The organism is Phocaeicola paurosaccharolyticus JCM 15092, assembly GCF_000613805.1.
Taxonomy (GTDB): Bacteria; Bacteroidota; Bacteroidia; order Bacteroidales; family Bacteroidaceae; genus Phocaeicola; species Phocaeicola paurosaccharolyticus.
Genome location: NZ_BAJR01000001.1, coordinates 57,672 through 173,014 on the forward strand (window position 1 = coordinate 57,672; position 115,343 = coordinate 173,014).

The following is a 115,343-nucleotide window of genomic DNA, read 5'->3' on the forward strand; positions in this document are numbered from 1 at the left end:
TGTATATCGTAATACCACTAACCCACTCGTTGCAACTGGTGATGGTATAGCAATGGTATACAGAGCAAAAGGCGTTGTGAAGGATATGGAGTTTATACAGTTCCACCCTACAGCACTGTTCCACCCAGGTGACAGACCAAGTTTCCTTATCACTGAAGCAATGCGAGGATATGGTGGAGTACTACGTAATCAGTCGGGTGATGAGTTCATGCAGAAATATGACCCAAGGCTCTCACTCGCTCCACGCGACATCGTAGCAAGAGCTATAGATAATGAGATGAAACAGAGAGGTGAAGACCATGTATTCCTTGATGTGACTCAGAAAAATGCTGAAGAGACAAAGAAACATTTCCCCAATATATACAAGAAGTGCCTTAGCATAGGTATAGATATTACTAAAGACTATATACCTGTAGCTCCTGCTGCTCACTATCTTTGTGGTGGTATAAAAGTAGATCTTGACGGACAATCAAGCATAAACAGACTATATGCTATCGGCGAATGCTCTTGTACAGGACTGCATGGCGGTAACCGTCTAGCTTCAAACTCCTTGATAGAGGCTGTGGTATATGCAGATTCAGCAGCAAAACATGCTCTTAGCGTTTTAGACAGATACGACTATAATGAAGATGTTCCTGAATGGGATGATGAAGGTACTATATCAAATGAAGAAAGAGTGCTTATAACTCAGAGCATGAAAGAGGTTAACCAAATCATGGAATCGTATGTGGGAATAGTAAGAAGCAACCTTCGACTTATCCGCGCCTGGAACAGATTGGACATCCTTTATGAAGAGACAGAACGTCTCTTTAAGCATTGCAAGGCATCAAGAGAACTTTGCGAACTTAGAAACATGATAAACATAGGATATCTTATTACTCGCCAGGCTATGGAGAGGAAAGAGAGTCGTGGATTGCATTACACCATTGACTATCCTCACGCTCAACAAGAAAAGAATAATTAAAATATAATAGGTCATCTCCAACTCAATATAGAGTTGAGATGACCTATTAAAATATCAATAAATAAGAGTAATAATGTACTCTTGCTCAAATAAGCGGTTAGTAGTTTGTTTTCATAACCTCAAAATGAGCTTTCGGATGTAGACATGCAGGACAAACTTCAGGAGCTTCCATACCTACATAAATATATCCACAGTTTCGGCATTGCCAAACAGTCTCCTCATCTCTCTTAAATACTCTACCTTTCTCAACATTCTCAAGAAGCTTAAGATATCTCTCTTCATGACCTTTCTCAGCCTCAGATATTCTACGATACATAGTTGCTATTGCAGGGAAACCTTCTTCCTCAGCAACATCTGCAAAATGAGGATAATCCTTAGTCCATTCTTCATTCTCACCGGCAGCAGCTGCTTTTAAGTTTTCTGCAGTAGTACCAATAATACCAGCAGGGAATGTTGCTGTAAATTCTACCATCCCACCTTCAAGCCATTTGAACATACGTTTTGCATGCTCTTTTTCTTGATTTGCTGTCTCCTCAAAAATAGCTGCAATCTGTTCGAAACCCTCTTTTTTTGCAGCACTAGCAAAATAAGTGTAACGATTTCTTGCTTGAGATTCACCAGCAAATGATGTCAAAAGATTTTTCTCTGTCTTTGTTCCTTTTACACTCTTACCCATAGTTTTTCGTTTTTTAGATATTAATATTTTATTTGGCTAATAACCAAAGATAATAAAAACTTTATTCAAGAAAATATTTTTTTATTATTTATACTTGTAATAACATTTTTAAATTATATAATAGATTAGTCACTATTATGTTTTTAAACATAAAAAAAGTCTTTAACTTTGCACCTTCTTAAAAAAATATAATTTTTCTCACCAAGAAAAACTCATATAAATGAAAGCATTTGATTTTAAGCCAAAACTTTTCACTTCATTAAAGAACTACAAAAAGCAAGATCTTTCTGCCGACATAATGGCGGGAATTATTGTAGGTATCGTTGCTCTTCCTTTGGCGATTGCATTCGGTATTGCATCAGGAGTATCGCCTGAAAAAGGTATTATCACAGCAATTGTTGCTGGTCTGATAATCTCTCTATTGGGAGGAAGTAAAGTACAGATAGGTGGTCCTACAGGAGCATTTATTGTAATTATCTATGAAATCATACAACAATATGGCATTGCAGGTCTTACTGTTGCAACAATTATTGCCGGAGTCCTTCTTATTCTTCTTGGAATATTTAAACTTGGAGCAGTAATCAAGTTCATACCATATCCTATCATTGTAGGTTTCACAAGTGGTATAGCACTTACTATCTTCACTACTCAAATAGCCGATGTGTTTGGTCTCACTTTTGGTGGAGAGAAGCTTCCTGGCGACTTCGTTGGCAAGTGGATTATGTACTTCCAACATTTTGACTCAATAAATTGGTGGAATACTTTAGTAAGTATTGTAAGTATAACCATAATAGCTATCACTCCACGCTTCTCGAAAAAAATACCTGGTTCACTTATTGCAATTATTGTTGTAACAATAGCTGTCTATTTTATGAAAGTATATGGAGGCATAGAATCTATAGATACCATTGGAGATAGATTTATTATTCAGTCAAAACTTCCTGCAGCAGTTATTCCTGAACTAAATTGGAATGCAATAAGAGAACTGTTCCCTGTAGCAATAACAATTGCTGTACTTGGAGCAATTGAATCTTTACTCTCTGCAACTGTTGCTGATGGTGTTATAAACGACCGTCACGATTCAAATACAGAGCTTATAGCTCAAGGTGTAGCAAATATAGCTTCTCCAATATTCGGAGGTATCCCTGCTACAGGTGCTATTGCGAGAACAATGACTAATATAAACAATGGCGGTAAAACTCCTGTTGCCGGTCTTATTCATGCTGTTGTGCTTCTACTCATTTTTCTGTTCTTTATGCCTCTTGCTCAATATATCCCTATGGCATGTCTTGCCGGCGTATTGGTAATTGTATCATATAACATGAGCGGATGGCGTACATTCAAGGCATTATTGAAGAATCCAAAATCGGATGTTACCGTACTATTTATAACATTCCTGCTTACAGTTATTTTCGACCTTACAGTGGCAATAGAGGTAGGACTTGTTATAGCATGTGTACTCTTTATGAGACGTGTTATGGAGACAACAGAGATATCTGTTATCAAAGATGAGATTGATCCAAACAATGATACTGATGCTACTTTAAATGAAGAGAGCCTTACAATACCTAAAGGTGTAGAGGTTTACGAAATCAACGGACCATACTTCTTCGGTATTGCAACCAGATTCGAAGAGACAATGGCTCAACTTGGCGATCGTCCGAAAGTACGTATCATTAGAATGCGCAAAGTTCCTTTCATAGATTCAACAGGTATTCATAACCTTACTAACTTATGTAGAATGTCTAAGAGAGAGAATATACATATCATTCTTTCCGGAGTAAATGAAAAGGTACATAATGTACTTGAGAAATCGGGATTCTACAATCTGCTTGGAGAGGATAATATATGCAAAAACATTAATGAAGCTCTTGAGAAAGCTGAAAAGATTGTTTCAAAGTAATTTAAATTACATACCATAATAAAAATGGATTGTTCGTGAAATATGAACAATCCATTTTTTATACCATTAAATATAATAATAAACATATTGTTGAAAACATTATAAACAGCGGTTTATCAAGATTCAATATATTATTTATTATATTTATATAACTATTATTCAAAAATTTAACAATACCATTATCACAATAAATCATTCATTAAATCTACAATCATCAACTCTTTATCAACAGCGTTATTAACATACTGTCAACAATTGATAAATACAGTGTGAAATATTGATAGCCAAACCAATACATTGTAAAATATAGGTTTATTATCTGATAATATTGTATTAGTTTATCTTTTTATTAAGAGATAATTTTGTGATATAACTTATATAAATCAAAATGCTAAAAAAAATATCATTTCTATTGTTTTGCTGCTTTTTGCATAATCAAGCTTTTTCACAAGTAATCTATATCAACGACAATGGTAAGGTTAAGACAGATAAAAGTGAGTTGTTCAAATCTATTAAAGAGCCGGATATCTCAATTAGCCCTTTACCACTGAAGAATGTAAAGTTACTTAACAGCCTATTTTATCAAAGATATGAGCTGAATAGAAAATATATGCTAAGCTTGGACAATAATAAGCTCTTACAGAACTTCTATTATGAAGCCGGTATATCAAAATCTGGTAATATTACTGTCAATAAAGATGGCAATTATCAAGATTTCTATTGGGGTTGGGAATCACCAAGTAATCAGTTGCGCGGCCATTTTCTTGGTCATTGGCTTTCGGCTGCTGCCTATATGTATGCTGAAACAGGCGATCCTGTAATTAAAAATAAAGCTGATCAGATTATTGATGAATTGGCTATTTGCCAGAAGAATAATGGAGGAGAGTGGGTTGGTTCAATTCCTGAGAAATACCTTTATCTCATGGCTAAAGGAGAACAGATATGGTCACCTCAATATACTCTTCATAAAACATTGATGGGACTTTACGATATGTATGCTAAAGCAGGGTCAAAAAAGGCTCTTGAAATAGCAGACAAATTTGCAGATTGGTTTCATAAATGGACAGGTGAAATGATAGCCCAAAATAACATTAGTGCGATATATGGTGGTGAAACAAGTGGTATGTTGGAAATATGGGCTGACCTATATGAGGCAACCCATAAACAGAAATATATCGATCTTATGGAGAGATATGGTAATCCACAACTGTTTCAATCACTGATGAACGGTGAAGATGCTTTGACATGTGAACATGCAAATGCAAGTATTCCTTGGTCTCATGGCGCTGCAAAGACATATGAAGTTACCGGTAATAGCTATTGGAAAGAGCTAACATTGGCTTTTTGGAAAAATGCCGTTACTGATAGAGGTTACTATTGCACAGGAGGACAAAATGCAGGAGAGTTTTGGATCCCAAAAAATAAGTTACCTCAGTTTATGGGAAAAAATAACCAGGAACATTGTACTGTATATAATATGATACGTACCGCAGATTACCTATACAGATGGACTGGAGATGTAAAGTATGCAGATTATATCGAAAGAAACATTTATAATGGCCTTTTAGCCCAACAACACCCTGCTACCGGAATGGTAGCATATTTCCTACCTATGGGTTCAGGATATCTAAAAGGAGGAGAAAAAGGATGGGGACATCCTACAATGGACTTTTATTGTTGCCATGGGTCATTGGTCCAGGCACAAACCCGTTATCTGGAGTATATATATTATCAATCTAATAATGGTATCATTATTAGTCAGTATATACCTTCTGAACTTCAATGGGAAAAAGATGGAACTAAAGTATCATTAAAACAAGATTTTGCTGCCCACAAATTCAGCAGAGATTATTCTGTCAACAGATGGAAAATGGATATTGAAGTAAACAGTGAAAAACCTGTTACTTTCGATCTCCAATTGCGCTTACCATGGTGGCTGAAAGAAAAAGCTATAATCTTTGTAAATGGCAAACAAGAAAATGTAAATACTATAAATGGCTATTTTACTATAAAACGTGAATGGAATAATGATAAAATATCTGTTGAATTCCCATCCGAAATATACGCTGAGCCACTACCTGATTCCAAAAATGTAGTTGCATATATGGAAGGCCCTGTTGTACTTGCCGGGTTATGCGATAATGAAGTAGAATTACAATGTAATCCGAAAAAACCTGAATTGGTTTTATCACGTGAGTATAACCAAGAGTATAAGGAAATACGTTGGACACAAAGCCATTATAAAACTACAGGACAAAAGAATAATATACGTTTTGTTCCATTATATGAAATAGGTGATGAACACTACAGCATATATTTCCCTCTGAAAAGTGAAAAGTGAAAAGTAATACCTAATACTATTTAGAAATATAATTCAATTTTATGCCGATTAGCCACTGTAGGCTAATCGGCATTTTCTATTCTAAATATTCTCGCTGTATTAATCAATAAGATATTGAACATTCAATTCCTGCAGCTTCAACTTTCTTACCTATTCTATCAAGCTCCTCTTTAGTGGCTTTAAGCAGATCCTTATTTGGAGTTTCCCTGTCAATGGTATATATCATAACTTGACTTGGAGAGATATATTTTACCTTTTCCAACCATTTGTCAACAAACTCATCACCTGTGTTATCAACACTCTTTCCATTAACTGTGCCCTTCATAAACATGGTCTGAATGATACACTTACCATTAAAGTCCTTCATCTTTTCAATGATCTTATCAACATCAAAATTACATGATGGACGGTCCACTTCATTGATATAGTCTTTGTCAACAGTATCTAACTTAAGTATATTGTTGTCAACTTTACAAAGCGCCTCAAATACCTTTTGCTTATCTATGAAGGTAGAGTTAGAAAGGACACTAACCTTCGCATCTGGAAAATATTTATTACGCAAATCAATGACATCGTCTATAATCTCCGGAAATGAAGGATGAGAAGTTGGCTCACCATTCCCAGCAAAAGTAAGTACATCAGGAGAAGGACCATTATTTTTCATATCAATGAGTCTCTTTTCAAGAGCTTCCCTTACCTCTTTACGAGAAGGCAATTTTTTCTTTGGACGATTATCGCATTATAGCCACATTCACAATAAACACAATCGAAAGTACAGAACTTTCCATCTTCGGGAAGCAGGTTAATTCCAAGCGATACACCAAGTCTTCGGCTGTGAATAGGACCGAAGATAGGAGAAGGATAAATTATTGTTGACATAAATACCTATTTATATAACTTATTCAAAGATATAACAATTATCTATTACTAATTATTGGCAAAATTAAAATTTATAACATAGCATAACATTTATATCACTCTTAACATTACCTTCAATCAAATCGTTTCCGCTTCCAATATCATCTCGGTTGTTGTAACAGGTTGTGGAAAACTTTCCATAAACAGTTATATTCTTGGTGGGTGAATATTTTAGATTGACCGCCCCTCTAAATCCTTTGTAGTAGAATGAAGGAATAGAAAAAGCATATTTCACACCTCTCTCATAAAGTGATATGCGTGATTCATAACTGTCGGTATTAAAGTATGCACAATGAAGGTACAACTCAATTGGTATTGTTGAAAACTTGAAATTGGCTGTTTGAGACAGCAAATATCCTTTAGAACTCGATTTACCTTTATAGTTCATCATTGATCCCTCTACAGTGGTTGTGGTAGTAATAACAGGGTTAATATCGTAGTTCATCTGCACTTTTGCCCTTCTCTGAGTATATGGCAACACTACCTTATCACCATTTTCTGACCAGTTCTTATCTTTTTCTTTCTGCCTGTATCTTATTAACAATTTCAGTTTATTTATCGGTGAATAAACTGTTTGCAAAGTAAAATCATATCCTTTTGTTCCATACTTCTCAACAAGATATCTTTTATTAGGAAAATAAAATAAATCACCATATCCACTGAATTGCAAATTATCTAATATACTGTATTCCATACCTATATAAACACCGCTTTCATTTTGTACTCTTCCACCCTCACTTACTGAATTAGCATAAATAGTCTGATATTTAGCATCATAAAATCTGTTCATAACTATGAATCTCTTTTTATGATCCGGTGAATAACTCAACATATTTATAGTAGCTATAGAGCCTTTGCCGTCAACTGCACACTCCCCTGAAAAAATAAACTTATTAATAAAAAACTTATAGTTTGCACCAACATTATAAAACTGCTTACCACGTGGATAAAATCTATTATAGTATTTCATCTCAGGATTTAACATCTTGTTGAAAACATTATAAACTGCAGTTAATCCAAGTTCAACATATTTACCATTATACGATAAGTTACTTCCTATCAAGCTATTAGTAAATTTATTTTTCTTCTTAAACTCGCTGTTTTGTCTATGATATCCATCCTTTTTCAACGATGTTATAAACAAGCTATCAACAGTTCCATCCATATTTCTATAAGATCCAAAGAGATCAATGTTAATCCTATCAGATAGTTTATAGCTCAATGCGGCACCTTGTAAATAGTTATATTCATCTGTTGAAGAGTGCTTCTTTATACCTCCCTTTCGTCTTTCAATAGTGTATAATGAAGAACTCTTTCCAAAAAACATATCCATGTTTATAACCATTCCATATCCGTAGTTAACCCTATAGTTACCAATAGCTAAGCTCTTTAATCTCTTAATATTTCTAAGCATTAGATATACAGAATAGTAATCATATCCTTTATTGTTTACATTAGAAAAGAACGGCTCTCCAAAATCTTTCTCTGCAGTAAATCCGAAATTGACTCTTTGCCCATACTTATATTGATATCTTATGTTATTATAATAATTACCCCCTTGGTATTTTCTGGTATCATCTTTTATATAATAACCTTTCCTTTTATATAGCGGAATATCAACCCTTGTTGATAATTCATTTTTTCCATACTTAATAAGATTCTTAACAGTTGGCATACCTCTCTCAGTTTCAACTCTTTGAACCTGTACATAAGGTAATAACATCTCTATTGTACGCCTGTCAATATCTTCAATGAGGAACAGTTCTTTAGTACTAAGCATCGGTCCATATCGATATATGTAATATAGAATGTTTTCAATAACCTTGTCAGTTAAAAAAGGAAACATCTCTAGCTCTTCCTTTGTGGTATTATTTAAATTGATAGGATTGTCCTTAAAATCTTCCAGCTCTTCGAATGTGTTTTGAAGATAATATAAATTATCCTCTTCATCATTTATCATCTGTTGTTGAACATCCTCATAACCACTTTGAGAAGCTACTTTATCAATAATCAAAAAATTTGATATCAAAATAATTAAAGTTGTTTTCAACAATCTGTTCATAGTTGTTTATAGTTGAATTCATTTTAACTTAATTAATAAAGTAAAAAGTATTATGAAACATTATTCTTACTATTTTTGCAGCGATATGAAAAGGAAAATAATAATATTGTTATTTATCTTGTTTGCTAATATCATACATGTTTATTCGCAACAAATAATTCCTGCTGAAAATGGCTTTCTAGTGACAGCAGAGGTAATTGACGGGGATACTGTTCCATCTATTACGCTGCCTAATATATATGTATTTAAACCACTTGTATTTAAGAATAACCGTGAGCGTAAAGCATACTATAAATTAGTAAGGGATGTAAAGAAAACACTTCCAATAGCAATGGAAGTTAACCGTGCAATAATAGAAACATATGAATATCTACAGACTATACCTGATAAGAAGGATAGAGATAAACATCTGAAAAGAGTAGAAAAAGGTCTAAAAGAGCAATATACTCCAAGAATGAAAAAAATGACTTTTGCTCAAGGCAAGTTGTTGATAAAACTGATAAACAGAGAAACTTCCTCATCATCTTATGAATTAGTAAAGGCATTTATCGGGCCATTTAAAGCTGGTTTATATCAGACATTTGCAGCTCTATTTGGTGCCAGTTTAAAAAAGGAATACCATCCTGAGGATGAAGATCAATTAACAGAAAGAGTGGTACTACTTGTTGAAAGTGGTCAATTATAAATATCAGACTCTGTTCTTCATCATCTTTGATGCCAATTCCCAAAGTATTATACCTGTTGTAACAGATACATTCAAAGAGTGTTTAGTTCCATATTGTGGAATTTCAATACATCCGTCGCAGATATTAACAACTTCTTGTTTAACACCTTTGACTTCATTACCCATAATTACAGCATATTTTTTATCTGAATCAAGTTTAACTTTATCAAGCATTGTACTACCCTCTACCTGTTCTATTGATATAACTGTAAATCCATCTTTATGTAACTCATTTACAGCATCAATAGTACTTTCAAAATATTTCCATTCGACAGTATCTTCAGCGCCTAAAGCAGTCTTATGAATTTCAGCATTAGGAGGAGTAGCAGTTATACCACATAGATATATCTTATCAACAAGAAATGCATCAGAAGTACGAAATACTGAACCTATGTTGTGCATACTTCGTATATCATCTAATACGACAATTAGAGGAAGTTTCTTAACTTTATGAAATTCTTCAACAGTAAGTCTATGTAAATCAGTAATCTTTCGTTTTCTCATTTTCTATGCAAAATCTTTATGCAAATATAATAAACTAATTCACATTAGCATGTTGATATGTGTTGAAAACCTGTAAAAAGGATGGGCATATATTTTAATAAGTATTCCTTGCTTTTATCATTATAATATATATGACAGGATATGAATAAACATTACAAATAAAATATGAAGTATTTAATAATGTTGTATGAACACTTTTTTATCAGCTTTTTTCTATCAAAAAGAAGTAAAGTTCTTAACTTTGTTTCGTATTAACAAGATGTTGATATAATATAGAATCATATATAAATCAGCAAGTAAACTTGTTAGTAATATATTAATAAATGAGATTGAAAAGATAATATCTTTAAAAGCAAGAAAAAGCTATTTTATTTAATAACACTATTAACAGGATATTATCATTAACATAAATATCTTCTATTTTAAAAGAATAAAATATATATATAATGAAAAAGGAAGAGTGGTTGATAAAGGGATATGTTACTGAATCCATTGACAAGTCGGTTGACCTTAAGACAGAGATACGTAAACTTTGTAAAGAGAAGAATGCAGTTATATTAGCTCACTACTACCAAAAAGGTGAGATACAAGATATAGCTGACTGTGTGGGTGATTCTTTAGCTCTTGCTCAATGGGCAGCAAAAACTCAAGCAGATATAATTGTTTTATGTGGTGTTCATTTCATGGGTGAAACAGCTAAGATACTCTCTCCTGATAAAAAGGTTATTGTTCCTGATCTCAATGCCGGATGTTCATTAGCTGACAGCTGTCCTGCAGATAAGTTTGCAGAATTTGTAAAGGAGCATCCTGATCATACTGTTATATCTTATGTAAATACTACAGCAGCAGTTAAAGCAGTAACTGATGTTGTAGTAACATCTACTAATGCTAAGCAGATAGTTGACAGTTTTCCAAAAGATGAGAAGATAATATTTGGGCCAGATAGAAACTTAGGAAACTATATAAATTCAATTACTAATAGAAATATGCTATTGTGGGATGGTGCTTGTCACGTTCATGAACAGTTCTCTGTTGAAAAGATTGTAGAGCTGAAGAAAGAATATCCTGATGCTGAGATTCTGGTACATCCGGAATGTAAAGGTGCAATAGTTAAGCTGGCAGATTTGGTAGGCTCCACAGCAGCCATTTTAAAGCATGCTGTTAAGAGCGAAAAGAAAAACTTTATAGTTGCTACTGAAAGCGGTATTCTTCACGAGATGCGCAAGCAATGCCCAAATAAGAACTTTATTCCTGCCCCTCCTGAAGATTCAACATGTGCATGCAATGAATGCAATTTTATGCGTCTTAATACAATGGAGAAACTATATAACTCATTGAAATATGAATGGCCGGTGATAGAAGTTGATGAAGCTATATCTAAAGAGGCAGTAAAACCTATTAAGAAGATGCTTGATATCTCTGCTAAACTTGGATTGTAATAATTATTAGTATTTATCTATAATTAATAATCCCACTTCATATATAAATTTTGAAGTGGAATTATTTTATTTATAGGGACTGTTTTTATTATTTATAAGTTTTAAGGAAGTGAATTAGTTTTTCAACAGCTTTTGCTCTGTGACTTATTTTGTTCTTAATATCTGTTCCAAGTTCAGCAAAACTCTTGTCATATCCTTCTGGGATAAATATAGGATCGTATCCGAATCCTCCTTCTCCTTTTTTCTCTTTACTTATAGAACCTTTCGCAATTCCCTCGAAGATATGTTCCTTTCCATTAATAATAAGACAAATTACTGTCCTGAATTGTGCTTTTCTATTCTCTTTTCCATAAAGGTTATGTAGAAGCTTCTGCATGTTTGCCAATGAATCATGTCCATCTCCACCGGCATAACGTGCTGAGTATACCCCAGGAGCTCCATTTAATGCTTCCACTTCAAGGCCTGTATCGTCAGCAAAACAATCTATCGAGTAATTCTCATTAATGTATTCAGCTTTAAGAATAGCATTACCTTCAAGAGTTTCGGCCGTCTCAGGAATATCAACATCACAGTTAATATCTTTCAAACTTAACAGTTCAATTTTATCTCCCAATATGGATGAGATTTCATTAAGTTTATGTGCATTGTTAGTCGCGAAAACAAGTCTCTTTATCATTTTATTTTAAGTTTATCAAATCCTTCACCATAGACTCCCACAACATTACTTTGTGATATGAAAGCATTCTGGTCTATATCTTTTACAACTCTGAATATATCGAGTGACTGGCTCTTCTTAGCAAGTATTACTACAACCTTAATATCTTGTTTGCTATACCATCCTTTTCCGTCTAAGAGCGTAACTCCTCTGTCAACCTTGTTAGATATTGCTTCGGCTATTTCTTCGTGTTTGCGGCTAAAAATAAGGAATTGAACAGACTGGCGTGTACTGTTGATAAGCCAGTCTATAATATAGCTCATTATAAAAAGTGTCACAAAGCCAAATACTACTCTTCTCCAATCATGGAAAATAAAATAGCATGATGAAATAATGATTATATCACAATACATAATCATTCTTCCAAGAGTAACATCCTTGTATTTATTAACAATAAGTGCAATTATATCAGTGCCTCCTGTACTTCCATTATTAGTAAATACTATGCCAACACCAAATCCCAAAAGGCTGGCTCCTATTACACAAGCCATAAAATCTTGTCCTACTCCCAAAAATTGAGGGAGTTTTCCACTATCATCTTTCAGAATATTTTGGAAAAACCATAGAAAGAATGTTAGAACCAATATCGCATAAATTGTTTTAATGCTGAATTTAGGACCTAATATTTTAAGCGCTACAGCTAGTAATATCGAATTTATGATAAGATAAGATATCTGTATCTCTATGCCTGTTGCATAATAGATTATAGCAGCAATACCAGTTACACCACCGGTGGTAACTTGATAAGGTAGCATAAAAGCAGCCCAACCAAATGCATAACATAATAGTCCGAATGTTATTGCAATATAGTCTCTCAGCTCACGATTTGATATAGCTAAATAAAATTTATTCATAATTTATTATTAATGAGTATAAATCAATTTATGCATATTGGGCGGAAACAATTAATCCATTATCATTAATAATGAAATAACAGTATCCGCCCATTTAGTTATATTTTATCCACTAATGGATATTACAGTACTATGTTTACAATCTTTTTAGGAACAATAATAACCTTTTTAGGAGTTTTTCCCTCTATCCATTTCTGTGCCTGTTCACAACTCATCACAGCTGCTTCAATAGTAGCATTGTCAGCATCTGACGGGAATGACATATTGAATCTTGCTTTTCCGTTGAATGAGATAGTATAGTTTACTGAATCTTCTTTCAGATAATCTTCATTATATGAAGGCCACTGTGCGTCACAGATTGATGTATTGTTTCCTAATGCTTCCCATAACTCTTCAGCAAGGTGAGGAGCAAAAGGAGTTATAAGAACAAGAAGATCGCTAAGAACTGACTTATTGTGGCATTTCAACTGAGTAAGTTCGTTTACACAAATCATAAATGCACTGATAGATGTATTGTATGAGAATAGTTCAATATCTGAACTGATCTTCTTAATAAGCTTGTGTATAGCTTTTAGTTCATCTTTTGTTGCCTCTTTATCTTCAATAAGGAAAGCACCATCTCTGTTATAGAATAGAGCCCATAGTTTCTTCAGGAAGCGGTGAACGCCGTCAATACCGTTAGTATCCCATGGCTTTGACTGTTCAACAGGACCAAGGAACATTTCGTACATACGAAGTGTGTCGGCACCATATCTCTCTACTATCATATCAGGATTTACAACATTGAACATAGACTTACTCATCTTTTCAACAGCCCATCCACAGATATATTTACCATCTTCAAGGATAAATTCAGCATCCTTATAGTCTGGACGCCAGTTACGGAATGCCTCAACATCAAGAATATCGTTTGATACAATGTTTACGTCAACATGAAGTGGAGTAACATCATACTGATCTTTCAGATTAAGAGAGACGAATGTATTTGTATCTTTAATACGGTATACAAAGTTACTTCTTCCCTGTATCATACCTTGGTTGACAAGTTTTTTAAATGGCTCTTCCTTGATGCTTACTTTCATATCATAAAGGAACTTATTCCAGAAACGAGAGTAGATAAGGTGACCTGTAGCATGTTCAGTTCCACCTACGTATAGGTCTACACTCTGCCAATATTTATCTGCCTTTTCAGAAACAAGAGACTTGTTATTATGTGGATCCATATATCTCAAGTAGTAAGCGCTTGAACCTGCAAATCCAGGCATGGTATTTAGTTCCAGTGGAAAAACAGTCTTATTGTCAATTAGTGAGTTTTCTACAACTTCACCTTTCTCAACATTCCAAGCCCATCTCTTTGCGTGTCCCAATGGAGGTTCGCCAGTCTCAGTAGGAAGGAATTTCTCAACATCAGGAAGTTGAAGAGGAAGCTTGCTCTCTTCGATCATATATGGCATTCCATCTTTGTAATAAACAGGGAATGGTTCACCCCAATATCTCTGACGGCTGAATATAGCATCACGAAGACGGAAGTTAACTTTTACACGTCCAAGATTATTAGATTTCACATACTCTTTTGTAGCAGCTATAGCCTCTTTGATTGTCTTACCATTAAGATTCAGATTGCAGTAAGGTTTAACACCCTCTTTTGGAGAGTTGCATACTATACCCTCTTTAGCATCGAAACTCTCTTCACTTACATCACAACCCTCTACGAGTGGTATGATAGGTAAGTTGAAATGTTTAGCAAAAGCATAGTCACGACTATCGTGAGCAGGAACAGCCATGATGGCTCCGGTACCATATCCTGCAAGTACATAGTCGCTGATCCATACAGGAACAGATTCTCCAGTGAATGGGTTGACAGCATATGAACCACTGAATACGCCTGTTACTTTTCTATCAGCTATACGCTCTCGCTCTGTACGTTTCTTTGTTCTGTCAAGATAAGCGTCAACTTCTGCCTTCTGTTCAGCAGTAGTAAGTTGTGCTACAAGTTCACTCTCAGGAGCAAGAACCATGAAGGTAACTCCGAACATAGTATCAGCACGAGTTGTGAATATTGTGAATTCAATATCACTATCTTTAACTTTGAACTGAACCTCTGTACCTTCAGAACGGCCAATCCAGTTACGTTGTGTCTCTTTTAATGATTCTGTCCAATCGATAGTATCTAACCCGTCTAGTAATCTCTGTGCATAGGCAGATACTCTTAAACACCATTGACGCATCTTCTTCTGAATAACAGGATATCCACCTCTTTCGGATACACCGTCAACGACCTCATCGTTGGCAAGTACAGTACCAAGTTCAGGACACCAGTTAACCATAGTCTCACCAAGGTAAGCTATACGGTAGTTCATAAGTGTTTCCTGCTGTTGGTTAACACTCATTGCATTCCACTCTTCAGCAGTGAATGAGAGTTCCTCGCTGCAAGCAACATTAAGATCTTTAGAATCCTGTTGGCTGAAAGCTTCAATAAGTTCACTTATAGGACGAGCCTCTTTCTCATCATTGCAGTAGTAACTATTGAACATCTTTTGGAATGCCCATTGAGTCCAGTGGTAATAATCAGGTTCGCATGTTCTGATTTCGCGGTCCCAGTCAAAGCAAAAACCAATCTTATCTAACTGTTCACGATATCTGTTTATATTGTTTACAGTAGTGATAGCAGGATGTTGTCCTGTCTGAATAGCATATTGTTCGGCAGGAAGACCATAAGCATCGTACCCCATAGGATTAAGAACATTGAATCCTTGTAGGCGTTTGTATCGTGCATATATATCACTTGCTATATATCCCAGGGGATGACCAACATGAAGTCCTGCTCCAGAAGGATAAGGGAACATGTTTAGTACATAAAATTTTTTCTTTGACTCATCTTCACTAACATGATAGGTCTTGTTATCGACCCATTTCTGTTGCCATTTCTTTTCAATTTCCCTGAAATTATATTCCATGATTATTATATCTTTTATTATTAAATACTTTATATGTAATGATTTGCAAAGATAGTGAAACTACCTCTTAATAGCCTTATATTGTTTGAAAAAATATCTTATTTAGGTTGTTTGCTGCTTAATATCATTCTTCGTTATTGTAACAACATCACTTGTTGACATTTTATTAATCAACAGATAATGGAACGTTAGTGCTATCTGCTCTATTTCATTTTCTTCCACTCGTCATTAATGAGAGAAAAAGAGTCTAAATCAAAAATTTTACCATCATATCTCATCTCAGCGCCGCGAATTATACCTTCGTATTTGAATACGCATTTTTCAATTACTCTTCTTGAACGTTTATTGAATGAGTAACAACAACAAGAAATGATGTCAAGACCTAATTCATTAAATCCATAATCTATTACAGTTTTAGACGCTTCACTCATTATTCCTTTTCCCCAGTATCTTTCGATAATGCATAGCCAAGCATGAGAGCTTTAGGGTTTTCTCTTTTTGGATCATTTATAAGTCCCACAGTACCTATGAGCTTATTATTATCCTTGAGTACAATACCGAAGACGCTATTCTGGCCCATGAATATTACTTTCATCAATTCTTTGCTCTCCTCTAAACTTTTATGAGGTTCCCATCCTGCATTTGGTCCTACATCAGGGTTTTTGGAGTATTCAAATATATCTTCAGCATCACTGCTTTTTATATGTCTTAATATCAATCTTTCAGTCTCTAAAGATTTCGGAACGATTTTTTTCTTCATGCAAATGGAATCTTTCATACATCTATACTCAGCATAATTTGGTATAACTTTGTATCCCATCTTTTTATACATGTTATGTGCTTCATAGAGTTTATCTCCTGTTTCAAGCAGAGTAAAATGATAGTTCTCACGTCTTGCTATTTTCTCCAAAATAGAGACAATAAGTTTGCCGTATCCTTTTTTTCGAAATTCACTTTTAACATAGACTCTCTTTATTTCTGCGCAGCGTTTGCTATATCTTCTTATAGCTCCGCACGCTATGGGCCTACCATCCTCAAGGAGTAAGGCAACGTTTGTTTTACCACAAATATTGTTTGAGCAGCCACATTTATTCTGCTTTTCCTCTCCCATCCTATCTTCTAATACTTGGTCAAGTTCCTTACAGAGATTATTAAATCTCTCGTCAGTTCCGTTAGTGTAGACAATTTCCATTTTTATAATAGTATTTTATCACTACAAAAATATGAAATTGTTATGGTTTATATATTATTTGTCACAATTAACTTATAATAAAGAGTTTAGTATTTATAAAAAACTGTCAAGTTTACTGTATATCTTTAAGTAACTATTTATCGCTTCATGCCAGTAATTTATAACTCTATTTTGTATATTATTAAGAGTACTTTCTTAGCTTTTTCACCATATATTATATTGATAATCAATAGCGTAATTGAAAGTTTTTTTGTATATTTAGTATGATATAGTACTCAATATATATAAAGTATCCGATTCACAGCTGTGAGTTATATAGACTTCACTGATGTCTATATAGACAACAGTTGTTGAGTTAGAAAGAGATGATAATTAACCTAATAACATATTATAATTATGGCAATAGAGTATGGATTCTGGCCACAACCTTCAGCATCTGTGAAGGATGGTGGAAAAAGACTTTTCCCCAGATTAATATCTAAGGGAACAGTTACAATTAATGATATTGTTGATGATATAGTAAGAGGCACCTCTTTCTCTCGTGCGGACATAGTAGGTGTCATTTCATCATTGGAAGAAAAGATGGCGCAATACATCTCTTATGGTTATCATTTTGAACTTGGCAATATAGGCTATTTCTCTGCCAAGCTATCTGCTGCTTCAGTAGAAGATGTTAAAGATATCCATTCACAGAGCATAGAGATTTCTAATGTTAACTTCCGTGCTACTGCATCATTCAAGAGAGCCTGCAAGGGAAAGATTGAGAGAGCCAAGGAGGGCTTCAGGAATAGTAGGGAGATATCTGTAGATGAGTGTAAAGATAAGGTGATGGAATATTTAAATAATAACATTTATCTTACCATACCCGACTTCTGCTCTATTACGGGATTATTACCTGGGAAAGGGAGAAGGATGATAAATTCTCTTGTTAATGAGGGATTCCTAACTTTCTCAGGAGTGTGCAACAGAAAGATATATCATTTCAAAAAATAATGATGAGGCTAATCCCAAAGGATTGACCTCATCACATATTGGACAACTGATTATATATCAAGAATTGTTTTTTCTGCTGCCCTATGATCCTATAATAAAGACTGCTTAGGTAATTAATTTTTAAATACTCAACTATTCATATTATTCTATAATTTCTTTGTTCAACCATAATATTTCATGTCTCTGCAAAACACGTTTGTAAGATAATATAATTGTCTATTTTATATCTTAATTTGTCTATTTTAGTTATCATTCATTTATGTTGCAAGGTTAATTTTGCAACTCAAATTCATGTTTAAATTTCGAATAAAATGATTAAAAGAGTTAGTGTATTATTACCATTTTTATTTTTCCTTATTTCAGTAGAGGGAAGCCAGAAAACAGAAGCTTTAAACAATAAATCTGAGTATGATAGCCAGAATAGTTCTTGTGAATTGATGATGAGATATAAGGAAGTTGGCTCAGTAGTAAAAGAGTTGACCATTAAAAATGGGAACCGGAATATTTATGGAGTGGTAAGTGAACCTATTCAAAAAGATAAAAAAAAAGTAGCTATAATAAGCCATGGGTTTAATGGGACTCATGATTTCGCAACTGATTATTATGAAATGCTTCATTCATTAGGATATATTGTTTATGGATTTGATTTCCCATGTGGTTCCATAAATAGTCGTAGTGATGCAAATACTATGAACATGTCTATTTTAGATGAAAAGAAAGATCTTGAGAGTATTGTAGAATATTTCGAGAAACGGTCTGATGTGGATACTAATAATATAATATTAATAGGTGAAAGCCAAGGTGGACTTGTTTCTGCATTGGCTGCAGCAGATTTGAAAGAACGTATTTCAAAATTAATTCTTATCTATCCGGCATTATGCATACCAGACAATTGGAACAAACGTTATCCACAAACAAATGATATACTCGACACCACATTTGTATGGAAAGTGCCTATAGGGAAAAGGTTTTTCATGGAACTTAGAGATATGAATGTATACGATATGATAACACGCTATAATGGACCCGTAAAAATCATTCATGGATCTAAGGATGTTGTAGTGCCACTAAGCTATTCTGAAAAAGTAACGAAGTTGTATGATAAAGCGCAACTAAATGTCATCACAGGAGCAGGGCATGGTTTTAAGCCTGATGAACGAATCATATCTAATAAATTCATATACGAGTTCTTAAAATAGACCACAAAAACGACATTTAGCCATTTTGTCAAATATGTGTCCGGCCTTTGGTAGATTTCTATTTACCTTAGTTTCAATGAAATATTTTTATTAATTAAAAAAGACAATGAAACAATTAATTCTACTTTTATCCATTATGTTGTCAGCCGGGTGCGTATGGGCGCAGGATACTCCAGAGTCGAGTGTCATTATCAATAGTACCACAAAGGCTTCAACTACACAAACAGAGTATGGTAAGGTATGTGGTTATATCTATAAAGGTATATATACATACAAAGGTATTCCTTATGCACAGGCAAAGCGTTTTGAAACGCCAAAGGCGCTAGAACCATGGTCTGGCATACGATCATGCAGGACATATGGGCCATCTGCACCACAACCTACTTCAAATCGTTGGAACAATGATGCCGGTGCATTTTTCTATTTATGGTATGAGGGCCGTCAGAGTGAAGATTGTCTTTGTCTAAATGTATGGACTAAAGGAATTAATGATGGTAAAAAACGTCCTGTATTAGTGTGGTTCCACGGAGGAGGCTTTGCTGAAGGCTGCGGGCAAGATCATCCAGGATATCATGGGCATAATCTTGCAGATAAGGGCGATGTGGTAGTAGTAACAGTAAACCACAGACTTAACACTTTAGGATACACAGACTTGTCGGAATATGGCGATAAGTACAAATATTCTGGGAATGTAGGTAATATAGATCTTGTAGAAGCACTAAAATGGGTACGTGATAATATTTCTAATTTTGGAGGCGATCCAAACTGCGTCACCATATTTGGTCAAAGTGGTGGAGGAGCTAAAGTATCAAGTATGCTCTGTATGCCTATGGCTAAGGATTATTCCATCGCGCAATGATTATGAGTGGATCTGGATTTATGTGTGGGCAGAATAAGGAAATAGCGCATAAGATAGGAAGACGTACAGTGGAGCTTCTTGGATTGAATAAAGATAATATTGATGATATACAAAAGGTAGATTATGAGAAACTATATGAGGCGAATACAAAAGCATGAGTGAAATGTCTCAGGAAATAAGACGTAGCCCATCAGGACGTTTTGTTTCATGGGAGCCTATTGTTGATGGAGATGCTTTACCGGATGCACTTTGGGAAAATGGGTCAGAGAAGATCAGCAGTAATGTTCCGCTCATCATAGGTTCTACATTGAATGAGTTTGTTGGTGGTAATAAACCTAAAGCAGGAATTAATACTTGGGATGATGTAAAGGCAGATTTAGGTAAGACTATGGGTAAAGATGCCGGAGAATTTGTTGATGCATTCCGCGAAGCATATCCTGCTGCCGGCATTGATGAAATTTATCGTCTTGATACAATGGTACGTCCTGCTGCTTTACAGCAATTGCACAAAAGAGTAGCCGATAATGGTGCACCTGTGTGGAATTATCTTTTCACATATCAGTTGAAAGGTGAGGATGGAAATTTCCATGCCGGACACAACGGAGATATTCCTTTCTATTTCAATAACGTTGTTAGAAGTGCTAATATGACAGGAGCAACTCCGGATGGAATTGCACTTGGCGATACAATGAGCAGTGTATTGATAAATTTTGCACGTACCGGTAGACCTTATGCACCAGGAATGCCGGAGTGGAAACCTTCAACAGCAAAGGAAGTGAACACAATGATATGGAATACCCCTAAAGTAATGCAGGTATCTAATCATGATAAGAGACTTGTTGAACATATGAAATAAATAGTATAGGTATGATTAAGATAAAAAATGTCTATTCCTAAATAAACATTACAAGTTTATTGGACAATAGTACAAACATTAACTTATCCCTGCAAGTCAGCTTGCAGGGATATTTTGTTTATGGTTATTGTTGAATGTTTTTGTTATTAGTAAGCATAAGCTATGCCTCTGTTAAAGGGCATACCAATCAGTTATCATTATTATTGTAATTTGAGCGGATATACTGTGTAGGTGTTACACCAAATGCATTTGTGAAACACTTTGAGAAATACCCGGTATTTGAAAAACCTACCATGTACATGACTTCCGAAACCGAGAACTGTCCGCCACGAAGTAGTATAGATGCTCGTTTCATTCTGATATCTCGAATATATTCAACAGGAGTGAGACCAGTCATATACTTAATCTTTCTATAAAGCATTTTATCACCTATACCCAAAGCCTGTTGTAACTTACTAACATTGAAATCGCTATCACTTATATGTTCTCCAATAATAGAAATGGCTTCAAGTAGTAAACGTTCGTCACTTTTACTATTTATCGTACTCTTTTCAGTGCTTGTATGTATTTCATTATCAGAATTTATATCGTCAACTTCTAATTTATTTGATTCCAGTATTTCTTCATTTATATCAATAGGAATTTGTATCACAAAAGCATCACCATCATTTGCCTGTACTACGCCGATACTTCCACTATATTTTTCCACATATTGGCTTATCATATAAAGCATAGGAGTATAATCATCTGGTGCGTCGGGCATCTGAAGAGCATAACGCTGGAACAGAAATGGGCATATTTCACTTGGAATATGCATAGTATTACTCTTGGCTGTTATTATCAGTTTTTTATTAGATGATAAATAATTTATAGATATATTCACAGATCCACCACTCTCTGAATGCTGTATTACATAGCCTAGCAGAATACAATATAAAGAGTTGACTTCAGTTATATCGGATTTTTCATAGAGATGAGGAGTAAAAGAAGAAAATGTGAGTTTTATATCTTTCTTAGCCCCTTCTGATTTCATCTCATCTACCATTTGATGAGATAATTCAACGATATCCAAAAGAGTATCATTCGAGGTAAATTTGTTGGAAGTACTGGCTTCAGAGGCTTCTCTAATGAGAGAGTTTAGTCGTGTCGACTCATGACGTATTTCCTCAAGATGATGCAACATCTCCTTTTTAGGATTAGAACCTAGCAACTGAATCATTGGGTTCATAATAGAGCCTAATGATACTCTTATCTCTGAATATATATACTGATAATAGCTAATACGACTCTGCGATTCTTGCATAATTTTTACCTTAGCTTCATGTTCTTGCCTAAGTCGTCTTCTTACCATATAATAATGTATCACTAAATATGCTAAACCTACAATAAGTATAAAATATAGCAGTTTCATCCACCACATTAGATACCATGGTGGAAATATGTCTATCTCTAAGCTATATACTTCATCTTTTATATTACCAAATCCATCTATAGTGAATACTTGCAATGTATAGTTACCATATGGTAGTCCGTTATAGCTAACTTGGTATGTTTCAGAATTCAACCGTTGCCAGCTATTATCAACTCCTTCCAATTTATACGCATATAGATGTTGTACCTTATTTAAATAGGGTAAATCAGAAAACATAAACACAAGATTATTTTCATCAAAAGATAGTTTAATGTTTTTATTAAGAGTTCTATTAGGTTGATCAGACAGTTGTTGTTCATTGACCAATATTTCAGACAATACTAGTTGAGCACTATCATGCCTCTTATCAATAGATGTAGGATCGAGAATCATCAGTCCGTCTATGCTCCCTATGTAGAATCGTTTGGTATTAGGTGAATATAATCCTGATGTTGCAGCGTAAAAAGGTATTTTATATAGTTCTATTTCTTTTGAATTCTTTATTATTCGATATTCATTTTGGCTGATAGCCCACAATTGATTACCCACACTGTTTATGGTAAGTATCTTCTCTTTTGAAGTACCATACCTCAATTCATCAATCTTTTTCCCATCAGTCGCGAAATGTAGAAAGCGTCCGGATGAAGCAACCCATATTTCATTTTGATTTACAATAGTCATAGCATCAATATTATCTTTCATTACATTATGCACTTTACAGTCTATTGTATTTATTCTCATCAGGCCTTGTGAGGAGGTTGCCCATATTTGTCCCTGTTTGTCGAGGGCTATATGACTAAAATGGGTTTCAGGCATAAGTACTATATCAGCTTCAATTTCTTTATCATTAGAACTAAGCAAACGTTTTTTTGAGATAATATATAGTCCATTATATGATGCTATCCACAAGCGCCCATGCTCATCTTCTGTCATACCGTAAGCCCATCTCGCTGTGTAATGATGATTACTGTCTGTTACAACTATGTTGCGTAGTTGCCTAGTAGAGGAAAGATAAAGATTGATTCCTAAATCAGTTGATATCCATATATTATGCTCTCTATCTTCGAAAAATGAACGTACTCTATTGTGAGTAATTGGATATTGAGGATTGCCATCACGATACCATGTCCAATTGCCGTCAATAGGGTAACGTATCAAACCGCTTGATCCTCCTATCCATAGTGTATGTTCGCTATCTTCGAAAACATTTTCAATATAATTGCCCGTAGTGTACCCGGTCATCTGAAAGATAGAATTATATTTAAAAAGGGGGTGATGTGCTGATGTTGAGAAACCATTATCAGTGCCCAACCATAAATTGTCGTTGCAATCTAGAAAAGTACGCCATATTATATTGTTGGGTATACTTCTTGAATCTTTAGAGTCATGGTATAGGTGTAAGATATCGGAGTCAGATTTTATATATAATCCATTGTCAGTTCCTATATATAAACGGCCTTTCTTATCTTGTGCTAATGTCTTAATAGATATATTACGCAATAGCAATTCTTCTGAGAACTCATTATTACTTGCATTATATGCAAAAAATCTTCCAAAAGCCCAAATCCAGTATTTATCTTTTACATTTCTGTCAGAGATTATGGCACTTATATACGATTTACGTTGACCGGCTACAGGTATTTCATGAAAAGATTTTCCATTAACGAAGTATAGGCCGTATAGTGTACCAACTAGAAGCCCTTTATGCGTAGACACTATAGAATATATGTCCGTTATTTTATTATTTATAATATCAACCTTACCGCTATTTGGCGTGTAGCAATAAAGTCCTTGGTCTGCCCCGAAATATAAACGATTATCATGTTTTACAATTGTACGGGCATTTGTTATATGTGGCTGAATCGGATAGTGATAGACAAGAGTTCGACGGTTGAATATGGCTATTCCTTTATCACATGCCATATAAATGGAATCACCAACGATTGATAGATCGAATACCGAATGTGGTGAAGAGCTGGACATATGGGCACGAGGGAAGCTATTATATCCATTATAACAATAAAGCCCATTATCGAGAGTGCCAATCCATATTAAGCCTTCATCATCTTGTGCAAAGCTAGATACTGTGTTGCAGCCAGGTATTTGATGATTCCTAAATGAAATCTCTTCAGCTGCTTTGGCATGTTGAATAGTATTATATAGTAATAGAATCAGAAAAAAAAGGGTTAACCTAAGTTTCATATCTTAAAGGAATTATGATTTGTATGACTACAAAGTTGATAAAATTAATAAATATCGGAAATTATAGATCGCGCTTTTTTCCCATTTGTCTTTTTTCTAACCCTATTTGTCTAAAATAAGCCCTACAGTAGATATTCTAATTGATACTATTGCAGAATAAAGTATCAGTTTATTGGTAAACTTTAATAATCTAATAAAAACTCAAATTAAAATTATGGAAAAGAGACTATTTTCTCTAGTACTTTGTTGCTTATGTTGGTCTATGACAATATGGGCTCAAAAACAAAATGTAAAGGGAACAATTTTTGACGGTCAAAAAGAACCGTTAATTGGAGTTTCCGTAAAAGTGCAAGGTACTACACTTGGCACATTATCGGATTTGGATGGCAATTATGCTATCAACGTAAACAAAGGTGATAAACTTGAATTCAGCTATATTGGGTTCAAGACTCAGGTTGTTGTTGTAAATAAGGATAAGATTGACATAATAATGCTTGAAGACGCAACCGTTCTTGATGAAGTTATAGTAACAGGATATGGCACAGTAAGTCGTAAAAACTTAACAACATCTATTGCAAAAGTCAAAGCCGATGAAGTTTCAAAAACTGGAACAACAAACATGGGACAGATGCTTATGGGACGTGCAGCAGGATTGCAGGCATCTCTATCAAGTTCTCAGCCTGGTGGTGGTGTAAATATGACCATTCGTGGTGGTGGACAGCCTCTTTATGTTGTAGATGGCATAGTAATGCCAACAAATGAGTTTATTGAATCGGCAGGTGGTACAACAACAGTAATGCCAAACAGTATAAATCGTTCAGGATTAGCAGGCATAAACCCTTCTGATATTGAATCAATAGAAGTCCTTAAAGATGCAAGTGCTGCTATATACGGTGTCAATGCCGCTAATGGCGTCATTCTTGTTACCACAAAACGTGGCAAACAAGGTAAGATGAAGATTAGCTATGAAGGATCTGTTGCTTCAGTAAAGAACTACAAATACATAGAGCAACTTAATGCTCAGGATTATATGACTTATGCAAACATCTTTAAAAAAGAACAATATCTGTACAATAATGGCATGGTTCCTTATGGAACAAAAGAATATGATAATGGTAATTCTGATGTATTTACCGCTGAGCAGATAGCTAATGCCGAGAACACAGATTGGGCAAGTTATATACTTAAAGATGGAAGCATTTCAAGCCATAACGTAACAATTCAGGGTGGCGCAGAACGAATAAATTACTATGTGTCTGGGAACTATTATAAGCAAAATGGTTCTGTTGCTAGTTCAAGTTACGAGCGTTTTGTACTTAGAGCCAATGTTGGGGCACAACTATTTAAATGGTTAAAACTTACAACTTCAATAAACTATAATAATAATAATAATAATAATGGTTCTGTAGGTGGTACTACAAGTGGAAGAGGTGCACAAGCGAGCGGTGCACTTACAGCAGCACTTTCATATCCATCAAATCTACCTGTTTTTGATGCTGATGGGAAATATACGTCTTATCTTACTATACCAAATTCAGTAGGTATGCTTGATATGACCAACAGATCTTATCTTTCTGGTTTCAATGCAAACTTTACTTTTGATTTTACCATTATCCCAGAGATGTTGACAGCAAAAGTACTATATGGTTACAATTCTGAAAATACAAAACGTAATGTATATATACCTAAAAATGTATATTTTGACCAGATGTACAAATCACGTGGTAGCTTAGCACGTGGTGACCGCGATAATAGTACAATGGAAGCTACATTCTCTTTTAACCATGACTTTTTCAATAAAGCACTATCTGTAAATGCAATGGTTGGTATGGGACGTTACTTTACTAATTCAAATGGCCTTGGTGTTTCATATAATGAAATAAACGATGTTATTGGGAATGATAATATTTCAGCTGCAACAGGCGATTTTAAACCAACATCATATCGAAGAGCTGATGAGAAACGTTCACAATTCGGAAGCTTGGCACTTGACATTCTTGATCGCTATGTAATAAATGCATCAGTACGTCGCGATGGTACTGACAAATTCTTCAAGAACAAAAAATATGCTTGGTTCCCTTCTGTATCAGTAGCATGGAAAATATTCAATGAGAACTTCATGGAAGATGTAGATTGGGTAAATCTGCTCAAATTACGTGCTTCATATGGTGAAACAGGTAATGATAATCTTGGCTCAAGTCTTTATGGTGCTTACGGAGCTTTTGGTAACAAAATCGGATTTGATAATAATGGAACTACATATGTACCATACTATCTTATTAGCCAGGATTATCCAAACGTTTCATGGGAAAAGACAATTATGAAGAATATTGGTCTTGATTTTTCTATATTTAAAGACCGTATCAGTGGTAGCTTTGACTATTTTGTGAATGATGTAACAGATATGCTTGGTTATGCCAATACAGCTGGTTTGTCTATGTTTGCTACATATCCTATTAATGGTGGACATATCCGCCGTTATGGTTGGGATGCAACTATCAATACAAATAATATTCAGACACCAGATTTCAAATGGAGTTCAGCAATAACACTTTCTCATTATAACTCTACATGGAAAGAACGTTTCCCAAATTATGATTATAACGAATATCAAATTCGTAAAGATGAACCTGTAAATGCTCTATATTTCTATCGTACTGAAGGCATAATAAATACTGAAAAGTCAAATTGCCCAACAACTCAACCGGAAAAATATAGTTATCCAGGATGTCCTATTTTAAAGGATCTTAATGGAGATGGTGAAATAACAACAGGTGATATAGATATGGTAAATGTTATTCCTGCACTATATTGGGGATTTGGAAATACATTTAACTACAAGAACTGGGATTTGGACATCTTTGTATATTCACAGTTAGGACTAAAGAAATATAACTACTCATACGATTGGAGTGACGGACGTGAACTTGCTAATCAAACTACTAATCAAAGTACAATAATAAACCAGGTATACAATTCGCAGACAAACCCTGATGGTAATCTTCCAGGTATAGCATCACGCTTGTCTAATGTATCGTTACCAGGTGGTTGTGGAACCGATGTATATTATCAGGATGCAAGTTTTCTTCGTGTTCGTAATATAACACTTGGATACACATTTAATGCAAAGAATCTTGGAGCTCTTCGTAACTACTTTACAAGCGTCCGTATTTATGCTGATGCATTGAATCCATTTACATTCACAAGCTTTGATAATTTCGACCCTGAGGTTACAACAGGTGGTTCGTATAAAGGTGGTAAAGCTGAATACCCAATGACACGTACCTTCTCTTTAGGAGTACAGGTAGAATTCTAACTATATCATGTCTAATAATAAAAAAAGAAAAAAATGAAACGCAATAATATTATTCACACAATGCTATACATCTTACTGATGGGCATTACGATTACAGGTTGTGAAAATGACTTTGATGCAAAAATATATGGACAGTTGTCTACAAATAACTTCCCGGCTACAGCAAGTGACTATGAAGATTATATGATGGAATGTTATGTGCCATTCTCGGTTAACTGGAGTTATGCATTATCTGCACAACAACATAATTTCTATGTATCCGAAGGAGGTTTACACCGCTGCTTTGATTCTACAACTGATGAAAGCTCGGCATGGGTAATAGGTTCATGGGGTTGGTTGTGGTCAACGATAGGTGCTGCTCAGTTTGATGACATGAAACTACTAGGACGTGCTTCAGTTGGTGCTCCAAGCCATTTTGAAAAAGTACGCGACATAAGCCGCTTTACAAAGATTATTGACCAATTGGAAAAAGCTGATTCAAAAATACTTTCTGAGGAAAAGAAGAATGAGTTTGTTGGTGAAGCCCGTCTTTGCCGCGGTATGATGATGTACTACCTTTTAAACATGTACGGACCGGTTCCTGTCATAGTCGATGCTAAGCTTCTAGGTGATACAATTAATGAATCACATCTTGTACGTCCGGAGTTGGATGTTATGACTCAATATATAACAGATGACTTAGAATATGCCAGTCAGCATGTAGCTGAAAAACAATCACAGAAAGGACGTTATACAGCCGATTATGCTCGTTTCTGCCTTATGCGTCACTATCTAAATGAAGGTTATCATATGTCAGGTTATTACCAGAAAGCTTATGACATATTTGGGCAGTTCAAAGGTAACTACGATCTATATAAAGGAGGTGAAAATCCATATGCAGATCAATTCAAGATTGGTCATGAATTTAATTGCGAGACAATTATGGCTGTAAGTTGTCATAGTAATGCTACAGGCGAGAGTAAAGAGGGTAACTTCAATCCTTTCTCTTGGTATTCATTGCCTTGGGATGTATCAAAAGTAGATGACAAGGGCAACCCTACACCTTTTGCAAATCAAGGTGGTGGATGGGGTATGGTATTCAATATCTCAAAACATTTTTATGACACATTTGAACCAGGTGATAAACGTGCTGAAACAATTATTACACAATACTATAGTTTTATGAATGGATGGGTTACAGAGAAGGAACTTGGCAATCGTTGGGATGGATTCATCATTAATAAATATCCTATCGAATCAGCTACTTCCTTCCAAGGTACAGATATTCCATTGGCACGTTGGGCAGATGCCTTAATGCTATATGCTGAAGCAGATGTAAGAGCTCATAATGCTGTCTCACAAAGTGCAATAGACTGTGTTAATAAAGTTCGTAACCGTGCCGGTTTACCTAATCTTTCTGCTGATAAGACTGCTACAGCCAATGACTTCCTTGATGCATTACTTACCGAACGTGGACATGAACTATATTATGAAGGATGCCGCAAGGTTGACCTTATCCGATTCAACAAGTATTATACTATAATGAATAAGATAGGACGCACACCATCTAGTCAGTATTTCCCATTGCCAAACTTTGCAGTAGAGCAAGCTGCTTCAAGCGGATATGAACTGACTCAATATTATACTCGTGAAAATTATGATGGACCAAAGAAATAATATAAAAGTGAATTTAAAAAAGTTATTATTAGGACCTCTCTGTCTCATGTTTGCACTGCAAACATGGGGCGGAGAGCCTTTTTGGCTCGGTGCCGATGTTGCAGGAGCCAACATGATGGAGAAAAGAGGAGGCTTTATTTTTAATAAGGCAGGTAATAAACAAGAGTTAGTTGCAATGATGCATGACATGGGTCTAAATGCTATAAGACTGCGTGTATGGGTTAATCCAAAAGGAGAATGGTGCAATATGGAAGACCAACTCGTTATAGCAAAACGTGCAGAAGCACTAGGTATGCCAGTTATGATAACCATACATTATAGTGATACATGGGCCGACCCCGGGCATCAGACAATCCCGGAGGCATGGAAAGAATATGACTACACAAAGATGAAAGAGGCTGTAGCCAACCATACTATTGAAATATTGAAGCTATTCAAGAAAAACAATATTGATGTAAAATGGGTACAGGTCGGTAATGAAACAACTCACGGTATGTTGTGGCCTATGGGTAAGGCAGAGGATAACATGGAGCAGTATGCAGGTCTTACGGAGGCAGGCTGTAGTGTTATAAAGGGTATTTATCCAGATGCTAAAATAGTTATTCATATTGACGGGGGCGTAGACCCTATTCGTTATAACAAGATATTCAATGCATTCGAGAAATATCATGTAAATTATGATATGATAGGGATGAGTTGTTATCCTTACTGGGATCAGGATCAAGGGCTTGAAGCAAAGGATGAGCATACTATTATTGATTGTATAAACAATATTAATGGTCTATACAAGAAGTTTGGTAAAGAGCTTATGATTGTCGAAACAGGATATGATGCTGACTATCCAGAGGCAGGTTATAAATTCATTACGGACCTTATTAAAGCAGCACGTACTCAAACAGGAGGGCACTGTCACGGAGTATTTTACTGGGCGCCGGAAATAGATGGTGGCTATAAACTTGGAGCTTTCAGAAATAAGCGCCCTACGAAAATTATGGATGCCTTTATTGAGGCTTCAAAAAAAATAGAGTAAAACTGAAGCAGGTTGGTATATGCAATATCGCGCCTTGAAGAGAGCACAATTATCATTACTGCTGCTTCAGTTTTTGCCAAATCTGTTTAGATAATAAATATCACATTAAAACGGACATATAGTCCACTATTACCGAAAAAAATAAAATATTATGAAGAGACCCGTAGCATTTTTCATCATTTTTGCATTGATTTGTTATTCTTCATATGCCCAAAACAGATGGAAAATTGATGTGACAAATGTAGACACTACTGTAGTCAGAGGGCATTTAAAACTTGGAGGAATAAACCCTGATGGAGATAAGATTGTAGTAAATAGTCACTATCTTGAGCGTAATGGAGAACCTATCATTCCGATTTTTGGTGAGTTCCACTTCAGCCGTTATCCTGCAGATCAATGGGATCAGGAAATCAAGAAAATGAAAGCTGGTGGCATCACTCTTATAGCTACATATGTTTTTTGGAGTCTTCACGAACCATCCGAAGGACACTTTTATTGGGATGGGGACCTCGACTTGAGACGATTTGTTGAGTTGTGCGGAAAGAATGATATGGATGTTATTGTGCGTGTTGGACCATTTGACCATGGTGAGTGGAGGAATGGCGGTATTCCAGACTGGCTATATGGCCGTCCTATTGAGATTCGCAGCAATGATCCAGAATACCTAAAATACGTAGAGAGATTATATGGACAGATAGGTCAGCAGCTTAAAGGCCAGTTTCATAAAGATGGAGGACCTATAATAGGTGTACAGATTGAAAATGAGTACCAGCACTCTGCAGCACCTTGGGGATTCACATATGACGGAGCTCCTAGAGAACTTACGGTTGCACGCAGGGACGTGGGAGTTACACAGATTCAGGTAGGTATCAACAAGAGTGGTAATGAGAATTCTGCTATAGGTGCAGTGCATATGAAGACACTTAAGAAGCTTGCAGTTGACGCAGGTCTAATTGCTCCACTATACACAGCTACCGGATGGGGATATGCCACAATCATTGAAAAAGAAAGTCTTCCTGTAATGTCAGCTTATGCTTATCCTTATTGGGTAGATGAGCCAACCCCTAGCCCATTCTATCTATATAAGGATATTCACGCTAAGCCTGATTATGAACCAGTAAGCTATAACCCTGCTCTATATCCATCATTAGGAGCTGAGCTAGGAACAGGAATGGCTGTAGTATACAAGAAGAGACCACGCGTTCCACAAGAGAGTCTTCTTCCTATGATGGTTCGAGAAATCGGTAGCGGTAGCAACGGACTAGGTTTCTATATGTACCATGGCGGTACTACCCCATCTATAGGTAATCATTTTTACACTGAGGCTTTCGGATTGAATCTCAAATCATATGATTACCAGTCACCACTTGGAGAGTTCGGATTCCCTGAAGGTAGTTTCTATTCTCTGAAGGTATTCAATTACTTCCTTAGAGACTTTGGAGCAACATTGGCCCCATGTATGACTATACTTCCAAAAACTAATCCGACTACCCCTGCAAATCTAAACACATTGAGATATGCTGTGAGGAGTAACGGAGAGAGCGGATATGTATTCATGCACAATTTCCAAGATCATCTTAAAACCAGTAATATAGCTGATAATAGGATTGAAGTAAAGGCTACTAAAGGAACATACTCTTTTCCTAATAGCGGGACATTCGATCTGAATGTAGGATCAGTTGCAGTGCTTCCTTTCAACATCGATTTCGGTGGTGTAAAATTCAAGACAGCAATGATTCAACCATTCTGTAAGGTAGGAAACGGATACGTTTTTGTTTCAATGAAAGGTTTGAAGCCGGAAATTGTTTTGGAAGGGCGCCATAAGGTCAAAGGAGCAAAAGCGACAGTGAAAGGCGGTGATACAGTTGTATCCCTACCATCTGGTAAAGCTGTAGAATTCAGTATCGATGGTGTTGAGTTCTTGTTAATCCCATTTGAAGATGCATTGAATGCGTACACAGTCAATAACAGGCTATTTATTTCTAATGGTATTGTATGTGGACATGACACGCATGAACTTATCACTACAAGCCCAGAGACCGAGATTACTGTATGGCCAGCTGCTAACATTTCTGTGAACAATGGTTCTATTACTAAAATTAGTTCTGCGTTCGGTTCAAAGTGGAAAGTCTTTCTCCAGGAAGTAAAACCTGCTCTTGAAATAAAGAAGACTGATGACAGACACATAGTTCTTGATGCATCTGGCATGAAATGGGACGGAGTGAATGAGGTATATCTAAGCTTTGATTATGTTGGAGACCGTGGTATATGTATGATGGACGGAGTGCTTCAGACAGATAACTTCTACACCAGCAGACCTTGGCTTATGGGCCTTAAAAAGTATACCGACACTTTGAAGGATAAAGAGATGTATTTCTATTTTGTTCCTATGCAGAAAGATGCACCATACTTAAGCTACCTTGATAGTATCCCGGATTTTGGTGGAAAGAAAGAGTATCTTAGCCTACCTATGCCAAAAGTCATAACAGAATACAAAGTGACTCTTGTAGTTAAATAATATTTGAACTAACAATAATTTAAGGTTCAATATTATCTAATAGTTGAAAAGAAGTGGATCAAACCCACTTCTTTTTAAGTATATAATATATTAATAAAAACACTAAAACTGATGAAAACCCAATTTACTATTTTATTCACACTTGCAATTCTTCTTGCTTCTTCATTATTTGCTCAGAAACCTCTTCCAGAAGGTACAGAGACTTCAGAAAATGCCTTATTCTTGAGAAAATGGCCAAGAGTTGATGACAAGCAACGAGCATGGTTCAGATTTCATGCACCAAATGCAGACAAAGTACAAATTGACTGCCGTGGTATATATCCAATGGAAAAGGATACTGACGGATGGTGGTATGGTAACACTGATTCTCTTGCATTAGGTTTACATTTCTACAATTTCATTGTAGATGGGGCAATTGTTACAGATCTCAATACATACACTTATGGAGGAAGTTACGGATATTCTTCTGCAATTGAAATTCCTGAAGGAGTGGAAGGAGATTACTATAGGCCTTCAGAAGTGGCACATGGACAGGTAAGGTCATTTGTATACTACTCAACATACGAGAAATCATACCGTAGAGCAAATGTTTATACTCCTGCTGAATATGAAACAAAGCCAAACAAACGTTATCCTGTACTCTATCTCCAGCATGGAATGTGTGAAGATGAGACTGGATGGCCAACTCAGGGAAAGGCAAATTTCATTCTTGACAATCTCATTGCTGCAGGTAAATGCAAGCCTATGATTGTGTGATGGATAAAGGAAACTGCAGTATCAACTTCATGACCCTCATCAAAGAGGACCCTACTGCAACAAGAGAGAATTTCGGAGCATCATTCACACCTATCTTTCTTCAGGATATAATACCATCAATTGATAAGGAGTTCAGAACCTTGACAGATAGAGATAATCGTGCAATGGCCGGTTTATCATGGGGAGGACACCAGACATTCGAGATTGCACTTAGAAATCTCGATAAGTTCTCTTACATCGGGTCATTCAGCGGGGCTTTGTTCCTAGGTGAAGACCAAATAGACAAAGCATACGACGGTGTATTCGCTGACAGCAAGGCTTTCAACAAAAGGGTACATACCCTATTCATCGGTATCGGAAGTGAGGAAGGAATGGGAGCAAAAGATTTGGGTAAAGCACTACAGAAAAGAGGTATCAACAATATATACTACGAATCTCCCGGCACTGCCCATGAATGGCTGACATGGAGACGCTGCCTTAAAGAGTTTCTGCCAAATCTGTTTAGATAATAAATATCATATTAATGATACCTCAATAAAAAAATAATATTATGAAAAGACTCATAGCATTTTTCATCATTCTTGCATTGGTTTGTTTCTCAGCTTCTGCCCAGAAGATATGGAAAACAGATGTGACAAATGTAGACACTACTGTAGTCAGAGGCCATCTGCAACTTGGAGGAGTAAGCCCTTCCGGGGGAACAATATCTGTGAACAGCAATTATATTGAGAGGAATGGGAAACCATATATCCCAGTAATGGGAGAGTTTCACTATAGTAGATGTGCAAAAGAGAATTGGGATAAGGAACTCAAGAAGATGAAAGCTGGTGGTATATCAGTGGTGGCCACCTATCTTTTTTGGAACTATCATGAGCCGGAAGAGGGTAAGTTTAGATGGGATGGTAATGCTGATTTAAGGGCTTTTGTGAAGCTATGTGATGAGAATAATCTTGATGTAATTGTACGCATAGGCCCCTATTCTCATGGTGAGTGGCGTAATGGAGGCCTTCCCGACTGGCTTTATGGTCGTCCTATAGAGGTAAGGAGCAATGATCCGGAGTATATGAGATATGTTGAACGCTATTTCAAACAGGTTGGTGAACAACTTACCGGTCTTATGTATAAGGATGGAGGACCTATCATTGGTGTCCAACTAGAGAATGAATATCAGCATGCAGCTTCCGGATGGGCTTTGGGATATGGCCGTTTCAGCGAACTTACAGCAGCAAGAATGGATGTAGGAATTACACAGGTTCAGGCGGGTATAAATAGTGAAGGTAATGCCAACTCAGCAATAGGAGCTTCTCATATGAAAGAACTTAAGCGTCTTGCTAAGGCTGCCGGTATTGATACTCCTCTATATACTGCAACAGGTTGGGGCTTTGCTACTATTGTGGAAGATGGCAGCATCCCTGTGATGGCAGGGTATGCATATGCTGCATGGACTCCTGGTAATGTAGCAAGTGATTTTTATCTTTTCAAAGATATACGCAAGCATCCTGATTATGCTCCGGTTAGCTTTGATACGTCTAAATATCCTGCAATGGCTGCAGAGATAGGAACAGGAATGATGACAAGTCATGAAAGAAGATCTATTGTTCCTCATGAAAGCTTTCTTCCATTTATGGTAAGAAATGTAGGAAGTGGAAATAACGGACTTGGGTACTACATGTATCATGGTGGTAACAATCCTTTGTTTGAGGGCAGCAACTTGTCTTATACGGATGGTTCAGTCAGTATGCGTTCCTATGATTATCAATCTCCTTTGGGAGAGGATGGTTATCCTCGATTAGGATATAAGTCACTAAAGTTGATAAATTATTTCTTGCAAGATTTTGGTGAGTCTCTGGCTCCTATGGTAACTGTTATCCCAGACTCAAATACATCAGATTCGAAAGATGTTACTACATTGAGATATGCAATTCGTAGTAATGGATATGGGGGATATGTATTCATGCATAACTTTCAGGATAGATGTCAGACTCAAAACCTGGGAAATAACAGGATTGAGGTTCAGACAAAGTCGGGAAAAGTATGTATCCCTGCCAATAATACGTTTACTTTGAAATCAAAGATGTCAGCAATTTTCCCATTTGGAGTTGAATTTGGAGGTATCCCTTTCAACTATGCAACTGTTCAGCCTTACTGCAAGGTGGGTAATGGTTTTGTATTTATTTCACTTGATGGAATTGCTCCTGAAATCGTACTTGATGGAAAGCACTTTGTTAAGGGAGTGAAATCATCTTTCTCTCAGGGACGTACCTACATAAAATTAGTTGCTGGACAAGCTTGTGATTTCAAAATTGATGGAGTAGATTTTCTTGTAGTACCATTTGATATGGCTCTTAATTCATACAAGTATGGCGATAGACTTCTATTTTCAGAAGGTATTGTAGTCGGATCTGAAAAAGCTGAGATTATCACAACATCATCATCAGTAAATATTGTAGTTTGGCCCGAGGCTAAACTCTCTTCAGAGAAGGGAACAATTACCAAGAGCAATTCATCTATCGGGTCATCGTGGACTCTTAACATGCCTGAGGTTAATCCTAACATCTCAGTTAAAAAGAGCGGCGACAGATACTTAATAGTAGATGCTTCGAATGTGAATTGGGATGAACTTAGTGAGTTATATATCAAATTCAATTATGTTGGTGACAGAGGTGTATGCCTTATGAATGGATATGTAAAGACAGATAATTTCTATGTTGATGCTCCATGGATAGTTGCTTTGAAGAAGCATAGTGAAGGGCTCCGTGAACATAATATGTATTTCTATTTCCTTCCTATGGACAAAAACGGACAATATCTAAAGGACCTTTCCAAACTGCCGGATTTTGGGAAATCCAAGGAATATCTTGATTTAGGTACTCCTGAAGTAATACCAGAATACAGAACAACATTATTTATAACTAAATAGAATGACCATTATGAAAAAGATAATTGAAACTTTATTGATAGCCTCTTTTACAGTATTATCAATATCTGATATCTCTGCAAAATCGGGCGAGTTGGTCTATCAGGATTCTAAAGGAATAATACGTTGGAAATCAGACAAAACACCTATGGGGATATTTGGTGCCAACTATTGTATTACTTCTTCTTGTGACTTCCGCTCTGTTGGTTATGTAGGCAGAGATTATAAGAGTATGATAGATGAGGACCTAATTCATTTCTCAAGGATGGGATGGCAGGCCCTCCGTCTCTGTCTATGGGGTGATTGGGAATGTTGCGACAAAAATGGCAATCTTATTGAAAACGAGCATCTAGATGCTTTGGACTATCTGATTGCAAAGTCTTCTGAGAGAGAAATAGCTATGCTTCTCAGCCCTATTGTGACTTATAGCGCCGGCTTTCATGAGGCATACGACATGAAGTTCCCTGGACTTTCAGCCCACTATACTAAGGAAGAACTGATTACGAATCCTAATGCTCTTGCAGCGCAGTGCAACTATATGACTCAACTTCTCAATCATGTTAATCCGTATACTGGCAGGCAGCTTAAGTATGAGCCCTGGATTACATTCATAGAGTTGATCAACGAACCTGCAATGCTAATTGACAAGCCGTCTGAAACAATTCATTACATCAATAAAATGGTTGATGCAATTCGTAAGACCGGATGTCAAAAGATTACTTATTACAATGTAAGTCAGGATTTTCGTGTTATTCCTATACTTAAACAGACTAAAATCCAGGGAGGATCATATGCATGGTATCCTACTGGTTTGAACCATGGTTATACATTAAAGGGTAATATACTTCCATTTGTAGCATCGTATCCACAGATTAAGGAGGATATAGGCAGGCGCTCAAGGTTGGTATACGAATTTGATACTCCAGACGTTACTGAAGGATATCTTTATCCTGCAATGGTAAGAGAGTATCGAGAGGGAGGAATCCAGTTTACAACAATGTTTACCTATGATTTCCTTGCTACAGGTAGAATGAATCTAAGTTGGCAGACACATCATCTCAACATGGTATATACTCCCGAAAAGGCTGTCAGCTCTATTATTTCTGCAGAGGCAATGAATAAACTTCCTATTGGAAAGGATTATGGTGAATATCCTGAAAATAGTCAATTTGATGATTTCCTTGTAGATTATGATAGGAGGTTGAGCCTATACAATACAGATAAAGCTTTGATGTATAGTGCAGATATACTGGATATATCACCAAAGAATCCTACTGCGTTAAAGAGAATTGTAGGTTCTGGAAGTTCAACATTAGTTAAGACTGTTGGTAATGGTATCTATTTCCTTGACAGAATAAGTAATGGCATGTGGAGAATGGAGGTTCATCCGAATATCTTTGAGGTCAGTGATCCTTATATGAATCCAAGTATTACACGCCCCTCTTATCTTGTAGATAATCAGCCTCGTCAGTTTAAATTATCACTTCCCGGTATCAATGGTAATACTGTAGTTAAGAGACTTGATGGAAAGGTGGTTGATTCTCGTGATAATAAAATTATTGTTTATCCTGGAGTATATATAGTATCCGATAAAGACTTCGCTATGGTTGATCTTCCTAAAAAAGTTGGTGGAATCAAAATGGATGAATTTGTTACAGCAAAGCCTTCAATGCCTGAGAAACCAGTTCTTATATTTAAACAACCTCAGGAATTTATAGCGGGCAAGCCATCCACTGTGACTTGTAAAATTTACTCTGCTGAGCAGCCTGAGTCTGTTACTATGTTTACAGGAGTAGGCCTTTGGGGAAGTAGACGTATTACAATGAAGCAGACAGGATATCATATGTATTCAGCAGAGTTTCCAGTGTCTGAGAATCCATCGGTTCAGGAATATCGTATCGGCATAACTGTTGCTGGAAAGAAGTACCTTTTCCCTGATGAAATTTCACTTTATCCTGATGATATAGGATTTGACTCAGCAACGTCAGGATATAAGGTGAAGATTGTTGATACTAAGTATAGTCCACTAAATGTATTTAGTGCTGAAAATGATAAGCAGCTTGATTTCTCAAGATATTATAACAGTGTGGTTTCAATAATGAATACTCCTAAGTTTGAAAGACATACTATTTACGATAGAAAAAGTGAGGCTGCTGTAGAGATAGCTTATGATTCTTTTGTTGGAAGTTTGTATCCCGGACCTGCTGATATATCATTCTCGAAATACATTGTATCTGAACTTAAAGCTAGAACAAATGCCAAGGTTCTTCCTATTGGTCTTAATATGGAAGCCTCAGGCAAATGTAAAGTGAAAGTGATATTTACACAATCAGACTGTAGATCATGGTCAGTAGAGGTTCCATTAACTGAGAAGATGGCTGAGCATAGCGTGTCTTTGGAAAGCCTTGTGCCGGATGACGCAGCAATGCTTCCTCGAGATTTCCCTGGAGTATCTTCTTATTTCTATCCAAGACTTAATAAGCTAGGTGAAACAATAGATTGGTCGAAGGTTGAGAAATGTACAGTTTCTCTTCGTACAGAAGGCCTTGACAATCCAAAGGAAAATGGCGTTTTGAGAGTAAAGAGTATTGAGCTGACTTATTAACTTTGTGTAAAATACAAAAGGAGGAATTTCCAACAGGAAATTCCTCCTTTATATTAAAGTAAGCCTTAAGCATAAATTATCTTAGGTGGTTTAGTTCACTTTATATTTACGCATTAAGTATATCATTTATTCTACTCCAAGATCCTTATATGTTCTTGGTGCCGGAACTCCAGGAAGAGGTTTTCTATCCTTCAACTCATCAAGTATTACCTCGATGGCTTTATTAAGTTGTTCATCCTCTCCCATCTCCTCTTTGATAGGGTTGTTATCAATTAATATGTCTGGGTCTACGCCGTGGTTCTCAACAATCCATTTCCCACTCTTGGCATCATAGTTTGTGAAGAAAGGAACGCGTATATCAGTGCCATCCATATATGGTAATGAGCCACTTATACCAACTATACCTCCCCAAGAACGGGTACCAATGACTTTGCCTATCTTTGTAGCCTTGAAACTCCATGGGAAGAGATCACCATCTGAGGCGGAATACTTGTTTATAAGTAGGACCTTTGGTCCATATAGTGTAGCATCAGGTATAGTTCCTGTTTTGGTCGTGGTACGGTACATAGTCATACGATACGGATCTCTGAGCAGTCTCTCAATAATCATTGGCGATACATTACCTCCTCCATTAGCGCGGTCATCTATTATAAGTGCCTCCTTATCAAGCTGTGGGTAGAAATACCTGGTAAACTCATTAAGTCCATCAGACCCCATATCAGGTATATAGACATATCCTACTCTTCCGTTTGTTGCTTTCTCTACCTTCTTAATATTATCCTGCACCCAATTATAGTGATAAAGAGGATATTCATTATTGATAGGCTTCACGACAACTTTTCTTGCTCCTGAGAGAGATGGCGTACTATTAACTGAAAGCTCTGTTAATACATCTGCTTTTCCTATAAGAAGTGAATAGATGTTTGACACACTGTTTGTTGGGACTCCATTAATTGCAACAATGTATTCTCCTTCCTTTATGTTCATTCCAGTTTCGGTGAGTGGCGAGCGTAGTGAGGTGCTGTATGGTGCTCCAGGGATTATCTTCTCTATTTTGAAGAAACCGCTATTATCTGCTTTAAGCTCGGCTCCAAGAAGTCCCATATCTATTTTATCAGGTTTGTTGTATTCACCCGGGCTAACATAAGCATGTCCACAGGCTAGCTCTCCTATTAGTTCTCCAATTAGGTAATTAAGGTCCAATCTGCATTTTACGTATGGAAGCATTACAGCATATTTATCTTTTAATGCTTTCCAATCGGCTCCATGCATATTTTCTAGGTAAAATCCATCTCTATAAGCTCTCCAAGCTTCGTTGAATATCTGCTCCCACTCTTTTTTGTAATTAATAGGTGCAACCAAGTCTTTTAGGTCTACTGCCTCATCCAAAGAAACTTTTCCATGAGGTGCGTTTAATACATAGATAGACCCTCTCTTGAACAGCATTATCTTCTTTCCATCAGGAGTGAATTTAAATGAGGTATTATCAGCGATGAATTCATCTTTGCCACTCTCGAAATAAAATACTTTTGTCTGTCCATCTACATTGTACCAAAGGTCTTTTCCATCGGAATATAGGTTATAGTAGTTTCCTGTAGGAAGAGGAAGCTTAACAATTCTTTGCAGCATATTTTCTGGATCAATCTGTGTAGTGACAGACTCCTTACTATCCTTTGATTTGCCCTTGCTATCTTTAGAAGCAATATTAACACTCTGTTGCACATCTCCATCTTTTGGAAGGAAAGGTGATGGAGTGGTTGATGCTAAAGGTACTAAGTAGAGGCCTTTCATTGTGGTATAAGCATGGTTCCATTCTGTACGGCTATATATTGGGCTCAGATCACGTTCGGAGCTGAATATTATATATTTGCCATCTGTACTGAAGGTCGCATTTCCGGAGTTGTACCACTTCTCTGTAACAGGAAATTCCTTGCCGCTCGTCAGATCTGTTACATAGACAATATCCATGTTGTTCTTGCCCGATTTGGTATATGTTATCCAACGGCTGTCAGGTGAAAAACTGAATTCATAAAACTCTCCTTCTGGATTTTCTATAATAGTCTTTTTGCTCTTTGAAGCTACGTCGACCATAAGTATACGGTTCTTCATGTCAGAATATGCAATGCTCTTGCTGTCAGGAGACCAAAGAATTTGACGTATATATGTATTGTTGTCTTTTGTGAGTTGTATAGCCTCCCCACCTTCGGCAGGCTGTATATATACCTCATTTTCCCCAGTAGCATCAGAGATATAAGCTATATACTTACCATCAGGCTCCATTCCGCTTCACGTTCATGAACACCGGTTGAACGGGTTAAATCTTTAGTGACACCTTTAGAAACAGGCACATTGAACACTTCGCCACGGGCAGTCACTGCAATTCTTTTGGCATCAGGAGAGATGCTTGCTTCTGTGATATTGTTCTTTACATTTTTCAGGATATCTCTGGCATCGTTTCCCTCAGCGTTAACTGTAATGCTGATCTTCTCAGCTTTTCTTGTTGTAGGATCGAATTTGTAGATATATCCTCCATTTTCGAAGACAATAATCTTTCCGTTACTACTTGGGAACTTTATATCATACTCCTTAAAGTCAGTAACCTTCTGTGTAGTCTTGCTTACTGTATTGTATGAGAAGAGGTTCATTGTCCTGTTGCGGTCGGAAATAAAAAATATCTCATCCCCTATCCACATTGGGATTATATCCTGAGCGATATTGTTTGTTACATTCTCAACACTCTTATTCTCAGGATTGTATACCCATATGTCATCGGCCATTCCTCCTTTATAGTATTTCCATGTACGGAACTCTCGGAATACGCGGTTGTATGCCAACTTCTTTCCATCTGGCGAGTAAGAGCAGAATCCTCCTTCCGGAAGTGGTAGCTTATCAGACATACCTCCTGAAGGTGATATACTCCATAACTTACCTGCGAATCCGTCACTTATTCTATTTCTGTAGAGAATTTTCTTTCCATCCGGCGACCATGTCATAACAACATTATTTGGTCCCATTCTGTCTCCTAAATCATCTCTGCTGTTTGTTGATGTGTATGTAAGACGTACAGGTTCTCCTCCTTTAGCAGGAATTATATATACCTCTCTATTACCATCATATTCACCTGTGAATGCGATAGACTTACCATCCGGCGAGAAACGTGCGAACATCTCGTATCCAGGATGAGATGTTATTCTTTGCGACTCACCTCCGTTAATAGAGACTTTATATAAGTCGCCAGCATAAGAAAAGACTACGTCCGAGCCATTTGTAGCGGGAAAACGTAAAAGTCTTCCTTCATCAGCAGCTTGAGCCAACGATGTGGTTCCAACCAATAAAAAAGATAAAAACAAGTTTCTTTTCATAAGAAGATTCTTTTTTGGTCAATTTATTTGATACAAATTTAAAAATAAATCCGAATGATTAACATTTAACTCATTTATTTAGAGATAAATGCTAATATCCGGATTTACGAATTATGTAATAAGAATTATTTTATTTCGACATTGATACTCTTCATGTTGGCATCATCCGAACTGTTCCCAATTAATATCTGGAAGTTACCCTCTCTTGTAGACATCACATTGTTCTTCTCATCCCACCATTCAAACTGCTTAGGAGCCAATGTAAGCTCAACCTCAGTAGTAGCTCCTGCAGGAATGTTTATTCTCTTGAATGCTCTAAGCTCTTTTATAGGTCCTTGAGCATCGTCTGTTCTCTTGAGATATAGTTGTACAACTTCATCTCCTGATAACTTACTGTTGTTTGTTACAGGTATAGTAACCTTAAGAGCCTCATTTCTGCTTATAGTGCCTGATGATAACTTAGGCTGACCATAAACGAATTCAGAATAGCTTAATCCATGGCCGAATGCAAATAGTGGTGAGCCTTTGAAGTATCGATAAGTACGGTTGTTCATGTTATAATCTTCAAAATCAGGTAGCTGCTGAGTATTTCTGTACATTGTTACAGGAAGGCGTCCTGCAGGATTGTAATCTCCGAAAAGAACCTCTGCCACAGCCTTGCCACCCTCTTGTCCAGGATACCATGCCTGAAGGATAGCCTGACAGTTTTCAGTCTCTTTCTCTATTGCTATAGGAGAGCCTGAGCAGCATACAAATATAACTTCTTTCCTGCATTTTGGAGGCTCTCAATCACTCTTCTTTGTATCATAGGAAGTTCTATATCAGTTCTGTCACCTCCACGGAATCCAGGAAGGTTAACGCCCATCTCCTCTCCTTCTAATGATGGAGAGATGCCTCCTACAAATATTACGGTATCAATGCCCTTTAGTCTTTCAATAGTCTGTGGAATATCAACTTCACGTTTGAAGCCAAGGTCGAAATCTAGCTGTGCATCGCCTGAACTATATTTGAAGTTTAGGACAATATTATATTTCTTGCCTTTTTCAACTGTAAGAACTTTAGAGAATTTTCTTCCTCCATGATCTTCTCTGTATTTACCAATAATTCTTCCATTTACCTCAATTTCAAGATTTCCGCGAAGATATGTCTCGAATACAATATCTCCATTACTATCTGCTGTATATTGAGATTTGTATCGTGCTGAGAAATCAGTCAGATTTACACCAGGAGCAAATACAGTTGCTCCGGAAGTACAGAAACGGAAAGGAATAACTACATGAGCAGCTACATCAGGTTTACCTGATTGTGTTGTGTTATTCCAATATTCAGCGCTGAATCCGGTCTTTCCGTTTGATGAGCACATGTTGAATACACTTTGTATAATTCTGTCCTCTACCCAGCTGCAAACTTGGTCGTATACAATCTTTCTGCTATTGCCGGCAATGCTCTTTATTCCATCTAATATGGTAACTGTTGACCTAGGAGTTCCGTTATAGTTTCCCCATTGCATAACCGAGTCGTTAGCATTTGGGCCAATGACAGCAATAGTTCCACCCTCTTTTGATAGAGGAAGAATGTTGTTTTTATTCATAAGAAGAGTCATAGACTCCCTGGCAGCTTTCAGTGCTATAGAGTCATGTTCAGCAGAACATACTACTGAATAAGGTATCTTAGTCCATGGAACAAGAGCAGGGTCATCCATCTCACCAAGTTCAAAGCGAGCTTCTAACAATCTCTTAACAGATCTGTCTATATCGCTCTCCTTAATCATTCCTTTTTTAACTCCTTCTGTAAGTGAAGCATAATTTGGTCCACATTCAAGGTCTGTTCCACTAAGCACAGCAGCAGAAGATGCTGATGGACGGTCTTTATGTGTTTCGTGAGCTCCTTTAGTGTAGAAATCGGATATAGCCCAACAGTCGGATACAATAATTCCTTTATATCCCCACTCCTCTCTAAGGATATTTGTAAGCAGTCTGTTATTGCCACAGCAAGGTTCTCCTTCGAAGCGGTTGTATGCACACATCACCTCTTTTACATTGGCCTCTTGTACAAGAGCCTTGAATGCAGGAAGATATGTCTCATAAAGATCTCTTGGAGATATATTTTCGGCATTGAATGAATGTCTATTCCATTCTGGGCCGGAATGAACAGCAAAGTGTTTAGCACAAGCATGCAATTTGTCATATTTGCTATTGCTTCCATTGCCTTGCAAAGCGTTTACAACATTTACGCCCATAACAGATGTAAGATATGGATCCTCTCCATAAGTCTCAATACCTCTACCCCATCTTGGGTCTCTGTATATGTTTACATTAGGAGTCCAGAAAGTTAGTCCTTGATATCTTTCGTACTCTCCTTTTGAAGCAAAATAGGTGTTCTTTGCTCTTGCTTCGTCAGATGCTGCAGTGAAAACATCGTATATAGATTTATCATCGAATGTTGCTGCTAGACCTATTGGCTGAGGAAATACTGTAGCGAAGCCACTTCTTGCAACTCCATGTAGAGCCTCGTTCCACCAGTTGTACTTCTTTATACCTAAATGTTCAATAGGCTTTGATGAATCCATCATCATTGACACTTTCTCTTCCAAAGTCATTCTCTTTAACAGGTCATCAGCTCTATCTGATGGAGAAAGGGTATTATCCTTGTACGATTGTGCAAAAATATTACTGGCCATAAAGAGGGCAAGTGATATTGATATTAGTCTGTTCTTCATAGAAATATAAATATGTTTTAATTACAAAAATATTAATGTAATTGTAGTAAAACAAAAAACGACACTATTTTAAAGATATTTAGTAAAGGGGTTCTTTACATAAGTTTTTCATTTTCACTCTTTTGATAGATGCATTATTACAATTGAGTAATATAAAAAATGAGTCCGGAATAAATCCGGACTCATGAAGTATGAAGATAATTGTTATACAACTTTTGAGTATAGCTCCATTAGAAGTTAAAAAATAGTTTGAGTTGGTATACTATTATTTATAATCTTCCCAATTTGTTAAGCGCATATCTCCTTTCTTAAGGAATGTGTCGTGCATTGCAAGAGAAGCCGACATAGTATGAGGAGTCTGTCCTTTTGATGCGAATTTAACATAATCCCAAAGAAGATTCTTGTAATCCGGGTGTGCACAGTTCTCTATAATTGCTCTTGATCTCTCAATAGGGCTCTTTCCACGTAAATCGGCAACACCCTGTTCGGTAATTACTATATTTACTGAGTGCTCGCTATGATCAAGGTGAGACACCATAGGTACTATAGAGCTTATCATACCATCTTTTGCAACTGATGGGCAAGTAAATATAGAGATATATGCATTTCTAGTAAAATCTCCTGAACCTCCAATTCCATTCATCATCTTTGAACCACAAATCTGAGTAGAGTTTATATTTCCATAGATATCTGCCTCTATAGCAGTATTTATAGATATGATACCAAGACGACGAATAATTTCAGGATTATTTGAGATTTCTGATTGACGAAGAACAAGTTTGTCATGGAAGAAGTCCATGTCATTGTATATTCCTTGTAGGCAATTATTTGTTACGGTAAGAGAACATGTACTTCCGAATTTAATTCTTCCCTGACGGATAAGGTCAATTACAGAATCCTGAATAACTTCAGTGTACATCTCAAATGCAGGAATAGTATGGTTACGTCCCAGTGCTCCAAGAACAGCATTTGCAATGTTCCCTACTCCACTCTGAAGAGGAAGGAATGTTGAAGGGATAATTCCTCTCTTCATGTCTGCAGCGAGGAAGTCGGCAACATTCTGACCGATCATATCAGTAATAGGATCCGGTTTTGTAAATGAACGTGCTTCATCAGGCTTATTTACCTCTACAACACCAATAATCTTCTTTGGATCTACCTGTACATAAGGTAATCCTATTCTATCACTTGGCTTATATATAGGAATCTCTCTTCTGTAAGGAGGATCTAAAGGCTCATAGACATCATGAAGCCCCATCATATTCTTGCTATGAGCTGAATTTAATTCAATGATTACCTTGTCGGCCAATTTTGCAATTGTTGGAGCAATACCTCCGGCTGCTGTAAGGTAAACTTTACCATCAGGCGTAATTTCGCATGCTTCAAGTATGGCAACGTCTACTTTACCCATGAAACCGTATCTTAGCTCTTGCGCCATTTGAGAGAGATGTATATCATTGTATGCAATCTCACCATTGTTAACTGCTTTTCGGAAATCGCTATTTGTAGTGTATGGAGCTCTGTATCTTATTGCTTTTGTTCTAGATAAGATACCATCGGTAGCATCACCAGTAGATGCACCTGTAAAAATTCCGACTTGAAAAGGATTACCTTTTGAATGTTCTTCTTCTGCAATCTTGGCTATCTCAGGAGTCACAGCTTTTGGTGTTCCAGCGGGAGTAAAGCCGCTAAGACCAATATTAAAGCCGTGTTTTACATAACTTGCAGCTTCTGCTGCACTAATAACTTTAAATACCATGATATTGATGCTGTTTTGAAATAGGGAATAACTTAATATTTGCGATTAAATATTTCAGAATAGATAAAAGCTCTTTTCGCTTCGCTTAGACTATTTAATGAAATAACTTTTTTTTGTCGTTGTTTTTTCACTCACTTTTGTATCTATCTTTGGAGTGGTAGTAGTAAAAGACTTTTCTTTTGCTTGATGGATATCAATATACGCTTTTTGATTTTTTAACGTAGTGTTTGTTGCAGTATCTTGTGTATCATAAGATATGACACTTCTATATTTCTTTTGTTCTGGTCTCTCAGCCTTCGTTGGAGATTTAAATGATTTATTTACATACTGGAGGATTATAAGAGTTACTATCCCTATAATAAATATAAGTTCCATATATATATTCTTAATTTTTTAAATTGATATCCAAAGATAGAGAATTATTATAAAAAAAGGTATGAGGTTGAAATTATTTTATTGATTTATAAATAATATTGTTTTAATTATCTTTTATTTTTAATAAATATATAATTTCTTGACAGGCTTTCTTTGATTACTACTGTCAGTAAAAAGAGATTATTTTTATCATTTTGATTGAGATTCAATCCAAAAAATAACAAAAGAAAAAGGAAGAGAACTTCACAGTTGTCTTCCTCTATTTTTTAACCTAAACCTTAACTATGAAAAAATCTAATGTTTTTCGGAGGCAAATATATGTTTTATAAATTATCAAAAGAAATCTCAATGACAATAATTACTGGTATTATGATATTTTAACACAAATACTCCTTTTTTTCTATTGAATATGTAAGAATATGTATAAAAATCAATGAATCTAATTAATAATATGATATTTATCACTTGAAATATTGGAACAAATTTTTTCATAAAATTGGAAAGCTGATGCAAAATAGAATTGCTTTACATTATCTTTGCACAAATTTTAATATTGATAAATATATGACAGGAGTAGACTTAAAATCTGCAACTGAACAAGAAAACAAAAAATTGTTCATTGAAACTTATGGATGCCAGATGAATGTGGCTGACAGTGAAGTAATTGCTTCAATTATGCAAATGGCAGGTTACACAATGTGTGATTCTATTGAAGATGCTGATGCTGTGTTTATGAATACTTGTTCTATACGCGACAATGCGGAGCAGAAGATTCTTAACAGACTTGAGTTCTTTTATTCACTTAAGAAGAATAAAAAGAGAGATCTTATAGTTGGTGTTCTCGGGTGTATGGCCGAGAGAGTGAAAGATGATCTTATTGAAAATCATCATGTGGACCTTGTTGTAGGTCCGGATGCATATCTTACTCTTCCTGAACTGGTAGCAGCTGTAGAGGCTGGTGAGAATGCTATCAATGTTGAGTTGTCAACAACAGAAACATACAAGGATGTTATACCATCAAGGATATGTGGAAACCATATATCAGGTTTTGTATCAATAATGAGAGGTTGTAATAACTTCTGTCATTATTGTATTGTGCCATATACTCGTGGCCGCGAAAGAAGCCGTGATGTGAGAAGTATTCTTGGAGAGGTTAGTGATTTAGTTGCTAAGGGATATAAGGAAATTACTCTACTTGGGCAGAATGTAAATTCATATCGTTTTGAAAATGAGGGTGAGGTTATTACTTTCCCGATGTTGCTTAAAATTGTTGCTCAGGCAGCTCCAAAGACAAGAATACGCTTTACAACTTCACATCCAAAGGATATGAGTGATGAAACTCTAAATGTGATTGCAGAGATGCCTAATGTATGTAAGCATATTCATCTTCCGGTTCAGAGCGGTAGTTCGAGAATTCTTAAGCTTATGAATAGAAAATATACACGCGAGTGGTATTTGGAGAGGGTAGAGGCTATTCGTAAAATAATTCCGGGTTGTGGTTTAAGTACAGATATCTTTTCCGGATATCATTCTGAAACAGAAGAAGATCATCAAGAGTCTCTATCACTTATGGAAATCTGTGGATACGATTCGGCTTTCATGTTTAAATACTCTGAACGTCCTGGTACTTATGCATCAAAGAATCTTCCTGATGATGTCCCTGAGGATATTAAAATAAGAAGACTAAATGAGATTATAGAGCTACAGAACAGACTCTCGGCTGAAAGTAATAAAAAAGATATCGGCAAGACTTTCGAAGTCTTGGTTGAAGGAGTATCTAAAAGATCAAAAGATCAGCTCTTTGGAAGGACTCAGCAGAATAAAGTAGTGGTATTCGATAGAGGAAATCACAGGATAGGTGATTTCGTAAATGTACGAGTCACAGAGTCAAGTTCTGCAACGCTAAAGGGAGAAGCTATTAATTAATTTAACAATCCTATTCGATAATAAATTTGAATAGGTTCAAATAATATAAGGTCATACCAATACTATTAAAAGTTAATTGGTATGATCTTTTTTATCTCTTATGTGGAATAACAGCCCAAAGAATAAGATAGATTATTACTCCTGAAAATATAGTGAATATAGTTAATAGTGCGTATATAACCCTTATAACAGTAGGATCGCAATTTAAATATTCAGCAATTCCGCCGCATACACCTGCAATTTTTTTTATCTTCTGAAAGATACAATTTTTTATTTTCCATAATTAAATTATATAATATTTACACAAATATATCGTTTTACAATAAAATGTTAATTCTTTTACTCTTAAAAGTACTTAAAAGAAGGCGGTTATAATTTAATTTATTTGTTAATTTGCAGGAAATTAGGGAAAATAGTGGATACTCTTAATATAAATATTTGTCCTATATGCGGCAATAACCATTTCTTACATGAATTAAATTGTGTAGATCATTATGCTACGGGCGAAAAGTTTGAGTTACTCAAATGTTCAGAATGTGGATTTGTCTTTACCCAGGATGCTCCTGATGAGAGTAAGATAGGTAGGTATTATGAAACTCCTGATTACATATCTCATAGTGACACTACTAAAGGATTGATGAACCGTGTATATCATTGGGTAAGAGAATATATGTTGCGTCGCAAATCCTCTCTTGTTGTAAATGAATCGAAGAAAGCCAATGGCTTGATTCTGGATATTGGTACCGGAACAGGTTATTTCAGTAACAAGATGAAGAGTATTGGATGGGATGTCAAAGCAATAGAGAAGAATCCTCAAGCCAGAGACTTTGCCAAACAGCATTTCAATTTGGATGTTGATGATGAGAACTCTTTGGGCTATTATGAGAGTGGGTCCTTTGATGTTATCACGCTTTGGCATGTAATGGAACACTTGCAAAACCTTAATGTGACATGGGAGACGTTGGGCAGGCTCTTGAAAGATGATGGAGTCTTGGTAGTTGCTGTCCCAAATCCAACTTCCTATGATGCCAACTATTATAAAGAGTGGTGGGCAGCATATGATGTACCACGTCATTTATGGCATTTCTCTCCTGATGTTATGAAAAAGTTGGGAGAGAAGCATGGTTTTACTCTTAAGAAGAGCTATTCTATGCCTTTTGATGCCTTTTATGTATCAATGTTGACAGAGAAATATAAGAAAAATCCACTCTCCTTTTTGAAAGGTCTTTGGGTTGGTTTTTGTGCGTTGATTTCAACATTTGGCTGCAAAGAGAAGAGCAGTTCAATGATTTATATATTTATAAAGAGTTAATTATGAAGCGGAAATCGGTTTCTTTTTTTGATATGCAATTTATTATATCAAGCATAAGTACAATGTTGGTACTTCTGTTGCTTGGAATTGTTCTCTTTTTTGTTTTATCAGCAAACTCATTGTCAACATATGTACGTGAAAATATAAGTTTCTCTGTGCTGCTGAGTGATGAAATGAGCAGATCGCAGGCATTAGATTTTCAAAAAGAGCTAAATAAAAACTCTTTTGTAAAAGAGACAAAATATATTTCAAAAGAAGATGCACTTAAAGAGCAGACAAAGGCGATGGGAACAGATCCTGCTGAGTTTCTGGGATACAACCCTTTTACCTCATCTATAGAGATTAACCTCAATGCAGATTATGCCAACTCCGATAGTTTGAAATGGATTGAAAAGTCAATCAAGATGAATAAGAAAGTTCTTGAGATAGATTATCCTGATGATCTTTTGGAACTCGTTAATGATAATATAAGGAAGATAAGCCTTGTGCTGCTTGGTTTGGCTGGATTACTTACATTAATATCTTTTGCTCTTATAAACAATACAATACGTCTGACTGTATATTCTAAAAGGTTTATAATTAATACAATGAAACTGGTGGGAGCGAAGTGGAGTTTCATTAGAAAGCCTATCTTATTAAAGCATGTATGGATTGGCATAACGGCAGCTATATTGGCTGATGCCATATTGTGCGGAATGGTATACTTCCTTATAGGATATGAGCCTGATATTGTTGAGATAATTACTACTCTGAACGTTGTCATTGTTATGGCATCTGTTTTTGTGTTCGGAGTACTTATAACTTCTGTATGTGCTTATTTCTCTATAAATAAGTATCTTAAGATGAGCGCAAACAACCTTTATTACATCTAAGCAAATAATTATTTAATAAATATGGATAGAAATAAATTGGCATTTGACAGAATAAATTATATTCTGATTGCTATAGGAATGGTTATCATAATAGTCGGCTTCTTTCTGATGTCCGGACCCTCTTCTACAGAGACACATTTTGAGCCTGATATATTCAGTGCCCGTCGTATAAAAGTAGCACCTGCTGTCTGCTTTTTCGGATTCATATTTATGATATATGGTATACTTCATAAAGCAAAGAAAAGACATGAAATAGAAGATAATCAGGATAAATAAGTAATATATGAATTGGTTTGAAGCTTTAATCCTTGGCTTGCTTCAGGGATTTACAGAATATTTACCGGTGAGTAGCAGTGGTCACCTTGCTATTGCATCGTCACTTTTTGGAGTTAACGCAGATGATAATCTCACCTTTACTATTGTTGTCCATGTGGCAACTGTTTTAAGTACTCTTGTTATTCTTTGGAAGGAGATAAATTGGATATTCAAGGGACTTTTTAAGTTTGAGATGAATGATGAGACAAAATATTTTATCAATATAGTAATCTCTATGATTCCAATAGGAATTGTCGGAGTATTATTTAAAGATTATGTTGAGGAGGTTTTTGGATCGGGACTTCTAATTGTAGGCTGTATGCTTATTGCTACTGCACTATTGCTTACTTTTTCTTACTATGCAAAACCTAGAATGAAAGAGAATATAGGAATGAAAGATGCTTTCATCATTGGACTTTCACAGGCATTAGCGGTATTACCGGGTCTTTCTCGTTCTGGAACAACAATAGCTACCGGACTTATGTTGGGAGACAATAAAGCTAAGTTAGCGCAATTCTCATTCTTGATGGTTATACCCCCAATTTTGGGAGAGGCCTTGCTTGATGGTATGAAAATTATGAAAGGAGCAGCTACTGATGAGGCTCAGATGTCACTTTTTGCTCTGCTTATCGGTTTTATTGCTGCTTTTGTAGCAGGATGTTTAGCATGTAAATGGATGATTGACATCGTAAAAAAAGGGAAATTAGTATATTTCGCAATATATTGTGCTATAATTGGTACTATCACAGTAATTTGCTCTATATAAAATTATTTGATGAATTTTAAGGAAGGAGAAATTTTATATTTCAATAAGCCACTAAAATGGACATCGTTTGCTGTTGTCAATAAGGTAAGATACTCTATCTGCAAAAAGATTGGTGTAAAAAAGCTTAAGGTAGGACATGCAGGAACTCTTGATCCATTGGCTACAGGAGTGATGATATTATGTACTGGTAAGGCTACAAAACGTATTGAGGAGTTACAATATCATACTAAGGAGTACGTTGCAACCATCATGTTGGGAGCAACAACACCATCTTATGATTTGGAAAAAGAGATCGATGCTACATTTCCGGTTGAACATATTACTAAGGAATTGGTTGAAGAGGTATTGAAGAGATTTATCGGAAGCATTGAGCAGGTTCCACCTGAGTTCTCTGCTTGCAAGATTGATGGTGCACGTGCATATGAGCTTGCAAGAAAAGGAAAGGAGGTAAACCTTAAACCTAAGACTCTTGTTATAGATGAGATAGAGCTTTTAGAATGCAATTTACCAGTGATAAAGATCAGGGTAGTATGTAGTAAGGGAACTTATATAAGAGCTTTGGCTAGAGATATTGGTGAAGCTTTGGATAGTGGAGCACATCTTATCGGTCTGATGAGGACAAGAGTTGGAGATGTCACACTAGATAAATGTTTGGAAGTTGATGAATTTCCTGAGTGGCTTGATAGCCAAGAAATTGAAATAACAAATGATTAATATATAAAGATGAAACTGTCGCAATTCAAATTTAAACTGCCGGAAGAAAAGATTGCTTTGTATCCGACAACTTACAGAGATGAATCTCGCTTAATGGTGATACATAAATCAACAGGTGAGATTGAGCACAAATTGTTTAAGGACATTTTGGACTATTTTGATGATAAAGATGTGTTTATCTTTAATGATACAAAAGTATTTCCTGCTCGCCTGTATGGAAATAAAGAGAAGACAGGAGCTAGGATTGAGGTATTCTTACTTCGCGAACTCAACGAGGAACTTCGCCTGTGGGATGTACTTGTAGATCCAGCAAGGAAGATCAGAATCGGAAATAAACTATATTTTGGCGAAGATGATTCAATGGTAGCCGAGGTTATAGATAATACCACATCAAGAGGACGTACGCTTCGTTTCCTCTATGACGGCCCTCATGAAGAGTTCAAGAAGGCACTATATGCTCTTGGAGAACCACCATTGCCAAGTTTCATAAGCCGTGAGGTGGAGAAGGATGATGCAGAACGCTTCCAAACTATTTATGCTAAGAATGAAGGTGCTGTAACTGCTCCAACTGCCGGTATGCACTTTAGTCGTGAGCTAATGAAGAGAATGGAGATTAAAGGTATCGATTTCGCTTACATAACTCTTCATGCAGGTTTAGGTAACTTCCGTGATATTGATGTAGAGGATCTTACAAAACATAAGACAGACTCAGAACAGATGGTTATCAACTCTGAGGCATGCAAGATTGTAAATAATGCTAAGGAAAAGAACCGCAATGTCTGCGCTGTAGGTACTACTGTAATGAGAGCTGTTGAAACTGCTGTAGGTACAGACGGTCATCTTAAAGAGTTCGAAGGATGGACTAATAAATTCATATTCCCTCCTTATGATTTCAGCGTAGCCAACAGTATGATAAGTAATTTCCAGATGCCACTTTCAACACTGCTTATGTTAGTATGTGCTTATGGAGGTTACGACCTTATAATGCATGCTTATGATATTGCATTGAAAGAGGACTACCGATTTGGTACATATGGTGATGCAATGCTTATCCTTGACAAATAATGGCTATTGCATATCTTGGTCTTGGAACAAACTTAGGTAACAAAGATGAAAATCTGAATGGTGCCGTAGAATATATTAGAGAGCGGGTAGGGAGAATAAACTCCCTCTCCGCTTTTTATGTTACTGAGCCATGGGGATTTAAATCGGAAAATTCATTCCTTAATGCTGTATGCTCTGTGGCTACAGATATCTCTCCTATAGAACTTCTTTATATCACAAAGGAGATAGAGAAGGAGATGGGTCGTAACAAAAAGAGTGTAGATAAGATTTATAGTGACCGCATAATAGATATAGATATCTTGCTATATGATGATTTGATAATGCAGAGCGAGGAGCTTACTATACCACATCCAATAATGACAGAAAGAGATTTTGTTATGATACCATTAGCCGAGATTGCTCCGGAACTTGTACATCCTGTTCTAAAAAAGAAGATGAAGGAGTTTTTAAAATAGCGATTTTAAAGCCTCCTTCACATATATCCATCTGTAGATATTGCCGTCATTTATCAGGCAATATTGAAATTGTAGCAAATATTTCTTCTTCACCTATATTTTCTATTGATGTGGTCTAAAACTTTTTAGCAGTCACATATCAATTAACTCTTCTCCTTACAGGAGATTTCTGGGTAACTCTTACTAAACTTATTACAGCAGCAACCAGTGCAAATGTCATTGCTAGAAGTATGCATGCTGCTGATTTTTTTCCTAAAGGCAACAAACTGAATATGAATGCAACAAGCGAAGTACCAAGTGTCTGACCGATTAATCTTGCCACTCCAAGCATTCCGCTAGCTCCTCCACTTCTGCTCGGAGGTGTAGACGAAACAATAGTTACATTGTTTGGTGTCTGGAACAGACCGAATCCGAACCCACAAAATGCGATTCTCCAAATTATATTTAATGCTGAAGGGTCATCAGGCAACATATAAAGCATAAATAGTCCGAAGGCAAATATGCCCATTCCACTTGCTCCTAATATACCTGGATGAATCTTATCAATAAGCTTGCCGCCTAAAGGAGCGGAAATCATGTTTGCTATAGGCCATGGTGTGAGCATAGCACCAATCTCTACCGGATTGAAATGCAGTACATTCTGTAAGAAAAAAGGCAGTGATATCATAGCAAGCATTTGTGCCGAAAATGAGACGACAGATGAGCTTATAGAGAGTGAAAATATTGGAATCTTAAGAAGATCTACAGGAAGGATGGGGTTACTCTGTTTCAACTCTCTTTTTACAAGCATATATCCTATTGATAGGAAAAGGATAAACTCGATTATAATAATGCTTATATCTTTTCTGTGAGCTATATCCTCAAGGGCTAAAATAAATAGTCCGAAAGTCAGCGCAGTCTGTAAAGCTCCAATTTTATCAAACTTATGTGTTCCCTTCTCTATATTTTCAGGAAGAAGTTTTCTACCTAAAACAAAAGCTAATATGCCTATTGGGATATTTATCAAGAATAGCCAATGCCAACTAGCTATGGAGAGGATGGAACCGGCTATTGAGGGTCCTGCTGCTGCAGATACTGCTATAACCATGGCGTTAATTCCCATTCCTCTTCCAAGAAATTCCGGAGGATATATGAGTCTTATTAATGCAGGATTTACACTCATGATGCATGCAGCTCCCATACCTTGTATGATACGCGCTATGGTAAGAGTGACGAAATCGTTGCAGAGTGCACAGGAGAATGAGGCGACTGTGAATAGAGAGACACCCATGAGGAATATTCTCCTATATCCATAAATCTCTCCAAGTGATGACATAGGTAGCAATAATATTGCAATCACTAGCTGATAAGCATTAATTAACCATATTGATGTTGACGCTGAAATATGAAAGCTCTCTGTAAGTGTTGGTAGGGCAATATTCATTATAGTGCCGTCTAGGACAGACATCACAATGGCAAGTAACACAGCGATTATGGCTGAATATTCCTTGGGAATAAATAGTATTCTTCTATCTGACATAACCTATTAATAACATGGCTATAGCATAATAATCATGTCTAAGTTTTAATTATTATAAATAATTTTGTGCGAAGATAACTAATAAAAGAATTATAGTTATCTTTGCAGCCATAAAACAGTGGAGAGATTTGAGTAGCTTGCAACCACGGAAAAAAATGCTAAAACATAATAGAAAATTTCTGTATTTTATTCCTACTCTTACTACCTCCCATAATTTTTTACAATAGAAATTAGTTATTAATTTTTAATCAATCAGAAAATGGGATATTTATTCACATCCGAATCTGTGTCTGAAGGACACCCCGATAAAGTGGCCGATCAAATATCGGACGCTGTGCTTGATAAACTGTTGGCTTACGACCCCAGTTCAAAAGTAGCTTGCGAAACTATGGTTACTACTGGACAGGTAGTATTAGCTGGAGAAGTGAAAACAAATGCTTATATTGACCTTCAACGTGTAGCTCGTGAGGTTATTAACCGCATCGGTTATACAAAGAGCGAATATATGTTTGACGGAAACTCTTGTGGAGTACTTTCTGCTATTCATGAGCAGAGTGCTGACATTAATCGTGGAGTTGAACGTGAGAACCCTATGGACCAAGGAGCCGGCGATCAGGGAATGATGTTCGGTTATGCTACTAATGAGACTGAAAATTATATGCCTCTTTCACTTGACCTTGCTCACAAGTTACTTATGGTACTTGCTGATATACGTCGTGAGGGAAAAGAGATGACATATCTTCGCCCAGACTCAAAAAGCCAGGTAACAATAGAATATGATGATAACGGTAAACCTGTACGTATAGATACTATCGTTGTATCTACACAGCATGATGAATTCGTCACTCCTTCTGATGGCTCTAATGAGGCTCAGTTGAAGGCTGATGAAGAGATGCTTGCTAAAATTCGTAAGGATGTTATCGAGATATTGGTTCCAAGAGTTATATCTGAGATATCTAACGAAGATATTATCGCTCTTTTCGATGAGAATATCAAATATCATGTAAATCCTACCGGTAAGTTCGTTATTGGTGGTCCTCATGGTGACACAGGTCTTACAGGACGTAAGATTATTGTTGACACTTATGGTGGTAAGGGTGCTCATGGTGGTGGAGCTTTCTCAGGAAAAGACCCAAGTAAGGTGGACAGAAGTGCAGCTTATGCAGCACGTCATATTGCTAAGAACATGGTGGCAGCAGGTGTAGCCGATGAGATGCTTGTACAGATATCATATGCTATCGGTGTGGCACGTCCTATCAACATCTACGTAAATACTTATGGACGTAGCAATGTTAATATGGGTGACGGCGAAATAGCTAAGAAGGTAGACGAACTGTTCGACTTGCGTCCAAAAGCAATTGAAGAGAGACTTAAATTACGTAATCCTATATATGAGGAGAGTGCTTCATATGGTCATATGGGACGTGAACCGAAGATTGTCAAGAAGACATACACTTCTCAGTATCACGAAAAAAAGACTGTTGAAGTTGAACTTTTCACATGGGAGAAACTTGACTATGTAGATAAGATCAAGAAAGCGTTTAATCTATAATAAAACATGGTTTTACGAGCGGGCAGTCATTATCAGCAGGCTGCCCGTATTTTTTATTTTCGATATGAATGATATAAAGAATGTATGCGTTTATAGCGCTTCCAGCACAAAGATTGATAAGAAATATTTTGATGCAGCGGAAGATTTAGGCAGACTTCTTGCCAAGAACGAAATTAATCTTATTAATGGAGCTGGTTGTCTTGGACTTATGAAGGCTGTAGCTGATGCTACGTTGGAAGACGGAGGAACTGTAACAGGAGTAATACCTCATTTTATGGTGGAACAAGGGTGGCATCATAAAGGGCTTACCAAGCTTATCGAGACAGAGAATATGCATGAGAGAAAGCAGCTGATGGCTGACCTTTCGGATGGTGTGATAGCTTTGCCTGGTGGCTGTGGAACATTAGAGGAGCTTCTCGAAATTATTACATGGAAACAACTTGCTCTATATCTAAAACCTATAGTCATACTTAACATTGATGGTTTTTTCGATCCATTGTTAGAGATGCTTGATAGGGCCATTGACGAGAATTTCATGCGTATAGAGCATGGAAATATATGGCAAGTTGCCACAACTCCTGAGGAGGCAATAAATTTTCTTTTCACTACGCCTAAATGGAGTAAAGAAATACGTAAATTTGCAGCGATATGAGTGATAGCTGTACAACTGGTCTGACATATCTATTTCATTGTTATGAGGAGACTCATACCGAGATATACAATGCAATAGCCGAAGATGCTTATCGTTCTACCTCTAAGGATGGGATGGTAGGAGAGCCTCTTCCATATCAGTTGCGCTCTGACTGGATGGTCACTTCACTAATGTTTATCTGCTTTGTTCTTGTCTCTTACGTGCTCATGCGTTCAAGCAAGTATATTCAAAGCCAGTTTTCATTCTTCTTCTCTAACAAGGATAGATATGGGCTTTTTGATAATAATACCTCTTCGGATGTAAGATATGCATTGATACTTTTAAGTCAGACTGTACTCTTTTCCGGTTTCTGCCTATACGATTTCTTCTCTACTTATGACAAGTTTCTATTCGCATCGGTACCCCATGTCTATTTGCTTTTGTTGTTTATAATAGTTATAGCACTTTTTATACTTATTAAGTGGGCAGTTTATATGTTTATAAATTGGATTTTCTTTTATAAAACTAAACAAAAGCTATGGATAAGTTCCTTTTCCAGCGTTATAATTTGGAGCGGATTTTTACTTTTCCCCATTGTCTTACTTATTGTTTATTTTGATTTAAATGCGCAGATTTCTGTTATTTTATTTGTAATTGTCATCCTAATTGGTAAAATATTATTATTTTATAAGTGTTTTAGTAACTTTTTTAATAAGTTTTATGGTATTCTCCATTTAATTCTCTACTTTTGCGCCTTAGAAGTTATCCCTGACCTAATTTTATGGAAAAGTATACTTCTAGCTAACAACAGTTTGGTTTTAAATTTTTAGTACATTGAAAATAAAAAAAGTCCTTGTTTCTCAGCCAAAGCCGACTTCTGAGAAGTCTCCTTATTATGACATAGCTGATAAGTACGGCGTAAAGATTGTATTTCGTCCGTTCATAAAAGTTGAGAGTCTATCGGCAAAAGAATTCAGACAAGAAAAGGTTTCTATTCTTGATCATACTGCAGTTATTTTTACTTCACGTCACGCTATTGATCATTTCTTCAATTTGTGTAGTGAGTTGAGAATCACTATACCTGAGACAATGAAATATTTCTGTAATTCAGAAACAATAGCATTATATATCCAAAAATATATTCAGTATCGTAAGAGAAAAGTGTTCTTCGGAGCTACTGGTAAATTCGCTGATTTGGTGCCTACAATAATGAAGCACAACACAGAGAAATATTTCGTTCCTATGTCTGATGTGCATACTGATGAGATAAAAGATATTCTTGACTCAAAAGGTATTGAGCATACTGAAGCTGTTATGTATCGTACAGTTAGTAATGACTTTACTCCGGAAGAGGAATTTGATTACGATATGCTCCTATTCTTCAGTCCTGCAGGGATTAATTCTCTATTGAAGAATTTCCCAGATTTTGAACAGAAAGATATCTCTATAGGTTGTTTTGGACCTGCTACAGCTAAGGCTGTAAAAGATGCAGGATTACGTCTCGATCTTGAGGCCCCTACAGTAGAGTCTCCTTCTATGACAGCTGCATTGGATAAATTTATTAAAGAGAGCAATAAGAATTAATATATTGTTATATTAAACCAGGGGTATTGAATCAATAAATTTGTAATTTTGTGATTCATTACTCCTGGTTTTTGTTGTATATATATGGAAGAAAAAAGAGAGAAATTACTCAAATCTGAACGACTTGATAGCAAGAAGGCAATAGAGATGCTTTTTGGCAGTAGGAACAGCTCTTTCCCGGCTTATCCTATCAGAGTTGTCTATATGCAGGTTGATAGTTCGCTGAGTAAGGACTATGCTTCTATATTGATAAGTGTACCTAAGAAGAAATTTAAGAGAGCTGTAAAGAGAAACCTTATAAAAAGACAGATCAGAGAGTCATACAGAAAGAATAAGCATATTCTTATAGACAAGTTGGTTGAAAAGGATAAAAAGCTTGTTTTGGCTTTTATTTGGCTTGATGTTTCAATTTATGCCACATCTGTAGTAGAGGAAAGAGTAAAAAAGATACTTCTTCATATTGTAGATACATTATGATTAAAAAAGCGATTGTTTTTATATTCCTATTGCCGATATATTTCTACAGAAAATTTATATCGCCTATGACTCCTCCTTCTTGTAGGTTTGTACCAACATGTTCAGAATATGCTGTTGAGGCGCTGAAGAAATATGGTCCAATAAAGGGTTTATACCTTGCAATTAGAAGATTGCTACGTTGCCATCCATGGGGCGGTAGTGGATACGATCCTGTTCCATAATCAATAGATATGATTCAGCTGATAGACATACATACTCACTGCTACCACGAAGAGCGATTGAATTCAATCCTTAGTCATTCAGCGCTTGATACAGAGATTCCTGATGATGTCAGGTACATTTCTTTATCTATTCATCCATGGTATCTTACTCAAGATAATATATCACTGCAACTGCAATACATAAAAAATGCTATCTCAATCGACAAGAGAGTTGTGGCAATAGGTGAGTGTGGCATTGATAAAGTATGTGACACTCCTTTAGGACTTCAGATGGAGGCTTTTGAAGAGGCTGCAATGCTTGCTCGTGACAATAATCTCCCTCTAATAATTCATTCAGTAAAGTCATCAAATGAAATAATTCAGCTAAGGAAAAAGATCGGTGAGGATAGCATATGGATTATGCATGGCTTTAGAGGTAAGAAAGAGTTGGCTTTAGAATATATCAGACATAATATAAATCTCTCTTTTTGCGAGAAATATAATACAGAAGCACTTGTGGCATTGCCACTAAATAAAATTTTTCTGGAAACTGATGAAAGTAAGCTATCTATTGATGAGATTGCTGCAAAGATTGCATCTGACTATGGAGTCAGTGTAGAAAAACTAAAAAAGGAAGTAGCAGGAAATATATCCAGATGCTTCCCTTTCATAGGTTTATGAGACTCTCTTCTTAGTTTTCTCTATTAGGGATCATCTCATGGTATTTCTTATATTGCTCTTCTGTAAGAATCTCTTTTAATTTCTTGTCGAAATTCTCAAATTTTTTCTGCATCTCTTCCATTGAAGGCATTTCAGCTTGTCCGTCCATTTTTGGGAATAGAGCTTTCCACTCTTTCATGAAGTCAGCAGTTTGCTTCTCGTTAAGACTAAGATCTTTTGTTATTTTCTCTCCAACCTTGTTCATGTCCATTTGAGGTTCTTGAGCAGAAATAGTTGCTGTACCGAGTAAAAGCACTGCAGCTACAAGTAATAATTTTCTTTTCATAATATTAATTTTAAAGTTACAGTATGTTAGATAGTTATTATATAAAAAAGTTTAATCGGGTATTTCAATTTTTTCCCCAAATATATTGATTTAATGATAATGCATATCATAATTTGGATTATCTTTTTATCTTAATTCTGCAGCATTAATATTTTATCTTTATCTTTGTACTTACAAATTAAAAATCAAACAATTAATATTTAATCATTCGATGAATTTTGTAGAAGAATTAACTTGGCGTGGAATGGTGCACACAATGATGCCTGGCACCGAAGAGATACTTAGCAAAGAACAGGTTACAGCATATGTCGGAATCGACCCTACAGCAGATTCTCTCCATATAGGTCACCTTTGCGGTATAATGATGCTACGTCATTTCCAACGTTGTGGCCACAAACCAATGGCTTTGATTGGAGGAGCTACAGGTATGATTGGTGACCCTTCAGGAAAATCAGCAGAACGTAACCTTCTTGATGAGGCTACGCTTCGTCATAATCAGGAATGCATAAAGAAGCAATTGGCAAAATTTCTTGACTTTGAATCTGATATTCCAAACAAAGCAGAATTAGTAAACAACTACGATTGGATGAAGGACTTTACTTTCCTTGATTTCGCTCGTGAAGTTGGAAAACATATCACCGTTAATTATATGATGGCTAAGGACTCTGTTCAGAAACGTCTTAATGGTGAGGCAAGAGATGGTCTTTCTTTTACAGAATTTACTTATCAGCTACTACAAGGTTACGACTTCTTACATCTATACGAGACAAAGGGATGTAAGCTTCAGATGGGTGGCTCTGACCAATGGGGTAACATAACTACCGGAACTGAACTTATCCGTCGTACAGTAGGTGGCGAGGCTTTTGCACTTACTTGCCCTCTGATTACTAAAGCTGATGGTGGTAAATTTGGCAAAACTGAGTCTGGTAATATATGGCTTGACCCCAAATATACATCTCCATACAAGTTCTACCAGTTCTGGTTGAATGTAAGTGATGAGGATGCAGCAAAATATATCAAGATATTCACTTCTATAGGAAAAGAGGAGATTGATGCTCTTGTTGAAGAACATTCACAGGCTCCACATCTTCGTATTCTCCAAAAACGTCTTGCTAAAGAGGTGACTATAATGGTTCACTCTGAAGAAGATTACAATGCAGCTGTTGAAGCTTCTGGCATATTGTTCGGAAATTCTACTTCAGATGCATTGAAGAAACTTGATGAAGATACTCTTCTTGCAGTTTTCGAAGGTGTACCTCAATTTGAGATATCACGCGAACTCTTGTCTCAGGGAGTTAAGGCTGTAGATCTTTTCGTTGATAATGCCCCTATTTTCGGTTCAAAAGGTGAGATGCGTAAACTTGTACAGGGTGGAGGTATTTCGTTGAATAAAGAGAAGCTAACGGCCTTTGACAAGGAGATTACTGCAGTCAATCTATTGGATAATAAGTTCCTTCTTGTGCAGAAGGGTAAGAAAAACTACTATTTGGTTATTGCGAAATAGTAGTTTATACATAAGAGTAACGGTTTATTCCGATATTTATGATCCCATAACCTATCAAAAAGGTTATGGGATTTTTTATCTATAGGGTTTGTTAAGTAATCTTTGTAACTCGTTTCCTAACTTTATAACTGTCCATAAATGAACATTTTAAACTTAAAACGTAGTTGATTAGGTAATTTTATAAATGCTCAGCCATTTTATATAGCTTTTCTGTTAAAAAATAATTAACATTGCTAAAATCGATGTTTGCTTTTGAAAAGAGAAGCAGTGTCTCTATTTGAAAGAGTGCGATGTTGATAATAATTGTACAACCTTAAATTAATAAAATATGGCTTTCCTTAAATCAACGACTTCCAAGGTGGCAGGCGTATTAGCATTAGTGGCTATTATATCTATTACTGCCGTTGCAACATCTTTTCTAAGTGGTTCATCAAAACATGCATCAGCTCTGCCGTATGATGTGGCTGCTGTAGTAAAAATAGACTTGAAGAGTTCTGTTTCTGACATGGGTTTCAACTTCTTAGATCTTTTAGATATTATATCTAAATATATAGAGAAGAGTGGAGATAAAAAAATTGATCTCAGTAAGAGTGGAATAGATTTCTTCTCTCCAATTTATTTCTTCTCGGGAAAATCATATTCAAATAAAATGCCTGAATTGGGCGTTGTAATTCCACTCTCTGATTCACAGCTTTTTAAAGGTTTTATAAAAGATATAACATCAAGTAATCCCGTTGTCTTTGAGGAGAAAGATGGAATAAGGTTTTATACCCAAAATCAGAATTTCATTGGTTTTGATGATAATAAGTGTCTTATAATCTCTAGTGATAAATGGTCAAATGGTGATAACACTGATAAGATAAGACTTCGTGGATTAAAGCTAATGAAGCAGGAGGTCAGTAAAAGTGGCCGTGAGAGTGAACTTTTCTCAAAATTAACTAGTTCACCTATATCTGCTTCTATATCCGGAGAGCTAATCGGGAAGTATATTAGTAATAATAATAGTTTCAATATATCACAAATGCCTTTTCCTTATGACTTCTCTGATACATACTATACTGCAAATATTGATTTTATGTACAAAGGTTTCTCTGCGAACGCTTCTTTTGAATCTGATAATGATGAGTTTAATAAGATTATGAAAGAGTCTTTGAAAACTTTTGATGAAATAGAGGGTGACCAGCTTGATAAATTCTCATTAAATGATGACATATTTCTTGCTTTTAATATTAATGGGGAAGAGTACTATAAGTATATTTTATCATTTATACCTAAGGATTTCAGACCATTCTTTGATCAGGCTATATCTAATCTGAAAGATATGTCTGTTGATGTCGAAAAGATGTTCTCAGCTATTGATGGAGATATTTATTACTCTTACCCGAATATTGACCTGAAATCTGCAGATATTCAACCTATGACTCTTCTGGCTAAGGAAGAAGATAATAGTAGCTTTGGAATTTATAGCTCAGCTTTGGAAGGGTCACTCAAGGGTTCTGATATCTTTTCTATAAAGAAAGATGGCAATAACTATGTAATAAGTGCAGGGGAAATAGATTGGGATGCTAGCAAGAATAATAACTTCTCCCCATACGTCTATAAGGATTCGTCTCCTATAGCTTATTTCGGAGAGCATGATAACTATATCTATGTCAGTTCAGTAGAATATAAGGGTGATAAGGTAAGAGGAGAGTCTATGAAGGAGATGAAGAGTAAAATCTGCGGAAATAACTTCTTCTTTACAGTGAACTTTGATAAACTAGTGCCCGTTATCGCTAAAGAGTATAAGACAATTGATTTTGCAGAACTTGTAAAGACTCTTGATAGATTAAATCTCTATACAAAAGGGTTTGAAGCTACAGGAGAGTTACTTCTGAATAAGAGTTGGAAGGATATATACAATGAGTACATGAAATAGAATTGTTATAAAAGCACTGGTGATTGTGCTTATTACTTAATAACTAAAAAATAAAATCAGCCATATCACGACTATGATATGACTGATTTTATGTGATGTAAATGCTATTATTTCTTACTATCTATTTCTTTCAGGAGTTCATCAACGGCTGCTTTCAGCTGTTCATCTTCACCATTTACAATCTTTTCGGGCCTGTTTAAAACCTTAACATTAGGTTCAAGCTGTTTGTTCTCAAGGTAGGAACCATCGGCAAGGCGATATCCGGTTACAGGTATACCGAAATATAATGTTGGGTCTTGCAATGTTTCCCAGTTAACACTGGTCATTGTTCCAGGTACAGGCATACCAACCAGTTTCCCTATTCCCTGATTTTTGTAAACCCATGGAGTGCCGTGAGCATTACTGTAGTTCGCCTCACATTGAAGCATAATAGATGGTTTGTTCCATCTTCTGCTTGGCATATCGCAAGCCTCATTACCACGTACCACCTGAGTGAAATATTTTTTACCGCTGAATAGTATCTCAATATCTTCGTGTAGGCGTCCTCCTCCATTAAATCGTGTATCGATTACTATTCCTTCACGGTCATTGTACTTTCCGAGTATATCTGAATATACAGAACGGAAGCTGTCATCACCCATAGACTCAATGTGTACATAACCTAATCTTCCATTAGATAGTCTGTCGACGTCGGCTGCTCTATGCTTTACCCATCTCTTATAAAGAAGATCACTGAAAGCACCACTGCTTATAGGTAATATCACCTCTTCCCAGCGCTTGTTAGTTGATGGATTGTATAGAGAAACCAATGTCTTCTTTCTAGCCTTGTCGGTAAGAAATGATGATATATCGCTGTTCTCATCAATCTCCATGCCATCAATTTTCTCAATGATATCACCGGCTTTAACTTTTGAAACAGAGGTGTCGAATGGGCCTTTCTCTATTACCTCTTCAATTTTCATACCTTTCCCGTTATAAGATTGGTCGTATAGTACTCCTAGGTTAGCTGTAATATTTGAACTATTTGATTTTCTGTATCCTGATCCGGTATGAGATACATTTAGCTCTCCCAAAAGTTCACTGAGCATTTCTGAGAAGTCGTAGTTGTTGTTTATATGAGGAAGGAACTTTCTGTATGTATCAGTGACAGCATTCCAGTCCACTCCATGCATATTTACATTATAGAAACGCTTATTTTCCTCTTTATATATATGGTTGAACATATACTCACGCTCTTTCACCAAATCCATCTTCAGTTTAGCACTTGCTGTGATAGACTTTAATGTCTCTGAAGATAGGTCCATTTTCTGCATATTCCCTTTTCCTAAAAGGAATAGATTTTTGCCATCTTTGTCCATCTCTATGGATGCCCATCCGCTGTTCATCTTGTGAAGAAGTTTAGTATCCTTCTTTCTGAGATCTATTTTCCACATGTCATAGCCTTTCTCGAATGAAGACAGATAGTATAGTTTTTCTCCATCTTTCGAGATTGCAGCATCGCATAGGTCAGAAGAGTTTGGTGTGAGACGTACAATTCTATCTTCAATGTTATCAAGTTCAATTATAATACTCTTTGTACTATCCTTATCTGATTTCTCATCACTCTTTTTCTTTTTGTTCTTGTTGCTCTTTTTTTTGTCGTCACCGCTCGCTTTTGAAGGAGTCTTGACCTTCTCAACCTCTTTTAAGAGTTCATAGTCCTCCTTACTCATAGAGAACTTACGGTAGGCGTCCTTGTTAAGGAAAACCAACATAACATCACTCAATGAGCCCCAAGAGGCATGGTTACGCATACCATAGCGCTCTGTAAGGAATAGGATTGCGTTTCCGTCAAGCACCCATCTTGGTGACTCGCTTGTATATCCACTATTTGTCAGGTTAGTTATAGAGCCACCTTGGGCACTCACGAGACCTATATCTGAATATGGATCATGTTTGTTGCCAATAAATTCCAGAGTAAACCATTTCCCATCAGGTGACCATGAGTAGTCGAAACCTCCTGAAGTACTATACCATGTCAATCCATCGGTAACTTGGCGTACCTTTTTTGTAGCAAAATTGTAGACCATGAGTTTCTTCCTGTCCTGGATAAACGCAAGCTCCTTACCATCAGGAGAAAATTTAGGGTAGGCTCTTTCAATATCCTTTGAGGGTAGTAAGATCTCTTCGTTTATAATTGTTGCATTTGGGAAATTTGGGTCATCTTTTCGCTCTATCTTTGCAATTACTATCTGCCAGTTGCCATCTCTCTCAGTAGCGTATGCCAATATCCTGTTGTCTGTTCCGAAAGAGAGTCCTTCCTCAGCTTGAGGAGTGTGAGTAATCTGCTTTGTTGTAGTGTAGTCGGCTGATGTGACAAATACCTCACCACGCTCTATAAAAGCTACTTGTTTGCCGTCAGGAGATACTGTAGCGGATGTAGAATTGCCACCGATATTAATCTCTGCTATATCATCTTTGTCATCGTTTATCAGATCAATATTTAATTTCTGTGCTTTACCATTTGTTCCCTGTGTATATATTTCGCCGTCGTATGTGTAGCATAATGTGCCATTAGAAGCGACAGAGAGAAATCTGACAGGGTTCTTTTGGAATGATGTAACAGGCTTAACCTCATTAGTATTATCTAAAGCTAGATAGTATACATTCATACTGCCATTGTTTCTCTCACTTAAGAAATATATGCCTTTATTATCAGGGGAGAAAGAAGGGTTTCTGTCTTCACCCGCATGAGCAGTAAGATTCTTATGTACTTTGTTCTTAGCATCATATAACCATATATCACGTGTTATTGATGATGTATGGTGCTTTCTCCACTCATTCTCGAATCCTTTGTTGTCCTGATAGATTAAGCTATTACCATCTGATGATAGATTCGCCATCTCTGCGGGAGTAGCAAGAACCTGTACTGTTCTACCACCATTTACTGGAACTTTATATAGTTCGGTCAATGATGATGTAGGGAAGAGTGCACTTTTTGCAGGATCTTGTAACGAGGCAGTGAAATAGATATAATTATCATCTTTAGAGAATGTTGAAGGAAGCTCATTTGCCGAGTTCTGAGAAAGCTTTTTTGCACTTCCTCCATCAGCATCCATAATGAAGACATCGTTGCCTCCATCTCTATCGCTTGCAAAGGCAATTTTCTTACCGTCATTAGACCAGATAGGGGTGGATTCATAAGATGATTGAGTGGTAAGCTGTAATGCTTTTCCTCCATTTACTGGAACTTTGTATATATCACCTTTGTAACAGAATGCAATGTTTGAGCCATCAGGAGAAATTTTTACATCTCTTAGCCAGAGAGGGGTAATCCCATAGCTACTTAATGTTGTTATCGCTAAACAACCTGCAACAATAAATTTTTTCATTTTTAATCTTTTTGTCCTTTTTGCAAAGATAGGTAAAATGGGATATTAGCAAAAAAAAGAGATATTTATTTGGATTATATCCATATAAAATCTTATCTTTGCACCGCAATTGAAAAATGCATGCGATTGGACTATGGTGTAATGGTAGCACAACAGGTTTTGGTTCTGTTTGTCCAAGTTCGAATCTTGGTAGTCCAACATAAGAAATCGGGAATATCTGTAAAGATGTTCCCGATTTTCTTTTTTAACGCGTATACCTATCTTTCTTGATGATCCGTTATTATGCTTTAAGATTTGTAGTGGCCCAACGTAAAAGGTTAATCCACTATAGTTATTTTATATAACATCTTATTCTGTATAATAAGGAATTATCTCACTCATTAATATGAGTGATTAGACAAATTTTATTCATTGTCCAGCAATGTTTTTCGTTTGCCAGCGTCATCCGATCCGTTGTCGTCGCCGTCTGACAAGTTGGCGTTGACGACCTATCAGTTGCCGTCGCCGTCTGAAGATTATCTCTTGTTATAGCCCTATTTATCGCAGTTTGTGATGCAAAAGAATGGGCAAATTACTACGATTTATTTTTCTTTGATTAGTATAAAGTAATCATCGAAGTTTCTAACTATAAGCCTTATTTGACAAATCCGCAATAATAATGTTATTGCTGCATTATTCTGCTCTGTAATATAGGATTCCAAGACGTATGTAAGAGAATCAGACATTTCTCTTTAGAAGTTAACTGAGCAGAAAAGGGTTACCAAAAATGGCACGCTGAAATCTACAATGAATCCGTGGAATATAGATACTATGGCATATTCTTTACCACAACAGCGAGTTATTATTGGTAGGGTAGTATCCATTGTTGTTGCTCCTCCGGCTGAGATTGGGGCAAGGTTGCCGAACCATCTTACCATAAGTGGTGCAAAAAGAAGGGTGATTACCTCTCTGCCTATATTGCTTATAAGGGCCAATATGCCTAGCTCAGCCCCTTTGTATTCAGTTATGAAAATGCTGCTTAAGGAGTAATATCCGAAACCTGATCCTACTGCCATGCACTCGCTCATGCTCCTTTCGGGGAGTAAAAAGCTCACCACCAAGCATCCTGTAAGGGTGCCGAGAATTGTCATAACAGGCAGAAGGAGTAGCCCTGGATTGAGGGTATGGAAACGATTTATGCTCTCAGGATTGTTTCCAACAGAAATGCCTACGCTGAACATAAGAGCACATAGCGTATAAAAGCTCCATTGACTGTTTTGAATATCTATAGGTAATAAGTCGGTCATTCCAAGAATGATTCCGACAATAAAGAACGACACTATAATAAGGCTTCCTTTCATGCTCTTTTTTTCTCTCTTTTTGAAAAATGTTTCCATAATAACCGTGCGGCAATTAAACTGCCTAAAAGTCCCGCAATGGTTATAGCTATTGCCTCCATACCAATAACAGGCAATGCTTTTATTATCTCTTTGTTTCCTCCAACCTCTATTCCGAGAAGGAGTAATAGAGCCCAAATAAGGATTGTGATGGCATTATTGATGAACTTAACTTTTCTTTTACGAAGTAAGTATCCTACAAGCATACCTGTGAACATGAAACCTATTACAATGAACATCTATCTATATTATTTTGGCTTTAGTCATATAATCTCTGTAAAATTATAAAAAAAGCACTATTTACAAATCTATTGTTCCGTTCAAATGTTTGCTAACTTATAATGTAAAACCATTATTTTGTATATTTGCATTACATAAATTAAAAAAGAAAGGGCATAAGTTGTGGCAAATGATGTGGTAATGACACCAATGATGAAACAATTCTTTGAATTGAAATCCAAACATCCTGATGCGATAATGCTTTTCAGATGTGGTGACTTTTATGAAACATACTCTGAAGATGCAGCCGTAGCCTCAGAAATATTGGGTATAACTCTTACAAGGCGAGCTAATGGGCAGGGTAAGAGTGTTGAGATGGCTGGATTCCCTCATCATGCTCTTGATACATATCTGCCAAAGCTTATACGAGCAGGAAAACGTGTTGCTATATGTGATCAGCTTGAAGACCCTAAACTTGCTAAAAAACTAGTTAAACGTGGTATTACTGAGCTTGTGACACCTGGTGTTGCAATAGGTGACAGCGTTTTATCATATAAAGATAATAACTTCCTTGCATCCGTACATTTCGGAAAATCATCTTGCGGTGTTGCTTTCCTTGATATCTCTACAGGTGAGTTCCTTACTTCTCAAGGTACATTCGACTATATTGATAAGCTTCTTAATAATTTCTCTCCTAAAGAGGTTCTATACGAAAGAGGAAAGAAGGGTATGTTTGAGGGTAATTTCGGAAGTAAATATTGTACTTTCGAACTTGAGGACTGGGTCTTCACAGAGGCTACAGCAAAGGAGAGACTGCTTAAACATTTCGATGTAAAGAATCTAAAAGGATTCGGAGTCGAGCATCTGAAAGATGGTATTATTGCTTCGGGAGCTATACTTCAATATCTTGAATATACTCAACATTATCAGATAGGACACATCACCTCCTTGTCTCGTATAGAGGAGGACAGGTTCGTACGACTCGACAAGTTTACTGTACGCAGTCTTGAACTTATTGGATGTATGAACGAAGATGGTAAGAGCCTTCTCGATATTATCGACAAGACAATTAGTCCTATGGGAGCACGTATGCTAAAGAGATGGATAGTGTTTCCTCTGAAGGATGAAAAGAGCATAAACGACAGACTGAATGTAGTTGAATATTTTTTCAGAGACCCTGATTTTAAGGATTTCATAGAAGAGAAACTACATCTTATAGGCGATCTTGAGAGAATTGTATCTAAGGCTGCTGTAGGTAGAATATCTCCTCGTGAGATTGTGCAACTTAAAGTTGCCTTGCAGGCTATAGAGCCTATAAAGAATGCATGTCTGAATGCAGAGAACGAAAGCCTTAGAAATATTGGAGAGAAACTCAATACATGTGTCGAAATTCGTGACAGGATAGCTAAAGAGGTAAAGAATGATCCTCCTGTGCTTCTCAATAAAGGGGGAGTTATAGCAGATGGCGTAAGTAATGAACTTGATGATCTGAGAAGAATAGCTTTCTCGGGAAAAGATTATCTTCTTCAGATTCAGCAGCGTGAGATTGAGAATACAGGTATATCTAGTCTAAAAATAGCATACAATAATGTTTTCGGCTACTATATTGAGGTGCGAAATTCTCATAAGGAGAAAGTACCTTCTGAATGGATAAGAAAGCAGACACTTGTAAATGCAGAGAGATATATCACTCAGGAGCTTAAGGAGTATGAGGAGAAGATTCTGGGGGCTGAGGATAAGATTCTATCCCTTGAGGCAAAGCTTTATAATGACCTTGTAGTATCGTTGGCAGATATATTCCATCTATACAGATTAATGCAAATCAGATAGCAAGAGTAGACTGTCTTCTGGCATTTGCAAACGATGCAAAAGAGAATAACTATGTACGTCCTGTTATATCTGATGATGATATGCTTGATATTAAGCAGGGACGCCATCCTGTAATCGAGAAGCAACTTCCTTTAGGGGAGAGATATATTGCAAATGATGTATATCTTGATACAGAAAGCCAGCAGATTATAATAATAACCGGTCCTAATATGGCCGGTAAGTCAGCTCTTCTCAGACAGACAGCACTTATTACGCTGCTTGCACAGATTGGCTCCTTTGTGCCTGCTGAAAGTGCTCACATAGGCCTTGTAGATAAGATATTCACCCGTGTTGGTGCAAGTGATAATATTTCAGTAGGTGAGTCTACCTTTATGGTGGAGATGAATGAGGCTTCAAATATCCTCAACAATGTCTCTCCAAGAAGCCTTGTTCTCTTTGATGAACTTGGTAGAGGAACTTCTACATATGATGGCATATCAATAGCTTGGGCCATTGTTGAGTATATACATGAGCATCCTAGGGCAAAGGCGAGGACTCTTTTTGCAACTCATTATCATGAACTTAATGAGATGGAGAAGTCGTTCAACAGAATCAAAAATTATAATGTATCTGTAAAAGAGGTTGACAATAAGGTTCTGTTTCTACGTAAGTTGGAGAGAGGAGGTAGTGAGCACTCATTTGGTATACATGTGGCTAAGATGGCGGGTATGCCTAAGAGCATTGTTAAGCGTGCTAATGACATACTGCATCAGTTGGAGAGTGATAATCGTCAGCAGGGCATAGCTAAACCTACAGCTGAGATTGCACAGACAAGGATGGTATGCAACTAAGTTTCTTCCAACTTGATGACCCTATACTATGTCAGATCAGAGATGAAATACTTCACCTTGATGTAAACAACCTGACACCTGTTGAGGCTTTGAATAAGCTCAATGATATAAAGAAAATTATAAAGGGAAAGTAAGTACTTTCCCTTTCTGTTACAGAGAATAATAAGATAGTTTGTTTAGACAAGCAATAGAGTAGGGTTAGCTATCTTTTTGCTATAAGGATTTTTATTCATAAAGAGTTGTGTAGAGATAAAAAATGTATATTTGTAATAGGTACAGTGGAAGAAATTGAGTACAAATTATGACTATACCATTAATCAAATAATCTTTATACTATAATATCGGGTTTGAAATGAACTAATATGGGAGAACGTGTACAAAAAAGTTTGATAAATGCTAAAGTAAATCTTTTATTTTACTTTTTGTCTCTGTTCTTTTCATTCTATTCAAGAAAGATTTTTCTAGATTGCTTAGGCATTGATTTCATAGGACTTACAGGCACTTTAGGGAATATTCTTGGGTATCTTAATCTAGCTGAACTAGGTATTGGTGGAGCAGTCAGTATATTTCTTTATAAACCTTTGCTACAGAAAGACCGTAGATCAATTCAAGAGATACTATCTCTCTTAGGTTTCCTCTATCGTAGGATAGGATTATTTATTGGTGCAGCCGGTATATTAGTAAGTTTATTCTTTCCTTTAATCTTTTCTCAAGCAGATCTTAGTTTAGGTATAGTATATTTTGTATTCTATTCTTTTTTGGGCTCGTCTCTAATAGGTTATTTCATTAATTATAGGCAGATTCTGCTTACTGCAGATCAGAAGAACTACTTAGTATCAATCTATTTCCAATCTGCCGGATTGATAAAAACAGCCCTTCAGATATGGCTGGCATATAAGTTTAAGAATCTATATGTTTGGGTAGCTATTGAATTTATTTTCTCGGTTTTTGCTTGTATAATACTAAATTGGAGGATAAATCGTGAGTATCCTTGGTTGGTTACTAATCCAAAAAATGGTAAGGAGTTACTTGAAAAGTACCCATCTATAATAAAAAATACAAAACAGATTTTCATTCACAAGTTCAAGGATTTCCTTCTTACACGTAGTGATGAGCTCTTTATTTTTGTCTTTGTATCATTAAAGATGGTAGCTTTCTATGGCAATTATTTGATGATTGTGAACAAAGTCACCTTGCTTATAAACAGTGCTCTAGATTCTACGTTGGCAGGTGTAGGAAATTTAGTAGCCGAAGGAGATAAAAAAAATATGATGAAGGTCTTTTGGGAATTAATGGCTATCAGGCATTTCTTCGCTGGCTTGTTCTGTTTTTCTATATATAATTTGCTTGAGCCATTTATCTCTTTATGGCTTGGTCCCGAATATATCTTGAATCACTCTATATTGGTAATGCTCCTTATATATACCTATATTGCTAATTCTCGTGGTGTAGTGGATATGTTCAATCACTCTCATGGATTATATGCAGACACATGGTCAGCTTGGGTAGAAGTTATAATAAATATATCTATAACATTTATTGTAGGTTATTTTTACGGCCTATTTGGTATCTTATTAGGTAAGATAGTAAGTGTTACTATAATAGTAATATTCTGGAAACCATATTACCTTTTCTCATCAGGTTTTAAGTTGCCTATATCAACATATTGGAATGGCACAATAAAGTATTATCTAATAAATGGTTTCTCTTTTATTTCAGCATATTTGGTTAGCAGTCACTTTGTAAAGATATCAATATCTAGTTTCCTGGATTTAGTAATATATGGCATTATTATAGTTGGATTATATCTGATAATTAATATATTGCTGATGTATTTCTTTGGAAAAGGGACACGCTCATTAATAAAACGTTTTATAAAGTAAGGTTTATGAAGTACTCAATAATCACAATTAATCTCAATAATAGCGCAGGGCTTAAAAAAACTATTGAAAGTGTTGTTAACCAGACATTTCAGGACTTTGAATATATTATTATTGATGGAGGATCTACTGATGGTAGCGTAGATATTATTAAGGAGTACTCTTCAAGAATAGACTATTGGGTTTCTGAACCTGATAGAGGTATCTATAATGCCATGAATAAAGGAATTATCCAAGCTCACGGTGAATATTTGAACTTTATGAACTCAGGAGATTACTTTTCAAAAAATACGATATTGGAAGAAATACATGCTGATTTGTCTTTTGATTTTGTATTTGGAAAAGCAAGAACAATACCTAATAATACTATTTTATCGCCTTCAAAAAATATTACCCTATATAGTTTGTGTACTACAGGGTTTAATCATCAGGCTTTATTTGTGAGAAGAGATATCTTTTGCAAACATATGTTTGATGAGAAGTATAAAATGTTGAGTGATTGGAAATTCGTTGTGGAATCATTGATTATTGATAACTGCAGTTATAAGGTTGTGGATATAGTTGTAGCTGATTATGATTTAGGAGGGATAAGCACAACATATATGGATAATGCAGTAAATGAGCAAAAGAGTATATTAAAAGAGTTATTACCTGAAAGGATTTGTTCAGATTATATATTCTTTAGAGAAATAAAAAGTCCGATATTGTATAAATTACCTTTTTTATCAAAAAGATATAGATTTGAAAGATTAATTGATAAAGTAATTGGGCTTTATATTAAGGTATGTAAATAAAAGGCTATTTGGTTGGGAGATACGAGTTAACAATCTGAATAATTTTTTTTATATAGTTCTCCTTACTAAAAAGCTTTGATCTCTCAAGAGCATGTTTGCTCATTTCTATGCGTTTTTCAGGATGTTTGAATAAATAAATAATAGAATCTGCAATAAGTTTAGGTAGATCTTCTAAATTATCTTTATCAATAATTATAGCGCACTTTTCATCTACTGCCTCGGGAATACCACCAGAACGGGTTACAATTAAGGGCAGACCTGAAGCCATATCTTCTATGGAAGAGAGGGTAAGTGCATCTTCACAAATAGATGGTATAATACCTATATCTGCAATAGATAGGAGTGATGGTATATTATTATAAGGTATATACCCAGTAAAAAATATCTGTGAATCCACTTTTTTTGCCATCTGCTTGATTTCTTCAGAAAAGCTATCATAACTATCGTCATTTCCAAAATTGCTACTTCCAGAAACTATTAGCTTTATTTTGGGATAATCACTTAATAGCATAAAAGCATTTATTAGCTCTTTTATACCTTTAATATGGGTTATCCGGCCTGTATATATAACAACAAAATCATCATCATCCAGAGAGAATCTTTCTCTAGAATATATATTGCTTGTATTGTTAAATCTATCTAGATCTATTCCATTGTATACTACCGAACAATTTGTGTCTTTATCTATACTATCTACTTGCTTCTTTATATAATTTGATACTGCAATAATTTTACTACAGCATTTTACAATCTCTGAGGCACAAAGACTCTCTCTATTTAGAGTATCATTATGGAGGTGCAATATAATTGGGGCATTTAGCTTTTTCGAAGCATTCAGAGTAAATCCTTGTCTATTCTCGATAATAATTAAGTTTATATCTAACCTCTTAATTTTATTTACTGCCCATCGTTCATAATAATCCATATAGTAGTTATAGTATGAATTTTTATGAATTTTTTTGTAGAGATAGCGCTTTATCTTATGATAAATTGAATCAGGCTTAAAATAAATAAAATTACAAGAATTATATTCTTTGCTTTTACTTTTACTTTCTGCTTCTTCATCATACTTACTAAATACAAAGAATTTTATATTATGAGTATGCTCATTTTCAGACAAGTAATAGTCTATCAATGTCTCAACTGCACCTCCTTTTACAGATGGAACAGGAAGTATCCCGGGGGTAATAATTGCGACATTCATAGACTTAATTATTTGTAGTATTATATAGTGAAGAAAAGTAGTAACTTTATTACTATTATGAAAATTTCTTTAGGACTTTTCTATAAGTTGGCATATCAATGTCATATTTTTCTCCTAACTCAATCATGTCGAAAAGAAGTCCTTTAATTTCAGATTGATGCCCTTTTGCAATATCCTTTTGCATAGAAGCTGTGCTTTCAGGATCAAGTTTACCTATAACCATGAGGTTATATTTTATAGGATCTTCCTTAAAGATAATTCCGCATTTTTCTGCAATCTGAGCACTCTCTCTGGAAAGACCTATAAATGTGTCACGCTCTTCTCCTTCATGCTGTAGAGCGCCCATAGTGACCTCGTGATAGGCTCCTGTACAGGCCATTGCAGAAATGAAGGCCCATTTGACAAAAGTATCGCGGTTTATATTATCAGAAAGATCTGCTTTAATGCCTGCGTGAACAAGCATACTCTGTATCTCTTCAAGTCTGGACATTTCTACAGGTGCCTCTTTTCTTGCACCAAATACAAGTCTGAAAATCTTACCCATTTGAGTTATTTCTCCTTTGCCAGATACAAATCCTACAATGTATATACATCCATCAAGCACCGTCACCTCAGGTACCATATTGCTGATTTTTGTACCTGTTCCATACACATTGAGTATAGGAACGACAAGGGTATCCTCCTTAGCAGCTTTCTCAATGACACTCTTTATTGAATCATCTAATGAATATCCTTTAACACAGACGAATATAATATCAGCCTTATCATTATACTCTTCAGCTGTGCAAGCTTTAACATTCAGAAAATGCTCACCTTTGAGATCCGATTTCAGGTGTAGTCCATTATCCAAGATTGATTTCAGGTGCTCTCCTCTTGCTATACATGTCACATTGTGACCATCTAAAGCAAGGAAACCGGCGATGCTTCCTCCAACGCCGCCGGTTCCAACAATAAGAATATTTTTCATCTATATTTATATCTTTGATAGATTGATATCTATTGCTATTTTGGAACATTACGTTCCAAAGTTAAAAAAGATTATAAGATTCTGTTATACGTTGAATCGGAAATGCATTATATCTCCATCTTCAACAACATACTCTTTTCCTTCGATGCCCATCTTTCCTGCCTCTTTTACAGCAGCTTCTGAACCATAATTAATATAGTCATCAAATTTAATAACCTCTGCACGTATGAAGCCCTTCTCAAAATCAGTATGGATAACTCCGGCACACTGTGGGGCTTTCCAGCCTTTGTGGAATGTCCATGCTCTAACCTCCTGAACACCTGCTGTGAAGTAGGTTTGTAGATTTAGAAGTTGATATGCCGCACGAATAAGTCTTGATACTCCAGATTCTTTCAATCCAACCTCTTCAAGAAACATCTGACGGTCTTCATATGTCTCAAGTTCAGCAATGTCTGATTCGGTTTTTGCTGCAACGACAAGAATTTCAGCATCCTCATCTTTAACAGCTTCACGTACCATCTCTACATATTTATTACCTTTAACAGCACTATTTTCATCAACATTGCACACATACATCACAGGTTTACTGGTGAGTAAGAAGAGCTCATCTGCTATCTTAATCTCATCTTTTGTCTCAAATTGCACTGTACGCGCTGATTTGCCCTGTTCTAGAGCTTCTTTATATTTAATAAGTACATCGTAAGCTTGCTTAGCAGTTTTGTCACCACCTGTCTGAGCCTGTTTTTGAACCTTCTGAATGCGAGACTCAATAGTCTCCAAGTCTTTCAGCTGAAGTTCATAATCAATAATCTCTTTATCTCTTACAGGATTAATGCTTCCATCAACATGAGTAACATTTTCATCATCAAAGCAACGTAAAACATGAAGGATAGCATCTGTCTCACGTATATTTGCCAAGAACTTGTTGCCAAGCCCCTCACCTTTACTAGCACCCTTAACAAGGCCTGCTATATCAACAATTTCAACTGTTGTTGGGACAATTCTTTGTGGGTTAACAAGTTCAGCTAACTGATTTAATCTCTCATCAGGGACAGTGATAACACCTACATTTGGTTCTATTGTACAAAAAGGGAAGTTTGCTGCTTGAGCCTTAGCATTAGAAAGGCAATTAAAAAGTGTCGATTTTCCAACGTTTGGAAGGCCGACAATACCACATTGTAAAGCCATAATTTATCTTATTTTTCTAATTTTCAATTGATTCGCAAAGATAGTATTTTTAGAAGAATAAAATGTCACGATTGTATATTAAAAAAGAATTGGGCATCCTCACGGATACCCAATTCCAAAAGAGTTTTATGAAATTTTTTATTATTGTTATTATATTAATGCTTATTGTTCTATTGTTATTGTCATTTCAGGAACCAAAACATAGCCGCTCTTTTTGTTCCATTTAAAGTACTGAGCAGTGTAGCTCTTGCCTGAATAAGTGTATCTTATGCAAAGATCTTTTTCCCACTTGTTTGAAATGCCATCCCACTTAAGGGCTTCATCTTCAATCTTCTGATTATTGGCATCATACTTATAATTATGTTTCATGTAATTATTAAGAGTGTTGTCACTCTTCTTATAAATTGTTTCTGAAACTACAACTCCATTAACCTCTTCAGAGTTATAAATTAAGTTATCTGCTGGATTTCCAGAAGAAATTGTAAGGTTCACAAAGAATAATGCTACAATTGTCATTAATCCTTTCAAGATATTTGTCTTTTTCATGTCGTTTAAATTAAGATTATAACTAACTATTTGCTTGTTATTATGATGCAAATATACTATTATTTAATATATCACATAACATAAAGCAAAAAAAATAGCTTAAAATTAAAATAAAGTCACAAAATAAACATTTTTTAAGTGTTGCTAACTTACAAATTGTAACAATCTTATAGAAATACTATCAATGAGCTTCAAGCCAGTTATTGCCCCATCCACTATCTGCATTAAGTGGTACTCTCATCTTATATGCCTTTTCCATCTCTTCTACCACTATTTTCTGTACAATTTCTTCCTCATTAGGGTATACGCTGAAGTTTAATTCATCATGTACTTGAAGAATCATTTTTGACTTCAAACTTTCAGATTGAAAGCGATTGTATATATTTATCATTGCAACCTTAATTATATCGGCTGCACTCCCTTGAATAGGAGCATTGATAGCATTTCTCTCTGCATATCCCCTGACAACAGCATTCCTGGAGTTTATATCAGGTAAGAATCGTTTTCTACCGAATATTGTTTCAATATATCCTTGCTCTCTTGCTACCTCAATGCTTTTGTCCATATACTCCTTTATTTGAGGATATGTAGTAAAGTAGCCTTCAATAAGCTCCTTAGCTTCTTGTCTGGATACGTTCATACGTTCCGCAAGGCCGAAGACGCTGATGCCATATATAATACCGAAGTTGGCTGTTTTAGCTTTGCTTCTCTCATCTCTTGTAATATCAGCTATAGGTCTCTTATATAACTTTGAAGCTGTTGCTGCATGTATATCATTGCCTTCATTGAAAGCATCAATCATATTCTTATCCTGACTGAGATGTGCCATTATGCGTAGCTCTATCTGAGAATAGTCGGCTGAGAAGAATTTACATCCATCGTCAGGAATAAATGCTTTTCTAATCTCTTTGCCATCTTCATTGCGGATTGGTATGTTCTGCAGGTTTGGATTGCTCGAACTTAATCGTCCAGTTGAGGTTACTGTCTGATTAAAAGAGGTATGTATCTTTCCTGTTCTTTTATTAATAAGTAGTGGTAGAGAATCAATGTATGTACTAAGTAATTTCTTAAGGCCTCTAAAATCTAGAATTTTTTCTACTATAGGATGTTTGCTGCGCAAACTCTCGAGGACCTCCTCGCTAGTGACATATTGACCTGTCTTTGTCTTTTTTGCCTTTTCGTTAAGTTTAAGTTTTTCGAACAGAATCTCTCCAACCTTCTTGGGGGATGATATATTGAATTCTTCATCTGCCAATTGATAAATCTCTTTCTCTATTTCATTCATCCTTGCTGTGAGATGAACAGAAGTCTGTTTCAGAGCTTCCGGATCTATCCTCACTCCATTGGTTTCCATATTTACTAGTACTGGAACCAATGGCATCTCTATCTCTAGAAATAATTTCTCGGCATTGTTCTTTACTAACTCCTTCTCGAGAATATTTTTCAACTTGAGTGTAACGTCGGCATCTTCGCATGCGTACCTATATATATCATGCGGATCAAGATCGCGCATGTTTTTCTGATTTTTTCCTTTTGGGCCGATTAGCTCATCAATCTTTATTGTTTTATAGTTCAGATAAATCTCGGCAAGGTAGTCCATGTTATGATGAATCTCCGGCTGTATGACATAATGTGCAATCATGGTATCAAATATTTTGCCTTTGATATTTACTCCATATCTATTCAATACAATCATGTCATATTTTATGTTCTGTCCAATCTTCTCAATTTTTTCGTCTTCGAGCAATTGTTTAAATTCGTTAACGATTTTTTGTGCTTCATCAAAGTCAGATGGGATAGGGATGTAGTAAGCTTCATTTTCTTTCACTGAGAAGCTCATTCCAACAAGTTCTGCGTCTATTGCTTCGATGCTTGTTGTTTCAGTATCTAGACTGAAAATCTTCGATGTAAATAAAATTTGAAGTAAATCTCTTCTTTTTTCTTCATTATCAACTAAATAATAGTTGTATTTGATAGATTCTAAGCTCTCTAGATTTGAATATTTATTTTCTTCCTGCCCGTTGTATTCAAATTCCGGAAACAGAGAGGCTTGAATTGGACTCTTTTTCTTTTCACTATTGAATATTTTATCGAGGAGTGTTCTGAACTCTAGCTCTTCAAAAATTTTCCTTAATTTTTCTTCATCCGATTTCTCCTTTATGAGTTCATTCATGTTGAGCTCAATTGGAACATCCATTTTTATAGTGGCAAGAAATTTTGAGAATTTAATTTTTTCTTTATTCTCTTCTACTCTTGTCTTAAGTGCTCCCTTAAGTTCATCTGTATGATCAAGGAGATTTTCAATACTTCCATATTCGGAGATTAATTTCTGTGCAGTCTTCTCTCCGACACCTGGACATCCCGGGATGTTATCGGAGGAGTCACCCATTAGTCCAAGCAAATCTATCATTTGACAAGGGGAGGAGATTCCGAACTTGTTCTTAACCTCATTTATTCCCATTATCTCAAATTCCTTGTCACCATATTTTGGGCGGTATATGAAAACATTGTCATTCACAAGTTGTCCATAGTCCTTATCGGGAGTCATCATATATGTCACTACATTGCTGAGTGTGCTAGCTTTACCTGATAAGGTGCCTATGACATCGTCAGCTTCATAGCCTTTGACCTCAAGGATCGGAATATTGTATGCTTTTAAAATCTCTTTGATGATAGGTACAGATTCTTTTATAACCTCTGGAGTTGCCTCTCTTTGGGCCTTATATTCTGGATATATTTCTTGCCTGAATGAGCCTCCTGCCGGGTCAAATGCAACTCCTATATGTGTAGGATTTTCTTTTTTAAGAACATCTTCTAGAGTATTAACGAATCCAAGAATTGCGGAAGTGTTAAACCCTTTAGAGTTTATGCGAGGGCTCTTGATAAATGCATAATATGCTCTATATATTAATGCATAAGCGTCCAATAGAAAAAGTTTATCCATTTATTTAATTTATTAGCTTAGGTAAAAGTACAAAAAAATGCCGTATTAGATGTTTTATTATTACTTTTGTGCTCAAATCAAGTTGCATGGATAAATTGGATCAGATCAAATCTCCAATACAAAAGGAGTTTGATGAATTTAAAGAACTATACAATTCAGCCCTTTTCAGTAACAATCCTCTTTTGAAAGAAGTCCTAGGATATATCAAAAAGAGGAATGGAAAGATGATGCGTCCTACACTTATTTTCTTGATAGCTAAATTGCTAGATAAAGTTGAACTTTCTACTTATCATGCAGCATTATCTCTTGAGTTACTTCATACGGCAAGTCTTATTCATGATGACGTTGTGGATGAGAGTGACAAACGTCGTGGTCAGTCATCGGTAAATGCTATATATAATAATAAGGTGTCGGTACTTGTTGGTGACTATATGCTTGCTACAAGTTTACAACACTCTTCCATGACAAATAATATAGAAATTGTTAAACTAGTTGCACTATTGGGACAGCACCTATCAGAAGGTGAAATTGTTCAACTCTCTTCAATAAACAATGATTTGTTTTCTGTTGATACCTATTATGAGATAATAAAGAAGAAGACTGCTGCTCTCTTCATGGCCTCTGCCGAGATAGCAGGTCTCTCTGTAAATGCTGACGAGAGCACTCTCGAAAAACTTAAACTTTTTGGACAATATATTGGTATAGCTTTCCAGATTAAAGATGATATATTTGATTATTTCCCATCTTCTATAATTGGAAAACCGACAGGAAATGATATGCTTGAAGGTAAACTTACGCTACCTGCATTATATGTTCTGAATAAATTCCAAAATGATGAGATGACTAGTCTTGCAAAGAGAATACGCTCTCATTCAGCTTCTAAAGAGGAAATTGAGAATTTTATTGCTTATATAAAAGATATGGGAGGTATTGCTTATGCTAAAGATGTAATGCACGATTTCTGCTCTAAAGCGTTTGAATTGTTGCCTGAAGATCTTGGGAAGAAAGATCTTACAGATTCTTTGAGGTTATATGTTTCATACGTAATAGAGAGAGAAAAATAGATAATATTATTAAATATAATAAGAGCTATTCTACTTCATTTTACCTTTAAGATAAGGTAATTCTGTAGAATAGCCCTTTTTATTTAGTTATCTTATTAAAAGAATTTTGTCTCTTCTCCTACAATCTCACTTAACAACATATTTGCCAAGCGGCTAGTCCCCAATCTGAAAAATTCATTGGACAGCCATTCTTCTCCTAATACGTTTTTTACGATTGTGTAGTATACAAGTGCGTCCTTAACACAGTCAATTCCACCAGCAGGTTTAAAGCCGATTTTACGGCCTGTTAGCTTGTGGTATTCCTTTATTGCATGGCACATTACATATGCAGCTTCCGGTGTAGCAGCAGGTTTCTCTTTTCCTGTTGATGTCTTGATGAAGTCAGCTCCGGAATACATTGATAGGATAGAGGCCTTCTTTATATTTGAAGCTCCACCAAGAAGGCCAGTTTCTAAGATAACCTTAAGATGTTTATCTCCGCATACATCTTTTAACTCCTCAATTTCATCACACATACCCTCATAATCGCCGCTAAGGAACTTACCTACAGGTATAACAATGTCTATTTCATCAGCTCCATCTTTTAATGCCATAGCTGTCTCGGCAACCTTCACCTCCTGGAATGTCTGTGATGATGGAAATCCTCCGGAAACACATGCTATATTAACATCATCAGCTTCAAGAGTGTCATTTACTATTTCTGCGAAATTTGGATATACGCAAATTGCAGCAACATTCTTTAAATCAGGATATTTATCAACAAACAGGTTCACTTTATTAGTGAAATCCATTACACTTTTATCTGAATCAGTACTCTTTAGGGTAGTGAGATCGATGCAGTTAAACAGGAATTTCTTTACATCTATATTATCGTTTTCTGTAAGCCTTTGGTCCAGCAAAGCCTCTGTTTCAGCCTTGATATCAGCATCATTAAGGTTTGTGTTATATTTACTCAAAGCCTCCATGTACTTATCATTATTCTCTGTATTGGCTAATTGATTTTCCATCTCTTTTATAATTTTGGATTGTTTTTATGTCTGAATTTATCTCTATCTGTTTTCTTTTCAATATTCTTTCTGAAAGCTTCTGTTAGGTCGGTCCCAGTCTGGTTGGCAAGACAGATAAGTACCCAAAGAACATCTGCCATTTCATCTGCTATATTATCTTTTTCACCCTCCTTGAAGGACTGATCTCCATATTTCCGAGCCATTACTCTGGCAAGTTCGCCAACCTCTTCTGTAAGGACAGCCATATTGGTAAGTTCGCTGAAGTATCTAACTCCATACTCCTTAATCCAATCATCAACGTATCTCTGTGCCTCTTCAATTGTCATTATTCCTTATTTTTTGAGTCCATACATATAGTAACCGGTCCGTCATTGAGAAGTTCAACTTTCATGTCTGCGCCGAATTCTCCGGTTCCAATTTCCTTTCCTAATAGTTCATTGAGTTGTTTGCAGAAATGTTCGTATAGCGGTATTGCTACTTCGTGGGATGCAGCTCTGATATATGATGGCCGATTTCCCTTTTTATACGAAGCGAATAGTGTGAACTGGCTGATAGCTAGTATATTACCATCAGTGTCGGTTATTGATTTATTCATTACTCCATTCTCATCGTCAAATATTCTCAAACCAACAGCTTTCCTTGCGAGCCACTCTGCATCATCTTTATTATCAACCTCTTCAATGCCTATAAGTATCATCAAACCTCTGCCAATTGCACTCTTGCATACTCCATTTATAGTCACTGAAGCATGGCTAACTCTCTGAATAACTAGTCTCATAATCTAATAATCTATTCAAAACAAAGATACATATTTTATGAATCTCCATTCAGCTTTTCTTTTATATTTTTAGCTGCGGCTTTGCCTATCACTGCTGCTATCTCTTCTTCGCTTGCAGCTTTTATTCTTGCAGCTGACTTAAATGCTTTCAACAAAGCTTCTTTACGTGACTGGCCAACCCCCTTGATATTATCTAGTACAGATGCTATCTGGCTCTTACTTCTCTTGTTGCGATGGAATTTTATTGCAAATCTATGTACTTCGTTTTGTATATTTTCAAGCAGATGGAATAGGGGTGTCGACTGTTTTATACCTATAACTACTGGTGGAAAACCATAAAGAAGCTCTGAGGTCCTATGCTTGTTATCTTTAGCCAGTCCGGCAATTGGTATCTTTAATTCCAACTCATCTTCTATGACCTCTCTTACAACCTCCATTTGGCCTTTACCACCATCGGTAATAATTAAATCTGGTAGTGTCCCTCCCTCTTCAATTATTCGTTTGTAGCGCCTACCAACAACTTCTCTCATTGAAGCATAATCGTCAGGACCTACCACAGTTTTTATATTGTATTTACGGTAGTCATTCTTGCTTGGTTTACCCATTTTGAAGACAACGCAAGCAGCTACTGCATCTGAACCTGATATATTGGAGTTATCGAAACATTCTATTTGCGCTGGTAACTTGGCGAGTTTCAACTGATCTTGAATCTCTTTTAATAGACGAATCCTTTTTTGGTCAGGATCTAACTTCTCAGCCTGTTTTAACCTATCAAGTTTGTATTGTTTAACGTTCATAAGCGATAGTTCAAGAAGTTTCTTTTTCTCGCCTTTTTGTGGTATTGTGAATGTCGTATTTGCGAGGTTCATATAGACCTTGAAAGGCACAATTATTTCTGGAGATTTACTTCCGTACCTCTCTCTCATCTCAATTATACCAAGTTGAAGTAACTCCTCTTCACTCTCGTCAAGTTGCTTTCTGTACTCGAAAGTGAAAGCCTGATTTACCGCTCCATTGGTTATATGAAGATAGTTTATATAGCCAATATTTTCGTTCATCTCTATTGTAAACACATCTGCATTTATGTATGAGTTTACTATAGCACTTTTAGCTCTATAGCTTTCTATTAATTCATATTTCTCTTTTAAGATCTGTGCCTCTTCGAATTTCATCTGTTGGGATAGTGATTTCATCTCATCCATCAAAAGATCAAGAAGAGTCTGTGTATTACCTCTTAGGATCTCTTTTATTTCGCTTACATCCTTCATATAATCCTCATGTGACTGAAGACCGCAGCACGGACCTTTACAAGTCTTAATATGATAGTCAAGACATAACTTGAACTTACCCTGATTAATTCTTTCAGGAGTAAGTTGTAGCTGACATCTACGCATAGAATATATCTGCTTTATTAGTCCCATTACGGCAACAAGTGGAGCTGAATAAGTGTAGGGGCCATAATAAGTTCCTAAACCTTTTAAACGTCTTCTTGTAACGAATATGCGAGGATAGAATTCATTTGTTATGCAAATAAGAGGATATGTTTTGTCATCCTTAAGAAGAACGTTGTATCGCGGCTTATATCTTTTTATAAGATTGTTTTCAAGTAAGAGGGCCTCTTCTTCATTGTTGACAACAATATATTTTAAATCACGTATATTGTTTACAAGCCTTTTGGTCTTTATACTCTTCTGATTCTTCTGAAAATATGAAGATACCCTTCTTTTCAGGTTAATTGCTTTACCTACATATATAATAGTTCCGTTTTCATCAATATATTGATATATTCCCGGAGTTTCTGGGAGGTTAAGGACAATTCCTTTAAGATGTTTCTTATATTCGGGCTCTTCTTTCTTCATATATGACCTATGTTGTCGGTTTTGCAATATCTGCAAATTTACTAATATAATAGCCTCTTGATTCCAAAAATTAAAATGTTTTATACAATGGCGTAAATACTATTGTAGATAGAAAGCACCCATATTGCAAAGAATATTGATGCTTAAGCTATTAATGCTATTCACATCTTTTCTTTGTAATATGGGTGCTATGTCTCTTGTAAGTATATTATTATAGCTTAAGCAGAGCCTCAATTTCAACTTCCTTAGGGAATGTATCTCTTCCTTTGAGCTCTTCAAGTTCTATTATAAAATTGATAAAAGCATTCTTTACACCGCATTTTTTTACTAATCTGTAGGTAGCAGCCATTGTACCTCCTGTAGCTAGAAGGTCATCATGAAGTAATACAACATCATTTTCGTCGATTGCATCTTTGTGTATCTGAATTGTATCTGTACCATACTCTTTAGTGTATGTCTCTTCTATAACCTCTGCCGGTAATTTACCAGGTTTTCTAACCATAACAAATCCTGCTCCCAGTTTCTCTGCAAGAGCTCCTCCTAGTATGAATCCTCTAGACTCGATTCCTACAACCTTTGTTATACCTTTATCTTTGTATATCTCATAAAGTGCGTCTATCATCTCTCTCAAACATTCAGCATTTTTAAATAGAGTAGTGACGTCATAAAATAAGATTCCAGGTATAGGAAAATCTGGTATTTCTCTTAAGTTATTTAATAGTGTTTCTTTTCTCATAACCAGTTATTTATTGTTTAATATTAATCTGTTTGTTTCACGTGAAACAAAGGTTCGCTATCGTCCTAAAAGGACTAATAGAACGTTTATATCGCTAGGAGATATACCCGGTATTCTGCTTGCTTGTGCAAGAGTTTCTGGATCTATCTTTTTTAATTTTTGTCTTGCTTCAGTCGATAGAGATTGTAATAACTCATAGTCAAATCTTCCTTTAATTTTAATCGATTCAAGGCGCTGAATTTTATCTGCTATAATTTTTTCTCTCTCTATATATCCTTTATATTTCATCAAAACTTCAGCAGCTTCAATTATCTCATCTCTCTTTTGATCAATAGATTCAATAATATTTTTGAATGAATCGATATGTGGAGCTATATTCTCTATTGTAATTTGGGGCCTGTTAAGAAGCTCAATTAGTTTGCATCCTTGTGAGAGTGGAGTAGTACCTATGCTCTCCAATGCATTGTTAATTAAATCCGGCTTAATTGAGAATTTCTTTGCAAAATTTACGATTTTATCAATCTCTTCTCTCTTCTTACAAAACGCATCGTATCTATCTTGTTTGACTAGGCCAAGCTTGTATGCTCTTTCTGTAAGTCGTGCATCTGCATCATCCTGCCTTAAAAGAATTCTATATTCAGCACGTGAAGTAAACATACGATATGGCTCGTCAACTCCTTTAGTCACCAAGTCATCGATTAATACACCAATATATGCTTCATCTCTTCCAAGAATGAATGGTTCTCCGCCATGGCAGTTTATGTGTGCATTAATACCTGCAATTATACCTTGACCTCCTGCTTCTTCGTATCCGGTGGTACCATTAACCTGTCCTGCAAAGAACAGATTCTTTATAATTTTAGATTCCAACGAATGCTTAAGTTGGGTAGGATCAAAATAGTCATACTCTATAGCGTATCCTGGGCGATATATAACTATATCCTTGAAAGCAGGGACTTTTTGCAATGCCGCAAGCTGGATATCCATAGGCAGTGATGAAGAGAAACCATTAAGGTACAACTCGCGTGTATCTTCTCCTTCAGGCTCCAAAAACAGCTGATGTTGCCCTTTATCTGGGAAAGTTACAATCTTCGTCTCAATACTTGGACAGTAACGAGGACCGATACTTTGTATTTGCCCGTTGAAAAGAGGAGAATCGGGTAGACCTTTTCTCAGAATATCATGGACTTCATTGTTAGTATAGGTTGTCCAGCAAGGAAGCTGCTTAAGTTGGCGTGGCTTGCTTATAAAAGAGAAACTATGGAAATCATTCTCTCCATCTTGTGTCTCCATCATGTCAAAATGCACGCTTCTTCCGTCTATTCTCACCGGGGTACCGGTTTTCATCCTTCCGTTAGTTATGCCATGTCTTGTTATAGACTCTGTAAGATGATATGATGCAGGTTCTGCACATCTTCCACCTTCAAGCATCTTATGACCGATATGCATTAGTCCGTTGAGGAAAGTTCCAGCAGTAAGGACTACACATTTAGCATAGAATGTAACTCCCCAACAGGTAGTAAGTCCTATAATCTCGCCATTTTCAACGAGTATTTCCTCAACTGTATCTTGCCATATATCTAGGTTAGGAGTGTTCTCGAGAATATATCTCCACTCCCAAATAAATTTTCCTCTATCACATTGCGCTCTTGGGCTCCACATAGCAGGTCCTTTAGAGCGGTTCAACATCCTGAATTGTATGGCGGTCTTGTCAGTAACTAGTCCCATGTATCCACCGAGAGCATCAATTTCTCGAACAATCTGTCCTTTAGCTATGCCCCCGACAGCTGGATTACAACTCATCTGACCTATTTTATTCATATCCATAGTAATCAGACAGGTCTTTGAACCTAGATTAGCAGCTGCCGCTGCAGCTTCACATCCGGCATGTCCTGCGCCAATAACTATGACGTCATATTTAAATTCCATAATTATAAAATTTATCCTCGGATTTTATTCAGCAATTCCAATGCTTTATTCTCTTCATTCTCCATAATCTCTCTCTCACCAGGAGCCTTGTCGTTGATTCCGCATAGATGGAGAATTCCATGTATGATAACTCTATCCAACTCTCTCTCATAAGAAACCCCAAGCATCTCTGAGTTACTCCTTACTGTTTCAAGACTAATAACAAGATCTCCCGAGATTACATCACCACGGCAGTAATCAAAAGTTATTATATCTGTATAGTAATCGTGCTGGAGATATTCTCGATTTACCTCAAGTATTTTATTGTCGGAGCAAAATATATATGCTATTTTGCCACATCTTTTTTGATATGTAGAAGCCACTTGCTTTACCCATTCGGATACTATTGCTTCATTAATAAGAGGCATTTCTATATCATCTGTCTGAAAAATTATCATTATTACATATCATTTTTGATTTCGGCCACAAAGTTACTTAAAACACTTGAAGTTGAGTATAATAAATGAAAATGTCTTTTTAAAAAAGATAATATTTTTATAGAAGTTTTTATCCGAAGAATAGGTAACAGATTAATATAGCAGCTATTACTCCGGCAAGGTCAGCAATTAGTCCTGCTGATACAGCATGTCTAGTTTTAGATATTCCTACGCTGCCAAAGTAAACAGCCAGAATATAGAATGTAGTATCTGTAGAGCCCTGGAAGATACAAGAGAGTCTGCCAACAAATGAGTCGGCTCCATAACTGCTCATGGCATCTACCATTAATCCTCTTGCACCGCTTCCACTTAATGGCTTCATCAATGCTGTTGGTAGGGCACCAGCAAAATCGTTTTTTACACCAAAAAAATGAATAGTATCCGAAACAGCTGTTATTATATAGTCCATAGCTCCTGAAGCGCGGAAAACTCCAATTCCGACTAAAATAGCTATCAGGTATGGTATAATCCTTACTGCAGTTGTGAATCCTTCCTTAGCTCCTTCAATAAAGGTGTCGTACACATTTATCTTCTTTCTTATTCCTGCAAATATGAATCCTATTATTATAACGAACAAGATTACATTTGCTGAGGTTGTGCTTAAAACATCGATCTGCGCTTTAGATATAGTTGTGAAGAAATAGATCAGTGAGGCAACGCCAAGGCTAAGAAATCCTAGGCAGAGCATTATTGTCCTATTAAAAAGGTTTATTTTCTGATATATGCTTACTGCGATAATTCCGGCTAGTGTTGAGAAGAAAGTGGCCAATAGGATAGGCACAAAAACATCAGTAGGTTGTGCTGCTCCTAATTGTGCTCTGTAGACCATTATACTTATTGGAACAATTGTCAAACCTGATGTATTTAGAACTAAGAACATAATCATAGGATTACTAGCAGTATCTTTCTTTGGATTAAGCTCTTGAAGTCCCTCCATCGCTTTCAGACCTAAAGGGGTAGCTGCATTGTCGAGCCCAAGCATGTTTGCGGCAATATTCATAAAGATACTTCCTGTAACTGGATGTCCCTTAGGTATATCTGGGAAAAGTTTACAGAATAGTGGTGAGAGAATGCGTGCAAAAAAGTTTATCACTCCACCTTTCTCACCAATTTTCATTATTCCTAACCATAACGACAATACTCCTGTAAGGCCTAAAGAGATTTCGAACGCATCTTTAGATGATGAAAAGGTTGAGTTAATTATATCTGGAAAAACTTGTGTGTCGCCCAGGATTATTAGTTTAACTAGTGCAATGACAAATGCTATAGCGAAGAAAGCAATCCAAATATAATTCAATACCATTTTATCTTTTTCTTTTGTTGAGTTACAAAAATATAGCTTTTCTTTTTATTATAATTAAGATATTGATAATTTTGGGAAACGAAACCTAATAATAATATGAAAATCAAATTTTTATATCCTTTATCACTGCTATTACTATTCCCATTTTGTAATGTTCTAGCTCAGAATTTAGCAAACAAAGTATATAATCTTGATAAGTGGAAGTTCGCAAAAAATGTGCCTGAGATGTGGACTGATGTAACCGTACCTCACTCATGCAATGCTATTGACGGCCGTTCGGCAAGCTATTTCCGTGGTAAAAGTTATTATAAGAAAATTATTGATGTTACTCCGGAGATGATGAACAGCAACCTCTATTTACTTTTCGAAGGAGCAGCTCAGGCAGCTAAAGTTAGCATTAATGGAAAGCAGGTAGCATATCATAAAGGAGGTTATACTCCATTCGTTATCTCTTTTAATGATAAACTTAAAACAGGAAGTAATGAAGTTATTGTGGAGTGTGATAATGGTTTAGATGCTAATCTTATCCCTGTTCATTCGGACTTCAATAAGAATAATGGTCTCCATAATCCGGTCTATCTGCTGGATATGGGAAAGGTCTATTTTTCTCCACTTTATTATGGCCTTTACCGTATGCATGTATCTACTCCTGTTGTAGATAGGAAAAAGGCCGAAACAACTGTTGAGACGCTGATTCAGAACTCATCTTCTCTGAAGAAAAGCCTTACAGTTAAACTCTCTTTGAAGAACAGCGATGGAGATATATGTTATAAAGAGAATAGAAAGGTCGTGGTACTACCTTCGGATAGTATACTCTTTAAGAGAAACTTTACAATTAAAAATCCTCATCTATGGGATGGCGTAGATGATCCATACCTATATGATCTCTCTATAGTAATATCTGATAGTGATGGAAAAGTTCTTGATAATATCTCGACAAAGTAGGGTATAGGTTCTACTCTATGGATAAGGATAAAGGTTTCTTTCTTAACGGTAGACTATACCCGTTGAGAGGTGTTGCCATGCATCAGGATTGGGATAATAAGGCTTCTGCTCTTACAAAAGAGGATTTTGATACAGACTATGGATTTGTGAAAGAAATAGGATGTAACTTCCTACGTCTGGCACATTATCCTCATAATGACTATGCATTTCGTAAATGTGACGAACTTGGTATAATTGTTCAGACAGAAATCCCTTGGGTTAATGTCTGCGGTGTGAAGGCTGACAAAAGCTATTTTGAGAACATACACCAACAGATGAAAGAGATGATTTCAAACCTATACAACCACCCAAGTATTGTTATGTGGGGTATGTGGAATGAAATTGACTCATGGGGTAATGATAATAGATTCCAAGGAAGTCTTGACGCTGATAGAGCAGTTAAAGAGACAGATTTACTATATGATTATGCTAAGAAACTTGATCCTTATCGTAGCGTTGGCATGACTGATGACTCCAATTATATGCGTCCTGGATATAATACTCTTAAAGGAGATTTCTACTCTGAAAACAGGTATAATGGATGGTATTATGGAAAGATGGAGGAATTCGAAAAAGATATGAGGAGTAATCATGAAAAGATGGGAGTTGTAAATGTGTCCGAATATGGAGTCGGTATAAATCCTTTCTGCCATACTTTAGATCCAATGAAGACAACAAAGTTGGGCATGGGAGGTAACAGACATGACGAGGAGTTCGGTAACCTATTCCATGAAACATATTGGCGTCAAATTATTAAAATGCCTTTCCTTAACTTTACATCCGTATGGGTTTTCTTCGATTTTCCTGTTGCAGATCGTCTAGAGGGCTATATGGACACTTCTGATGGAGAAACTTTTACAGAGAGTGAGTTTAGGAAATTTACTAATGATAAAGGTCTGGTTACACGAGATAGAAAGGTAAAAAAAGATGTATTTTACTTCTATAAATCTTTATGGAATGAAAAAGTTCCTACTGTTTATATAACAAGTCGTCGCTTTACAAAACGTCTTGCAGATGAGCCATTAAATATTAAGGTTTATAGTAATGCTAAAAAGCTTACACTATATCAAAATGGGAAAGAGGTGGAGACAATGACTGGCTCTGGTGAGGATACAGGAGTTGTATGGAATTTCAAACCTATTTCATTCAAGTCTGATAGTGATACATTTAAGGTTGTTGACGACAATGGTGTTGAAGATTCCGTTGTCTTCAGCCGATAATTCATAAAGAGGAATAGTGATATATTGAATAGCCCTGGATTAGTTATTTAGTCTTAGGGCTATTCTTAAATTGATACTTTACAAAATTATTAATTTAAGAATTGAGAAACAGGCTTTTTAATAATATTGAAAATCCAAAAGTAAAGAATGAGTATTTTACAAAAAAACTTTATCTTTACATCAAATTTTTATTAATCAGAGGATGGCTGTAGTTATAAAAAAGGTCAGCAACAAGAAAGACCTTAAGACTTTTATACGTTTCAATTACGAGTTGTACAAGAACAATCCCTATTCTGTTCCAGATTTGTATGACGATATGCTTAATACCTATAATACTAAGAAAAATGCGGCTTTTGAATTTTGTGAAGCTGACTATTTCTTGGCATATAAGGATGGCAAATTAGTAGGCCGCGTTGCCGCTATTATAAACAATCGTGCTAATGAAACATGGAACAAGAAAGATGTCCGGTTTGGTTGGATAGACTTTGTCGACGACCTAGAAGTTTCAAAAGCTTTGCTCGATGCCGTAGCAGACTGGGGGCGTGAAAAGGGTATGGAAAGCATGATTGGACCTCTTGGATTTACTGATATGGACGCCGAAGGTATGTTGATTGAAGGTTTTGATCAGCTTAGCACAATGGCAACTATATATAACTATCCTTATTATCCCGAGCACATGGTAAAGCTGGGATTCGAGAAAGATGCCGACTGGGTAGAGTTTAAATTGACTGTTCCCGATAGACTTCCTGACAAATATATACGTATCTCGCAGCTTATTCTTCAGAAATATAAGCTTAAGATAAAGAAGCTAAAGAACCGCAAGGAGATAAAGCAAGGCAAATATGGCCAAAAGATATTCGATTTGATAAACGAGGCATACGCACTCCTTTACGGGTACTCAAAGATGACTCAAGGACAGATTGACCAATATGTGAAGATGTATCTTGGGATTCTTGATTTAAGGATGATAAGCCTTGTTGAGGATGAGAATGGAGAGTTGATAGCATGTGGTATATCAATGGCTTCACTTTCTAAGGCTCTTCAGAAAGGAAAAGGACGATTGTTGCCTTTTGGATGGTACTATCTTTTGAAAAGCTTGTTCATTAAGCGACCTAAAGTGCTTGATCTGCTGCTGGTTGCCGTAAAACCGGAATATCAAAGTAAAGGTGTCAACTCATTAATATTCTGCGATCTTATCTCTACATATCAGAAGATGGGATTCGAATATGGAGAGTCGAATCCTGAACTTGAAGATAACAAGAAGGTACAGGCCCAATGGGACTCATTTGAAGCCGTACAGCACAAACGCCGTCGTGCATTTAAAAAAGCTATTTAATTTATTAAGATGTGATGATTGAAGAAAACGATTTACTGATAACGACCGCTCAAGTGGAATATACTGATGAAAATATCCGCCACTTGAGTGATATGGAGCATGTACGTACCCGACCAGGTATGTATATCGGAAAGTTGGGTGACGGATCACATCCTGAAGATGGTATATATGTATTGCTTAAAGAGGTTATCGATAACAGTATCGATGAGTTCAAGATGCAATCAGGAAAAAGAATAGAGATTGAGATAGAAGATAATCTCATGGTATCTATCCGTGACTATGGTAGAGGTATCCCTCAAGGTAAACTTATTGAAGCTGTTAGTGTACTAAACACAGGAGGTAAATACGATAGTAAGGCCTTCAAAAAGAGTGTTGGACTTAATGGTGTTGGTATAAAAGCTGTAAATGCGCTTAGCTCTAGATTTGAGGTAAGAAGTTATCGTGATGGAAAAGTCAGAATTGCTGATTTTGTTAAAGGTGAACTCCGTTCCGATAGGCAGAAGATACTGAAGAACTCAATGGTACTTTTATCTTTTTTGAACCAGATAATACGCTTTTCTTGAACTATAGTTTCAGAGCAGAGTTCATAGAGACTATGCTTCGAAATTATACCTATCTGAATACAGGATTGGCGATTATCTTTAATGGGCAGCGTATTATTTCAAGAAATGGTCTCGTCGATCTCCTCAATGATAATATGACCTCTACTGGTCTTTATCCTATAATACACCTCAAAGGCGAGGATATTGAGATTGCCTTCACTCATACCAGCCAGTATGGAGAGGAATATTATTCCTTTGTTAATGGTCAGCATACTACTCAGGGTGGTACCCACCAGAGTGCTTTCAAGGAGCATATTGCAAGGACTATCAAGGAATATTTCAATAAAAACTTCGACTATTCAGATATACGTAACGGACTTGTTGCTGCAGTAGCGATAAATGTTGAAGAGCCTCTTTTTGAGAGCCAGACCAAGATTAAGCTAGGTTCTGCAAATATGTACCCTGGCGGCCCAAGTGTCAATAAATTCGTTGGAGACTTTGTAAAGACTGAGGTAGATAACTATCTCCATAAGAATACCGATATTGCCGATGTAATGTTGCAGAAGATACAGGAGTCGGAAAAGGAGAGGAAGGCTATTGCAGGTGTTACAAAACTGGCTCGTGAGAGAGCAAAGAAGGCAAATCTGCATAACCGTAAACTACGTGACTGCCGTTTCCATCTTAGCGATGTAAAGGGAGAAAAGCAGGAAGATAGCTGTATTTTCATAACCGAGGGTGATTCTGCGAGTGGCTCAATAACAAAGAGCCGTGATGTTAATACTCAAGCAGTATTCTCCTTACGAGGAAAACCACTTAACTCTTTCGGGCTTACAAAGAAAGTTGTATACGAGAATGAAGAGTTTAATCTTCTTCAAGCTGCCCTAAATATTGAGGATGGCATGGAAGGGTTGAGATATAATAAGGTTATTGTTGCTACCGATGCCGATGTAGATGGTATGCATATACGTCTGCTTCTGATAACATTCTTCCTTCAGTTCTTCCCGGATTTGATTAAGAAAGGACATGTCTATATACTTCAGACTCCGCTCTTCCGTGTTCGTAACAGGAAGAAAGGTGTTTATGAGACAATATATTGCTATTCAGACGATGAGAGATTGGCTGCTATAGAGAAACTGCAACCAAATCCAGAAATAACCCGATTCAAGGGCCTTGGTGAGATCTCTCCCGATGAGTTTAAACATTTCATTGGAAAAGATATGCGTCTTGATAAGGTGTCATTGAGAAAAACTGACTTAGTAAAGGAACTTCTTGAATTCTATATGGGAAAGAACACTATGGAACGTCAGAATTTTATTATTGATAATCTTGTTGTAGAAGAGGATATTTTGAAAGATATTGAAAATAAATAGGATTAAATGAGAAGAGCTATATTCCCAGGTACATTCGACCCTTTTACTATAGGTCATTACTCTGTAGTAGAGCGAACGCTTACATTCATGGACGAGATAATTATCGGGATAGGTAAAAATGAAAACAAGAAGACTTTCTTCCCTCTTAATAAGAGACTTGAGATGATTCGTGAACTTTATAAAGATGACCCAAGGATAAAGGTTGAGGCATATAGCGAACTAACAGTCGACTTTGCTATTAAACACGATGCTAAGTTCATAGTTCGAGGAATACGTACTGTTCATGATTTTGAGTATGAAGAGACAATAGCCGATATAAATAGAAAATTATCAGGCGTTGAAACTATACTTCTCTTTACTGAGCCGGAGCTTACTTCTGTAAGTTCAACTATTGTAAGAGAACTGTTACATTTTGGTAAAGATGTTTCTCCATTTTTACCTAGGAATATGAAAATAGACTGATTATGAGATATTTTAAATATATTATTGCAGGTCTGTGTACCTGCTTTTTTTCTATAAGCGCAGAGGCACAGCAGTCATCTCCTTTTTCTGCTTCTCCATCACGTAAGCTGCAAATTGCAGAGTTTGCAATATCAAATCTATATGTTGACCAAGTAGATGAAGATAAACTTGTTGAAACAGCTATAGTGAAGATGCTCGAACAGCTTGACCCTCATTCTACATACTCAAATTCTGAAGAGGTTAAGAAATTGAATGAGCCGTTGAAAGGGAACTTCGATGGTATAGGAGTACAGTTTAATATGTCCGAAGACACTCTTCTTATCATACAGACAGTATCCGGCGGCCCTTCTCAGAAGGCTGGGATAATAGCAGGCGACAGGATAATAATGGTTAACGATACCACCATTGCAGGTGTAAAGATGAGCACCGAGGATATTATGAGTCGTCTTCGTGGTCCTAAAGGCTCAAAGGTGAATCTTAAAATACTTCGTCGTGGAGTTAAAGAGCTTCTTCCTTTTGTAATTAAAAGAGATAAGATACCTGTTTACAGTGTCGATGCTTCTTATATGATTGATAATAAGATTGGATATATCAAGATAGACAGATTTGGTGCAACTACTCATGATGAGTTCAAAAAATCACTCACTGAACTGCAAAAGAGGGGGATGAAAGACCTTATAATAGACCTTCAAGGTAATGGAGGAGGCTACTTGGATGCGGCAATTAATATAGCAAATGAACTTCTTGATAAGAAGGAACTCATAGTTTATACAGAGGGAAAGAAAAGTAATAGGAGTGAGTTCTTTGCAAAGGGAGACGGCATGTTCAAAAATGGCAAGCTAATAGTTCTTGTCGATGAGTTTTCTGCCTCAGCTAGCGAGATTGTAACAGGTGCCATACAGGATTGGGATAGAGGACTTGTTGTTGGGCGACGTTCTTTTGGTAAAGGACTTGTGCAACGCCCTATTGATCTTCCGGATGGCTCAATGATTAGGCTGACAGTTGCCCGATATTATACTCCTGCAGGAAGGTCTATACAGAAGCCTTACGAGAGCATAGAGAAATATAATAAGGATATAATAGACAGATATAACAAAGGCGAGATGATTAGTGCCGACAGCATTCATTTCCCTGATTCATTGAAATACGCTACTCAGAAACTTAAAAGAGTCGTTTATGGAGGAGGAGGTATCATGCCCGACTACTTTGTTCCAATTGATACAACAAAGTATACTAAGTATCATCGTGACCTGAGTAATAAAGGGGTAATTATGAGCTTTCATTATAAATATATTGATGCCAATAGAAAAGCCCTTAAAAAGATGTATGGCGATTTCGACCTATATAATAAGAAATTTGAGGTTACTCCTGCAATGCTGACATCATTGGTTGATGAGGGTAAGAAGGCAAATGTAGAGTTGAATGAGAAAGAGTATACTGAATCTTTGCCGCTTCTTAAACTACAACTTAAAGCATTAATAGCTCGTGACCTTTGGGACATGAATGAATATTATCATGTGATAAACCAGACCAACGAGAGTGTAAGTAAAGCTATAGAACTTATGAAAGCTCCGAATTTTGATGAACTTTTTATGAAAAAGAAAAAGTAGCTCTATTTTATATAACCTCCAAAAGATAACTGTACCCCAAAAGTTTGATACAAAACTTTTGGGGTATCTTATTTTTTATTGTCTCCTTATGACATTTCTATTCTTTCCTTATGACATCTTTATTCTCTCTCCTCATGAAATTTTTATTTTCCCTTCATGAAGATTTTTTAGTTTTCAGATAGCATTTCACTTCATGGAAATTTTACACTTAATATAGCTGTTGACCATGAGACCTTATCAGGTATATAAAAAACCTTTTAGAGTTCTATATTTACGGGTAATCCCGAAGGGGTTGAAAAAAATTAAATTATTAGCTGTTTTTATCGTCTCTTAAAGTGATATAAATATGCTCAATAGAATAATAAAAGTAATTTTATGACAGTATAAGCTGTGATAAAATTACTTTTTGCTTTAGCATTGTTTTATTTATATCTTTTTGTTTTGTCTGAAAAAGTTTCAAGATAGGAATCAGATAGCTTAAAAACAGATCCTGTCAAGATTATTCATCGAAAAGAACTTTATTAAGCCATCTGTTAGCATAGATATTTAAAAAACCACACCCAACTCCTATAACAGCTCCGGTAATTACATCACTTGGATAGTGAACTCCCTGATTCATCCTTGCGATACCTACACTTGTTGCCCAAATTGCAGATGGAGCAATTACATACCATTTAGGATAGGTTATGCTTAAAGATGTTGCAAGTGAGAACGCTGCAGCAGTATGACTGGATGGAAAAGATGAACTCTTTATTCCTGAAGCCCCATATGGGGTAATCTTGTTTGGGTATTTTAGGAATGGACGTTCTCTGTCCACTATCTCTTTAGTAACATAGCTAATTCCTACTGCTTCTATAACGGAAGTGCCAATATATATAGCCTTTTTCAAAAGAGGTTTGTCTTTCTCAATCAATGCATATATTCCCATGGCAGAGGGTAGCCCAATAGTAATTATAGGCGTTGTATTCGATATGACCTTACTTGCACCGTGGATCTCCCATTCATTTATTTTATTAAGTGTATTAATATCCCAGTTCTGTGCGTTGCATTTAAATGAGGTTATAAGCAACAGTGTTAATAAGATTGATACTTTTTTGATCATATACTATATTTTGTGCAAATGTAATTAATATTGATTTTATCATGGTAAATAAAATTGAATTAATGGTCTTCAGTAGAATAATGTTTTAATCTTCATAAAAAGATATTAATTGCAAAATGCCTCTTATAATTAGTCATATAGTTACCATTAATCCATTGAAATTAATAAATGGTGATTATATTTGGGATCAATGATTTTGTATATATTCTGTTTTTAAATAAAAAGGTTTCCATTACGGAATTATTTCTTTAATATCTTGTATTATCGATTGTTTTGCTTTAATTTTGCCAACAAATAATCTTAATTTTCTGAGAAAATCAGTATAAACTATTAAATAATTTAAAATCAATCATTTATGTGGTTATGTAATTCATCTATTGGAAGGAAAGTGGTGATGAGTGTCACTGGTGTCGCCCTTATCCTGTTTTTGACGTTTCACATGGCGATGAATCTTGTTGCAATCTTCTCTGGAGAGGCGTACAACATGATTTGTGAGTTCTTGGGAGCTAACTGGTATGCGCTGGTAGCTACTGTAGGATTAGGAGCCTTGGTAGTAATTCATATAGTGTATGCTTTCTGGCTCACTATGCAAAACCGTGCAGCTCGTGGCACAGAACGTTACGCTGTAAATGAGAAACCTAAAAACGTAGAGTGGGCTTCTCAGAACATGCTTGCTTTGGGTATAGTGATCCTTCTTGGATTAGGATTGCACCTCTTTAATTTCTGGGCAAAAATGCAGTTACCAGAGGTATTGCATATGTTGGGTATCAATGTAGATACAACATACGTTGCAGACGGTGTTTATCACATTCAGAATACTTTCGGTTGCCCTGTTTATTCAGTTCTTTATATAGTTTGGTTGGCAGCTTTGTGGTTCCACTTGACTCATGGTTTCTGGAGTGCATTGCAGACTTTGGGATGGAACAACAAAATCTGGTTTGAACGTTGGAAAATGATTGGTAACATCTATTCTACATTAGTTGTATTAGGTTTTGTTGCTGTAGTAGTTTATTACGCTTTGTGCGGTTCTTACTGCTAAAATTCGAATTATAAATTAAAATAGTAAAAATATTATGGCTAATATAGATTCTAAAATTCCTGAAGGCCTTTTGGCTGAAAAATGGACCAATTATAAAGCTCATCAGAAATTGGTAAATCCTGCTAACAAGCGTCGTCTTGACGTTATCGTTGTAGGTACAGGTCTTGCTGGTGCTTCTGCAGCTGCATCACTTGGTGCTTTAGGTTTCAAAGTATTGAACTTCTGTATTCAAGATTCACCTCGTCGTGCTCACTCTATCGCAGCACAGGGTGGTATCAATGCAGCAAAGAATTATCAGAACGATGGTGACTCTGTTTACCGTCTTTTCTACGATACAATTAAGGGTGGTGACTACCGTTCACGCGAGTCTAACGTTTATCGTCTTGCTGAGGTATCAAACTCTATTATCGACCAGTGCGTAGCTCAGGGTGTTCCTTTCGCTCGCGAATATGGTGGTTTACTTGACAACCGTTCTTTCGGTGGTGCTCAGGTATCCCGTACATTCTATGCCCGTGGTCAAACCGGACAGCAGCTTCTTCTTGGAGCATATTCAGCTCTTAGCCGTGAGGTACAACGTGGTAACGTAAAACTATATACTCGTTATGAGATGCTCAACATTGTAATTATAGAGGGTCGTGCTCGTGGTATTATTGCACGTAATCTTGTTACAGGAGCTGTCGAACGTTTCTCTGCTCATGCAGTTGTTATCGGTACTGGTGGTTATGGAAATACATATTTCCTTTCAACAAATGCAATGGGCTCAAATGGTTCTGCTGCAATGCAGATTTACCGTAAAGGAGCATACTTTGCTAACCCATGTTTTGCTCAGATTCACCCAACATGTATTCCTGTCCACGGTGACAAACAGTCTAAGCTTACTCTTATGTCTGAATCTCTTCGTAACGATGGACGTATCTGGGTTCCTAAGAAGATTGAAGATTCTAAGGCTCTTCAGGAAGGTACAAAGAAAGCTAATGATATTCCAGACGAAGATCGTGATTTCTACTTGGAACGTCGTTACCCAGCATTTGGTAACCTTGTTCCACGTGACGTTGCTTCACGTGCAGCAAAAGAGCGTTGTGATGCCGGTTTCGGTGTAAACAACACAGGTCTTGCAGTATTCCTTGACTTCAAATATGCAATAGAACGTCTTGGTGAGGATGTTGTTCGTGCTCGTTATGGTAACCTCTTCGATATGTATGAAGAGATCACAGATGAGAATCCATATAAGACTCCAATGATGATATTCCCAGCTATCCACTATACAATGGGTGGTATTTGGGTTGACTACGAACTTATGACTTCAATTAAAGGTTGCTATGCAATCGGTGAGGCTAACTTCTCTGACCACGGTGCTAACCGCTTAGGTGCTTCTGCTCTTATGCAGGGTCTTGCTGATGGTTACTTCGTATTGCCATATACAATTCAGAACTACTTGTCTGACCAGATTCAGGTTCCTCGTTTCTCTACAGACCTTCCTGAGTTTGCAGAGGCTGAGAAAGAGGTTTCTGATAAGATCAACAAACTTATGAATATCAAGGGTTCTCGTTCTGTAGACTCTATTCATAAAGAGTTGGGACACATAATGTGGAACTTCGTTGGTATGGGACGTACTAAAGAATCTTTGGAGACAGCACTTGTTAAACTTAAAGAGGTTGAGAAGTTGTTCTGGACAGAACTTCGTATACCAGGTGAGGCAAATACTCTTAATGTTGAACTTGAAAAAGCATTACGCCTTTCCGACTTTATTGAGATTGGTAAGTTGATGGCTTACGATGGTCTTAACCGTGAAGAGTCTTGTGGTGGTCACTTCCGTGAAGAACATCAGACTCCAGAAGGTGAGGCTCTTCGTCACGATGACAAGTTCTCTTATGTAGCTTGTTGGAAATTTATGGGTGAAGGACAGGCTCCTGAACTTATAAAAGAAGATTTGAACTATGAATTTACAAAGGTTCAGACACGTAATTATAAGTCTTAATTATTAATTGAAAGAAAAATGGATAAAAATATAAGTTTCACATTAAAAGTATGGCGTCAAAGAGGTCCTAAAGAGAAAGGCCATTTTGATTCATTCCAAATGAAAGATATTCCAGGAGATACTTCATTCCTGGAAATGATGGATATCTTGAACGAACAGCTTGTTGAAGAGGGCAAAGAACCAATTGTATTTGACCATGACTGTCGTGAGGGTATTTGTGGTATGTGTTCAATGTATATCAATGGACACCCACATGGACCAGCAACAGCTGTAACAACTTGCCAGATCTATATGCGCCGTTTCAATGATGGTGATACAATCACTGTTGAACCATGGCGTTCTGCCGGTTTCCCTGTAATCCGTGACCTTATGGTAGACCGTGGTGCTTACGATAAGATTATGCAGGCTGGTGGTTATGTTTCTATCAACACAGGTGGTATTCCTGATGCAAATGCAATTCCTATTGCAAAGAAGGATGCAGATGAAGCTATGGATGCTGCTGCATGTATCGGATGCGGTGCTTGTGTAGCTGCTTGTAAGAATGGTTCTGCTATGCTTTTCGTTTCAGCAAAAGTTAGCCAGCTTGCTATCCTTCCACAAGGAAAGGTTGAGGCTGCTCGTCGTGCTAAAGCTATGTTGAGCAAGATGGACGAACTTGGTTTCGGTAACTGTACTAACACACGTGCATGCGAGGCTGAGTGTCCAAAATGTGTTTCAATTAGCAACATCGCTCGTTTGAACCGTGAGTTCATTTCAGCAAAGCTTAAAGATTAATACTGTTTACAGTTAAATCATATAACTAGCCCCGGTATAATTTACCGGGGCTTTTTTGCTATGTTATGCAATTGTTGAAATCTATTTTGGCTACTTAAAAAAGAGATCACCCTCTTCTATAATTGTTTACCGCTTGAATATATTTCTCTAAAGTAATGCTCTTCTTAATCTCTTTTCCTCTTTTCTTATCAATATTGGGTATGATATACTCCCAAAAACATTTCATCTTGTTGAGTATCTGACTATCTCCTTGGAGTCTATTGCTATAGATATTAAAAATATCGTCGTGCATTCGCACGATCTTATCTACACTCTCTTCTACGTGTGATGCACGGTCTTTATAATCAGCAGCTAACCACGGTTTACCTAGCAATCCTCTTCCAATCATAATACCAGAGAGTGAGGGATATTTCTCCTCTATTGAGGAAATATCAGCAACCTCTAAAATGTTCCCATTGTATACAAGATTGTGTTTGCACTCATTCATGAATGCCTCGAAATTGTCTATATCTATATCTCCTTTATACTGTTGTTTCCCCGTCCTTGGATGAATGGTTATCATTTTAAGTTTAGTCTCATTTAAAATAGGCAACACCTCTCTCCATTCATCGTTTTTCTCAGCGCCCAGTCTCATCTTTACAGAGAACTCTATCTCGGGATATTTCTCAGCCTCAGCCATTATCTCCTCTACCTCTTTTGGGTAGGGCAATATACCGCAGCCTTTATGGCGCTTGGAAATCATAGGAAAAGGGCATCCAAAGTTTATATCTATCCATCTGTAACCTCTTTCAACAACTATATCAGTCAATATTCTGAACTCCTCTTTCTGTGATGCTAAAATTTGTGGCACCAAACATCTTACACTGTTATTTTCAGGATCTATGTCTCTTAAGTCTTTATTTCTGACAGGTAATTTATCCTCAGCACTCTTCTCTAAACGTATGAAAGGAGCAAAATAAGCATCTATGCCACCGCAATATTTTTCGTGTGCGTTTCTCCAAGGAGCCTCTGTAAAACCTTGTAAAGGAGCTGAGTAAATTTTCATATTAATTATTTTTTTGCAAAAGAAATCATTTTTCTTATATCTTTGTTTAATGGAAAAGTATATTTATCAATTAACGATGAAAGTTCGCGATTATGAATGCGACCTTCAAGGCATTGTAAATAATGCTAATTACCAGCATTATATAGAGCATACGCGTCATGAATTCCTTGAATCGGCAGGACTTAGTTTTGCTAAACTTCATGATGAAGGAGTTGACCCTGTAGTTGCTCGTATTTCTATGGCATTTAAGACCCCTTTGAGAAGTGGCGATGAATTCATTTCTAAGCTATATCTTAAGAAAGAGGGAATAAAGTATGTATTCTACCAAGATATATTCAGACTAAGTGATATGAAGCCTGTAATGAAGGCTACAGTCGAGACGGTATGTGTAGTTAATGGTAAGCTATCATCAACATCTATATTTGATGATGTCTTTTCTCCATATCTGAAATAAAATCAAAATAATAATGGGAGATGAGGAACTATACTCTATTGCTTTGACAAAAATTAAAGGGATAGGGAATATTGGTGCATATAATCTAATAAAGAGTCTTGGAAGCGCAAAAGCTGTGTTTGATAATAGACTTAATATTTCGGATGTACTTGGGGTATCCTCAAAACATTTAGAGGAGGCCTTAAACTCTCATGAAGCTCTCAAAATTGCAGAGAATGAGATTAATTTTATTGAAAAGAATAAGATTTCTTGTCTCACATTAAAGAGTGAAAACTATCCTTCCAGGCTAAGAAAATGTGATGATGCTCCTATTGTCCTTTTTTACCGGGGGAATTGCGATCTAAACTCGCTACACATGATAAGTGTGGTAGGTACCAGGAATATCTCTTCATATGGAAATGTTATTTGTACACGATTTGTCGAAGAGTTGTCTGAAATGGTTCCCGATTGCGTAATTGTAAGTGGTTTAGCATATGGTGTAGATATACTTGCACATAGAAAAGCACTTCATCATGGACTACCGACAATAGCAGTTTTGGCACATGGCTTCGATAGGATTTATCCTTCAACGCATAGGAAGACTGCAATAGATATGATGAGTAACGGTGGACTCCTTACCGAATTTATAAGTGGAACTCGTCCTGAGAAGCATAATTTTATCAAGCGTAACAGGATTGTAGCCGGTATGAGTGATGCTGTAGTTATTATTCAGTCGGCTATAAAAGGTGGAGCTCTTATAACAGCAGATATTGCAGATAGCTATGGGTGTGAGTGTCTAGCCTTTCCTGGAGGTGTAAATGAGGAATATTCTAAAGGGTGTAACAAACTTATAAGGGATAACAAAGCTGTTCTGGTAACTTCTGCGGAGGATGTTGTGTCTAGTCTTGGTTGGGAGAAAAAAGAGGTTAAGAAGGAGGCTCAGGGAGAATTGTTTCCTGAGATTTCTGAAGAAGAGAGGATGGTAATCAATATACTTTTGAAAAATCCCGAAGGTATGCAGATTAATAAGATAGTAGTTGATGCAGATATGCCTGTCAACGTTATTAGTGCTATTCTTTTTGAACTTGAGATGAAAGGAGTAGTAATCTCTCTAGTAGGAGGTGTCTTTAAGCTGCTTTAATGATGTGTTTTCAGATAGAAATAACCTATCCTGCAGTATAAGCACTTTTTCTTGTCGCAATACTCTTTTTTGAGTTGTATTATTGCTTGAGAATCGGCAGCATTTTCAGCTTTTATGCCGCACTCTTCCCATATCCTTGTTATGTAGTTGTATTCAGGCTTTGTACTCTCCAATAGTGTTATAGCTCTTTCACAAAGAGTCTCATCGCCTCTGTGTTTCCCATATGAGTATAGTATAGGGACAATACTATTTATTATTATTAGGGATATTGATGACTTGCTGATGCTTTTGGGCACAGAGGTTGTCTCCTTTCCAAAGGAGAAATGATTGTTCCAATATTCAGAAGCACCGCAGCTGAATATTGAATATATCTTTTTAGTATCGTCAGCATCTATTATCCTAGAGAGCATTGATTGTACATTATGATATAGAACTGCCAGTTGAGATAAGCGTATGTATGGGAAATTATTTGGTCTCAGCCTTAAGAATCTCCACTTTGCAGCATCAATAGGAGTGAGCGAATATTTTGCTCGTAAAAAGTTGTACTCTCTTCTCAGCTCCGTATAATATCTGTCGCCTTGTTCCTCTTCCAGAAGGCCTGCCTGTCCGAAAAATAGAGCCTCTATCTGCTGTAGAGAGTCGTTCTGCTTCTGAATAACCTTTAAGGGTATTCTGTTTGCCCATAGTTCGAATGCATCTCCATTAAGTCCGAATCCGAAGTTACGTGCTATAGTTACAAATAAAGCTTCTTCCCAATTGTTATCTTTTCTTATTACTCGCTCCGATATAGCTTTGCTCTTCTGATTAAGCCTTTCAACATATAGTGAGTTGAGCCAGGAGTGTATCATCATTTTATCCAGGAATGGGATTATTTTAAAGCATGACGGATATTTACTGCTGTTTATGAGCTCATGAAAGTTGTCAATAATATGTTTAGGGCAATCAAGCTGGAGTTGCGGTATCTCTCTTCCCTCACTTGATAATGTCTTCCCATCTATACGACTAACGACATGCAGTATAACAGAGTCGTATGAGTGTTCTTTATCATGATGATGTTTATACCAATCAGATGTAGAATTGTGTATCTCTACATTTCCGACCCATAAAATTCCATCTATTTTGATTTTTGCATTAAAGAAATCAGGGCCGGCATCAGAGTTGTGCAGTCCTGGATCAATTATCTCCAGTTGTTGACCTTTTTCAGTTACAAGTCCATAAGGTGGATATAATTTGTACTTCCATGTGTAATGTAGAAGTTCTTCCATCGTTAACAAGGTGTAAATCTGTAACAAAAATAACTGTTTATATTGAAAATAGTTATCTTTGTAAACAAAAATAGATACAGAAAATATGAAAATTGCATTAATAGGTTATGGAAAAATGGGAAAAGAGATAGAAAAGATCGCTCTTTCTCGTGGTCATGAAATAGTAAGCATTATCGATATCAATAATCAGGAAGAATTTAATTCTGAAAGATTCAAGTCTGCCGATGTTGCGATAGAATTCACCAACCCTATGGTGGCCTATGATAACTATGTCAAGACATTCAATGCTGGAGTAAAACTTGTTTCTGGAAGTACAGGATGGATTGACAAGCATGGTGATGAGATAAAAAACTTATGTATAAATGGTGGAAAGACTCTTTTTTGGTCTTCAAACTTCAGTCTTGGTGTTGCAATTTTCTCTGCAGTAAATAAATATCTGGCGAAAATCATGAATAATTATCCTGGATATGATGTATCAATGGTTGAAACTCATCACATCCATAAACTTGATGCTCCAAGTGGTACTGCAATAACATTGGCAGAAGATATTATTTCTAACCTTACTCGTAAGGATAAATGGGTGATGGGTACATTGTTAGCACCAGACGGAACTTTAAGCGGTACGACAGAATGTAAGCCAGATGAGATAAGTGTTAGTTCTGTACGTCGTGATGAGGTTCCCGGTATACATACCATAACATATAATTCTGATTCTGATATGATATCTATAACTCACGATGCAAAGAATCGTAATGGACTAGCTTTTGGAGCAGTCTTGGCAGCTGAATATACTGCTGCTCATGAAGGATTTTTAGGTATGAATGATTTATTCCAATTCTAATTATGATAATAGCTGAAAGAAAACAATGGATTAAGTTCGGCATAATGCTTGCATTATGGCTTGCTTTTATTATTTGGCTTAAGAGCTGGTTAGGGCTGATAGTAGTCCCGTTTATATTTGATATATACATAACAAAGAAAATCCGTTGGACATGGTGGAGAAAATCTAAAAATCGTGCCTTCGTAGCTGTTATGAGTTGGGTTGATGCTATAGTTTTTTCACTGATAGCTGTATATTTTGTTAATGATTATTTCATCCAGAACTATGTCATACCAACATCATCACTTGAAAAATCTCTCTTAGTTGGTGATTACCTCTTTGTGAGCAAGATTAGTTATGGACCTCGTGTGCCTCAAACTCCTCTTCACATGCCGCTAACTCAGCATACATTGCCTATAGTTAATACCAAATCTTATTTGGAATACCTAAATGGGACTATAAGAGAGTAAAAGGTTTTGGAAACGTTAAACTTAATGATATTGTAGTATTTAATTTCCCTGCTGGTGATACTGTTGTAACCAGTCTCCCTGCAAATGATATTTACTCAATCTGCTATCAAGCCGGCAAGGGGATTTCAAATCCTATTAATATGGAGGGTATGGATGCAGCTCATGAACGTATCGTATTCGACTATTACTATAATCTTGGAAGGAAATATATTGATGAACATTCTCAGGATTATGGCAAAGTGATATATCGTCCTGTAGATCGCCGTGAGAACTATGTTAAGAGATGCGTAGGACTTCCTGGACAGACTCTTCAGGTTAAGAATAGAATTATTTATCTGGATGGAAAAGCAAATAAAGAGCCTGATAATGTTCAGTACCGTTATTTGGTTAAGGTAAATAGTGTTATCACTGATGATCTTGCTCATGATCTAGGTATTAGCCAAGAGGATTTGTCATATTTCTCACCTCAAGATATGACCTATAATATCCCGCTGACAAAGAAGGCTAAAGATGCTCTAGCTAAGCGCAAGGATATTGTTAAAAGCATTTCTGATTTTAATAATGATGATACAGAAGGTCTTTATCCACTAAACAAGGTCACAGGTTGGAGTGCCGACAACTATGGTCCTATATGGATACCTAAGAAAGGTAAAACAATCAATCTTACTCTAGATAATCTTCCTCTTTATGAAAGAGCTATTCACGCTTATGAAGGAAATAAGCTGGAGGTTAAGGATGGTAAAATATACATCAATGGTGTTCAGACAGGTAAGTATAAATTTAAGATGGACTACTATTGGATGATGGGAGATAATCGTCACAACTCAGCAGATTCAAGATATTGGGGATTTGTTCCTGAAGATCATATTGTAGGAAAACCAATATTTGTATGGATTTCTCTTGACCCTGATCGTAAATTATTCGATGGCAAGATTCGTTGGAATCGTATTTTTTCATTAGTCGATAATATAAAGTAGATTATGGATAATGAAGTTATCACGTCTACCTATATGGATTAAAGCTGCAATTATAGCCGCAATTACAGTACTTTTAGTAAATGTACTTGCGGTTACTCTTTGCACCGTTCCTTTTGATGGAATGGAGAACTCCATCTATAAGGGCGAGAAAATCCTTGTAAGCAGATGGAGCTATGGGCTTAGAGTACCTTTCTCTACTGAACGTATATTAAGTAAGAGAGCTAAGGTAGGAGATATCCTCCTCTTCAATAATCCAAGTCCATCCGATCCTTACAGAAGTGTTTGGAGAAGGGAGACTTTTATTGGCAGATGTGTAGGAACTCCTGGAGACACTTTGATGCTGGACAATGAGTACCTTGTTACAAACTATAAGAAGATTAGTCCTGACATGAAAATGCTCTATTCATATCTTCCTTCAGCCGAAGATACGTTAGTTGCATTAATTAAGCATCTGGGAATTAAGAATAACCAACTCGCCGGATATGGGGATAAGAGATTCATTCGTAGCTTCAGCGTATATGAGTATTATATTCTAAAGAAGTACTTACCAAAAGATTTTGTACTTGAACCTCTTGTAAAAGAGTTTAACAGGATTAACTCTGTTCACTCTTTTGTCATACCTGCTAAAGGCGTTAAAGTAGATGTATATCCTTGGAATGTAGCTCTAATGTGCAATACTATACTTCACCATGAGAAAAAGCCTGCCTATGTCCGTAATGACTCTCTTTTTGTCAATGGCAGATACTCAAAGAGTTATATATTTGAAGATGATTATTACTGGATAACATCAAATAACCCTCTGAATACCTGTGACTCCAGACTCTTTGGGTTTGTACCTCAGAGCCATCTTATTGGCAAAGCCGAGTATGTTGTGATGTCACCTGATAGAGGTAGACTGTTTAAAAAAGTAGAATGATGAAATCTGAAATATTGCTCTCCACGGCTTATCTAGCTCCCGTAGAATACTATACAAAGCTTCTTGCATATAAGAATATCTATGTTGAGAGATATGACAATTATATAAAACAGACATATAGGAATCGTTGTATAATTGCTGCAGCCGATGGCCCTTTGTCACTTACTATACCAACTGAGAAAGGTGAAACAGCTAAGCAATTGGTTAAGGATATCCGTATATCTGACCATGGAAACTGGCGCCATATGCATTGGAATGCTTTAGTCTCTGCATATAAGAATAGCCCATTCTTTGAATACTATGCAGATTATTTTGCTCCTTTCTACGAGAAGAAATACCCTTTCCTAATCGATTTTAACGATAAGATTTGCAATATGGTATGCTCGTTTATTGATATAGAGCCTGAGATATTGTATACAGATTCATATTCAATGAATGGTGATCAGATAGATGATTTCCGTGAAACCATTCATCCAAAACGTGATTTTTCAACATTCGACACTGATTTCATCCCTAAACCATATTATCAGGTCTTTAAGGATAGATTCGGTTTCCTGCCTAACCTAAGTATAGCTGATCTTCTTTTCAATATGGGTCCTGAAAGCCTAATAGTTTTAAGGGACAGTATAAGATAACGGAAACTTATACCATTATATGCTAAGGCATGCTTCATCTAGCATGCCTTTTTTTATAACACTTTTCCACTCTTTCTTCACTCTACATATGTGGATTGAATAAACTTCACTGAAGATTATATAGTTCACAGCTGTGAAGTGAATACTTTTCAGCTGTTGAGTGAAATACATTACGCTTTACGATGTAGTTTAACTATAAAAGTTGACTCTTTATTGTCTTATTTATAAAACTTGTTGACTTTGATTATACTATTTTTATTAATGGTTTTGACTATACCTAAAAAGACTTTACACATTTTTCTTTTACTTCCTGATTCATTATACATATTAATTAAATGTTTCCTTATCAATCGTGATACATGCAAGGCTATCTTTGGGGAAATTGAGTGTACATTTCTCTAAATAATAGAGCATTGCATAGCAGAGGGAAAAATAGCCTATGTCATTCAGTAATCAATATGAAGCCGATCTTTCTGGTTATTTTGATTTCAATAACAGAATCATATTCTGTTGTAGATATAAGGGATATCCTCTTTTTGCTGAGAAATAATTAGTTGGCTTTATGAATTATGCTTTGGTTTTATTATACTTGTCAAGAAGTGTATTAAATATAAATAGTCTATTCTAAGAGAGATAAACATTATTATCTGTATTAGAATAGACTATTTTTTATACAGTCAACTTAGCTGGTGCAATCTGACGAACCTTAATTTATGTCGTTGGGATATAAATATTCCCTGTGCACTATTTTTAAGAGACTTTAAGCCCTTTTTTATTATCAAAGGTAATCCTATAGCTCTTGCCAGCTTTTGTCTTTATTTTGAGCTTATATCCATTGTATCTTATATTACAATCTCCTCCTGAACGTGATAATATTGTTGCAGAATTAAGGTGATTGTTTTCCCATTTGATTGATACCTCAAAGTTTCCTCTAGCATTAAGTCCGTTGATATCACCGTCGCTCCATGCCTTAGGAAGTGCAGGAATAAGGTCGATAAATCCCATATGGCTCTGCAATAACATCTCAGTAACACCTGCAGTTCCTCCGAAATTTCCATCTATCTGGAACGGTGGGTGAGTATCCCAAAGATTATTCATAGTGCCATTCTTAAGCAGATTGCCGAATAGGGTATATGCATGGTCTCCATCATGCAGACGAGCCCATTGATTAAGTTTCCATCCCATACTCCATCCTGTGGCACCGTCACCCCTATGCTGAAGTACAATCTTTGATGCCTCTGCAAGTTTTGGAGTTGTTACAGGTGAGATTGTTCGTCCCGGATGAAGTCCGAAAAGATGATTTACATGACGGTGATTGTCCTTTGGATCATCTATATCTTCCGACCACTCCATAATTTGGCCATATCTTCCGATCTGGTATGGTACTAAGTTGTTGAGTACATTCTGCCACTCTTTTCTCTTAGATTTGTCTATCCCAAGTGCTTTAGAGGCATCTATTGCATCCATAAGAATCTCACGCACTACGGCATGTACAAAGGTTGCTCCTTTATCTACCGGGCCATGCTCAGGGGAGGTAGATGGTGCTGCCGTATATTTGCCATCAGGCATCCGCCATAGATAGTCGACAGTGAAATCGGCACTCTCTTTTATGATATTGTAACCGGTCTCCTTCAGAAACTTCTTGTCACGTGTATAGTCGTAGTAATCCCATACATGAGTAGCTAACCATGGTCCTGCCATAGGGTTGAAGTTCCATGACATATTTTTGTCAGTAAGTGGAGATGTAAATCCGAATATGTTACCTGATATTGATGCGGTCCATCCTCTTGCTCCGAAATATGCCTTAGCTGTCTTTTCTCCTGGTTTGATAAGTGTTTTAATGAAATCTATAAGAGGTGGTATGCATTCATTTAGGTTTGTCGATGAAGCCGGCCAATAGTTCATCTGGAGGTTGATGTTGTTGTGGTAATCGACATGCCATGGGCCATCTATTCCTTCAGACCAAATTCCTTGAAGGTTTGCAGGAAGGTTACCTTCACGCGATGAGGCTATCAGAAGATAGCGGCCGAACTGATAATATAGCTCTTCAAGGTTGTAGTCGGCATACCCTTTTCTATACTTTTCCAATCTCTCGTAAGTAGGGAGGTCGGTGGTAGCGGGGTACTGCAATGCCATCGGAGCATTTGGATTCAAGGAGATATTTACTCTTTCGAAGAGTCTCTTGTAATCACTCATGTGATGAGATAAAAGCTCCTTATATGAGAACTTCGATGTTTCACCCATAATTGTTCTTGTAGAGATTTCAGGATCTACTCCCACATAAGCTTTGTTGTCTTTGAAGTCTGGGTTGAAATTAATCTTGTAGTCCGTATCTGCCGATAGTATAAATATTACCTCGTCGGCATCCTTTGTTGTTATTAGCCCTCTTTCAGATTTCAGATATCCACCTTTAGTGATTGCTTTCACTCTAATAGCGAACTCCATCTCGTTATTTGTCAGTGCACCCTTATAAAGAATCGAGGTAGGGGAGTCGCTCTCGGTAGCACCTTTAGATTCCGGGTTAGTTGCATACGAGAATGTTAGATTCTGTTTACCAGGTTTATCAGCGCTGAAGCGCATAACAATTATGCTGTCGGGATATGATGCAAAATACTCTCTCTTATATTTAACTCCATCTTGTATGAATGTTACCGTTGCCACTGCAGAGTCAAGAGAGAGTGAACGTCTGTAGTCTGTATAAGCTCCTTCCCTTAATCCTGTAACTATGTTTGCTCTACCTAAGGTTGTGAACGAGCCGAAACGAAATTCCGGTTCTCTTGAACTCTCGTAGTCAACAAGTCCGTTGAAGTTCTCATTGGTATATTGTTCAGCTTTTTTCTGGTCGTTCTTGCTGAAAGCTTCACGTATTACGGGTAATATTTTCGCAGACTCTTTATTTGCGTTCCAGTAGTGAGTGGCTCCTCCTTTAGTATTTGTACCACCTCTCCATAAGCTCTTTTCATTCAGAGTAAGTACCTCTTTCGATACCCCTCCGGTAACATTAGCACCGATGCTGCCATTTCCTATAGGAAGAGTGGCCTCTTCCCAGATTTCATTTGCCGACATTGGCTTATCGAACCAAATATCAAGACTCTGTGCCTGTGTAGATATGGATAATCCTGCTCCGATTATTAAGGTTAATATTGATTTCATAAAGAGTATAAGTTATTTATAAATCAGTGTAGAAAGATAGTCTTCTGAGAACATCTCGTTTGCTACATCAAGAAGAGTCTCTGAATTGAGCAATTCTATTCTCTTGAAAATAGATTCAGGCTGTTCTACTTTATTATAGTGGAGGAATGATTTGCTGATGTCAAGAGCATTA

Annotated in this window: 84 protein-coding genes, 1 tRNA gene and 7 pseudogenes (2 of these 92 cut by a window edge); 55 read left to right on the forward strand and 37 right to left on the reverse strand. The window is 36.4% G+C overall.

Annotation, left to right across the window (positions count from 1 at the left end; translation table 11 throughout):
* A protein-coding gene (nadB, locus tag JCM15092_RS00245; protein ID WP_024992899.1) for an L-aspartate oxidase crosses the window boundary here: on the forward strand, positions 1-964 show its 3' portion. It extends 620 nt beyond the left edge of the window; the window shows 964 of its 1,584 coding nt (coding positions 621-1,584); its start codon lies off the left edge, out of view; the stop codon is at positions 962-964.
* Between the two features lie 97 nt (positions 965-1,061).
* Here nadB and rbr read toward each other — a convergent pair whose 3' ends face one another.
* Positions 1,062-1,640 (reverse strand): rubrerythrin, encoded by a 579-nt coding sequence (gene rbr / locus JCM15092_RS00250; RefSeq protein ID WP_024992900.1) that lies wholly within the window; start codon positions 1,638-1,640, stop codon positions 1,062-1,064.
* A gap of 220 nt (positions 1,641-1,860) precedes the next feature.
* Between rbr and JCM15092_RS00255 the strand changes: the two genes are divergently transcribed.
* Entirely contained in the window at positions 1,861-3,543 is a 1,683-nt protein-coding gene (locus tag JCM15092_RS00255; protein ID WP_024992901.1) for a SulP family inorganic anion transporter, read from the forward strand.
* A 427-nt stretch (positions 3,544-3,970) separates the two neighbouring features.
* Complete coding sequence (locus tag JCM15092_RS00260; RefSeq protein WP_051532434.1) at positions 3,971-5,884, forward strand: glycoside hydrolase family 127 protein; 1,914 nt, start codon at positions 3,971-3,973, stop codon at positions 5,882-5,884.
* 103 nt (positions 5,885-5,987) lie between these two features.
* Here JCM15092_RS00260 and JCM15092_RS14415 read toward each other — a convergent pair.
* Positions 5,988-6,763 (reverse strand): annotated as a pseudogene (locus JCM15092_RS14415) (radical SAM protein).
* 64 nt (positions 6,764-6,827) lie between these two features.
* Positions 6,828-8,831, reverse strand: a complete 2,004-nt coding sequence (locus JCM15092_RS00270; protein WP_235782236.1) for a helix-hairpin-helix domain-containing protein — start codon at positions 8,829-8,831, stop codon at positions 6,828-6,830.
* Positions 8,832-8,949: 118 nt separating this feature from the next.
* Here JCM15092_RS00270 and JCM15092_RS00275 point away from each other — a divergent pair, with 118 nt between their 5' ends.
* On the forward strand, positions 8,950-9,549 hold the full coding sequence (locus JCM15092_RS00275) for a DUF4294 domain-containing protein (protein ID WP_024992904.1): 600 nt from the start codon (positions 8,950-8,952) through the stop codon (positions 9,547-9,549).
* A 3-nt stretch (positions 9,550-9,552) separates the two neighbouring features.
* On the opposite strand, the gene JCM15092_RS00280 is transcribed toward JCM15092_RS00275, so the two are convergent.
* The gene (locus JCM15092_RS00280) at positions 9,553-10,092 is read right to left on the reverse strand and encodes an RNA methyltransferase (protein WP_024992905.1); all 540 of its coding nucleotides are present in this window, start codon (positions 10,090-10,092) and stop codon (positions 9,553-9,555) included.
* 446 nt (positions 10,093-10,538) lie between these two features.
* Between JCM15092_RS00280 and nadA the strand changes: the two genes are divergently transcribed.
* A complete protein-coding gene (nadA, locus tag JCM15092_RS00285; protein ID WP_024992906.1) occupies positions 10,539-11,531 on the forward strand; it encodes a quinolinate synthase NadA in 993 nt (330 codons plus the stop codon).
* Positions 11,532-11,619: 88 nt separating this feature from the next.
* Here the strand turns inward: nadA and JCM15092_RS00290 are convergent, their stop codons facing one another.
* From JCM15092_RS00290 to JCM15092_RS17360, 4 genes and pseudogenes are all read right to left on the reverse strand, one after another.
* The gene (locus JCM15092_RS00290; RefSeq protein WP_024992907.1) at positions 11,620-12,207 is read right to left on the reverse strand and encodes a non-canonical purine NTP diphosphatase; all 588 of its coding nucleotides are present in this window, start codon (positions 12,205-12,207) and stop codon (positions 11,620-11,622) included.
* The gene (locus tag JCM15092_RS00295; protein WP_024992908.1) at positions 12,204-13,100 is read right to left on the reverse strand and encodes a YitT family protein; all 897 of its coding nucleotides are present in this window, start codon (positions 13,098-13,100) and stop codon (positions 12,204-12,206) included. The genes JCM15092_RS00290 and JCM15092_RS00295 overlap by 4 nt, the downstream gene beginning before the upstream one ends.
* 122 nt (positions 13,101-13,222) lie before the next feature.
* Complete coding sequence (gene leuS / locus JCM15092_RS00300) at positions 13,223-16,057, reverse strand: leucine--tRNA ligase (RefSeq protein WP_024992909.1); 2,835 nt, start codon at positions 16,055-16,057, stop codon at positions 13,223-13,225.
* A gap of 203 nt (positions 16,058-16,260) precedes the next feature.
* A pseudogene (locus tag JCM15092_RS17360) lies at positions 16,261-17,249 on the reverse strand (GNAT family N-acetyltransferase).
* Between the two features lie 396 nt (positions 17,250-17,645).
* Between JCM15092_RS17360 and JCM15092_RS00315 the strand changes: the two are divergent.
* From JCM15092_RS00315 to JCM15092_RS16395, 5 genes are all read left to right on the forward strand, one after another.
* Positions 17,646-18,242 (forward strand): HU family DNA-binding protein, encoded by a 597-nt coding sequence (locus JCM15092_RS00315; RefSeq protein WP_024992910.1) that lies wholly within the window; start codon positions 17,646-17,648, stop codon positions 18,240-18,242.
* Positions 18,243-18,553: 311 nt separating this feature from the next.
* Positions 18,554-19,441 (forward strand): alpha/beta hydrolase family protein, encoded by an 888-nt coding sequence (locus tag JCM15092_RS00320; protein ID WP_024992911.1) that lies wholly within the window; start codon positions 18,554-18,556, stop codon positions 19,439-19,441.
* A 106-nt stretch (positions 19,442-19,547) separates the two neighbouring features.
* Positions 19,548-20,300 (forward strand): carboxylesterase family protein, encoded by a 753-nt coding sequence (locus JCM15092_RS16390; protein WP_084488383.1) that lies wholly within the window; start codon positions 19,548-19,550, stop codon positions 20,298-20,300.
* 2 nt (positions 20,301-20,302) lie between these two features.
* Complete coding sequence (locus JCM15092_RS17165; RefSeq protein WP_159101351.1) at positions 20,303-20,458, forward strand: hypothetical protein; 156 nt, start codon at positions 20,303-20,305, stop codon at positions 20,456-20,458.
* 5 nt (positions 20,459-20,463) lie between these two features.
* Positions 20,464-21,156, forward strand: a complete 693-nt coding sequence (locus JCM15092_RS16395; RefSeq protein WP_159101352.1) for a carboxylesterase family protein — start codon at positions 20,464-20,466, stop codon at positions 21,154-21,156.
* Between the two features lie 187 nt (positions 21,157-21,343).
* Here the strand turns inward: JCM15092_RS16395 and JCM15092_RS00330 are convergent, their stop codons facing one another.
* On the reverse strand, positions 21,344-24,769 hold the full coding sequence (locus JCM15092_RS00330; RefSeq protein WP_024992912.1) for a two-component regulator propeller domain-containing protein: 3,426 nt from the start codon (positions 24,767-24,769) through the stop codon (positions 21,344-21,346).
* A gap of 214 nt (positions 24,770-24,983) precedes the next feature.
* Between JCM15092_RS00330 and JCM15092_RS00335 the strand changes: the two genes are divergently transcribed.
* The 8 genes from JCM15092_RS00335 (at position 24,984) to JCM15092_RS16400 (ending at position 39,567) form a co-directional block, all read left to right on the forward strand.
* Complete coding sequence (locus JCM15092_RS00335) at positions 24,984-28,085, forward strand: SusC/RagA family TonB-linked outer membrane protein (protein ID WP_051532437.1); 3,102 nt, start codon at positions 24,984-24,986, stop codon at positions 28,083-28,085.
* A gap of 33 nt (positions 28,086-28,118) precedes the next feature.
* Positions 28,119-29,741 carry a RagB/SusD family nutrient uptake outer membrane protein gene (locus JCM15092_RS00340; protein WP_024992914.1) on the forward strand — a complete coding sequence of 541 codons (1,623 nt, stop codon included), beginning with the start codon at positions 28,119-28,121 and terminating at the stop codon, positions 29,739-29,741.
* A 7-nt stretch (positions 29,742-29,748) separates the two neighbouring features.
* A complete protein-coding gene (locus tag JCM15092_RS00345) occupies positions 29,749-30,771 on the forward strand; it encodes a glycosyl hydrolase 53 family protein (protein ID WP_235782239.1) in 1,023 nt (340 codons plus the stop codon).
* A 151-nt stretch (positions 30,772-30,922) separates the two neighbouring features.
* Positions 30,923-33,289 carry a beta-galactosidase gene (locus JCM15092_RS00350; protein ID WP_024992916.1) on the forward strand — a complete coding sequence of 789 codons (2,367 nt, stop codon included), beginning with the start codon at positions 30,923-30,925 and terminating at the stop codon, positions 33,287-33,289.
* Between the two features lie 111 nt (positions 33,290-33,400).
* The gene (locus JCM15092_RS17770; protein WP_262501355.1) at positions 33,401-34,045 is read left to right on the forward strand and encodes an alpha/beta hydrolase-fold protein; all 645 of its coding nucleotides are present in this window, start codon (positions 33,401-33,403) and stop codon (positions 34,043-34,045) included.
* Positions 34,045-34,554, forward strand: a complete 510-nt coding sequence (locus tag JCM15092_RS17775) for an alpha/beta hydrolase (protein WP_262501356.1) — start codon at positions 34,045-34,047, stop codon at positions 34,552-34,554. Before JCM15092_RS17770 ends, JCM15092_RS17775 begins: the two co-directional genes overlap by 1 nt.
* A 41-nt stretch (positions 34,555-34,595) precedes the next feature.
* On the forward strand, positions 34,596-36,965 hold the full coding sequence (locus JCM15092_RS00360) for a beta-galactosidase (protein ID WP_024992917.1): 2,370 nt from the start codon (positions 34,596-34,598) through the stop codon (positions 36,963-36,965).
* 10 nt (positions 36,966-36,975) lie between these two features.
* A complete protein-coding gene (locus JCM15092_RS16400) occupies positions 36,976-39,567 on the forward strand; it encodes a glycoside hydrolase 5 family protein (protein ID WP_024992918.1) in 2,592 nt (863 codons plus the stop codon).
* Positions 39,568-39,693: 126 nt separating this feature from the next.
* Here JCM15092_RS16400 and JCM15092_RS14445 read toward each other — a convergent pair.
* The 4 genes and pseudogenes from JCM15092_RS14445 to JCM15092_RS00385 all read right to left on the reverse strand — a co-directional run bounded on the left by JCM15092_RS14445 (position 39,694) and on the right by JCM15092_RS00385 (position 47,782).
* Positions 39,694-42,929, reverse strand: a pseudogene (locus tag JCM15092_RS14445) (S41 family peptidase).
* A 125-nt stretch (positions 42,930-43,054) separates the two neighbouring features.
* A pseudogene (gene xyl3A / locus JCM15092_RS14450) lies at positions 43,055-45,648 on the reverse strand (xylan 1,4-beta-xylosidase).
* Positions 45,649-45,913: 265 nt separating this feature from the next.
* A complete protein-coding gene (locus JCM15092_RS00380; RefSeq protein ID WP_024992919.1) occupies positions 45,914-47,407 on the reverse strand; it encodes a butyryl-CoA:acetate CoA transferase in 1,494 nt (497 codons plus the stop codon).
* A 90-nt stretch (positions 47,408-47,497) separates the two neighbouring features.
* On the reverse strand, positions 47,498-47,782 hold the full coding sequence (locus tag JCM15092_RS00385; RefSeq protein WP_024992920.1) for a hypothetical protein: 285 nt from the start codon (positions 47,780-47,782) through the stop codon (positions 47,498-47,500).
* Between the two features lie 507 nt (positions 47,783-48,289).
* Here JCM15092_RS00385 and miaB point away from each other — a divergent pair.
* Positions 48,290-49,708 carry a tRNA (N6-isopentenyl adenosine(37)-C2)-methylthiotransferase MiaB gene (gene miaB / locus JCM15092_RS00390; RefSeq protein WP_439645886.1) on the forward strand — a complete coding sequence of 473 codons (1,419 nt, stop codon included), beginning with the start codon at positions 48,290-48,292 and terminating at the stop codon, positions 49,706-49,708.
* Between the two features lie 91 nt (positions 49,709-49,799).
* Here the strand turns inward: miaB and JCM15092_RS16745 are convergent, their stop codons facing one another.
* Positions 49,800-49,982, reverse strand: coding sequence for a PspC domain-containing protein (locus tag JCM15092_RS16745; protein WP_084488398.1), 183 nt, complete (start codon positions 49,980-49,982; stop codon positions 49,800-49,802).
* A 141-nt stretch (positions 49,983-50,123) separates the two neighbouring features.
* Between JCM15092_RS16745 and JCM15092_RS00395 the strand changes: the two genes are divergently transcribed.
* From JCM15092_RS00395 to folK, 7 genes are read left to right on the forward strand one after another with little or no spacing between them, the layout of a single operon-like run.
* Complete coding sequence (locus tag JCM15092_RS00395) at positions 50,124-51,020, forward strand: class I SAM-dependent methyltransferase (protein ID WP_024992922.1); 897 nt, start codon at positions 50,124-50,126, stop codon at positions 51,018-51,020.
* A gap of 2 nt (positions 51,021-51,022) precedes the next feature.
* Positions 51,023-51,892 carry a cell division protein FtsX gene (locus tag JCM15092_RS00400; protein ID WP_024992923.1) on the forward strand — a complete coding sequence of 290 codons (870 nt, stop codon included), beginning with the start codon at positions 51,023-51,025 and terminating at the stop codon, positions 51,890-51,892.
* Between the two features lie 21 nt (positions 51,893-51,913).
* Positions 51,914-52,168: a DUF3098 domain-containing protein gene (locus JCM15092_RS00405; RefSeq protein ID WP_024992924.1), complete on the forward strand. Its 255-nt coding sequence runs from the start codon at positions 51,914-51,916 to the stop codon at positions 52,166-52,168.
* 7 nt (positions 52,169-52,175) lie between these two features.
* On the forward strand, positions 52,176-52,973 hold the full coding sequence (locus JCM15092_RS00410; RefSeq protein ID WP_024992925.1) for an undecaprenyl-diphosphate phosphatase: 798 nt from the start codon (positions 52,176-52,178) through the stop codon (positions 52,971-52,973).
* 9 nt (positions 52,974-52,982) lie between these two features.
* A complete protein-coding gene (truB, locus tag JCM15092_RS00415) occupies positions 52,983-53,687 on the forward strand; it encodes a tRNA pseudouridine(55) synthase TruB (protein ID WP_024992926.1) in 705 nt (234 codons plus the stop codon).
* 9 nt (positions 53,688-53,696) lie between these two features.
* On the forward strand, positions 53,697-54,752 hold the full coding sequence (gene queA, locus JCM15092_RS00420; RefSeq protein ID WP_024992927.1) for a tRNA preQ1(34) S-adenosylmethionine ribosyltransferase-isomerase QueA: 1,056 nt from the start codon (positions 53,697-53,699) through the stop codon (positions 54,750-54,752).
* Complete coding sequence (gene folK, locus JCM15092_RS00425) at positions 54,752-55,207, forward strand: 2-amino-4-hydroxy-6-hydroxymethyldihydropteridine diphosphokinase (protein WP_024992928.1); 456 nt, start codon at positions 54,752-54,754, stop codon at positions 55,205-55,207. The genes queA and folK overlap by 1 nt, the downstream gene beginning before the upstream one ends.
* A 139-nt stretch (positions 55,208-55,346) precedes the next feature.
* Here the strand turns inward: folK and JCM15092_RS00430 are convergent, their stop codons facing one another.
* Complete coding sequence (locus JCM15092_RS00430) at positions 55,347-56,726, reverse strand: MFS transporter (protein WP_024992929.1); 1,380 nt, start codon at positions 56,724-56,726, stop codon at positions 55,347-55,349.
* A 259-nt stretch (positions 56,727-56,985) separates the two neighbouring features.
* Between JCM15092_RS00430 and metK the strand changes: the two genes are divergently transcribed.
* From metK to JCM15092_RS00465, 7 genes are all read left to right on the forward strand, one after another.
* On the forward strand, positions 56,986-58,278 hold the full coding sequence (metK, locus tag JCM15092_RS00435) for a methionine adenosyltransferase (protein WP_024992930.1): 1,293 nt from the start codon (positions 56,986-56,988) through the stop codon (positions 58,276-58,278).
* A gap of 64 nt (positions 58,279-58,342) precedes the next feature.
* Complete coding sequence (locus JCM15092_RS00440) at positions 58,343-58,930, forward strand: LOG family protein (RefSeq protein WP_024992931.1); 588 nt, start codon at positions 58,343-58,345, stop codon at positions 58,928-58,930.
* A 170-nt stretch (positions 58,931-59,100) separates the two neighbouring features.
* Positions 59,101-59,739 (forward strand): DUF4271 domain-containing protein, encoded by a 639-nt coding sequence (locus tag JCM15092_RS00445; protein ID WP_262501359.1) that lies wholly within the window; start codon positions 59,101-59,103, stop codon positions 59,737-59,739.
* A 4-nt stretch (positions 59,740-59,743) separates the two neighbouring features.
* Entirely contained in the window at positions 59,744-60,493 is a 750-nt protein-coding gene (locus tag JCM15092_RS00450; protein ID WP_024992933.1) for a uroporphyrinogen-III synthase, read from the forward strand.
* An 84-nt stretch (positions 60,494-60,577) separates the two neighbouring features.
* On the forward strand, positions 60,578-60,970 hold the full coding sequence (rnpA, locus tag JCM15092_RS00455; RefSeq protein ID WP_024992934.1) for a ribonuclease P protein component: 393 nt from the start codon (positions 60,578-60,580) through the stop codon (positions 60,968-60,970).
* Positions 60,967-61,191 (forward strand): membrane protein insertion efficiency factor YidD, encoded by a 225-nt coding sequence (yidD, locus tag JCM15092_RS00460; protein WP_439645887.1) that lies wholly within the window; start codon positions 60,967-60,969, stop codon positions 61,189-61,191. The genes rnpA and yidD overlap by 4 nt, the downstream gene beginning before the upstream one ends.
* A gap of 9 nt (positions 61,192-61,200) precedes the next feature.
* Positions 61,201-61,851 (forward strand): TatD family hydrolase, encoded by a 651-nt coding sequence (locus tag JCM15092_RS00465; RefSeq protein WP_084488385.1) that lies wholly within the window; start codon positions 61,201-61,203, stop codon positions 61,849-61,851.
* Between the two features lie 10 nt (positions 61,852-61,861).
* On the opposite strand, the gene JCM15092_RS00470 is transcribed toward JCM15092_RS00465, so the two are convergent.
* The gene (locus JCM15092_RS00470; protein ID WP_024992937.1) at positions 61,862-62,176 is read right to left on the reverse strand and encodes a DUF4890 domain-containing protein; all 315 of its coding nucleotides are present in this window, start codon (positions 62,174-62,176) and stop codon (positions 61,862-61,864) included.
* Between the two features lie 211 nt (positions 62,177-62,387).
* Between JCM15092_RS00470 and tyrS the strand changes: the two genes are divergently transcribed.
* Both tyrS and JCM15092_RS00480 read left to right on the forward strand, forming a co-directional pair.
* Positions 62,388-63,680, forward strand: a complete 1,293-nt coding sequence (gene tyrS / locus JCM15092_RS00475) for a tyrosine--tRNA ligase (RefSeq protein WP_024992938.1) — start codon at positions 62,388-62,390, stop codon at positions 63,678-63,680.
* 328 nt (positions 63,681-64,008) lie between these two features.
* Positions 64,009-65,598, forward strand: coding sequence for a DUF4836 family protein (locus JCM15092_RS00480; RefSeq protein ID WP_024992939.1), 1,590 nt, complete (start codon positions 64,009-64,011; stop codon positions 65,596-65,598).
* 107 nt (positions 65,599-65,705) lie between these two features.
* Here JCM15092_RS00480 and JCM15092_RS00485 read toward each other — a convergent pair whose 3' ends face one another.
* On the reverse strand, positions 65,706-68,969 hold the full coding sequence (locus JCM15092_RS00485) for a S41 family peptidase (protein WP_024992940.1): 3,264 nt from the start codon (positions 68,967-68,969) through the stop codon (positions 65,706-65,708).
* Positions 68,970-69,096: 127 nt separating this feature from the next.
* On the opposite strand from JCM15092_RS00485, the gene JCM15092_RS00490 reads away from it, so the two are divergent.
* Positions 69,097-69,167, forward strand: a tRNA-Gln gene (locus JCM15092_RS00490).
* 533 nt (positions 69,168-69,700) lie between these two features.
* Here the strand turns inward: JCM15092_RS00490 and JCM15092_RS00495 are convergent.
* Both JCM15092_RS00495 and JCM15092_RS00500 read right to left on the reverse strand, forming a co-directional pair.
* Positions 69,701-70,309: a LysO family transporter gene (locus JCM15092_RS00495; protein WP_024992941.1), complete on the reverse strand. Its 609-nt coding sequence runs from the start codon at positions 70,307-70,309 to the stop codon at positions 69,701-69,703.
* Complete coding sequence (locus JCM15092_RS00500) at positions 70,306-70,584, reverse strand: LysO family transporter (RefSeq protein WP_024992942.1); 279 nt, start codon at positions 70,582-70,584, stop codon at positions 70,306-70,308. Before JCM15092_RS00500 ends, JCM15092_RS00495 begins: the two co-directional genes overlap by 4 nt.
* A gap of 181 nt (positions 70,585-70,765) precedes the next feature.
* Between JCM15092_RS00500 and mutS the strand changes: the two are divergent.
* The 3 genes and pseudogenes from mutS to JCM15092_RS00515 all read left to right on the forward strand — a co-directional run bounded on the left by mutS (position 70,766) and on the right by JCM15092_RS00515 (position 75,898).
* Positions 70,766-73,358: pseudogene (mutS, locus tag JCM15092_RS14455) on the forward strand (DNA mismatch repair protein MutS).
* A 228-nt stretch (positions 73,359-73,586) separates the two neighbouring features.
* Positions 73,587-75,107, forward strand: coding sequence for a lipopolysaccharide biosynthesis protein (locus tag JCM15092_RS00510; protein ID WP_024992943.1), 1,521 nt, complete (start codon positions 73,587-73,589; stop codon positions 75,105-75,107).
* Positions 75,108-75,112: 5 nt separating this feature from the next.
* A complete protein-coding gene (locus JCM15092_RS00515) occupies positions 75,113-75,898 on the forward strand; it encodes a glycosyltransferase family 2 protein (protein WP_024992944.1) in 786 nt (261 codons plus the stop codon).
* 4 nt (positions 75,899-75,902) lie between these two features.
* Here JCM15092_RS00515 and JCM15092_RS00520 read toward each other — a convergent pair whose 3' ends face one another.
* From JCM15092_RS00520 to polA, 5 genes are all read right to left on the reverse strand, one after another.
* On the reverse strand, positions 75,903-77,102 hold the full coding sequence (locus JCM15092_RS00520) for a glycosyltransferase family 4 protein (protein ID WP_024992945.1): 1,200 nt from the start codon (positions 77,100-77,102) through the stop codon (positions 75,903-75,905).
* A 55-nt stretch (positions 77,103-77,157) separates the two neighbouring features.
* The gene (locus JCM15092_RS00525; RefSeq protein WP_024992946.1) at positions 77,158-78,069 is read right to left on the reverse strand and encodes a ketopantoate reductase family protein; all 912 of its coding nucleotides are present in this window, start codon (positions 78,067-78,069) and stop codon (positions 77,158-77,160) included.
* Positions 78,070-78,153: 84 nt separating this feature from the next.
* Positions 78,154-79,257: a redox-regulated ATPase YchF gene (ychF, locus tag JCM15092_RS00530; RefSeq protein ID WP_024992947.1), complete on the reverse strand. Its 1,104-nt coding sequence runs from the start codon at positions 79,255-79,257 to the stop codon at positions 78,154-78,156.
* A gap of 162 nt (positions 79,258-79,419) precedes the next feature.
* Positions 79,420-79,803 (reverse strand): DUF3836 domain-containing protein, encoded by a 384-nt coding sequence (locus JCM15092_RS00535; protein ID WP_024992948.1) that lies wholly within the window; start codon positions 79,801-79,803, stop codon positions 79,420-79,422.
* A 181-nt stretch (positions 79,804-79,984) separates the two neighbouring features.
* Positions 79,985-82,747: a DNA polymerase I gene (gene polA / locus JCM15092_RS00540; protein WP_024992949.1), complete on the reverse strand. Its 2,763-nt coding sequence runs from the start codon at positions 82,745-82,747 to the stop codon at positions 79,985-79,987.
* 86 nt (positions 82,748-82,833) lie between these two features.
* Here polA and JCM15092_RS00545 point away from each other — a divergent pair, with 86 nt between their 5' ends.
* Positions 82,834-83,811 (forward strand): polyprenyl synthetase family protein, encoded by a 978-nt coding sequence (locus JCM15092_RS00545; RefSeq protein ID WP_024992950.1) that lies wholly within the window; start codon positions 82,834-82,836, stop codon positions 83,809-83,811.
* Between the two features lie 95 nt (positions 83,812-83,906).
* On the opposite strand, the gene deoC is transcribed toward JCM15092_RS00545, so the two are convergent.
* The 8 genes from deoC to JCM15092_RS00585 form a co-directional block, all read right to left on the reverse strand.
* The gene (deoC, locus tag JCM15092_RS00550) at positions 83,907-84,818 is read right to left on the reverse strand and encodes a deoxyribose-phosphate aldolase (protein WP_024992951.1); all 912 of its coding nucleotides are present in this window, start codon (positions 84,816-84,818) and stop codon (positions 83,907-83,909) included.
* Between the two features lie 5 nt (positions 84,819-84,823).
* A complete protein-coding gene (locus JCM15092_RS00555) occupies positions 84,824-85,144 on the reverse strand; it encodes a nucleotide pyrophosphohydrolase (protein WP_024992952.1) in 321 nt (106 codons plus the stop codon).
* Positions 85,144-85,596 carry a D-aminoacyl-tRNA deacylase gene (gene dtd / locus JCM15092_RS00560; RefSeq protein ID WP_024992953.1) on the reverse strand — a complete coding sequence of 151 codons (453 nt, stop codon included), beginning with the start codon at positions 85,594-85,596 and terminating at the stop codon, positions 85,144-85,146. Before dtd ends, JCM15092_RS00555 begins: the two co-directional genes overlap by 1 nt.
* A 35-nt stretch (positions 85,597-85,631) precedes the next feature.
* Positions 85,632-87,455 carry an excinuclease ABC subunit UvrC gene (gene uvrC, locus JCM15092_RS00565; RefSeq protein WP_024992954.1) on the reverse strand — a complete coding sequence of 608 codons (1,824 nt, stop codon included), beginning with the start codon at positions 87,453-87,455 and terminating at the stop codon, positions 85,632-85,634.
* Positions 87,456-87,666: 211 nt separating this feature from the next.
* A complete protein-coding gene (locus JCM15092_RS00570) occupies positions 87,667-88,191 on the reverse strand; it encodes an adenine phosphoribosyltransferase (protein WP_024992955.1) in 525 nt (174 codons plus the stop codon).
* 57 nt (positions 88,192-88,248) lie between these two features.
* Complete coding sequence (gene mnmG / locus JCM15092_RS00575; RefSeq protein WP_024992956.1) at positions 88,249-90,120, reverse strand: tRNA uridine-5-carboxymethylaminomethyl(34) synthesis enzyme MnmG; 1,872 nt, start codon at positions 90,118-90,120, stop codon at positions 88,249-88,251.
* Between the two features lie 11 nt (positions 90,121-90,131).
* On the reverse strand, positions 90,132-90,557 hold the full coding sequence (gene ybeY, locus JCM15092_RS00580; protein ID WP_024992957.1) for an rRNA maturation RNase YbeY: 426 nt from the start codon (positions 90,555-90,557) through the stop codon (positions 90,132-90,134).
* A gap of 109 nt (positions 90,558-90,666) precedes the next feature.
* Positions 90,667-91,899 carry a nucleoside recognition domain-containing protein gene (locus JCM15092_RS00585; protein WP_024992958.1) on the reverse strand — a complete coding sequence of 411 codons (1,233 nt, stop codon included), beginning with the start codon at positions 91,897-91,899 and terminating at the stop codon, positions 90,667-90,669.
* A gap of 96 nt (positions 91,900-91,995) precedes the next feature.
* On the opposite strand from JCM15092_RS00585, the gene JCM15092_RS00590 reads away from it, so the two are divergent.
* The 6 genes and pseudogenes from JCM15092_RS00590 (at position 91,996) to JCM15092_RS00615 (ending at position 99,423) form a co-directional block, all read left to right on the forward strand.
* The gene (locus JCM15092_RS00590) at positions 91,996-92,844 is read left to right on the forward strand and encodes a sugar-binding domain-containing protein (protein WP_024992959.1); all 849 of its coding nucleotides are present in this window, start codon (positions 91,996-91,998) and stop codon (positions 92,842-92,844) included.
* Positions 92,845-92,861: 17 nt separating this feature from the next.
* Positions 92,862-94,103: a glycoside hydrolase family 2 TIM barrel-domain containing protein gene (locus JCM15092_RS00595; protein ID WP_024992960.1), complete on the forward strand. Its 1,242-nt coding sequence runs from the start codon at positions 92,862-92,864 to the stop codon at positions 94,101-94,103.
* A gap of 202 nt (positions 94,104-94,305) precedes the next feature.
* A complete protein-coding gene (locus tag JCM15092_RS00600) occupies positions 94,306-95,439 on the forward strand; it encodes a hypothetical protein (RefSeq protein WP_024992961.1) in 1,134 nt (377 codons plus the stop codon).
* Positions 95,440-95,453: 14 nt separating this feature from the next.
* Positions 95,454-97,351 (forward strand): annotated as a pseudogene (locus tag JCM15092_RS14460) (DNA topoisomerase IV subunit B).
* A gap of 6 nt (positions 97,352-97,357) precedes the next feature.
* Complete coding sequence (gene coaD / locus JCM15092_RS00610; protein ID WP_024992962.1) at positions 97,358-97,813, forward strand: pantetheine-phosphate adenylyltransferase; 456 nt, start codon at positions 97,358-97,360, stop codon at positions 97,811-97,813.
* Positions 97,814-97,815: 2 nt separating this feature from the next.
* Entirely contained in the window at positions 97,816-99,423 is a 1,608-nt protein-coding gene (locus JCM15092_RS00615) for a S41 family peptidase (protein ID WP_024992963.1), read from the forward strand.
* 499 nt (positions 99,424-99,922) lie between these two features.
* On the opposite strand, the gene JCM15092_RS00620 is transcribed toward JCM15092_RS00615, so the two are convergent.
* On the reverse strand, positions 99,923-100,525 hold the full coding sequence (locus JCM15092_RS00620) for a phosphatase PAP2 family protein (RefSeq protein ID WP_024992964.1): 603 nt from the start codon (positions 100,523-100,525) through the stop codon (positions 99,923-99,925).
* Between the two features lie 355 nt (positions 100,526-100,880).
* Between JCM15092_RS00620 and JCM15092_RS00625 the strand changes: the two genes are divergently transcribed.
* The 3 genes from JCM15092_RS00625 to JCM15092_RS00635 are packed head-to-tail and all read left to right on the forward strand — an operon-like array spanning position 100,881 to position 104,316.
* Positions 100,881-101,564, forward strand: coding sequence for a fumarate reductase (locus JCM15092_RS00625; RefSeq protein ID WP_024992965.1), 684 nt, complete (start codon positions 100,881-100,883; stop codon positions 101,562-101,564).
* A gap of 34 nt (positions 101,565-101,598) precedes the next feature.
* Positions 101,599-103,542, forward strand: coding sequence for a fumarate reductase/succinate dehydrogenase flavoprotein subunit (locus JCM15092_RS00630; protein WP_024992966.1), 1,944 nt, complete (start codon positions 101,599-101,601; stop codon positions 103,540-103,542).
* 18 nt (positions 103,543-103,560) lie between these two features.
* Positions 103,561-104,316, forward strand: coding sequence for a succinate dehydrogenase/fumarate reductase iron-sulfur subunit (locus JCM15092_RS00635; protein ID WP_024992967.1), 756 nt, complete (start codon positions 103,561-103,563; stop codon positions 104,314-104,316).
* 106 nt (positions 104,317-104,422) lie between these two features.
* On the opposite strand, the gene JCM15092_RS00640 is transcribed toward JCM15092_RS00635, so the two are convergent.
* Positions 104,423-105,361 (reverse strand): tRNA-dihydrouridine synthase family protein, encoded by a 939-nt coding sequence (locus tag JCM15092_RS00640; protein ID WP_024992968.1) that lies wholly within the window; start codon positions 105,359-105,361, stop codon positions 104,423-104,425.
* Between the two features lie 49 nt (positions 105,362-105,410).
* Here JCM15092_RS00640 and JCM15092_RS00645 point away from each other — a divergent pair, with 49 nt between their 5' ends.
* Both JCM15092_RS00645 and dprA read left to right on the forward strand, forming a co-directional pair.
* Entirely contained in the window at positions 105,411-105,815 is a 405-nt protein-coding gene (locus JCM15092_RS00645) for an acyl-CoA thioesterase (protein ID WP_024992969.1), read from the forward strand.
* Between the two features lie 13 nt (positions 105,816-105,828).
* Entirely contained in the window at positions 105,829-106,935 is a 1,107-nt protein-coding gene (gene dprA / locus JCM15092_RS00650) for a DNA-processing protein DprA (protein ID WP_024992970.1), read from the forward strand.
* Here the strand turns inward: dprA and JCM15092_RS00655 are convergent.
* Positions 106,932-108,200, reverse strand: a complete 1,269-nt coding sequence (locus tag JCM15092_RS00655; RefSeq protein ID WP_024992971.1) for a DUF2851 family protein — start codon at positions 108,198-108,200, stop codon at positions 106,932-106,934. The genes dprA and JCM15092_RS00655 overlap by 4 nt on opposite strands.
* 85 nt (positions 108,201-108,285) lie before the next feature.
* Here JCM15092_RS00655 and dapB point away from each other — a divergent pair, with 85 nt between their 5' ends.
* The 4 genes and pseudogenes from dapB to JCM15092_RS00675 all read left to right on the forward strand — a co-directional run bounded on the left by dapB (position 108,286) and on the right by JCM15092_RS00675 (position 112,018).
* Positions 108,286-109,041 carry a 4-hydroxy-tetrahydrodipicolinate reductase gene (dapB, locus tag JCM15092_RS00660; protein WP_024992972.1) on the forward strand — a complete coding sequence of 252 codons (756 nt, stop codon included), beginning with the start codon at positions 108,286-108,288 and terminating at the stop codon, positions 109,039-109,041.
* Positions 109,042-109,043: 2 nt separating this feature from the next.
* Positions 109,044-110,467, forward strand: a pseudogene (gene lepB / locus JCM15092_RS14465) (signal peptidase I).
* 10 nt (positions 110,468-110,477) lie between these two features.
* Positions 110,478-111,383 (forward strand): signal peptidase I, encoded by a 906-nt coding sequence (gene lepB / locus JCM15092_RS00670; protein WP_024992973.1) that lies wholly within the window; start codon positions 110,478-110,480, stop codon positions 111,381-111,383.
* Positions 111,383-112,018, forward strand: a complete 636-nt coding sequence (locus JCM15092_RS00675) for a WbqC family protein (protein WP_024992974.1) — start codon at positions 111,383-111,385, stop codon at positions 112,016-112,018. The genes lepB (JCM15092_RS00670) and JCM15092_RS00675 overlap by 1 nt, the downstream gene beginning before the upstream one ends.
* 750 nt (positions 112,019-112,768) lie before the next feature.
* Here JCM15092_RS00675 and JCM15092_RS00690 read toward each other — a convergent pair.
* A complete protein-coding gene (locus JCM15092_RS00690) occupies positions 112,769-115,171 on the reverse strand; it encodes a glycoside hydrolase family 95 protein (protein WP_024992975.1) in 2,403 nt (800 codons plus the stop codon).
* Between the two features lie 12 nt (positions 115,172-115,183).
* A protein-coding gene (locus tag JCM15092_RS00695) for a M16 family metallopeptidase (protein ID WP_051532441.1) crosses the window boundary here: on the reverse strand, positions 115,184-115,343 show its 3' end. It continues 1,064 nt past the right edge of the window; 160 of the gene's 1,224 nt are visible here — the last part of the coding sequence; its start codon lies off the right edge, out of view; the stop codon is at positions 115,184-115,186.

Coding starts and splice junctions, on each gene's coding strand:
- JCM15092_RS16390 (WP_084488383.1), top strand. CDS start 19,548: ATGAAACAATTAATTCTACTTTTATCCATTATGTTGTCAGCCGGGTGC.
- JCM15092_RS00295 (WP_024992908.1), bottom strand. CDS start 13,100: ATGAATAAATTTTATTTAGCTATATCAAATCGTGAGCTGAGAGACTAT.
- JCM15092_RS00675 (WP_024992974.1), top strand. CDS start 111,383: ATGAAATCTGAAATATTGCTCTCCACGGCTTATCTAGCTCCCGTAGAA.
- JCM15092_RS00405 (WP_024992924.1), top strand. CDS start 51,914: ATGGATAGAAATAAATTGGCATTTGACAGAATAAATTATATTCTGATT.
- JCM15092_RS00545 (WP_024992950.1), top strand. CDS start 82,834: ATGGATAAATTGGATCAGATCAAATCTCCAATACAAAAGGAGTTTGAT.
- ybeY (WP_024992957.1), bottom strand. CDS start 90,557: ATGATAATTTTTCAGACAGATGATATAGAAATGCCTCTTATTAATGAA.
- JCM15092_RS00400 (WP_024992923.1), top strand. CDS start 51,023: ATGAAGCGGAAATCGGTTTCTTTTTTTGATATGCAATTTATTATATCA.
- lepB (WP_024992973.1), top strand. CDS start 110,478: ATGAAGTTATCACGTCTACCTATATGGATTAAAGCTGCAATTATAGCC.
- JCM15092_RS00500 (WP_024992942.1), bottom strand. CDS start 70,584: ATGTTCATTGTAATAGGTTTCATGTTCACAGGTATGCTTGTAGGATAC.
- JCM15092_RS00595 (WP_024992960.1), top strand. CDS start 92,862: ATGGATAAGGATAAAGGTTTCTTTCTTAACGGTAGACTATACCCGTTG.
- metK (WP_024992930.1), top strand. CDS start 56,986: ATGGGATATTTATTCACATCCGAATCTGTGTCTGAAGGACACCCCGAT.
- JCM15092_RS00495 (WP_024992941.1), bottom strand. CDS start 70,309: ATGAAAGGAAGCCTTATTATAGTGTCGTTCTTTATTGTCGGAATCATT.
- JCM15092_RS00255 (WP_024992901.1), top strand. CDS start 1,861: ATGAAAGCATTTGATTTTAAGCCAAAACTTTTCACTTCATTAAAGAAC.
- tyrS (WP_024992938.1), top strand. CDS start 62,388: ATGAATTTTGTAGAAGAATTAACTTGGCGTGGAATGGTGCACACAATG.
- JCM15092_RS00510 (WP_024992943.1), top strand. CDS start 73,587: ATGGGAGAACGTGTACAAAAAAGTTTGATAAATGCTAAAGTAAATCTT.
- deoC (WP_024992951.1), bottom strand. CDS start 84,818: ATGGAAAATCAATTAGCCAATACAGAGAATAATGATAAGTACATGGAG.
- JCM15092_RS00630 (WP_024992966.1), top strand. CDS start 101,599: ATGGCTAATATAGATTCTAAAATTCCTGAAGGCCTTTTGGCTGAAAAA.
- JCM15092_RS00335 (WP_051532437.1), top strand. CDS start 24,984: ATGGAAAAGAGACTATTTTCTCTAGTACTTTGTTGCTTATGTTGGTCT.
- JCM15092_RS00360 (WP_024992917.1), top strand. CDS start 34,596: ATGAAAAGACTCATAGCATTTTTCATCATTCTTGCATTGGTTTGTTTC.
- JCM15092_RS00280 (WP_024992905.1), bottom strand. CDS start 10,092: ATGAGAAAACGAAAGATTACTGATTTACATAGACTTACTGTTGAAGAA.
- dapB (WP_024992972.1), top strand. CDS start 108,286: ATGAAAATTGCATTAATAGGTTATGGAAAAATGGGAAAAGAGATAGAA.
- miaB (WP_439645886.1), top strand. CDS start 48,290: ATGCAAAATAGAATTGCTTTACATTATCTTTGCACAAATTTTAATATT.
- JCM15092_RS00635 (WP_024992967.1), top strand. CDS start 103,561: ATGGATAAAAATATAAGTTTCACATTAAAAGTATGGCGTCAAAGAGGT.
- truB (WP_024992926.1), top strand. CDS start 52,983: ATGAATTTTAAGGAAGGAGAAATTTTATATTTCAATAAGCCACTAAAA.
- JCM15092_RS00315 (WP_024992910.1), top strand. CDS start 17,646: ATGGCAATAGAGTATGGATTCTGGCCACAACCTTCAGCATCTGTGAAG.
- JCM15092_RS00440 (WP_024992931.1), top strand. CDS start 58,343: ATGAATGATATAAAGAATGTATGCGTTTATAGCGCTTCCAGCACAAAG.
- JCM15092_RS00385 (WP_024992920.1), bottom strand. CDS start 47,782: ATGGAACTTATATTTATTATAGGGATAGTAACTCTTATAATCCTCCAG.
- JCM15092_RS00465 (WP_084488385.1), top strand. CDS start 61,201: ATGATTCAGCTGATAGACATACATACTCACTGCTACCACGAAGAGCGA.
- JCM15092_RS00645 (WP_024992969.1), top strand. CDS start 105,411: ATGGAAAAGTATATTTATCAATTAACGATGAAAGTTCGCGATTATGAA.
- JCM15092_RS00430 (WP_024992929.1), bottom strand. CDS start 56,726: ATGTCAGATAGAAGAATACTATTTATTCCCAAGGAATATTCAGCCATA.
- JCM15092_RS00380 (WP_024992919.1), bottom strand. CDS start 47,407: ATGGTATTTAAAGTTATTAGTGCAGCAGAAGCTGCAAGTTATGTAAAA.
- JCM15092_RS00515 (WP_024992944.1), top strand. CDS start 75,113: ATGAAGTACTCAATAATCACAATTAATCTCAATAATAGCGCAGGGCTT.
- JCM15092_RS00525 (WP_024992946.1), bottom strand. CDS start 78,069: ATGAAAAATATTCTTATTGTTGGAACCGGCGGCGTTGGAGGAAGCATC.
- dtd (WP_024992953.1), bottom strand. CDS start 85,596: ATGAGACTAGTTATTCAGAGAGTTAGCCATGCTTCAGTGACTATAAAT.
- JCM15092_RS17165 (WP_159101351.1), top strand. CDS start 20,303: ATGAGTGGATCTGGATTTATGTGTGGGCAGAATAAGGAAATAGCGCAT.
- JCM15092_RS00340 (WP_024992914.1), top strand. CDS start 28,119: ATGAAACGCAATAATATTATTCACACAATGCTATACATCTTACTGATG.
- uvrC (WP_024992954.1), bottom strand. CDS start 87,455: ATGAAGAAAGAAGAGCCCGAATATAAGAAACATCTTAAAGGAATTGTC.
- JCM15092_RS00410 (WP_024992925.1), top strand. CDS start 52,176: ATGAATTGGTTTGAAGCTTTAATCCTTGGCTTGCTTCAGGGATTTACA.
- JCM15092_RS00330 (WP_024992912.1), bottom strand. CDS start 24,769: ATGAAACTTAGGTTAACCCTTTTTTTTCTGATTCTATTACTATATAAT.
- mnmG (WP_024992956.1), bottom strand. CDS start 90,120: ATGGAATTTAAATATGACGTCATAGTTATTGGCGCAGGACATGCCGGA.
- JCM15092_RS00480 (WP_024992939.1), top strand. CDS start 64,009: ATGGCTTTCCTTAAATCAACGACTTCCAAGGTGGCAGGCGTATTAGCA.
- ychF (WP_024992947.1), bottom strand. CDS start 79,257: ATGGCTTTACAATGTGGTATTGTCGGCCTTCCAAACGTTGGAAAATCG.
- rbr (WP_024992900.1), bottom strand. CDS start 1,640: ATGGGTAAGAGTGTAAAAGGAACAAAGACAGAGAAAAATCTTTTGACA.
- JCM15092_RS00625 (WP_024992965.1), top strand. CDS start 100,881: ATGTGGTTATGTAATTCATCTATTGGAAGGAAAGTGGTGATGAGTGTC.
- JCM15092_RS00555 (WP_024992952.1), bottom strand. CDS start 85,144: ATGACAATTGAAGAGGCACAGAGATACGTTGATGATTGGATTAAGGAG.
- JCM15092_RS00445 (WP_262501359.1), top strand. CDS start 59,101: ATGTTTATCTGCTTTGTTCTTGTCTCTTACGTGCTCATGCGTTCAAGC.
- JCM15092_RS00275 (WP_024992904.1), top strand. CDS start 8,950: ATGAAAAGGAAAATAATAATATTGTTATTTATCTTGTTTGCTAATATC.
- JCM15092_RS00320 (WP_024992911.1), top strand. CDS start 18,554: ATGATTAAAAGAGTTAGTGTATTATTACCATTTTTATTTTTCCTTATT.
- JCM15092_RS00520 (WP_024992945.1), bottom strand. CDS start 77,102: ATGAATGTCGCAATTATTACCCCCGGGATACTTCCTGTTCCATCTGTA.
- JCM15092_RS00485 (WP_024992940.1), bottom strand. CDS start 68,969: ATGAAAAAATTTATTGTTGCAGGTTGTTTAGCGATAACAACATTAAGT.
- JCM15092_RS17775 (WP_262501356.1), top strand. CDS start 34,045: ATGGATAAAGGAAACTGCAGTATCAACTTCATGACCCTCATCAAAGAG.
- JCM15092_RS00535 (WP_024992948.1), bottom strand. CDS start 79,803: ATGAAAAAGACAAATATCTTGAAAGGATTAATGACAATTGTAGCATTA.
- rnpA (WP_024992934.1), top strand. CDS start 60,578: ATGGAAGAAAAAAGAGAGAAATTACTCAAATCTGAACGACTTGATAGC.
- JCM15092_RS16395 (WP_159101352.1), top strand. CDS start 20,464: ATGTCTCAGGAAATAAGACGTAGCCCATCAGGACGTTTTGTTTCATGG.
- JCM15092_RS00620 (WP_024992964.1), bottom strand. CDS start 100,525: ATGATCAAAAAAGTATCAATCTTATTAACACTGTTGCTTATAACCTCA.
- JCM15092_RS00585 (WP_024992958.1), bottom strand. CDS start 91,899: ATGGTATTGAATTATATTTGGATTGCTTTCTTCGCTATAGCATTTGTC.
- JCM15092_RS00290 (WP_024992907.1), bottom strand. CDS start 12,207: ATGATAAAGAGACTTGTTTTCGCGACTAACAATGCACATAAACTTAAT.
- JCM15092_RS00690 (WP_024992975.1), bottom strand. CDS start 115,171: ATGAAATCAATATTAACCTTAATAATCGGAGCAGGATTATCCATATCT.
- JCM15092_RS00590 (WP_024992959.1), top strand. CDS start 91,996: ATGAAAATCAAATTTTTATATCCTTTATCACTGCTATTACTATTCCCA.
- JCM15092_RS16400 (WP_024992918.1), top strand. CDS start 36,976: ATGAAAAAGATAATTGAAACTTTATTGATAGCCTCTTTTACAGTATTA.
- leuS (WP_024992909.1), bottom strand. CDS start 16,057: ATGGAATATAATTTCAGGGAAATTGAAAAGAAATGGCAACAGAAATGG.
- nadA (WP_024992906.1), top strand. CDS start 10,539: ATGAAAAAGGAAGAGTGGTTGATAAAGGGATATGTTACTGAATCCATT.
- queA (WP_024992927.1), top strand. CDS start 53,697: ATGAAACTGTCGCAATTCAAATTTAAACTGCCGGAAGAAAAGATTGCT.
- JCM15092_RS17770 (WP_262501355.1), top strand. CDS start 33,401: ATGAAAACCCAATTTACTATTTTATTCACACTTGCAATTCTTCTTGCT.
- JCM15092_RS00640 (WP_024992968.1), bottom strand. CDS start 105,361: ATGAAAATTTACTCAGCTCCTTTACAAGGTTTTACAGAGGCTCCTTGG.
- polA (WP_024992949.1), bottom strand. CDS start 82,747: ATGGATAAACTTTTTCTATTGGACGCTTATGCATTAATATATAGAGCA.
- JCM15092_RS00600 (WP_024992961.1), top strand. CDS start 94,306: ATGGCTGTAGTTATAAAAAAGGTCAGCAACAAGAAAGACCTTAAGACT.
- JCM15092_RS00570 (WP_024992955.1), bottom strand. CDS start 88,191: ATGAGAAAAGAAACACTATTAAATAACTTAAGAGAAATACCAGATTTT.
- JCM15092_RS00615 (WP_024992963.1), top strand. CDS start 97,816: ATGAGATATTTTAAATATATTATTGCAGGTCTGTGTACCTGCTTTTTT.
- coaD (WP_024992962.1), top strand. CDS start 97,358: ATGAGAAGAGCTATATTCCCAGGTACATTCGACCCTTTTACTATAGGT.
- JCM15092_RS00655 (WP_024992971.1), bottom strand. CDS start 108,200: ATGGAAGAACTTCTACATTACACATGGAAGTACAAATTATATCCACCT.
- JCM15092_RS00470 (WP_024992937.1), bottom strand. CDS start 62,176: ATGAAAAGAAAATTATTACTTGTAGCTGCAGTGCTTTTACTCGGTACA.
- dprA (WP_024992970.1), top strand. CDS start 105,829: ATGGGAGATGAGGAACTATACTCTATTGCTTTGACAAAAATTAAAGGG.
- yidD (WP_439645887.1), top strand. CDS start 60,967: ATGATTAAAAAAGCGATTGTTTTTATATTCCTATTGCCGATATATTTC.
- folK (WP_024992928.1), top strand. CDS start 54,752: ATGGCTATTGCATATCTTGGTCTTGGAACAAACTTAGGTAACAAAGAT.
- JCM15092_RS00350 (WP_024992916.1), top strand. CDS start 30,923: ATGAAGAGACCCGTAGCATTTTTCATCATTTTTGCATTGATTTGTTAT.